This is a genomic window from Halorubellus litoreus, from assembly GCF_037081675.1.
Classification (GTDB): Archaea; Halobacteriota; Halobacteria; order Halobacteriales; family Natrialbaceae; genus Halorubellus; species Halorubellus litoreus.
In genome coordinates, this window is the sequence record NZ_JAZAQL010000002.1 from 1308173 (window position 1) to 1419415 (window position 111243).

Annotated in this window: 105 protein-coding genes and 5 tRNA genes (1 of these 110 running past the window's edge); 40 read left to right on the forward strand and 70 right to left on the reverse strand. The window is 67.5% G+C overall.

What is annotated here, in order from left to right; all coding sequences use genetic code 11:
• Positions 1-64: 64 nt before the first annotated feature.
• Entirely contained in the window at positions 65-526 is a 462-nt protein-coding gene (locus tag VYJ16_RS14025) for a hypothetical protein (RefSeq protein WP_336350928.1), read from the forward strand.
• Positions 527-723: 197 nt separating this feature from the next.
• On the opposite strand, the gene VYJ16_RS14030 is transcribed toward VYJ16_RS14025, so the two are convergent.
• The 3 genes from VYJ16_RS14030 to VYJ16_RS14040 all read right to left on the reverse strand — a co-directional run bounded on the left by VYJ16_RS14030 (position 724) and on the right by VYJ16_RS14040 (position 4905).
• A complete protein-coding gene (locus VYJ16_RS14030) occupies positions 724-2289 on the reverse strand; it encodes a hypothetical protein (protein WP_336350929.1) in 1566 nt (521 codons plus the stop codon).
• 210 nt (positions 2290-2499) lie between these two features.
• Positions 2500-3498 (reverse strand): hypothetical protein, encoded by a 999-nt coding sequence (locus VYJ16_RS14035; RefSeq protein WP_336350930.1) that lies wholly within the window; start codon positions 3496-3498, stop codon positions 2500-2502.
• Between the two features lie 1334 nt (positions 3499-4832).
• Positions 4833-4905 (reverse strand) — tRNA-Pro (locus tag VYJ16_RS14040).
• A gap of 267 nt (positions 4906-5172) precedes the next feature.
• On the opposite strand from VYJ16_RS14040, the gene VYJ16_RS14045 reads away from it, so the two are divergent.
• A complete protein-coding gene (locus VYJ16_RS14045; protein WP_336350931.1) occupies positions 5173-6009 on the forward strand; it encodes a bacteriorhodopsin in 837 nt (278 codons plus the stop codon).
• Positions 6010-6095: 86 nt separating this feature from the next.
• Here VYJ16_RS14045 and VYJ16_RS14050 read toward each other — a convergent pair whose 3' ends face one another.
• From VYJ16_RS14050 to VYJ16_RS14065, 4 genes are all read right to left on the reverse strand, one after another.
• Entirely contained in the window at positions 6096-6437 is a 342-nt protein-coding gene (locus VYJ16_RS14050) for a hypothetical protein (protein ID WP_336350932.1), read from the reverse strand.
• Positions 6438-6523: 86 nt separating this feature from the next.
• Positions 6524-7120, reverse strand: a complete 597-nt coding sequence (trmY, locus tag VYJ16_RS14055; protein ID WP_336350933.1) for a tRNA (pseudouridine(54)-N(1))-methyltransferase TrmY — start codon at positions 7118-7120, stop codon at positions 6524-6526.
• Between the two features lie 72 nt (positions 7121-7192).
• Positions 7193-8029 (reverse strand): ABC transporter permease subunit, encoded by an 837-nt coding sequence (locus VYJ16_RS14060; RefSeq protein WP_336350934.1) that lies wholly within the window; start codon positions 8027-8029, stop codon positions 7193-7195.
• The gene (locus VYJ16_RS14065) at positions 8026-8946 is read right to left on the reverse strand and encodes an ABC transporter ATP-binding protein (RefSeq protein WP_336350935.1); all 921 of its coding nucleotides are present in this window, start codon (positions 8944-8946) and stop codon (positions 8026-8028) included. The genes VYJ16_RS14060 and VYJ16_RS14065 overlap by 4 nt, the downstream gene beginning before the upstream one ends.
• 149 nt (positions 8947-9095) lie before the next feature.
• Here VYJ16_RS14065 and VYJ16_RS14070 point away from each other — a divergent pair, with 149 nt between their 5' ends.
• Complete coding sequence (locus VYJ16_RS14070; RefSeq protein WP_336350936.1) at positions 9096-10409, forward strand: tRNA pseudouridine(54/55) synthase Pus10; 1314 nt, start codon at positions 9096-9098, stop codon at positions 10407-10409.
• Between the two features lie 168 nt (positions 10410-10577).
• On the opposite strand, the gene VYJ16_RS14075 is transcribed toward VYJ16_RS14070, so the two are convergent.
• The gene (locus VYJ16_RS14075) at positions 10578-11357 is read right to left on the reverse strand and encodes a helix-turn-helix transcriptional regulator (RefSeq protein ID WP_336350937.1); all 780 of its coding nucleotides are present in this window, start codon (positions 11355-11357) and stop codon (positions 10578-10580) included.
• Between the two features lie 104 nt (positions 11358-11461).
• Here VYJ16_RS14075 and rnhB point away from each other — a divergent pair, with 104 nt between their 5' ends.
• On the forward strand, positions 11462-12115 hold the full coding sequence (gene rnhB, locus VYJ16_RS14080; protein WP_336350938.1) for a ribonuclease HII: 654 nt from the start codon (positions 11462-11464) through the stop codon (positions 12113-12115).
• A gap of 225 nt (positions 12116-12340) precedes the next feature.
• On the opposite strand, the gene VYJ16_RS14085 is transcribed toward rnhB, so the two are convergent.
• Positions 12341-13933 (reverse strand): preprotein translocase subunit SecD, encoded by a 1593-nt coding sequence (locus VYJ16_RS14085; RefSeq protein ID WP_336350939.1) that lies wholly within the window; start codon positions 13931-13933, stop codon positions 12341-12343.
• On the reverse strand, positions 13933-14838 hold the full coding sequence (gene secF / locus VYJ16_RS14090; RefSeq protein ID WP_336350940.1) for a protein translocase subunit SecF: 906 nt from the start codon (positions 14836-14838) through the stop codon (positions 13933-13935). The genes VYJ16_RS14085 and secF overlap by 1 nt, the downstream gene beginning before the upstream one ends.
• A 186-nt stretch (positions 14839-15024) precedes the next feature.
• Between secF and VYJ16_RS14095 the strand changes: the two genes are divergently transcribed.
• Positions 15025-15357: a DUF7968 family protein gene (locus VYJ16_RS14095; protein ID WP_336350941.1), complete on the forward strand. Its 333-nt coding sequence runs from the start codon at positions 15025-15027 to the stop codon at positions 15355-15357.
• Between the two features lie 39 nt (positions 15358-15396).
• Here the strand turns inward: VYJ16_RS14095 and VYJ16_RS14100 are convergent, their stop codons facing one another.
• On the reverse strand, positions 15397-15873 hold the full coding sequence (locus tag VYJ16_RS14100) for a DUF5812 family protein (RefSeq protein ID WP_336350942.1): 477 nt from the start codon (positions 15871-15873) through the stop codon (positions 15397-15399).
• Positions 15874-15964: 91 nt separating this feature from the next.
• The gene (locus VYJ16_RS14105) at positions 15965-16576 is read right to left on the reverse strand and encodes a DUF8056 family protein (protein WP_336350943.1); all 612 of its coding nucleotides are present in this window, start codon (positions 16574-16576) and stop codon (positions 15965-15967) included.
• A 135-nt stretch (positions 16577-16711) separates the two neighbouring features.
• Here VYJ16_RS14105 and VYJ16_RS14110 point away from each other — a divergent pair, with 135 nt between their 5' ends.
• Positions 16712-18010 carry a glucose-6-phosphate isomerase gene (locus tag VYJ16_RS14110; protein WP_336350944.1) on the forward strand — a complete coding sequence of 433 codons (1299 nt, stop codon included), beginning with the start codon at positions 16712-16714 and terminating at the stop codon, positions 18008-18010.
• Positions 18011-18075: 65 nt separating this feature from the next.
• Positions 18076-18852, forward strand: coding sequence for a CPBP family intramembrane glutamic endopeptidase (locus VYJ16_RS14115; RefSeq protein ID WP_336350945.1), 777 nt, complete (start codon positions 18076-18078; stop codon positions 18850-18852).
• A 43-nt stretch (positions 18853-18895) separates the two neighbouring features.
• Here VYJ16_RS14115 and VYJ16_RS14120 read toward each other — a convergent pair whose 3' ends face one another.
• Complete coding sequence (locus tag VYJ16_RS14120; RefSeq protein WP_336350946.1) at positions 18896-19354, reverse strand: NOB1 family endonuclease; 459 nt, start codon at positions 19352-19354, stop codon at positions 18896-18898.
• Between the two features lie 5 nt (positions 19355-19359).
• Positions 19360-19605, reverse strand: a complete 246-nt coding sequence (locus VYJ16_RS14125; RefSeq protein WP_336350947.1) for a PRC-barrel domain-containing protein — start codon at positions 19603-19605, stop codon at positions 19360-19362.
• A 180-nt stretch (positions 19606-19785) separates the two neighbouring features.
• Here VYJ16_RS14125 and infB point away from each other — a divergent pair, with 180 nt between their 5' ends.
• A complete protein-coding gene (gene infB / locus VYJ16_RS14130) occupies positions 19786-21594 on the forward strand; it encodes a translation initiation factor IF-2 (RefSeq protein ID WP_336350948.1) in 1809 nt (602 codons plus the stop codon).
• 94 nt (positions 21595-21688) lie between these two features.
• On the opposite strand, the gene VYJ16_RS14135 is transcribed toward infB, so the two are convergent.
• Positions 21689-22156: a GNAT family N-acetyltransferase gene (locus VYJ16_RS14135; protein WP_336350949.1), complete on the reverse strand. Its 468-nt coding sequence runs from the start codon at positions 22154-22156 to the stop codon at positions 21689-21691.
• A 123-nt stretch (positions 22157-22279) separates the two neighbouring features.
• Here VYJ16_RS14135 and VYJ16_RS14140 point away from each other — a divergent pair, with 123 nt between their 5' ends.
• The 3 genes from VYJ16_RS14140 (at position 22280) to VYJ16_RS14150 (ending at position 25071) form a co-directional block, all read left to right on the forward strand.
• A complete protein-coding gene (locus tag VYJ16_RS14140; RefSeq protein ID WP_336350950.1) occupies positions 22280-22948 on the forward strand; it encodes an alpha/beta hydrolase in 669 nt (222 codons plus the stop codon).
• A gap of 113 nt (positions 22949-23061) precedes the next feature.
• Positions 23062-24120 (forward strand): PAS domain-containing sensor histidine kinase, encoded by a 1059-nt coding sequence (locus tag VYJ16_RS14145; protein ID WP_336350951.1) that lies wholly within the window; start codon positions 23062-23064, stop codon positions 24118-24120.
• Between the two features lie 126 nt (positions 24121-24246).
• On the forward strand, positions 24247-25071 hold the full coding sequence (locus tag VYJ16_RS14150) for a DUF502 domain-containing protein (protein ID WP_336350952.1): 825 nt from the start codon (positions 24247-24249) through the stop codon (positions 25069-25071).
• 96 nt (positions 25072-25167) lie between these two features.
• Here VYJ16_RS14150 and VYJ16_RS14155 read toward each other — a convergent pair whose 3' ends face one another.
• The 4 genes from VYJ16_RS14155 to VYJ16_RS14170 all read right to left on the reverse strand — a co-directional run bounded on the left by VYJ16_RS14155 (position 25168) and on the right by VYJ16_RS14170 (position 29382).
• On the reverse strand, positions 25168-25566 hold the full coding sequence (locus VYJ16_RS14155) for a DUF5811 family protein (protein WP_336350953.1): 399 nt from the start codon (positions 25564-25566) through the stop codon (positions 25168-25170).
• A gap of 93 nt (positions 25567-25659) precedes the next feature.
• Positions 25660-26136: a pyruvoyl-dependent arginine decarboxylase gene (locus VYJ16_RS14160; RefSeq protein ID WP_336350954.1), complete on the reverse strand. Its 477-nt coding sequence runs from the start codon at positions 26134-26136 to the stop codon at positions 25660-25662.
• 160 nt (positions 26137-26296) lie between these two features.
• The gene (locus VYJ16_RS14165) at positions 26297-28483 is read right to left on the reverse strand and encodes an elongation factor EF-2 (protein ID WP_336350955.1); all 2187 of its coding nucleotides are present in this window, start codon (positions 28481-28483) and stop codon (positions 26297-26299) included.
• A 179-nt stretch (positions 28484-28662) separates the two neighbouring features.
• Entirely contained in the window at positions 28663-29382 is a 720-nt protein-coding gene (locus tag VYJ16_RS14170) for a hypothetical protein (RefSeq protein ID WP_336350956.1), read from the reverse strand.
• A 108-nt stretch (positions 29383-29490) separates the two neighbouring features.
• On the opposite strand from VYJ16_RS14170, the gene VYJ16_RS14175 reads away from it, so the two are divergent.
• The 4 genes from VYJ16_RS14175 (at position 29491) to VYJ16_RS14190 (ending at position 33708) form a co-directional block, all read left to right on the forward strand.
• A complete protein-coding gene (locus tag VYJ16_RS14175; protein WP_336350957.1) occupies positions 29491-30681 on the forward strand; it encodes a DUF7537 family lipoprotein in 1191 nt (396 codons plus the stop codon).
• Positions 30682-30794: 113 nt separating this feature from the next.
• On the forward strand, positions 30795-31547 hold the full coding sequence (locus VYJ16_RS14180) for a DUF5781 family protein (protein WP_336350958.1): 753 nt from the start codon (positions 30795-30797) through the stop codon (positions 31545-31547).
• Between the two features lie 490 nt (positions 31548-32037).
• A complete protein-coding gene (locus VYJ16_RS14185; RefSeq protein ID WP_336350959.1) occupies positions 32038-32862 on the forward strand; it encodes a DUF6159 family protein in 825 nt (274 codons plus the stop codon).
• A gap of 93 nt (positions 32863-32955) precedes the next feature.
• Positions 32956-33708, forward strand: a complete 753-nt coding sequence (locus VYJ16_RS14190) for an MBL fold metallo-hydrolase (protein ID WP_336350960.1) — start codon at positions 32956-32958, stop codon at positions 33706-33708.
• A gap of 281 nt (positions 33709-33989) precedes the next feature.
• Here VYJ16_RS14190 and VYJ16_RS14195 read toward each other — a convergent pair whose 3' ends face one another.
• The 11 genes from VYJ16_RS14195 to VYJ16_RS14245 all read right to left on the reverse strand — a co-directional run bounded on the left by VYJ16_RS14195 (position 33990) and on the right by VYJ16_RS14245 (position 47394).
• Positions 33990-34769, reverse strand: a complete 780-nt coding sequence (locus VYJ16_RS14195; RefSeq protein WP_336350961.1) for a hypothetical protein — start codon at positions 34767-34769, stop codon at positions 33990-33992.
• 280 nt (positions 34770-35049) lie between these two features.
• The gene (locus VYJ16_RS14200; RefSeq protein ID WP_336350962.1) at positions 35050-35664 is read right to left on the reverse strand and encodes a 30S ribosomal protein S7; all 615 of its coding nucleotides are present in this window, start codon (positions 35662-35664) and stop codon (positions 35050-35052) included.
• 2 nt (positions 35665-35666) lie between these two features.
• The gene (locus VYJ16_RS14205; protein ID WP_166038610.1) at positions 35667-36095 is read right to left on the reverse strand and encodes a 30S ribosomal protein S12; all 429 of its coding nucleotides are present in this window, start codon (positions 36093-36095) and stop codon (positions 35667-35669) included.
• A 231-nt stretch (positions 36096-36326) separates the two neighbouring features.
• A complete protein-coding gene (locus tag VYJ16_RS14210) occupies positions 36327-37808 on the reverse strand; it encodes a PAS domain S-box protein (RefSeq protein ID WP_336350963.1) in 1482 nt (493 codons plus the stop codon).
• 102 nt (positions 37809-37910) lie between these two features.
• Positions 37911-39074, reverse strand: coding sequence for a tubulin/FtsZ family protein (locus tag VYJ16_RS14215; RefSeq protein ID WP_336351117.1), 1164 nt, complete (start codon positions 39072-39074; stop codon positions 37911-37913).
• Between the two features lie 122 nt (positions 39075-39196).
• Positions 39197-39616: a NusA-like transcription termination signal-binding factor gene (locus VYJ16_RS14220; protein WP_336350964.1), complete on the reverse strand. Its 420-nt coding sequence runs from the start codon at positions 39614-39616 to the stop codon at positions 39197-39199.
• Entirely contained in the window at positions 39616-40836 is a 1221-nt protein-coding gene (gene rpoA2, locus VYJ16_RS14225) for a DNA-directed RNA polymerase subunit A'' (protein WP_336350965.1), read from the reverse strand. The genes VYJ16_RS14220 and rpoA2 overlap by 1 nt, the downstream gene beginning before the upstream one ends.
• Positions 40829-43762, reverse strand: a complete 2934-nt coding sequence (locus VYJ16_RS14230) for a DNA-directed RNA polymerase subunit A' (RefSeq protein WP_336350966.1) — start codon at positions 43760-43762, stop codon at positions 40829-40831. Before VYJ16_RS14230 ends, rpoA2 begins: the two co-directional genes overlap by 8 nt.
• Before the next feature lie 3 nt (positions 43763-43765).
• On the reverse strand, positions 43766-45595 hold the full coding sequence (gene rpoB / locus VYJ16_RS14235) for a DNA-directed RNA polymerase subunit B (protein WP_336350967.1): 1830 nt from the start codon (positions 45593-45595) through the stop codon (positions 43766-43768).
• A 1-nt stretch (position 45596) separates the two neighbouring features.
• The gene (locus tag VYJ16_RS14240) at positions 45597-47162 is read right to left on the reverse strand and encodes a DNA-directed RNA polymerase subunit B'' (protein ID WP_323675319.1); all 1566 of its coding nucleotides are present in this window, start codon (positions 47160-47162) and stop codon (positions 45597-45599) included.
• Positions 47163-47166: 4 nt separating this feature from the next.
• Positions 47167-47394: a DNA-directed RNA polymerase subunit H gene (locus VYJ16_RS14245; protein WP_336350968.1), complete on the reverse strand. Its 228-nt coding sequence runs from the start codon at positions 47392-47394 to the stop codon at positions 47167-47169.
• Between the two features lie 264 nt (positions 47395-47658).
• Here VYJ16_RS14245 and VYJ16_RS14250 point away from each other — a divergent pair.
• From VYJ16_RS14250 to VYJ16_RS14265, 4 genes are all read left to right on the forward strand, one after another.
• Positions 47659-47731: transfer RNA gene (locus tag VYJ16_RS14250), tRNA-Asp, on the forward strand.
• 265 nt (positions 47732-47996) lie between these two features.
• Positions 47997-48410: a group I intron-associated PD-(D/E)XK endonuclease gene (locus tag VYJ16_RS14255; protein ID WP_336350969.1), complete on the forward strand. Its 414-nt coding sequence runs from the start codon at positions 47997-47999 to the stop codon at positions 48408-48410.
• 101 nt (positions 48411-48511) lie between these two features.
• A tRNA-Asp gene (locus VYJ16_RS14260) sits at positions 48512-48584 on the forward strand.
• Positions 48585-49126: 542 nt separating this feature from the next.
• The gene (locus VYJ16_RS14265) at positions 49127-49576 is read left to right on the forward strand and encodes an Ig-like domain-containing protein (RefSeq protein WP_336350970.1); all 450 of its coding nucleotides are present in this window, start codon (positions 49127-49129) and stop codon (positions 49574-49576) included.
• Between the two features lie 103 nt (positions 49577-49679).
• Here VYJ16_RS14265 and VYJ16_RS14270 read toward each other — a convergent pair whose 3' ends face one another.
• From VYJ16_RS14270 to VYJ16_RS14285, 4 genes are all read right to left on the reverse strand, one after another.
• Positions 49680-50414 carry a protein-L-isoaspartate O-methyltransferase family protein gene (locus tag VYJ16_RS14270; protein WP_336350971.1) on the reverse strand — a complete coding sequence of 245 codons (735 nt, stop codon included), beginning with the start codon at positions 50412-50414 and terminating at the stop codon, positions 49680-49682.
• A gap of 24 nt (positions 50415-50438) precedes the next feature.
• Entirely contained in the window at positions 50439-51434 is a 996-nt protein-coding gene (locus VYJ16_RS14275; RefSeq protein ID WP_336350972.1) for a class I SAM-dependent methyltransferase, read from the reverse strand.
• Between the two features lie 69 nt (positions 51435-51503).
• The gene (gene pcm / locus VYJ16_RS14280; RefSeq protein ID WP_336350973.1) at positions 51504-52136 is read right to left on the reverse strand and encodes a protein-L-isoaspartate O-methyltransferase; all 633 of its coding nucleotides are present in this window, start codon (positions 52134-52136) and stop codon (positions 51504-51506) included.
• A gap of 163 nt (positions 52137-52299) precedes the next feature.
• Positions 52300-52953 carry an HVO_0476 family zinc finger protein gene (locus tag VYJ16_RS14285; RefSeq protein ID WP_336350974.1) on the reverse strand — a complete coding sequence of 218 codons (654 nt, stop codon included), beginning with the start codon at positions 52951-52953 and terminating at the stop codon, positions 52300-52302.
• 113 nt (positions 52954-53066) lie between these two features.
• On the opposite strand from VYJ16_RS14285, the gene VYJ16_RS14290 reads away from it, so the two are divergent.
• A complete protein-coding gene (locus VYJ16_RS14290) occupies positions 53067-53813 on the forward strand; it encodes a DUF5806 family protein (protein ID WP_336350975.1) in 747 nt (248 codons plus the stop codon).
• Between the two features lie 592 nt (positions 53814-54405).
• Here VYJ16_RS14290 and VYJ16_RS14295 read toward each other — a convergent pair.
• Positions 54406-54930 carry a DUF7529 family protein gene (locus VYJ16_RS14295; protein WP_336350976.1) on the reverse strand — a complete coding sequence of 175 codons (525 nt, stop codon included), beginning with the start codon at positions 54928-54930 and terminating at the stop codon, positions 54406-54408.
• 163 nt (positions 54931-55093) lie between these two features.
• Between VYJ16_RS14295 and VYJ16_RS14300 the strand changes: the two genes are divergently transcribed.
• The 5 genes from VYJ16_RS14300 (at position 55094) to VYJ16_RS14320 (ending at position 62076) form a co-directional block, all read left to right on the forward strand.
• A complete protein-coding gene (locus VYJ16_RS14300; protein WP_336350977.1) occupies positions 55094-57658 on the forward strand; it encodes an ABC transporter ATP-binding protein in 2565 nt (854 codons plus the stop codon).
• A 151-nt stretch (positions 57659-57809) separates the two neighbouring features.
• Positions 57810-59492: an ABC transporter substrate-binding protein gene (locus VYJ16_RS14305; protein ID WP_336350978.1), complete on the forward strand. Its 1683-nt coding sequence runs from the start codon at positions 57810-57812 to the stop codon at positions 59490-59492.
• 205 nt (positions 59493-59697) lie between these two features.
• Positions 59698-60741, forward strand: coding sequence for an ABC transporter permease (locus tag VYJ16_RS14310; protein ID WP_336350979.1), 1044 nt, complete (start codon positions 59698-59700; stop codon positions 60739-60741).
• A gap of 1 nt (position 60742) precedes the next feature.
• Positions 60743-61690: an ABC transporter permease gene (locus tag VYJ16_RS14315; protein WP_336350980.1), complete on the forward strand. Its 948-nt coding sequence runs from the start codon at positions 60743-60745 to the stop codon at positions 61688-61690.
• A gap of 5 nt (positions 61691-61695) precedes the next feature.
• Positions 61696-62076, forward strand: coding sequence for a DUF7268 family protein (locus VYJ16_RS14320; protein ID WP_336350981.1), 381 nt, complete (start codon positions 61696-61698; stop codon positions 62074-62076).
• Between the two features lie 18 nt (positions 62077-62094).
• Here VYJ16_RS14320 and VYJ16_RS14325 read toward each other — a convergent pair whose 3' ends face one another.
• Both VYJ16_RS14325 and VYJ16_RS14330 read right to left on the reverse strand, forming a co-directional pair.
• The gene (locus VYJ16_RS14325; protein WP_336350982.1) at positions 62095-63465 is read right to left on the reverse strand and encodes a dihydroorotase; all 1371 of its coding nucleotides are present in this window, start codon (positions 63463-63465) and stop codon (positions 62095-62097) included.
• A 45-nt stretch (positions 63466-63510) separates the two neighbouring features.
• A complete protein-coding gene (locus VYJ16_RS14330; protein ID WP_336350983.1) occupies positions 63511-64221 on the reverse strand; it encodes a lipoate--protein ligase family protein in 711 nt (236 codons plus the stop codon).
• 54 nt (positions 64222-64275) lie between these two features.
• Here VYJ16_RS14330 and VYJ16_RS14335 point away from each other — a divergent pair, with 54 nt between their 5' ends.
• Positions 64276-65196: a DUF8155 domain-containing protein gene (locus tag VYJ16_RS14335; protein WP_336350984.1), complete on the forward strand. Its 921-nt coding sequence runs from the start codon at positions 64276-64278 to the stop codon at positions 65194-65196.
• A 39-nt stretch (positions 65197-65235) separates the two neighbouring features.
• Here VYJ16_RS14335 and VYJ16_RS14340 read toward each other — a convergent pair whose 3' ends face one another.
• From VYJ16_RS14340 to VYJ16_RS14350, 3 genes are all read right to left on the reverse strand, one after another.
• Positions 65236-66402, reverse strand: a complete 1167-nt coding sequence (locus tag VYJ16_RS14340; RefSeq protein ID WP_336350985.1) for a DHH family phosphoesterase — start codon at positions 66400-66402, stop codon at positions 65236-65238.
• Positions 66403-66463: 61 nt separating this feature from the next.
• Positions 66464-66895 (reverse strand): hypothetical protein, encoded by a 432-nt coding sequence (locus VYJ16_RS14345; protein WP_336350986.1) that lies wholly within the window; start codon positions 66893-66895, stop codon positions 66464-66466.
• Between the two features lie 4 nt (positions 66896-66899).
• Positions 66900-67328 (reverse strand): universal stress protein, encoded by a 429-nt coding sequence (locus VYJ16_RS14350; RefSeq protein ID WP_336350987.1) that lies wholly within the window; start codon positions 67326-67328, stop codon positions 66900-66902.
• 114 nt (positions 67329-67442) lie between these two features.
• On the opposite strand from VYJ16_RS14350, the gene VYJ16_RS14355 reads away from it, so the two are divergent.
• On the forward strand, positions 67443-67907 hold the full coding sequence (locus VYJ16_RS14355) for a universal stress protein (RefSeq protein ID WP_336350988.1): 465 nt from the start codon (positions 67443-67445) through the stop codon (positions 67905-67907).
• A gap of 113 nt (positions 67908-68020) precedes the next feature.
• Here VYJ16_RS14355 and VYJ16_RS14360 read toward each other — a convergent pair whose 3' ends face one another.
• The 6 genes from VYJ16_RS14360 to VYJ16_RS14385 all read right to left on the reverse strand — a co-directional run bounded on the left by VYJ16_RS14360 (position 68021) and on the right by VYJ16_RS14385 (position 71742).
• Complete coding sequence (locus VYJ16_RS14360) at positions 68021-68569, reverse strand: GNAT family N-acetyltransferase (RefSeq protein ID WP_336350989.1); 549 nt, start codon at positions 68567-68569, stop codon at positions 68021-68023.
• A complete protein-coding gene (locus VYJ16_RS14365; protein ID WP_336350990.1) occupies positions 68566-68934 on the reverse strand; it encodes a universal stress protein in 369 nt (122 codons plus the stop codon). Before VYJ16_RS14365 ends, VYJ16_RS14360 begins: the two co-directional genes overlap by 4 nt.
• A gap of 91 nt (positions 68935-69025) precedes the next feature.
• Positions 69026-70072, reverse strand: coding sequence for an extracellular catalytic domain type 1 short-chain-length polyhydroxyalkanoate depolymerase (locus VYJ16_RS14370; protein WP_336350991.1), 1047 nt, complete (start codon positions 70070-70072; stop codon positions 69026-69028).
• Positions 70073-70270: 198 nt separating this feature from the next.
• The gene (locus tag VYJ16_RS14375) at positions 70271-71218 is read right to left on the reverse strand and encodes an aminopeptidase (RefSeq protein ID WP_336350992.1); all 948 of its coding nucleotides are present in this window, start codon (positions 71216-71218) and stop codon (positions 70271-70273) included.
• Between the two features lie 78 nt (positions 71219-71296).
• Positions 71297-71533 carry a hypothetical protein gene (locus VYJ16_RS14380; protein ID WP_336350993.1) on the reverse strand — a complete coding sequence of 79 codons (237 nt, stop codon included), beginning with the start codon at positions 71531-71533 and terminating at the stop codon, positions 71297-71299.
• Between the two features lie 2 nt (positions 71534-71535).
• The gene (locus VYJ16_RS14385; protein ID WP_336350994.1) at positions 71536-71742 is read right to left on the reverse strand and encodes a hypothetical protein; all 207 of its coding nucleotides are present in this window, start codon (positions 71740-71742) and stop codon (positions 71536-71538) included.
• Between the two features lie 199 nt (positions 71743-71941).
• Between VYJ16_RS14385 and VYJ16_RS14390 the strand changes: the two genes are divergently transcribed.
• Positions 71942-72955: a type II glyceraldehyde-3-phosphate dehydrogenase gene (locus tag VYJ16_RS14390; protein WP_336350995.1), complete on the forward strand. Its 1014-nt coding sequence runs from the start codon at positions 71942-71944 to the stop codon at positions 72953-72955.
• 163 nt (positions 72956-73118) lie between these two features.
• Here the strand turns inward: VYJ16_RS14390 and VYJ16_RS14395 are convergent, their stop codons facing one another.
• On the reverse strand, positions 73119-76076 hold the full coding sequence (locus VYJ16_RS14395; protein WP_336350996.1) for a PKD domain-containing protein: 2958 nt from the start codon (positions 76074-76076) through the stop codon (positions 73119-73121).
• A gap of 189 nt (positions 76077-76265) precedes the next feature.
• Positions 76266-77060 (reverse strand): helix-turn-helix transcriptional regulator, encoded by a 795-nt coding sequence (locus VYJ16_RS14400; protein ID WP_336350997.1) that lies wholly within the window; start codon positions 77058-77060, stop codon positions 76266-76268.
• A gap of 194 nt (positions 77061-77254) precedes the next feature.
• Between VYJ16_RS14400 and VYJ16_RS14405 the strand changes: the two genes are divergently transcribed.
• Positions 77255-77644 carry an Hsp20/alpha crystallin family protein gene (locus tag VYJ16_RS14405; protein ID WP_336350998.1) on the forward strand — a complete coding sequence of 130 codons (390 nt, stop codon included), beginning with the start codon at positions 77255-77257 and terminating at the stop codon, positions 77642-77644.
• Positions 77645-77755: 111 nt separating this feature from the next.
• Here VYJ16_RS14405 and VYJ16_RS14410 read toward each other — a convergent pair whose 3' ends face one another.
• The 3 genes from VYJ16_RS14410 to VYJ16_RS14420 form a co-directional block, all read right to left on the reverse strand.
• The gene (locus tag VYJ16_RS14410; RefSeq protein ID WP_336350999.1) at positions 77756-78652 is read right to left on the reverse strand and encodes an ATP-grasp domain-containing protein; all 897 of its coding nucleotides are present in this window, start codon (positions 78650-78652) and stop codon (positions 77756-77758) included.
• 181 nt (positions 78653-78833) lie between these two features.
• On the reverse strand, positions 78834-79364 hold the full coding sequence (locus VYJ16_RS14415; protein WP_336351000.1) for a 50S ribosomal protein L16: 531 nt from the start codon (positions 79362-79364) through the stop codon (positions 78834-78836).
• Positions 79365-79634: 270 nt separating this feature from the next.
• Positions 79635-79868, reverse strand: a complete 234-nt coding sequence (locus tag VYJ16_RS14420) for a TrmB family transcriptional regulator (protein WP_336351001.1) — start codon at positions 79866-79868, stop codon at positions 79635-79637.
• A gap of 574 nt (positions 79869-80442) precedes the next feature.
• Between VYJ16_RS14420 and VYJ16_RS14425 the strand changes: the two genes are divergently transcribed.
• From VYJ16_RS14425 to VYJ16_RS14440, 4 genes are all read left to right on the forward strand, one after another.
• A complete protein-coding gene (locus VYJ16_RS14425) occupies positions 80443-80763 on the forward strand; it encodes a hypothetical protein (RefSeq protein ID WP_336351002.1) in 321 nt (106 codons plus the stop codon).
• 334 nt (positions 80764-81097) lie between these two features.
• Complete coding sequence (locus tag VYJ16_RS14430; RefSeq protein WP_336351003.1) at positions 81098-82297, forward strand: glycosyltransferase family 2 protein; 1200 nt, start codon at positions 81098-81100, stop codon at positions 82295-82297.
• 108 nt (positions 82298-82405) lie between these two features.
• Positions 82406-82768 carry a hypothetical protein gene (locus VYJ16_RS14435; protein WP_336351004.1) on the forward strand — a complete coding sequence of 121 codons (363 nt, stop codon included), beginning with the start codon at positions 82406-82408 and terminating at the stop codon, positions 82766-82768.
• Position 82769: 1 nt separating this feature from the next.
• Entirely contained in the window at positions 82770-83282 is a 513-nt protein-coding gene (locus VYJ16_RS14440) for a hypothetical protein (protein ID WP_336351005.1), read from the forward strand.
• A 51-nt stretch (positions 83283-83333) separates the two neighbouring features.
• On the opposite strand, the gene VYJ16_RS14445 is transcribed toward VYJ16_RS14440, so the two are convergent.
• From VYJ16_RS14445 to VYJ16_RS14455, 3 genes are all read right to left on the reverse strand, one after another.
• Positions 83334-83579 carry a hypothetical protein gene (locus VYJ16_RS14445; RefSeq protein WP_336351006.1) on the reverse strand — a complete coding sequence of 82 codons (246 nt, stop codon included), beginning with the start codon at positions 83577-83579 and terminating at the stop codon, positions 83334-83336.
• A 75-nt stretch (positions 83580-83654) separates the two neighbouring features.
• Positions 83655-84443 (reverse strand): hypothetical protein, encoded by a 789-nt coding sequence (locus VYJ16_RS14450; protein WP_336351007.1) that lies wholly within the window; start codon positions 84441-84443, stop codon positions 83655-83657.
• A 99-nt stretch (positions 84444-84542) separates the two neighbouring features.
• Positions 84543-85166: a TetR/AcrR family transcriptional regulator gene (locus VYJ16_RS14455; RefSeq protein ID WP_336351008.1), complete on the reverse strand. Its 624-nt coding sequence runs from the start codon at positions 85164-85166 to the stop codon at positions 84543-84545.
• Between the two features lie 135 nt (positions 85167-85301).
• On the opposite strand from VYJ16_RS14455, the gene VYJ16_RS14460 reads away from it, so the two are divergent.
• Both VYJ16_RS14460 and VYJ16_RS14465 read left to right on the forward strand, forming a co-directional pair.
• A complete protein-coding gene (locus VYJ16_RS14460; protein WP_336351009.1) occupies positions 85302-89009 on the forward strand; it encodes an efflux RND transporter permease subunit in 3708 nt (1235 codons plus the stop codon).
• Between the two features lie 104 nt (positions 89010-89113).
• Complete coding sequence (locus VYJ16_RS14465; RefSeq protein ID WP_336351010.1) at positions 89114-90025, forward strand: DUF5995 family protein; 912 nt, start codon at positions 89114-89116, stop codon at positions 90023-90025.
• A 28-nt stretch (positions 90026-90053) separates the two neighbouring features.
• Here the strand turns inward: VYJ16_RS14465 and VYJ16_RS14470 are convergent, their stop codons facing one another.
• The 13 genes from VYJ16_RS14470 to VYJ16_RS14530 form a co-directional block, all read right to left on the reverse strand.
• Complete coding sequence (locus VYJ16_RS14470; RefSeq protein WP_336351011.1) at positions 90054-90446, reverse strand: methylglyoxal synthase; 393 nt, start codon at positions 90444-90446, stop codon at positions 90054-90056.
• 65 nt (positions 90447-90511) lie between these two features.
• Entirely contained in the window at positions 90512-91471 is a 960-nt protein-coding gene (locus VYJ16_RS14475; RefSeq protein WP_336351012.1) for an NAD(P)-dependent oxidoreductase, read from the reverse strand.
• A gap of 77 nt (positions 91472-91548) precedes the next feature.
• Entirely contained in the window at positions 91549-91992 is a 444-nt protein-coding gene (locus VYJ16_RS14480; protein ID WP_336351013.1) for a DoxX family protein, read from the reverse strand.
• A 64-nt stretch (positions 91993-92056) separates the two neighbouring features.
• A complete protein-coding gene (locus tag VYJ16_RS14485) occupies positions 92057-93037 on the reverse strand; it encodes a hypothetical protein (protein WP_336351014.1) in 981 nt (326 codons plus the stop codon).
• 389 nt (positions 93038-93426) lie between these two features.
• Positions 93427-94041 carry a tetratricopeptide repeat protein gene (locus tag VYJ16_RS14490; protein WP_336351015.1) on the reverse strand — a complete coding sequence of 205 codons (615 nt, stop codon included), beginning with the start codon at positions 94039-94041 and terminating at the stop codon, positions 93427-93429.
• A 91-nt stretch (positions 94042-94132) separates the two neighbouring features.
• Positions 94133-96550 carry an ATP-binding protein gene (locus VYJ16_RS14495; protein WP_336351016.1) on the reverse strand — a complete coding sequence of 806 codons (2418 nt, stop codon included), beginning with the start codon at positions 96548-96550 and terminating at the stop codon, positions 94133-94135.
• Positions 96551-96632: 82 nt separating this feature from the next.
• Positions 96633-97907 (reverse strand): DNA double-strand break repair nuclease NurA, encoded by a 1275-nt coding sequence (locus VYJ16_RS14500; RefSeq protein ID WP_336351017.1) that lies wholly within the window; start codon positions 97905-97907, stop codon positions 96633-96635.
• On the reverse strand, positions 97907-100618 hold the full coding sequence (locus VYJ16_RS14505) for an AAA family ATPase (protein WP_336351018.1): 2712 nt from the start codon (positions 100616-100618) through the stop codon (positions 97907-97909). The genes VYJ16_RS14500 and VYJ16_RS14505 overlap by 1 nt, the downstream gene beginning before the upstream one ends.
• Positions 100615-102105: a metallophosphoesterase family protein gene (locus VYJ16_RS14510; RefSeq protein WP_336351019.1), complete on the reverse strand. Its 1491-nt coding sequence runs from the start codon at positions 102103-102105 to the stop codon at positions 100615-100617. Before VYJ16_RS14510 ends, VYJ16_RS14505 begins: the two co-directional genes overlap by 4 nt.
• A 194-nt stretch (positions 102106-102299) precedes the next feature.
• Positions 102300-102746 (reverse strand): DUF7845 domain-containing protein, encoded by a 447-nt coding sequence (locus VYJ16_RS14515; protein WP_336351020.1) that lies wholly within the window; start codon positions 102744-102746, stop codon positions 102300-102302.
• Between the two features lie 211 nt (positions 102747-102957).
• Positions 102958-103031, reverse strand: a tRNA-Phe gene (locus VYJ16_RS14520).
• Positions 103032-103089: 58 nt separating this feature from the next.
• Positions 103090-103620, reverse strand: a complete 531-nt coding sequence (locus VYJ16_RS14525; protein WP_336351021.1) for a GNAT family N-acetyltransferase — start codon at positions 103618-103620, stop codon at positions 103090-103092.
• Positions 103621-103712: 92 nt separating this feature from the next.
• A tRNA-Val gene (locus VYJ16_RS14530) sits at positions 103713-103786 on the reverse strand.
• Positions 103787-103869: 83 nt separating this feature from the next.
• Between VYJ16_RS14530 and VYJ16_RS14535 the strand changes: the two genes are divergently transcribed.
• Together VYJ16_RS14535 and VYJ16_RS14540 are read left to right on the forward strand one after the other, a co-directional pair.
• Entirely contained in the window at positions 103870-104400 is a 531-nt protein-coding gene (locus VYJ16_RS14535; RefSeq protein ID WP_336351022.1) for a DUF192 domain-containing protein, read from the forward strand.
• Positions 104401-104630: 230 nt separating this feature from the next.
• A complete protein-coding gene (locus VYJ16_RS14540) occupies positions 104631-106577 on the forward strand; it encodes an ABC transporter ATP-binding protein (RefSeq protein WP_336351023.1) in 1947 nt (648 codons plus the stop codon).
• A gap of 194 nt (positions 106578-106771) precedes the next feature.
• On the opposite strand, the gene VYJ16_RS14545 is transcribed toward VYJ16_RS14540, so the two are convergent.
• Together VYJ16_RS14545 and VYJ16_RS14550 are read right to left on the reverse strand one after the other, a co-directional pair.
• Positions 106772-107011 (reverse strand): DUF7511 domain-containing protein, encoded by a 240-nt coding sequence (locus VYJ16_RS14545; protein ID WP_336351024.1) that lies wholly within the window; start codon positions 107009-107011, stop codon positions 106772-106774.
• Positions 107012-107128: 117 nt separating this feature from the next.
• Positions 107129-107317, reverse strand: coding sequence for a DUF7511 domain-containing protein (locus VYJ16_RS14550; protein WP_336351025.1), 189 nt, complete (start codon positions 107315-107317; stop codon positions 107129-107131).
• Positions 107318-107460: 143 nt separating this feature from the next.
• Between VYJ16_RS14550 and VYJ16_RS14555 the strand changes: the two genes are divergently transcribed.
• A complete protein-coding gene (locus VYJ16_RS14555) occupies positions 107461-108198 on the forward strand; it encodes a creatininase family protein (RefSeq protein WP_336351026.1) in 738 nt (245 codons plus the stop codon).
• Positions 108199-108206: 8 nt separating this feature from the next.
• Here VYJ16_RS14555 and VYJ16_RS14560 read toward each other — a convergent pair whose 3' ends face one another.
• The gene (locus VYJ16_RS14560; protein WP_336351027.1) at positions 108207-109454 is read right to left on the reverse strand and encodes an MFS transporter; all 1248 of its coding nucleotides are present in this window, start codon (positions 109452-109454) and stop codon (positions 108207-108209) included.
• A 102-nt stretch (positions 109455-109556) separates the two neighbouring features.
• Between VYJ16_RS14560 and VYJ16_RS14565 the strand changes: the two genes are divergently transcribed.
• Both VYJ16_RS14565 and surE read left to right on the forward strand, forming a co-directional pair.
• Positions 109557-110477, forward strand: a complete 921-nt coding sequence (locus tag VYJ16_RS14565; protein WP_336351028.1) for a DUF7351 domain-containing protein — start codon at positions 109557-109559, stop codon at positions 110475-110477.
• 126 nt (positions 110478-110603) lie between these two features.
• Positions 110604-111243: the 5' portion of a 5'/3'-nucleotidase SurE gene (surE, locus tag VYJ16_RS14570; RefSeq protein ID WP_336351029.1), read on the forward strand. It continues 137 nt past the right edge of the window; 640 of the gene's 777 nt are visible here — the first part of the coding sequence; it begins with the start codon at positions 110604-110606; its stop codon lies beyond the right edge, outside the window.

Sequence of the window (111243 nt, forward strand, 5' to 3'; positions counted from 1 at the left end):
CGAGCGGCGTCGAACGCGACGCGAGACGACCACGCTTTTCCCGACACCACCAGTCCACGCGGATATGCGCGCCCTCCCCGACGACGCCAACGTGCTCGCTCGCACCCGCGCCGCCTACGCCGGCGACTTCGGCGAACTCGTCGTCACGCCCGACCGCATCCTGTTCGAACACGACGACGCGAACGGCTTCGTCCACCTCGACACCGACGCCGTCACCGCCGTCTCTCACGCCAGCGACCCAGCGAGCCGCGTCGACGACTACGTCGGCTTCGGCAGTCTCGCCGGAGCCGGCGCCCTCGCCGCGTTCGCCTTCGCCAACCCCATCGCGTTCATCCCGGCAGTCATCGGCACGCTCGCCGCCCTCTACGTCGCCGGCAAGGCGTTCCTCTCCGCCCCCCAACAACTCAGAATCGACGCCGACGGCACCACGTACCCCTTCGACTACGTCCCCGTCGACACCGCCCACGACGTCCGCGCCACCATCCACGACCAGCGAGAAACGACCGACGAGGACCCGGCGCAGTAGCTTTTCTTCTCATCGGATACGAACCGCCACGAGCGCGACGACCCCGTCGCTCTTCGACGCCCGAACCCGGAGAACGAATCAGCAAGCACCGCTCGCGATCTGGCGTACACGGTCGACTTATCAGCGTTCTGTATGCCTCAACCCGCACATCAGTCACCTCACATCGACCAAGAGAGGAGAATCGCCAAACGACCCATTCAGCCGACGTGCGTAATCGAGAGGAACGACGTGTCCTGCCCTGCCTGGATATCCGCCTGACTCCCCGACTTCTGATTGACAGACAAGTACAATGTCTCGCCCTTAGACAGGTCAGGGAGCAATGCACTGCCAGTATCGTGCACGAACATGTTCCCGCCATTCGACGGCGTGTCTCGAATGAGACTCAGTTTCGTTCCGTTCGATTTGCTTCGTAGGTACGTGTTATGCCTGCTATCAGCCGGAAGTGCAAGCGTATATTTCAACGCGAGATCGACACGGTAGTCACCAGCGAACGGCACGACGTACTGATAGTTGTTGGCGTCCCACGCGGAGAACTCGTCCTTAGCTGTGGTATCGAACTGGATCCGCGTCTCGGACCCATCCGGAACCGTCTGGTCCGACGACAGGTACACCACTGTCGTGCACTCTCGCGAAACGGGTCCCTGGACGGTATGGGAACCGGTGGTGAGGCTATCGCCAAGCGATTCGACGGCGAATCCATCACCCTGTCCGTCGATTCCACGAACACCGACACCATCAGGAGAATCCGATCGACCCACCATACCGACCGTCGCGCCAGTAGAAGCAGACGCCCAGCCGAACATCCCGACTCCCGACGAAACGTTACTATCATCTCCCGACCAATCCGACACCCCGAAAACGCCTATCGGTGTACCCGTCAGGTCCGGATACGAGAACCCATCCTTTGTCGCGGCACCGACCACACCGGAACCCTCGTACGAATCCACCTCACCCTCGACGCCGTGCGTCTCCCCGCTCGACCCAGTTGCGTGCCCCTTCACGCCCGCCGCGTGAGACGTCGTGGACTTCGACTCACCACGAACACCGATGCTCTCTCCGGACGTACTGTACGCGACGCCCTGAACACCGCGGCCGTCCGGGGACTTCGCAAGCCCCTGGATTCCTTTCGTGAAACCGGAATCCGCGCTCGCCTTCCCCTTCACACCCGTTCCACTCGTTGACTTCGCTAACCCGAAAACGCCCTCCGTGTTCCCGCTCGAAGAGAACGCGTTTCCTTTCACACCAGTCCCTTTGTCCGAGGCGACGAGACCGAGCACGCCCTTCGTGTAGTTCGGCCCCTTCGCCTTCGCGACCATACCCTTCCCCGAATCGGACTCCGAGGTCGCGTAGAGTCCAGCGTTCGTCGACCCCGTCGCATCCAACCGCAGCAGTTGGTCGGCGCTCGGATCACCACTCCACGTCTCACCGACGTGATCGCCGCTCGCGGCACCACTGGCGCTCGCAGCGCTCGAACCGAGCCCGAGCAATCCCAGGCTCGCCAATCCCGTCATCACACCACGACGCGACGTCGTTCCCGATGCCGACTCGTCGGAATCGGGCGCCGTCGGCGAGGCCGGTTTGGAATCAGGTCCCAGCCCCGAGTCCACTGGCGCGTCGGACTCCTCCGAAACGACGGCCTCGAGAGTCTCCTCAAGCGATTCGAGGCGTTCTCGAAGCCGTTCGTTCTCCGCTTCGAGCGCTTCGATACGGCCCCCACCGTGTGTTTCTGTACTATCGTCGACGTTCGCTCCAGAGTCACTCATGTTGATGAATCCTCTCGTTCCCCCCGCCCGACCATTGGCGTTCGAGACGAACGATGGAGAAGAGAAGAACTGTTAGATATAAATAATTACGCTATATTCATAGTTTTACTAAGAGACGTGACCGGCTCGTTCCCAAGACCAATCGAACGAACGTCCAGCCCATCCGAGAGAACAGTTTCGGGAGAGCTACAGCCGCCGAGATCAGCACCGTCACCCGAGGTGTGTGAACGAGACGTGCGTGCTGGCACGACCGCCAGCAAGGTCCACGGACGAGCTGGCGTCGTGTCTGACGACGATCGAGATCGTATCTCCCGCGGTCAGATGCGGAATGACCGTGCTCCCGGTGTCGTGAACGACCGAACTGCCCCCGTTCGTCGGAGTCTTCCGCGTGAACGTGATGTCCTTGGCCACCGACGACCGGATGATGACCTCGTGTTCCGTGCCCGACTCGAGCGGTTCCGCCCACTTGACCGCGAAGTCGACACGGTACTCGCCCAATTCGGGCACAACGAACTCGTTGTTCTCCGTATCGAACGTGGTGAAATCGTCCTTGTCCACCGAGTCAAACGCGACCGTCGTCTCCACGCCGAACGGGATGCTCTGGTCCGAACTCGCGTACGCGATAGACGTCGACTTTCGCGCGACCGTCCCATTGACGATGTGGTCGCCGCCAGTGACACTATTACCGGCGGAGTAGACACCAATACCGCCGTTGTCTTGCGTCACCCCCAAGATTCCGACGCCGCCCGGAGACGTCGTCCGCCCGATGACACCCACTCTCGCCCCACTCGAAGCCGTTGCTAGACCGAGCACGCCAGTGGGCCCGAAGACCGTCGAGTCGTCGGTACTCCGGTCGGTCACGCCGAGCACGCCCGATGGATTCTCCGACAGGTCAGGGTACGAGAACGAGTCCGTCGTCAGTTTCCCGGCGACGCCTGCACCGTCGCCGGAATCAGTTTCACCCTCGACGCCGTAGGTCTGACCACTGCTTGCGGTCGCGTGGCCCTTCACACCGGTTGCGTTCTTGGTGCTCGACTTCGTCTCTCCACGCACGCCGATGTTCTCGCCGCTCGTACTGTACGCCACGCCTTGAACGCCGCGACCGTCCGGCGACTTCGCAAGGCCCTGAACACCCTTCGTGAAACCGGAGTCCGCGCTCGCTTTCCCCTTGACCCCAGTGCCGCTCGTCGATTTCGCGAGGCCGAACACACCCTCCGTGTTCCCGCTCGAAGAGAACGCGTTCCCCTTCACGCCCGTCCCTTTGTCTGACGCGACGAGGCCAAGCACGCCCTTCGTGTAGTTCGGTCCCGCCGCCTTCGCGATGAGGCCCTTTCCAGAGTCCGATTCCGAAGTTGCGTACAACCCCGCATTCGTCGACCCCGTCGCGTCCAATCGCAGCAACTGGTCGGCGCTCGGATCACCACTCCACGTCTCACCGACGTGGGCACCGCCCCCCGTACTCGTGGCGGCCGCCGCGCTCGACCCGAGTCCGAGGAGGCCAAGGCTCGCCAGTCCCGTCATCACGCCACGGCGCGGCATCGTCTCCGACGTCGACGGCTCACCGCTGGAAACGGCTCGGTCCGCGGACACCCGTTCGTCCTCGCCGACCGCCGAATCGTCTCCGATCCCCGACTCGCTCACGGAATCGGATTCCTCGAGGCCCGCCTCCACCATTCGCTCCTCTAGTGACTCGATCGTATCTTCCAGCACCCCAACGCTCTCTCTCATCGAGTTGAGTCGTTCTCGCAATCGCTCGTTCTCCGCCTCGAGCGCCTTCAACCGACCTTCATCGTCCGAATCTCCTGTATCGGAATTATCGCGATCTCGTTCCTCGTACATATGGAATCACCACCCGCCCCAATTTTCGAAATCTGGGCCGAGTATTAATATAGATGAATAATTGTTAGTGTAAAAATACGACGGTTATCCTTTCCTGCCAACCCGTGCTAACAGACACCCGAACGCCGACACCCGACGGTCCACAGGTCAAGCCACACGTCACATCTCGGCACAGGAGCCAGAAGAACAGCGCTGTCGGTGCAATCAACCATGCCCACCATCGCCGACGACGTCGACGATGCCAGCATCCGCGAACGCGTGAGCGTCACCCTCAACGGGTCTGGCGACAACCACCTCGTCACCCCCGACAACCTCATCTTCGACAGTTAGGCCGACGCCAACGACGATCAAAGCGTCGAATACCACCATCATTGGAACAGCTCGGACGCGGTCGCCGCCGTCGGCGTCGCGACTACCAACACCCAGACTCGTTCGGCGACGTCGGAGCCGAAAAGACGAACCCACCCGCGAACGCCAGACACGACACCAACGACTGACCATCGAACGATGCGACCAACCGTGGCTCTCGAACAATACCGCTGTCGCTCGTCGAAGCGAGAATGCGGGCGAAGAGGACCGACACGAATTTGAATCACGCGAGACCTGCGGTCTCGCTTGCTCCCGCTCACTTCGCTCACGAGAACGTGATTACGCCCACACGCATAGCGTCTGCTGCGGAGGCGTTGAAAGTGCGGGAAAGGTAGTGGGCCGGCACGAATTTGAATCGTGGTTACGGCCACCCGAAGGCCGAAGGATACCAAGCTACCCCACCGGCCCGCACGTAGATGTAGACGCTGCGGTCTCTTTAAGACTTCCGAAAGTTCGAGGCGCTGGCGTGGTCGTGGTTGGTGTCGGTGCGTGCCGTGAGTTCGTGGTCGTGTCGTGGCGACTTGCGGTGGTTTCGGCGTGGGCGCGAGCGCGGGATTGGTGGTGGAGGGAGGGGTTCGGGCGGGTGCGAGTAGTGGTCCGTTTCGACGGGTAGATACCGGAAATGCGCGATACGCGTCTTTCTACTTATGCTTTCGAGTCACCAACAGTGGTCGTATGCTTTCATCAACTGTCGGGGTTCTGGCTAGTTTCGTGCTGCAGACGACGCAATCGGACGCGTTCTCACAGATACAGGATGACGTACTGTTGAGCTCGTCGCTCTGGATCAATATCGCGCTCGCCGGCCTCTCCATCCTCCTGTTCGTGTACATGGGACGGAACGTCACGAGCACTCGCGCCCGCGTCATCTGGGGGGCGACGCTCATGATCCCGCTCGTCTCCATCTCGAGCTACATCGGGCTCCTCTCGGGACTGACCGTCGGGTTCATCGAGATGCCGCCCGGGCACGCACTCGCTGGCGAGGAGGTGATGAGTCAATGGGGTCGGTACCTGACGTGGGCGCTGTCCACGCCGATGATCTTGCTCGCACTCGGGACGCTCGCGAAGGTCGACGAGGCGAGCCTGTACACGGTCGTCGCCGCGGACATCGGGATGTGCGTGACCGGGCTCGCCGCTGCGCTCGTCACGTCTTCGCTCGCGTTCCGCTGGCTGTTCTACCTCGTCAGTTGCGCGTTCTTCGTCGTCGTCCTCTACGCGCTCCTCACCGAGTGGCCCGCCGCCGCGGAGCGGGCGGGGACCGCGGACATCTTCGGGACCCTTCGCGTCCTGACCGTCGTGCTCTGGCTCGGCTACCCGATCATCTGGGCCGTCGGCGTCGAAGGCCTCGCGCTCGTCCAGTCAGTCGGCGTCACCTCGTGGGGGTACTCCGCGCTCGACGTGTTCGCGAAGTACGTGTTCGCGTTCCTCCTGCTCCGCTGGGTGGCAGCGAACGAGAGCCTCGTCGCGAGCAACGTGGATACCGCGTCCGAAGGTGCGACGCCCGCAGACGACTGATATCGAGAAGACGGTTCGTCGTCAGTCGCCGCGTCGCTCGCCGAGAGTCGATTCAGTCGCCGCCGCGTCGCTCGCCGAGAGTCGATTCAGTCGCCGTCGAGTCGGGTGACGACGCCGACGTACTCCTTCTCGTTGCCGGCGGTGAGGCGAGTGGCGCGTACCTGACCGGTGGTGTAGCTTTCGGCGAGTCGGTAGCGTTCGCCGTCGTCGGCGTCGACGAGCGCCTGGCTGGCGCCGAGCGCGTCGGTGGTTGCGCGGTCGACGGTGCCGCTGAACTCGTAGCGTTCGCCGGCGCGCGGGCCTTCGTCGCCGAACTCGGTGCGGAACTGTATCGACTGGTCGTCGACGAGCGCGCCGAGGGCGTCCCTGACGGATTGTGGGGTGTCTGGCGTCGAGCCGTCGGCTTCGCCGGAGGGAAGATCTGACATGGCCACGGGTTGGACGACGCGCGCCTTAGTTTTGCCCCTCGCGTTCGTGGAAACGAGGTGACGTGACGGGCGGTGGCGTGACGGAGTTAGAACTCGCGGTAGCCGTCGGTGTCGCAGTAGTGGTGCGCGACGGTGATGGAGTGGTCGGCGTGGAGGACGGTCGGGCCGAGACGGAGCCGGACGTCGGCCGCGTCGTCGAGCGTCGCGGCCTCGGCGTCGGTGAAGTCGCGGTGGTCCGAGAGCACGAACACCGGATGCGCGGGTGGTTCGCGTTCGTTCGCGGGGTCGCCGTCCTCGTGCAGCGCGACGACCGTACCGTCGCGCGCGAGGCGGTCGAGCGTCGCTTCGAGACCCATCCGGTACACCTCGATACCGGGTGACGGCGTCGCGGGCTGATGGCCGATGGCGTCCTCGCGGGATTCGAGCGCGTTCCTGACGAGCGCGGCGATGGAGCGCTCGTCGGGATGGAGGTTCCGGACGGTCGCGCCGTCGACGCTGACGGTGTAGGCGTCGTCGAGGACGAGGTGGACGCGCGCGTCCTCGCGGATGCCGTGACTCGCGAGCAAGCCGGCGTTCAGGCAGCGCGCGAGCAGGTCCATGCGGCCCGCGTCGCTCCCGAGCGCGTCGAGCGAGAAGTCCGGGTCGGTGGGGGCGTCGTGCGCGACGACGACGAACTGACGCATGCTCGACGGTGCGCACGTCGCGTGCTTGAGTGCGTCGGAACCGCCGCGGTGAACGCGAGTCGACGTGGCTGGTCAGGCGAGGTCGCTGCGTTCGAACCGCCAGTACCCGATGGCGACGGGGACGGTCGCCCAGAGCAGGAACGACGCGGCGGACGCGGCGAGAAGGCCACCGCCCGTCGAGCCGTCCACGAGGCCGGCGACGGCGTACCGCGTCTGCACGAAGTTCTCCATCGGGTTCACGCGGAGGACGTACTCGTACCACGTCGGCCACGTCCCCGGGTCGAGCGGGTTGATCGCCGCGAGCGACGTGCTGCCGGTGAACGCGAGCGCGAACGCGGGGAGCGCGAGCGTGCTCCAGAGCTGGAACGGCCCGAAGAACAGGAACAGACCGAGGCCGGCGCTGATGGCTTGCAGTCGCGTCGCGGCGGCAGCGGAGATACCGACGACGACTGCCGTCCAGACGACCGCATACGCCGCGACGTACGCCGTCATCGCGAGGAACGTCGTGACGGGGAGTGACCCATAGATGTAGACGGTCGCCGCACCGAGACCGAGCATCGCGATGGTGGCGACCGCGACCGCGAGCGCACTCCGACCGAGGAGTTTCCCGAGGACGACGTCTCGCCGGGCGACCGGATGCCCGAAGAGGACGCGCAGACTCCCGGATTCGCGCTCGCCGACGACCGCGCGATGCGCGACGACGAGCGCGACCGGTGCGACGAAGTTCACGAGCGCCTGCGGGAGGAAGCGCACCCCGCGCGTGGGCGTCTCCAGGATGCGGCCGCCCGCAGCGCCGAGGTAGCCGGGCACAGAGACGACGAGCAGGACGAGAACGGCTCCCCAGAGGAGCTTCGAGCGGGCGGCGTCGGCGAGGTCGTTGCGCGCGATGGCGAGGACTGGGTGCGTCATGCCTCGACCTCCGAGGGCGTGCGCTCGGTGTACGTCTCGAACACGGATTCGAGGCTCATCTCCTCGACGTCGATGTCCTCGACGGTCGCACCGGCGTCCTCGACGGCGGCGATGACGGCGGCCTTGACGCTCGGGTCGGCGCACGCGACGCGGAGCGTGTTGCCGTCGACCGTGACGTCGCGGACGCCGTCGACCGCTTCGAGCACGCTGCTTTCGGGGACGGTGTCGACGGTCAGCGAGAGCGTGGACGCGCCACCGGCGCGCTCGCGGAGGTTGTCGATCGTGTCGACGGTGGCTAGCTCGCCCTCCCGGAGGATGCCGACCCGGTCGCAGACCGCCTCGACCTGTTCGAGGACGTGACTGGAGAAGAACACGGTCGCACCGCGGTCGGCCTCCGTACGGATGATGTCGCGAAGCTCGCGGATTCCAGAGGGGTCGAGGCCCGCGCTCGGTTCGTCGAGCACGAGGAGGTCGGGGTCGTCGACGAGCGCCATCCCGAGCGCGAGGCGCTGCCGCATCCCCTTGGAGAACCCGCCGACGGGTCGGTCGGCGTCGTCCGCGAGACCGACGCGGTCGAGGACGGCGTCCGGGTCGTCGTCGGCGTCCTCGAGTTCGACGGCGAACGCGACGTGCTGGCGTGCGGTCCGGCGGTCGTACAGCGCGTAGCCTTCGGGGAGGATACCGATGCGGTCGCGAACTGCGACGCTCTCCGTCCGCGGGTCGTGGCCGAGCACGCGCACCTCGCCCGAGGTCGGTCGAACGAAGTCCAGCAGCATGTCGATGGTCGTCGACTTCCCGGCACCGTTCGGGCCGAGGAACCCGAACACCTCCCCTGCTCGCACCTCCAGGTCGAGGTCGTCGACGACCACGGTGTCACCGTAACGTTTCGTCAGTTCGTTCGTTTCGATGGAGGGCATCGACATCCTGTGAAACGAACACGTCGATTAAGTAATCTATCATTCGTTCCGTGAAACGACCGTGGTCGGTCGGCTCGACCACTGCGTGCGCTGGCTGGCCGCGCTCCAGATGGCAAGGAACTAACGCCGTGAACGCTTGCGTTCTCCCAATGGACGTACTCGCTACCGCGCGCGACCTGCTCGCGACGGGGCCGCTCTGTGACGCGTGCCTCGGCCGGCCGTTCGCGGACCGGAGCTTCGGGTTGACGAACGACGAGCGCGGGAAGAGCCTGCGCGTCGCCGTCGCGCTCGCCGACGACGACCCCCACGAGCCGCCCGAGCGCGACGCGTGCTGGGTGTGCGAGGGATTGACCGGGCAGTACGACGACTACGCGGAACTGGCCGCCGAGAGCGTCGAGGGCGTGGACTTCGCGACGTACCAGGTCGGCACGCGGACGCCGCCGCTCGTCGAGGAGAACGACCGCCTGCTCCGGGAGGACGCGGGCCTCGAACCCGATGCGGGCGAGCTGTTCAAGTCCGAGTTCAACCGCGAGGTCGGGAAGCGCTTCGGGCGCCTCACCGACACCGAGGTGGACTTCGACCGGCCGGACGTGCTCGCCATCCTCGACCTCGACGCGGCGGACGCGGACCCGTCGACGCACGCGGTCGACGTCCAGGTGAACCCTGCGTTCGTCTACGGCCGGTACAAGAAGTTAGAGCGTGACATTCCGCAGACGGAGTGGCCGTGCCGCGAGTGCGGTGCGAGCGGGAAGCAGCTCGGCGACGACGGCGAGGAACCCTGCGACCACTGCGGCGGCTCCGGGTACCTCTACGACGACAGCGTCGAGGGGTACGTCGCGCCGCACGTGAAGGAGGCGATGGACGGCTCGGAGGCGGTGTTCCACGGCGCGGGCCGCGAGGACGTCGACGCCCTGATGCTCGGCGATGGCCGGCCGTTCGTCGTCGAGGTGAAGCACCCGGGCGTGCGGGACGTCGACGTGGACGCGCTCCAGGAGCGAATCAACGACGCGGCCGACGGCGCGGTCGCCGTGCAGGACCTCGCGCTCGCCGAGCACGACATGGTCGAGCGCGTGAAGGAACTGGACGCGTCGAAGACCTACCGCGCCGAGGTCGAGTTCGGCGCGCCCGTCACCGCCGAGGAACTCGAGGCGGCGCTCGACGAGCTCGAAGGGGCGACAATCACGCAGCACACGCCCCAGCGCGTCGACCACCGGCGCGCGAGCATCGACCGCACGCGCCAGGTGTACGCCGCCAGTGGTGAACTCGAGGACGAGACGCACGCGACCGTCGACGTCCACGGCGAGGGCGGCCTCTACATCAAGGAACTCGTGAGCAGCGACGACGGCCGGACCGAGCCGAGTCTCGCCGGCCTCCTCGGCGTCGACGCGGTCGTCACCGCGCTCGACGTCCTCAGCGTCGACGGCGAGGACGAAGCGTTCGCGACCGACGACTACCTCAAGTAACCGCGAACGCGTCCGACCGCGTCGCGACCGACGGGTCCGTGTCGGACCGGTCAGTGTCCGACCGCTCGGCGTCGGCCCGCTCGGCGTCGGTCCGCTCGGCGTCGGTCCGCTCGGCGTCGGTCCGCTCGGCGTCGGACCGCCGTGTCCGACGGAGCAGCGTCGGCCCAGTCAGTGCTGTGCGGTCGGTTCGAGCGCCTCGACCGGCGTCGCGGTCCGCCAGTGGTGCTCGAAGAACCGATGGCCCCAGTCGAGCGCGCGGTCGGAGCGCGCCAGCAGTTTCTCCTCGGGGTCGTGCGTGCCGTCCTCGCGCGGGAGCGCGAACAGTAGCGCCTCGTCGGTGACGAGCACGGTCACGCCGGGGTCCGCGACCCGGACCGCGGGGTCGACCGCGTCCCAGTCCGCGTCCTCGCGGCCGTCGACCTCCTCGACGACCGACGGCGCGAGCACGAGCCGGACGTCGGCGTCCGCGGCCGTCCGTTCGAGCGCCGCCGCGTACCGGTCGTGATAGATGGGGGTGGCGAGCGCGACGCGGTCCGCGCGCTCGATGACGTCCACGACCTGACTGACGACGCGGAACGGCTCCGACGTCGGCGACTCCAGTAGTTCGGCGCCGGCGAGCGCGCCGAGGGACGCACGGAACGGCTCCGGGAGTGCCTCCGGGTCGTGGGTCGCCCAGTACTCGGCGTGCGTCGACAGCACCTCGCCCGCTCGTTCGCGGTCGGCGACGTAGTCCGCGACGAGGTCGCCCAGGCCCGTCGTCTCCCAGCGTCGCGACCGCCCCTCGCGGAGGAGGTCGCGGTCCCGGAGTTCGTTCAGCGCGTTGTACACCGCGGACTTGCTCGCGTCCACGTCGTCGAGGAGGTCGCGTCGCTGCCGCGGGCGCTCGCTGAGTTCCGCGAGCACCGTCTGCCTGACCGACGACGCGAACACCGCATCGAAAACGCCCATGTATGTACGAACATGAACGCTCCAGGAATTAAGTTTACTCCATCTTGTTGTTAAAAGAATAGGAAACGGGAACGGTCAAGTGCGTTCCCCGCCGAACCCGCGGTATGCGATTCGGCGCCGACGAAGCCGGCAAAGGGCCCGTCCTCGGGTCGATGTTCGCAGCCGCGGTCGCCGTCGACGACACCGACTGCCTCCCCGACGGCGTCGACGACTCGAAGAACCTCGCACCGGCGACGCGCGAAGCGCTCGACGCCGCACTCCGCGACGACGACCGCGTCCGCGTCGGCGTCGCCGAGATACCACCCGCGCGCATCGACGACCCGAGCACCGACATGAACACGCTCACCGTCGCCGCCCACGCCGACGCCATCTCGCAGATCGCTCGCGACGGCGACACGGGCGTCGTCGACGCCGGCGACACCAGCGAGGAGCGGTTCGCGCGACGCGTCACCGAGCACGCGACCGTCGACGTCGACGTCACCGCCGAACACGGCGCAGATTCGACTTACGCGTTGGTCGCCGCCGCGAGCATCGTCGCGAAGGTCGCCCGCGACACCCACGTCGCCGGCCTCGCCAGCGAGCACGACCTCGGCGACGTCGACGTCGGCTCCGGCTACCCGAGCGACCCCACGACGCGCGCGTTCCTCGCCGACCACGTCGACGCCCACGGCGACCTCCCCGCGTTCGCCAGAGCGTCCTGGAGCACGTGCGAGGACCTCCTCGCCGCCAACGAACAGTCCGGACTCGACGACTTCTGAGAAATCGAACGGCGGTCAAGTGCGTCCACGAACCTACCGGTTCGGTCCCTCCAGGGTCCGCGCGAGCACGGCGAGCGCGGTTCACCGACGGCGAGGCCATCGGCCGAGCCGTCGGCCTTTTTCACCCATGTTTTTGCCGTGAGCGGTGGCCGCAGCGAGCGACGCGAGCGAGGCCACCCGAGCGGGAAAAAGATGGTCGCTACCCGAGCGGGAAAAAGATGGTCGCTACTTGTCGCCCGTGACGAGCGCACGGAGGATGTCACCGTACGCCGGCCGCGTCACGAGCACCCCGATGAGGACGCCGAGGATCGTGATGATCGCGAACCCGCGGAGGTCCCCGAGGCTGAGGACCGCGAGCGGACTCATCGCGACGATGGTCGTCGCCGCCGCCGCACCGATCACCCAGAACGCCTTCCGGAACCGCGACTGGAACACGCGCTGGCTCGACACCTCCTCGGCCATCACCTCGTCCGCGATGATGATGAGGTCGTCCACCCCCGTCCCGATGACCGCGATGAACCCCGCGATGTGTGAGAGGTCCAGCGGGAGGCCGACGATCGAGGCGAACCCGAGCAGGAGCGCGACCTCGCTGAGCGCGGTGACGACCATCGGCGCCGCGACCGTCGCGTTACTGTACCGGATGTACACCGTGAACGACACCGCGAGCACCGCGACGATCGCCGTGATGAGCGCGTTCAGCTTGAACTGGTCCGCGAGCGCGCCCTCGAGCGTGAACGTCTGGCGCTGGTCGAGGTCGAGCGGCGCCGGGAGCGCACCAGCCTCGATGTTCGTCTGGATGCGCTGGGCCTCGCTCTGGTTCCCCGCGGTGAAGAAGAACCGCGGGTCGTTCGCGAACTGCTCGCTCCGGATGGTCTGAGCGAGCCGGCCGTCCATCGAGAACGCACCCTTCACGTCACCGTTCACGACCGTCAACAGACAGTAGCCGTCCTCGTTCCGCGTGGACGTCCGCGACGCGTTCGCCGGACACGACTGGTAGTTCCGGTTGCTCGTGAACCCGACGCGGTTCAGGATGTTCTGGAAGCGCACCCCGCCCTGCTCGGTGAGCTTCACGGGAACCTCCCAGCCGGACCCGGCCTGCGAGCGCCGCGGCGGGTCGACCGTCCGGATGCCGTTCGCGTCCACGAGCACCTCCTCCTGCATCGACCCGTTGCCCGGATACCGGACCGAGAGCTGAACGAGTCCGCGTTCGTCGAGGAGTTCGACGAGCGCCTCCGGCTCGCGGTTCGGCGCCTCGACGACGACGTACCGCTGGCCGTTCGCCGCGGACGCGACCGTCGCCGTCCCACCGGACAGCCCGGTCGCGTCGAGCTTGCTCTGGATGCTCGACGCCATCCGCGCGTACGTCTCCGGCGACGGGTCGTCGCGGACGTGCTCGGTCGTCACCTGCGTCCCGTCGATACGCGTGATGCCTTGCGCGCGCAACACGTCGACGAGTTGCTCCGGGGTCACGGAGTCGTTGAACACCTCGACGACGTGGCCCTCCTCGGTCCGGCAGTCGACGTTCGACGCCGTACAGTCCCGGACCGCGACGTCGAGCGACGGCACACCGAGTTCCTGCGAGACGTTCCGCACGACGTCGTCGTCATCGCGCTGCACGTCCAACTGGGTCGCACTCATGCCCGTCACGGGCGTCCGGATGCGCGTCCCGCCGTTCAGTTCGAGGCCGTACTGGAGGTTCGTCGGCCCCGTCACCTCGCCGCCCGCGAGCGTCGCCGACGGCACGAACAGCACGATCGCGCTCATCGACAGCATCACGACGAGCAGCACTACGCGCCAGTTGCTACGGAGGTCGGCCATCAGTTACCCACCTCCCCGAGCTTGTAGTAGCGAAGGAGACTCAAGTTCATCATGTACGTGTTCATCAGGTCCGTCGCGAGCCCGAGGACGAGCACGATACCGATCGACGCCATCAGCTCGATGCCGAAGAGGTACGCCGTCACGGCCATCACCGCCATCGCGGAGAGCGACGTGAGCGTCATCGTCACACCGGTCCGCATCGCGCGAGCGGTGCTCTCGTAGAACCCGCCCTCGCGCCGCAAGATGTGGTTGTTCAGGAGGATGTCGGAGTCGACCGAGTACCCGATGAGCATCAGGAGCGCCGCGACCGTGCCCAGCGAGAGCTTGATGCCGACGAGCCCCATGATGGCGAGCGGGATCGCGATGTCGGAGAACGCGGAGATGACGATCGCGATGGACGGAACGAACGACCGGAAGAGCGCGAACGCGAGCACGCTCATCCCGGCGAACGCGATGACGAGCCCGACGAGCGCGGTGTTCTGTGCGGACGACGCGAACCGCGGCGTCGTCGACTGCCGGGACTGCACGATCGCGCACTCCTCGGTGTTGTCGCACGTCGCCTCCAGGTTCGCTCGCGCCTGGTCGGCGAGGATGCTCCCGTTCGTGCTATCGCCCGTATCGGCGAACGTCACGATGTACTGCGGGTCGGCGGTCCCGGCGGCCGCCTGGATGTTCGCCGGTTCCACGTCGAACGCCGCCCCGATCTCGCCGCGGGGCGTGTCCGTCTGCACCGTCAACTCTGTCCCACCCGTGAAGTCGATACCCAGCGGCACCGGTGTCCCAGTGGTCACCCACAACGCGGCGAGAACCACCAGCGCCACGGCCAACAGGGCGAGAGGGATGGCCGCGAGCTGGCGGTTCGAGTACCGCTCGTAGTCGACCTCCGGTACCTCGAACTTGCTCATGCCGCCCGGTCCGCCGCGGGCGAAAGTAAGCCTTCTTATCTCTCTTTCTCTCGCGGCGACGAACGCCGACGGTTTCCGCACGGATCGACCGCCTCTCGCGTCGCCGGACGCCGTCGCGACGGTGGCTTCGCGCGCCCGGCGTCATCGCGACGCACGCTTTTGTCCGCCGACGCCGTACCGTGTGGTATGACGACCGCATCTCGCGTCGTGCTCTCGTACCCGATGGACCTCTCGGACTGGAGTCGCCAACAGGTGGATACCGACCACTTCCACGCGTGGCTGCGTCGCGTCCACGACGACGTCGAGCGCGGCGACGAGTGGATCGAGTTCGTCGACATCGGGTGCTGCGGGAGCACGTACGACGTCCCCCTCAGGGTGGAGGAGGTCCAGGGCGGCGACCGCATGGGGCCCGACACGGAGATCGAGTACACCGTCCGCGAGGCGTGCGACGTCGGCGGCGGCTGGAAGGTCCAGAGCGCGGACGGTCCGGCGCCGTACGCGAGCGAAGGAAGCGAGTAGCGACGACCGGGTTCGGGAGCGAGTGCGATACTCCTCCGCTCAGTCGGGGAGGTAGCGGACGTTCAGGACGCCCAGTTCGGTGTCGCGACGCACCTCGACGCGGACGGCGCCGACGCGACCCGCTCGCGCGACGGTCTCCTCGTCCGCGATGACGTCCTGGGCGGCTTGCTCGGTGTCCTCCGGCGGTACCGAGAGGACGTGGAGTTCGCCGGTTCCGGCGCGCTCGATGCGTTCGACGTCGCCGACGTCGAGGTCTTCGGCGGTCTCCATCGCTTGCGTCGTCGGCGACAGGTCCGTGTCGACGACGTCGACGTGATGCGCGTAGTCGACGTCGACGAGTTCGTACACGACGTCCATCGGCGGGACCGGCTTCACGGTCGCGCCGACGACCATCTCCGACTCGAGTTCGTGGTCGTTGGCCGCGAGCGTGTACACCTGCCCGGCGTCCACGTCGCGTAGCACGGCGCTCTCGGCGTCCGCCTCCGTCACGAGGAACGTCGCGGTCGTCTCCGTCATACCCACGGGTAGCGTCTCGGTGGCCTTCCGGGTTTCGTCACGCACCCGCCGGCGACGCAAGTGGCGTCGCGAGCGTCGGCGGCCGTCGGCCTCACGCGTTCGAGGCCTTGTGTCGGCGGTCGAGGAGGTACATCGCGACGCCGACGAGCGCGGGCGGGAGGATGCTCGAGAGTGGCGGCATCGCGTAGAACACGCGGACGAGCGGCGCGAAGAGCCCGCTCGGGTCGGGGCGCGTGGTGACCTCGCCGTCGAGCGTGAACTCGGGCGGCATCGAGATGACCGCGGCGACGTAGAGCGCGACGAAGTACACGAACCCCAAGAGCGCCATCCGGCGGTCGAAGCGCGCGTCGCCGCGACCGCGGCGGTGCTCGCGCGCGACGAACAGCACCGGTGCGACGATAGGTGAGACGACGGCGAGCGCGACGAACACGTAGAACGACCGGACGAACGTGAACGTCCCACCGCCCGCACCGAGCGTGTTCGACACCGCGACCGTCACCGCCGCCGCGAAGAAGAACGCGAGCAGCGTCGCGAGCAGTCCGCTCACGGTCGCGTACAGTTTGAACAACAACGAATCGCTCTCGCGGAGTGCGTACGGGAACGCCGTCAGGAGCCCGCCGTACGTGCGGCCGTCGCTCCCCGCGTCGGCGTCGTCGTCGCTGCTCCGAGCGTCCTCCGCGGTCGCGACGCCGTCCTCTGTCATCCCTCGACGCTTGGGGCGAGACGGCCAAAAGCGGCGTGGTTGACGGCAGCGCGTCCAAAGGAGACCGCACGCTCCGCGGGCCGCACTCCGGTAGTGATGGCAAAACACTTGTCGCCGCCGGGCGCGCATTCGGCCATGCACGTGGACATCGCGAACGCGCTCGCCGACACCGCGTCCCCCGGCATCTCGCGGGACGCGCTGGCGCGACTCGACGACCAGGTCGCGGCCGCACACGACCGCATCGAGCGGGGGATCGAGGGCCGCGAGCACGGGTACGCCGCGCTCGCGCTCCCCGAGGACGTCGACGTGGACGCCATCCGAGAGACGACGGCGGCGTTCGCGGACACCGAGACGCTCCTGAACGTCGGTATCGGCGGGAGCGCGCTCGGCGCGGCGACCATCACGGACGCGCTCGCCAACGAGTCGAGCGTGGACGCGTACTACCTCGACAACGTCGACCCCGAGTGGATCACCGCCTTGCTCTCCGAGGTCGACCTCGCGTCGACGACGGTGAACGTCGTGTCGCGGTCGGGGACGACGGCGGAGACGCTCGCGAACTTCCTCGTCGTCCGCGACGCGATGACGTCGACGGGCGTCGACTGGACCGATCGGACGTTCGTCACGACCGGCGAGGAGGGGCCGCTACGGCGGCTCGCGGACCGACACGGGCTCCCGAACCTCCCGCAACCCGAGGGCGTCCCGGGGCGGTTCTCGGCGCTGTCGACGGTCGGGCTCGCCGCGGCGAGCGTCTGCGGGCACGACCTGGACGCGCTCGTCGCCGGCGCGAGCGAGCAACGCGAGAAGCTCGGCCCCTCGCTGCACTCGAATCCGGGGTACGCGTACGGCGCGATAGCGTACGCGCTCGACCAGCGCGGCGCGAGCGTGAACGCGATGATGCCGTACGCCGAATCGCTGGAGACGTTCGCGGAGTGGTTCGCGCAACTCTGGGCCGAAAGTCTGGGCAAAGACGGCCTCGGGCAGACGCCCGCGCGAGCGCTCGGCGCGACCGACCAGCACTCCCAGCTCCAGCTCTACCGCGCCGGCCCGCGCGACAAGCTCGTCACGCTCGTCAGGCCCACCGAACGCGACGACCACGACATCCCCGAGAGCGACGCCGAGGAGCTCGCGTACCTCGAAGGCACCGGCCTCGGCGAACTCATGGACGCCGAGTTCGACGCGACCGAGGCGAGCCTCGCCGCCGCCGGCCGCCCGAGCGTCCGCGTGGAACTCGACCGCGTCGACGAACGCGAACTCGGCGCCCTGCTGTACGCGATGGAGGCGGCGTGCGTCCTCGCCGGGGAACTCTACGGCGTCGACACGTTCGTCCAACCCGCCGTCGAATGGGGGAAGAACGCCGCCAGAGGCCTGCTCGGCGAAGGCGACTACGACGAAGCCGACGCCGTCGCCGCCAAGGACGAACTGATAATCGAGTAGCTCGTCGCTCCGGGAGCGGTCGCGTAACGGAAGGGCCTATGTCGGCGGAGGCGCTACGAGCGAGCATGTCCGTCGAGTCGCGTGACGCGTGGTCGCCGGGTCGGTTCGTGGCTGCGGCGCTCGCGATGGCGTTCGTCGGTGCGGTCGGCATCTTCGCGATCGCGGTCTGGCAGACGGTCGTCTACGGGTTGGTGACGGACCTCGTCTGGGAGCCGCCGCTGTCGGGCGCCCGGCAACAGATACTGTCGACGGTCGCGCTCGGGTTGGCGACGACGATGACCGCCGGCATCTACCTCGCGTACACGAACCGGTCGCTGTCGTTCCTCGACGTGCGAACGCCGACGCTCCGCGAGGCCGCGTGGGCGATCGGCGGGCTCGTCGCGTTGTTCGCGCTCCTCCAAGTCATCTCGGTCGCGTTCGAGACGTTCGGCATCTCGACGAGCCAGCACTCGACGACGCAGGCAGCGGAGTCAGAACCGTCGCTCCTCCTGCCACTCGTCCCGCTGAGCCTCCTCATCATCGGCCCGGGCGAGGAACTCCTGTACCGGAACGTCGTCCAGAAGTCGCTCTACGAGCACGCGCCACGCTGGGCGGCCGTCCTGACCGGGAGCGTCATCTTCGCGCTCGTCCACATCCCCGCGTACTCCACGGGCGGCACCACCGGCGAGCTCGTCGCGACGCTCGCGGTCGTGTTCACGCTCTCGCTCGTCCTCGGCACCGTCTACGAACGCACCGAGAACCTCGTCGTGCCCGCGTTCGTGCACGGGAGCTACAACGCCATCCTGTTCGGGTTCGAGTACCTCGAGAAGACCGCGGCAGTCGTCGTCCCGGCCCTCCTCTGACAGCGAGACGACGCCGCCAGAAGCAGGCGATTGACTCCGTCCGTTAACTCGGGTTCTTGCGCGCGAGGTCGCTCCCACAGATCGGGCAGCGGTCCTTGTTCTCGTCGAACTCGCGCCCACAGCCCGCGCACTGGAACGTCCAGTCGCGTTGCTCGCTGATGCCGTCGCGCGCGATGACCTCCACGCGCACGTCCAGTCGCTCGGCGACGTTCTGCATCGCGTAATCGTCCGTGACGAGCGTCGCGTCCAGCTCGAACGTCGTCGCCACCAGGCGAACGTCGGTATCCGAGAGCTCCGCGAGGTCGCCGGTCTCGCGCGCGGCGCGCTCCACGCGCTCGACCGTCCCGGCGTCCGGGATGTGGATGCGCATCCCCGCGCCCTCCATCGCGTCGAACCGATACCCGCTCTCGTCGGTGAGCTCCTCGCGAACGAGCGGGATGGTCGCGATGTCGTCCTCGGAATGATACTCGTTGATGAACGCAGAAGAGTCCAGGACCTTCATCCGAGCTAGCGGTCGACGACGATGTAGTCCTTCACGGCCTGCACGCGCGCAACCGGCACGCGAAAACGGCCCTGTTCGTCCCGGTCGTAGTCGATGGTTCGCGTCGGCGTGTCCTCGTCGGGTTCCACGATGAGGTCGTGGAGTTCGCCGCTCTTCAGGTCCATCGTGACGTTGTACAGCGCGCCGAGCTCGGTGCCGTCAGACCCCATGACGGCCTTGTCCGAGATGTTCTCGGCCAGTATATCGGGCATACCCTCCCGTACCGAACGACGGCTAATAAACGCCACGGGGTCGTCAGCCGCGCGGCAGCCATCGCCGGTGGCGACGAGGACGCGTCGTCGAATGCGGTGATGGCGCCCGAACGCGGACGCATACGGCAATCTTAAATGCCGGCGCGAGAAGGTTCTGAGTATACCTTCTGGGTGGTCACCATGTCGGACTCATCGGACGCCGGCGACCCCGGCACAGACACGCTACGCACGCCCATCGTCGCCGTCCTCGGTCACGTCGACCACGGCAAGACGAGCTTGCTCGACAAGGTCCGCGGCTCCGCGGTCATCGAGGGCGAGGCAGGTGCGATCACCCAGCACATCGGCGCCACGGCGGTGCCGCTCGACGTCATCTCGGACATCGCAGGGAGTCTCGTCGACCCAACTGACTTCGACCTGCCCGGACTCCTGTTCATCGACACGCCCGGCCACCACTCGTTCACCACCCTCCGCAGTCGCGGTGGGGCGCTCGCTGACATCGCCATCCTCGTCGTCGACGTGAACGACGGCTTCCAACCCCAGACCATCGAGGCGCTCGACATCCTGAAGCGCACGCAGACGCCGTTCGTCGTCGCCGCGAACAAGGTCGACACGCTCCCGGGCTGGAATCCGGTCGAGGACGCCCCCATCCAGCAGTCGATGGAGACCCAGTCCGACCGCGTCCAGCAGCAACTCAACCAGGAGCTCTACGAGATCGTCGGCGAACTCAGCGACCACGGGTTCTCCGCGGACATGTACTGGCAGGTCCGGAACTTCCAGCAGAACGTCGGCGTCGTTCCCGTGAGCGCGATGACGGGCGAGGGCGTCCCGGACCTCCTGACGGTGATGATGGGGCTCGCGCAGCGGTACATGAAAGAGGAGATGCAGGTGGACGTCGGCGGGCCCGGCGTCGGCACGGTCCTCGAGGTCAAGGAGGAGAAGGGGTTCGGGACGACGGTCGACATCGTGCTCTACGACGGGACGATCCGCGCGGACGACGTCATCGTCGTCGGCGGTGAGAACAACCCGATCGTGACCGAGGTGCGGGCGCTCTTGCAGCCGCGGCCGCTCGCGGAGATCCGGACCGAGAGTCGCTTCGAGCAGGTCGACGAGGTGATGGCGGCGGCCGGTATCAAGGTCGCGGCGCCGGACCTGGACGAGGCGATGTCGGGCGCTCCCATCAGGGTCGTTCGCGACCGTCCCGTCGAGGAGGTCGAACGCGAGGTCCGGAGCGAACTCGCCGAGATCGCGGTCGAGACCGCCGAGGAGGGCGTGGTCGTGAAGGCCGACACCCTCGGGAGCCTGGAGGCGATGGCGAACGCGCTCGAGGAGGCCGAGATCCCCATCGTGCGCGCCGAAGTAGGTGCGGTCGCGCCCCGTGACGTCTCCGTCGCCTCCACTGCGGACGAGGACACGCACAAGACCATCCTCGCGTTCAACGTTGACGTGCTCGACGACGCGCGCCGGCGCATCGAGGAGAGCGACGTGAAGGTGTTCGAGAGCGACGTCATCTACCAGCTCGTCGAGGAGTACGACGAGTACGTCGAGGAGATAGAGCGCGAACAACAGGAGACGGTCTTGGACAACATCACGCGGCCCGCGCGCTTCCAGCTCCTCATGGACCACACGTTCCGGCAGAACGACCCCGCGGTCGTCGGCACGGAGATCCTCTCCGGGACGGTCAAGAACAACATGAACGTCGTGAAGTTCGAGGGGAACGAGCCGACGCGCGTCGGCCAACTCAAGGGCATCCAGGAGAACGGCGAGGACGTCGACGAGGCCCGCGCCGGCAGCCGCGTCAGCCTCGCCATCGACGGCCCGACCGTCGGCCGCCAGATCGAGGAAGGCGACGAACTCTGGATCGAGATCCCCGAGAAGCACGCGAAGATTTTGGAGCAGGAGTTGAAGGAGGAGATCCCGATGGACGAACGGGAAGCCCTCAACCAGTACCTCGAGAAGCAGCGCAATCGGGACCCCTTCTGGGGGAAGTAACTGGTCGCACCAGCATACGGCCGCCGCCAGGCGGCCGTTTCAGTGCTGTCACCACGCCGTCAGGCGGCCGTTTCGGGGTTGTGCGGGGGTGGTGTCAGTCGAGTGGTTTGGCGTACGTGACTTGTTTGGGTTCGTAGTCGCGGTTCTCGTAGAAGTCGCGGGCGGGTTGGTTCTGCCATTCGGCGCTGACCTTGAGGAAGTCGCAGGCTTCGCGTTCGGCGAGGGTTTCGGCGTGGTCGACGAGGGCGGTGCCGTGGCCGTCGCCGCGGTGCGAGTCTTTGACGTAGAGGTCGACGATCTTGAGGTAGGTGTCGCGTGTTCGGGAGGGGTGTTCGCCGAACTCGAGGTGGGCGAACGCGACGGGGTCGTCGTCGACCTCGCGGAGGAGGGTGCGGTGGTCGTCGCTGTCGAGGAGGCGTTCGAAGCCGCCGACGGCGTGCTCGGCGGCGTCGTCGTGGAGTTCGTTCAGGTCGCTGTACTGTTCCATCTGTTTCGCGAGCGGGTACCAGAACTCGGTGGCGAGGAGTTCGGCGTCGTCGAGGGTGGCGTCGCGGATGCGCATACCTGGAAGAGCCGGCGGTGGGCACGTAAGCGTTCGCGCGGCGTGTGAGGCGCTTGCATCGTCGCGCGCCGAGTCGTCAGTGCGACGAGGGTTTTTCCCGTCGACGCGCTACCGTTCGAGTCCATGCCGATGGAGCAACTCGACTTCGAGGTCGACGGGGAGACGTACGAGGGACGGTTCGTGACGCCGCCTGCGGGGGACGCGAACACGTGCGTGGTCGTGGTCCCGGGTGCGGGCCACGGCCCGTTCGGTGACATCTTCGACATCGCGACGTACGAGCTCGCGAACGCGGGCGTCGCGTCGTTCCGCTACGAATCCTGGACGAGCGGCGACGAGCTCGACGCGAAGACGCTCGCGGAACTGCAGCGCGAACTGGCGGCCGCGGTCGACCACGCCCTCGACCGCGGGTACGACCACGTGTCGCTGCTCGTGAAGAGCTTCGGGGGCCGCATCGCGTTCACGGCCCTCCCCGAGGACGTCGAGCGCGTGCTCGGGTGGGCGCCGGCGGTCGTGTTCGCCGACGAGTCCGCGCTCGACGAGCAGCGCGACGTCCCGCTCGGTGACCTCGCGGACGGCCTCGACATCGCGCCCGCGGACGTCGCCGACGTCGACGTCCCGGTGACGCTCCTGTACGGCGACGAGGACCACTTCTATCCCGAGCACGCCGACGCGCTCGCTGACGTACTCCCCGACGCCGAATTGCGCGTCCTCCCCGGCGAGAATCACTCGTTCAACGTCGGACGACGGGTCGTCGTCGCGGAGACCGTCGCGGCGCTCGCCGCCGGCCGCTGACGGCGGCCGGGCTGCGAGCCGTGGCCGCGAGCCGGGGTAGCGCGAACGCGTCCGGGGTGGAATCGCCGAAGTAGTATTGTAGTAGCAACGCATACATACAGATAGTGATATTTATGGGTGAGCGACAGGGACGGGCGGTCGAAGCGACCCCACGCGACCGCGCGGTCGACGCCGCCGGCGTCGCATGGTGGGAGTACGACGTCGACACCGGCGCGTTCGCGTTCGACGACCGGAAGGCGACGCTCGGAGGGTACGAAGCCGCGGACTTCGAGACCGTCGAGGACTTCGCGGCGCTCGTGCACCCGGACGACTACGACGCGGTCGCCGCCGCGTTCGAGGCCGTCGTCGACGGCGACAGCGACACGTACGACGTCCAGTATCGACTCCGGACCGTCGACGGGAGCTACCGATGGCTCCGGGACGCCGGCAGTCGAAGCGAAACGAACCCCGCGCTCGTCAGCGGCATCACGCTCCCCGCCGCCGCCAACCGCGAACGCCAGCGCGTCCTCGTGGACCAGAACGAAGCCCTCGCACTCGTCAACCGCATCGTCCGCCACGACATCCGGAACGACCTGAACGTCCTCGAAGGCTGGCTCGAACTCATCGCCGAAGACCCGTCGCTCGCCACCCCGGACCGACTCGCGGAACTCCTGACCGTCGTCGACGAATCCACCACGCTCACCGAGAGCATCCGCGACGTCGTCACGATGATCGAAGCGGACGACGACGACGTCGAGACCGAACCCGTCCCCGCCCGCAGCGTCGTCCTCGAAGAGGTCGAGCGCGCTCGCGCCGCGTACCCCGACGCGACCGTCGACGTCGGCGACCTCCCCGAGACGAACGTCGTCGCGAACGCCCTCCTCACGTCGGTGTTCCGGAACCTCATCGCGAACGCCATCGAGCACGCCGACCACGACGACGTCACCGTCACCGTCGACGGCGCGGTCGACGGCGACGACGTCACGTTCACGGTCACCGACGACGGCCCCGGCATCCCCGACGACCGCAAAGCCGTGCTGTTCGACGCCACCGCGAGCACCGTCGACCGACTCGACCACGGCCTCGGCCTCTACCTCGTCCACGCACTCGTCAGCGCGTACGACGGCACAGTCACCGTCGCCGACAACCACCCGACTGGTACCGCCGTCACCGTCACCCTCCGCGCCGCCTGACGCGACCACCGCTCGCCCGACCGCTCCTCCCCCGACCACTCCTCGTCCGATCACCGCGTTGCGGATGCGGGACGCCCATCGCGCGTAGCCCCCTCCCTTAGGTGCCTCCCCACCGACCGTGGCCGTATGTCAGGTAGTGACAGAATCCCTGGGTCCGGGGTCGAGACCGCGCGGGAAGCCAGCCAGTCCGCGTACCAGCACGCGCTCGACGTCCTCACCACTGGCGTCGTCACGCTCCTCCCCATCGTCGTCACCGTCTACGTCCTCGACGCCGCGTTCGGCATCATCTTCAGCGTCCTCGAACCGGTCCTGAAGGTCCTCGCGCACTTCGGACTGCTCTCGGTCGTCCAACAGAACGTCGTCGTCGCGTTCCTCGTCGAGGTCGGCATCTACGAGAGCGCAGCGGACTTCGTCGGCGCCATCACCGCGTTCCTCATCCTCGTCGCCGTCGTCGTCGCCGTCGGTACCGTCGCCCGGAACCGCTACGGCGAACGCCTCGTCGACCTCTTCGACTTCCTGTTCGCGTCCATCCCTGGCATCGGGAGCGTCTACCGCGCGTTCCGCCGCATGGGCGACGCGATGATCGAGAGCGAAGCCGAGAACTTCCGCTCCGTGAAACTCGTCCAGTACCCGACCGACGGCAGCTACATGATCGCGTTCGAGACCGCGACCACGCCCGCGAACGTCCGCGGCGCGACCGAGAACGCCGCCATGCGGACGCTGTTCGTCCCGCTCGCCCCGAACCCCGTCATGGGCGGGTTCCTCGCACACTTCCCCGAGGAGGAGGTGCTCGACGTCGACATGAGCGTCGAGGAAGGCATCCAGGGACTCGTCACGAGCGGGATGGCGATGGACGCCGACGGCTTCTCGCCCGCCGAACTCCGCGAGTTCGGCCTCGACGACGACACCGTCACCGCACTCGAGGAGGACCACCCCGACGTCGACGCCTGACCCGCCGCGACGCCGACGCTTGACCCCGCCGCGGCGCCGAGCGCAGTCGCTTACCGTCGAAGTGAACGGGAGACACGAATGGGAAGACCCGAGCGTCTAGCGCGCGGTCGGCGTCACCGACCCCTGCAGGGCCTGCTTCACCTGGAACGCCGCGCTCGCCGCGAGGCCGCGTGCGACCTCCGCCTGCTCGTCCGCGTCGATGAACGGCTCGTCGAGATTCAGGTCCTCGACCTCCGGCGTGAACCCCGCACTCACGGGGTCCCCGACCGGCGGCTGGACCGCGATCCGCGCCTGCGGTCCCGCAACACCCTGATGGACGTCACCGTCGACGATGTACTCCTTCGGGAGGAACTCGCGCGTCCGCGCCGCGATCGCCGACACGTCGCGGCGGAGCGCGCTCTTCTCCGCCCTCGACAGCTCCGGCACGTCCTCCGCGTTTCGCTTCCCGGCCTGCGTGATCCCCGGCAGTCCAGCGTACGGCGTGTTTCCATTCATCGCAGAGCTACCACTTCTACGCGCCAGCCGAGTGAAAAAGGTTCGGTCGAGGTAGTACCGACCCAACGCAGGTGCCGCGGCTCACCCAGCGACTCAGACGAGCGCGTCCGCGGTCCCGTACACCGCGAGCACGACCGCCGTCGTGTGCGTCCCCGGTTCGACCTGCGCGGACTGCACGCGCACTCGCGGGTCGTCGAACGTCCACGCCGACCGCAACTCCTGGCCGGCCGCGAGCCCCTGCCGGACGCGCTCCTCCACGTCCGCCGCGTCCGTCGGCCCCGCCGCCTCGTAGAACAACCCACCGTCGGGCGACTGCGCCCACGCCAACCCCGCCGAGACGTGCCCCGGGTCCGTCGCCGTCGCCCGCGCCTCCACGACCGTCAACCGCCCGCCGACCTCACCGAGGTCCCCCGCCGTCCCGACCGCCTCCACGTCCGCGTCCGGCGGCAGCATCGACGACACCGTCACGAGATTGTAGTTGTGGACGCCCGCGTCCGCGAGCGCCGCGTCGTAACTCGCCATCGCCGTCGGGCCCGTCCCCGAACCCCAGACGACGCGAATCGCTTCCATACCCGTACTCGCGCCGGCACCACGTTGTGGGTTCCGATTCACGCCGACCGCGAAGACACCCGCGACGAGCACGCGGAACCACCCCCGCGCCCGCGAGCGCCGTCGCTACCCGACGCGAAGAACGAAGAGAGAAACCGGACCGCCAGCGGACAGCGACCGCTTAGATGTAGTCGACCTGCTCGTACAGCTCGAGCTTCATTCCCTTGCGCTCGCGGATCTCCATGATCTGCTCGCGCTGGAGGTTGTCAGCCATGAACTGGAACCCGGAGTTCTCCGTGTTCCACGACGCACGACCCTCGGTCGCGGAGCGGATGTCGCTGGAGAACCCGATCATCTCCTCGACGGGCGCCTCGCCCTCGACGACCATGAGGTCGCCCTCCTGGTACATGTCGTCGACGCGGCCACGACGACCCTGGATCTCGCCGGACGCCGCACCCATGTGCTCGTTCGGCACGTCGATACGGACGTCCTGCATCGGCTCCTTGAGGCGGACCTTGCCCTTGACGAGCGCGTTGTGGACCGCGTTCCGGACTGCCGGAATGACCTGCGCGGGACCACGGTGGATGGTGTCCTCGTGGAGACGCGCGTCGTGCAGTCGGATGAGTGCACCCTCGACGGGCTCCGCGGCGAGCGGGCCGTCGTCGAGCGCCTCCTGCATCCCTTCGACGACGAGTTCCATCGTCTCGTTGAGGTGCTGGATACCCTTCGTCTCGTCGACGAGGATGTTCGTCCGATGGATGGTCTCGACGTCCTGGCTCGTGTCCTTGTCCATGCCGGCCTCCTGGAGTGCCTCGCGGCGCTCCAGTTCGGGCATGTCCATCGAGATGTTCCCGTGCTTGATGCTCTCGACGATGTCCTCGCTGAGCGGCTCGATCTCGAGGTAGAAGCGGTTGTGGCGGTTCGGGGAGATGCCCTCGACCTCGCCACTGTTCTGCTGGATGGCCTCGCGGAACACGACGATCGGCTCACCGGTGTTCACGGGGATGCCCTGGTTGCGCTCGATACGCTGGGTCTGGACCTCGAGGTGGAGTTCGCCCTGCCCGCTGATGAGGTGCTCGCCCGTGTCCTCGTTGATCTCGATCTGGATCGTCGGGTCCTCCTTGGACACCTGACGGAGCGTCTCGATGAGCTTCGGCAGGTCGTCCATGTTCTTCGCCTCGATGGACTTCGTGATGACGGGCTCGCTGATGTGGTCGATGGACTCGAACGGCGTCATCTCGACGCTGGAGACCGTCGACCCCGCGATCGCGTCCTTGAGGCCGGTGACGGCGGCGATGTTCCCCGCGGGAACGTGCTCCACTTCCTCGCGCTCGCCACCCATGTAGATACCGACGGACTGCACGCGGTTCTTCCCGGCGGTCCCGGAGACGTACAGCTCCTGGCCCTTCTCGAGCGTCCCCGAGAAGACGCGGCCCGCCGCGATCTCGCCGGCGTGCGGGTCGATACCGATGTCGGTGACCATCAGGACGACCTCGCCGTCCTCGTCGACCATCCGCATCGTCTCCGCGAGTTCGCTCTCGTCGTCACCGCGCCAGATGCGCGGGATACGCATCGGCTGCGCCTTGACGGGGTTCGGGAAGTGCTCGCAGACCATGTCGAGCACGACGTTCGACAGCGGCGTCTTCTCGTGGAGCTCCTGGCGCTTGTCCGCGCGCTCCATCTCCATGATGTCGCCGAAGTCCATGCCGGTGCGCTGCATCGACGGCATCGAGACGCCCCACTTGTAGAGCGCGGACCCGAAGCCGACGGTGCCCTCTTCGACGCTGACCGTCCAGTCGTCGACGTCGTCCATGTCCTCGGTCATCCCGGCGATGAGGTCGTTGACGTCGCTGATGACCGAGAGCAGGCGCTTCTGCATCTCCTCGGGGCCCTCCTGGAGCTCGGAGATGAGGCGGTCGACCTTGTTGATGAACAGCGCCGGCTTCACGCCCTCGCGGAGCGCCTGCCGGAGCACCGTCTCCGTCTGGGGCATCGCGCCCTCGACGGCGTCGACGACGACGAGCGCGCCGTCGACGGCGCGCATCGCTCGCGTCACGTCGCCACCGAAGTCGACGTGGCCGGGCGTGTCGATGAGGTTGATGAGGTGGTTGGTGTCCTCGTACTCGTGGGTCATCGAGACGTTCGCCGCGTCGATGGTGATCCCACGCTCCTGCTCGTCCTCCTCGGTGTCCATCGCGAGCTGCTGGCCCGCGGTGTCGTCCGAGATCATCCCGGCACCAGCGAGGAGGTTGTCGGTGAGTGTCGTCTTGCCGTGGTCGACGTGCGCGGCGATGGCGATGTTCCGGATGTTCTCCGGTTTGTCCATCAGCCGTTCGCACTGTTCGACGATCTTCTTACGTCGGCCCATTGGTGTTGGATACCGTCACGCCGTGTAAAAGTATGCTGTTTTCGATTCGCGCCGAGTCCCCGAAACCGTGGTTTTCGCGGGTCTGAGAACCCCTCAGTGCGTCAATGGTACGCACGGTTCCGGTCGTCGCGGCGGGAGTCACCGAGGTCGGCAGCGCGTCGCGGCGGGAGCGACCGAGGTCAGTCGAGCGCTGCGACGACGAGGTTCCGCATCGCTCGCGGGCCGTTCTCGACGACCGCTCGCGGGAATCGCTTGCGGGAACCGGCGAGTGCGTCCGCGAGCGCGGCGGTCGCGTCGTCGAAGACGCCGTCGCCGTGACCGACGAGGACGCGGTCGGGCTCGAAGTCGGCGAGTGCGTCGCGTGGTGGGGCGAGTCGCGCGTAGAAGATGACGCCGAGGCGTTCGTCGCCGGCGACGAACGGGCTGGCGGTCCCGAGCGATTCGGGGACGTAGAACGTGCGGTCGCGTTCGCGCCAACAGACGGTCTCGGTCCACGCGCCCATCGGCGAGACGCGACGCAGGGAGACGTCGGTCCCCGGGAGCTGGTCGTCGACGCGCTGGACGTCGACGCCGGCCGGTGGATGCAGGTGGTCGAGTGCGCGGTCGACGCCCGCGGGAACGGTGACGGGGACGTCGTGGCGGGCGGCGACGGCGGCGGCGTCGCGCGCGTGCCAGCCGGCGCAGACCGCGACGCCAGCGACGCGGGGGTCGTCGTCCGCACCGGCGCTGCGGGCAGCAAGGACGTCGTCGAGCCCGGGGGCGTCGAGCGGGTCGAGCAGCCAGAGGCCGTCGTCGGTTCGGAGCGCGTGACTGGTGCGCGCGAGCGCCTCGTCGCCGGCAGCCTGCCAGCCGAAGCCACCGTCGAACGCGTCGACGACGGCGAGCGAATCCACGGGCATGCGTCGACGTGGCGACCGCCGAACCCATAACGACACCGGGACCCGGTCGCAACTCACCGCTCGAAACGGCGAGAAGCGTTATGTCGACGCTGACGGTAGGACCTCGCAATGGATGGGGAAGACACGACGCGTCGACGCGTCCTCGTCGCCGGGGGACTCTCGAGCGTGTTCGGGCTCTCGGGCTGTCTGCGGCTGAGTCAGGCGGAACCGACCGGGACGGCCACGAGCGGCGACAGCGCCGCGACGAGCGCGGACGAGTCGACGACCGAACGAGCCACGACCGCGGAACCGACCGAGACCGACGCCGAGACGACCGACGGCGACGACGACGCGGCGACGTACCCGCCGGGCGTCAGCGAGGACGGCGTGACCGAAGCGCTCGTGCTCGAACATCGACAGCGGACGAGTGGCCGGCCGCGGACCGTCGAGACCGAGTACATGGGGTTCAACCGGTTGACGACGAAGATCGGCGACGACGTCAGGATGCGCGTCGAGAGCTCGCGCGGCCCGGAGACGTACGTCGAGGACCGCCAGCTCTTCCAGCGCCAGACCGTCGCCGGCCAGGCGATCTACGCGTACAGCCCGGAACTCCGGTTCGAGTTCCGGCCGTCGGTGCTCGCCGGCACGGACCTCCTCGAAGCCCTGATCAGGGCGGGGAACTTCGCGCCGGTCGGCCGGCAGACGCGCGACGGTACGACGCTGTTCATCCTCGAGGCGGACGAGATCGAGAACGCGACCGTGCTCGAGGAGTCGCGGATCGTCAGCCGGTACTTCCGCCGGTCGGAGTTCCCGCTGGAGTCGTTCTCCGGGTCCGCGCTCGTCACCGAATCGGGCGTCATCCGGGAGATGGAGGCGTTCCTCCAGGGGGACGGGGACGGTGGCGAGTTCGTCGTGAACACGAGCGACGTCGGGGCGACGTCCGTGACGACGCCGACGTGGAAGGACACGGCGAGACGGAAGGCGGCGACGTTCGAGGTGTCGATGGCGTCGGATTCGTCGTTCATCGAACTCGTCCAGACCGGCGGGCAGACGATCGGCGCGGACGCGGACGTCCGCTTCCAGATAGATGCGTACGATCAGATGGATTACTTCAACGGGCGCTTCGAGGGGTCGTCGAGCGAGGGGGCGACGTTCTATCTGTACAAGACCGACGAGACGACCGAGTTCGGGAGTCCGAAGCTCGGCGTGTCGAAGGGGTCGCGGCCGTCGAGTTCGCCGGCGGGAACGTGGTCGTCGGATTCGGGCGTGAACGTGCGCGCGGAGGGGCTCCCGCTCGTCGAGACGCGCGACGTCTCCTGACGGGCGTCGCGTTCCCGTCGAGCGCGAGTCCGCGCGGGTCGCATCCGGGTTCGACCGGTGGGATGCCGGGGCCGCAACCCTCATACCCGACCGAGCCATTGTGAGACTGTAACATGGACGTTCGTGTCCAGGGTCGTGCGCCACCCGCTCCGTTCCTCGGCGCGCAGGACCGCTTCGAGACCGAGTACGACGTCTCCCTCCCCGTGCACGTGCACGTCCGGAGCGACCCGGACGAACGCACGTGGACCGGGCACTACGACGACAAGCACGTCCTCAACATCTCCCAGCAGGCCGCGACGTCCGCGATGGCGCGCGAGCTCGCGCTCCACGAGTACGCGCATATGACGCGCTACGAGGAGGAACACCCCTCGCACCTCCAGAGCACCGACGAAGCCCTCTTCCTCGGGCTCGCCGGGAACAGCGTCGAACGCCGCAAGGTCGCGCACTGCTACCAGATCGCGAACCACATGAAGGACATCTACGCCGACGACATCACGTGCAGTCTCGGCGACAGCGACAAGCTCGTCTCGTTCTTCGAGGCGAGCCTCGCCGCCGCCGTTTCCGACCACGGCACCCCACCCAGGGCCGGACTCACCCCGGTCACGGCCGACGCCGACCCGGAGATAACCGCCGTGAACGCCGCGTTCGCGCTCGCGCTCTGCGAGCGCCACGACCTCGTCACCGACGACCACCGGCTCTACGACCTCGCGCACGCCGCCGGCGAGGACGCCCCCGGCGTCAGCGTCGACTCCTTCAAACGCCACTTCCTCGACCTCGGCGACGACCCCACCGAGAGCGAGTACCGCAAAGCCCTCGTCGACGTCACCCGCGAGTACGCACTCGGTGGTCAACAGGCAGCGGACTGACGGACTCCGCAAGCATCCGGCGGCCCCCAGGCCGCCGGTTCCAGTTCTTTACGGATTCATCGAGCGTCCGGCGGCCCCCAGGCCGCCGGTTCCAGTTCTTTACGGATTCATCGAGCGTCCGGCGCTAACGACGCCGACGAATTCTAGAAAGAGTCGGGTGATAGTTCGGCGAACGCTCTTTTCCGGTGGTGTCGAAGGAGTGGATGGGTCGTGGGTTCCCTGGACGATGGAACTCTCGGAAACGACCCACTCGACGGTGAGGTACTCGCTTCGGCGTGGACCGCGACGCGCGCCGGCGGCCATCCCCTTCCGCCGTCGGTGACTCCCCCCGGCCGACGCGGTCGCGGCCACTCCCCCGCTGGCATCAGGTCGGAGCGTGCGCGGCGACGCGACGGGCGCGGCGCTCGTTCGCTACGAAACCCCGTGACGACGGCGGCCCCCTTCCCCCTCGACCGTACTGATTTATCCGTGGACGCGGCGTGTAATACTCATGGGATTCTTCAACCGGTTGAAGACCGGCTGGGCGCTCACGAAGGACAGCATCCGCGTGTTACGCGGCGACCCCGAACTCGCCGTGTTCCCGCTCGTCGGCTCGATCGCCGGGCTGCTGTACGTCGCACTCCTCCTCGTTCCCGGGTTCTTCCTGGCGAGTAGCGACATTGGCGTCCTCCAGTACGCCCTCCTGTTCGTCCTCTACTTCGGGTCGACGTTCATCGCGTCGTTCACGACCGCCGCCCTCATGCACGAGACCCGGAAGGCGTTCCGCGGCGAAGAACCGTCGTTCAAGAGCGGCATCAGCGCCGCCTGGGAACACAAACGCACGCTCCTCGCGTGGAGCGCCATCTCCGCGACCGTCGGCGTCATCATCCAGCTCATCGACAGCCAGGACAACTTCCTCGCGGAGGTCCTCGCGAGCATCATCAGCGTCGGCTGGAGCATCCTCACGTACTTCGTCATCCCCGTCATCACGTTCGAGGACGTCGGCGTCCGCGGCGCCATCGCACGCAGCGGCGAGACGTTCAAGAACACGTGGGGCGAGACCGCCGGCGCGACGTTCGGCGTCGGCATCGTCACCATCCTCTTCATGCTCCCCGTCGCCATCGTCGCCGCCGGCATCGTCGTCCTCGGCGGCCTCAGCGGCGGCGCACTCGGCTTCGGCGGCGCCCTCCTCGTCGCCGCCTCCCTCATCTTCGTCGCGTACATCTTCACCGCGACGCTCGGCTCCATCGCACGCCTCGCGCTCTACGTGTACGCCACCGACGGCGAACGCCCCAGCGCGTTCGAAGACGTCGACCTCGGGACCGTTCCCGAGTAACTGACACCCGCAGAGGGCGCAACCGCCGCCAAACTCCGGCCGGGAGCGACCTTCGGCGAACAGCTATCTCGAAGCCCGTCGAACTTCTCGTACATGTCCCCCGCAGCGACCACCGACACTACCGAAGCCGACGACCGCGAGGTCGCGCCCGGCGTCTACCGGTTCGGGACCGCGCGCATCAACTGGTACGTCGTCGAGGACGACGACGCCCTCACCGTCGTCGACGCAGGACTCCCCGCACACTACCCCCAACTCGCACCGTGGCTCGACCGCCACGGGTATACCCTCGACGACGTGGACGCGCTCGTCCTCACCCACGGCGACGCGGACCACGCCGGGTTCGCCAGGCACCTCGTGGACCGCGGCAGCTCCGCGTACTGTCACCCCGACGACCACCACCACCTCCGCGACCTCCCGCACGGCCCGCCCGCGTGGTTCCTCCGGAACCTCTGGCGCCCCGGCTTCCTCCGGTACGTCGTCGAGATGGTCCGCGACGGCATCCGCGACGTCGACCCCGTTACCGACGTCGAACCCATGAACGACAGCGACGTCCTGGACGTGCCCGGCAGCCCACGCGTGATTCACGTCCCCGGCCACACCCCGGGCTCGTGCGCACTCCACCTCGAGGACCGAGACGTCCTCATCGCCGGCGACGCGATCGTCACCAGAGACATCTACCGGAACCGCGAAGGCGACCCACAGCTCATGGGACCCGCCGACGAAGACACCGCGCTCGCCCGCCGCTCGCTCGACGAACTCGCCGGACTCGGAGACGTCACGCTCCTCCCCGGCCACGGCAACCCCTGGCGCGGCGACGTCGACACCGCACTCGACATCGCTAGTTGACCACACACATCGCCTCATTACTGTCAACGCGCGTGACGCTAGAGCACCGTTGGGCGAAAGAACGAATTTGTTACAGGGTTTAGTTCGATTGCGACCGAATCCTGTAGTGTAACTTCGCAACTAACCAGCCGAGCAGACCTGCAATGAAGACACCGATAACGAGGTTTTGCGTGCTCTCGAAAGGACGCAAATGGAACGCCCAGAGTGTGAGGAGAGTGCTCGGGAAGATAGAAAGGTAGAGCATACCAACGAGTATCTGTCGATACATCAGTTAGTTCAGTCTATACTCCGAATCCACAGTTCCCGCAAGAGGGATGCCCCACAATCGTCGAGACCGTATACATGTGATCGGGGTCATTTTGATGCCAGTGACCGGAGAAATCGACGGCGTACATCGTTTGGTTCCATCCGAACTTACTGACGTCATACTCCCACGCTACTACGGAGACGGCATGAGTGCTTACATACCGCTCTAAGAGTCCTGTTGACAGAACGCCACTACCGGCTCCGATTGCAGCAAGTGTTTCTCCACCAAGCGCACCGATATACCCACCCAGTGCGGCGAGAGCCGTCCCAGCCCCAATCTTTCCGATGTCGTGGTAGAACCACATTGTGAGACCGTCCTGCGTGTGTTGATGATTAAATGCGTCGCAATTTCCAATGTTCTGTCCGAGATAGTGATCTTTTTTCTTAACTAGGTCGCCGAACTCGGGTAAGTCAGGGATGTGGTTCTGGATGGAGACACCATCCTCAGTACCGACCTGATTGAGCTGTTGGAACGCTTTCCCGTCTATCTTCGTGTGAGAGATTCCACCACTGCCGCCCTCGACTTTAACCCCATACGTGTGATAACGGACCGCGCCTGTTCGACGATCGGTTTCCTTGATCTTTACAGCAACGAGTGTATCTCCTGAAGCGGTTTCACCAACCTCGGTGATTTCATCGATGACACCCACCGAATCCCCGTGTTGAACACGCTGATCGAAGGATTTCTCCGATGCTGCTACCGCAGGTGCGGAGAGCGCCGTCAGTCCAGTTACAGGAACACCCATACGCTTCATCAAAGATCGTCGCGTAGATCGCTTCACCATTGCATTCCACCCAAGACCATCGTATTTTAAAAAATTCCTAAATGTATTGATTTTAGATATATATTTATCTGCTGAGTTTTTCTCTTCGGCACGCCCTGCTGCATTCCACGGGAGCTTAGAAATTCAAGAATAATGGTAGAGATTCGATATATCTCAATTTTCGATGCAATCAGAAGCTGGCAGTTAGACCGAAGAAGCATCTGCGAACTCGCGGGTGAGTCTTCCGCGAACGAAGAGAGAAAGACCGAAATTAGCGTGCTGCCGCCGCGACGCGCTCGGACTCTTCCTTCTGGTTGATCGCGTACGTCTGGACGTCGTAGTCAGCGGCGCCCGTGAGCTGCTGGGCGAGCGCCTCCGCCGCCGTCGTCGTCGTCTTGAACGACGACCCGTGAACGCCCTCCGCGAGGAACATCAGGGACTGGTCGACGCGTCGCTGCGGTGCGACGTCGACCGCCTTCGGGACCGAGATGCCACCGTACTTCAGGCGGACGGTCTCCTCGCGCGGCGCCGCGTTCTCGACGGCCTCGACGAGCACCTGCACCGGGTTCTCCTCGGTGCGCTCGTGGACGATCTCGAACGCCTCACGCACGATCTGGAGCGCCTGCTGCTTCTTGCCCGTGTTCTCCTCGGTCTGCATCAGGCGGTTCGCGAGTCGCTCCACGATGGAGAGCTCGCTCTTCTTGAACTGCTTGCCCGCGTGACGGCCCATCGTGTGCGCGATCGGCGTGACCGTGATGTAGCGCTCCGTGGACGGGTCGTTGTACTCGATACCCGTGATGTCCCACTGGTCGAAGAGGAGGGCGCGCGCGCCTTCCTCGTCGGTCCCGGCGGGCTTCTCGGGTTCGGGTGTATCTTCTTCCGACATGATTATCGAACCGGTTTCTCTGCGTTCCCGCGGACGAGTTCGATCATCGACACGCCGTTGACCTTCTCGACCTTGTAGTTGACACCCGAGAGGTCGCCCATCGCACGACCCTTCGCCCCACCGATACCGGCGATGGTGACCTCGTCGTGCTCGTCGATGAACGAGATGGCGCCGTCACCGGGACAGAACGCGGTGACCTGCTTCCCGTTCTTGATGAGCTGGACCCGGACGCACTTCCGGATCGCGGAGTTCGGCTGTTTCGCTTCGATACCTACCTTCTCGAGGACGATGCCGCGACCCTGCGGCGCGCCCTCGAGCGGGTCGGACTTCTTGCGAAGTCCACGCTCGCGTCGCGCGTAGTCCGAGTCGGACCACCGCTGCTGCTGGCGGTCCTTCTTGAGCTTGCGCGCGGCGTACTTGCCGTTCGCCATAGTACCAGTCGCTATCTTACGGAGGCACTTAAGCCCACCCTTTTGGAGACGGTGTGACGGCCTGAGGTCGCTCTAGCGACCCCGATAACGCTCTCTCAGCCCGTTTCGGTTCGCGCGTTGACGCGTTCTGCGCGCGCCGTAGCGCCGCAGCCGGCTTCAGGCCACGCGAGAGCGTTCTGTGGGGCGGTGCGGACTCTCGCTCGTAGCGTCGGGTCGTCCCCCATCCTGGTCCTACGTCGAGTCGTCTCGCGCTCGGTCGAGTCGAATGGCGACGACCCCACCATCGCCGTCGGCGGGTTCGGGGACGAAGAGTTCGCCACCGCCGGAATCGACCGCCCACTTCGCGATCCAGAGGCCGAGGCCGGTCCCGTGCCTGGTCGGCGTTATCTCGCCGTCGTCCAGGACGACCGCGCGCTCGTCCTCGGGGAGTCCCGGGCCGTCGTCGGCCACGAGAACCGTGACCGTCCCGCTGTCGGCGTCGTCCTCGACCGACACCCGCACGGTCGACGGCGCCTCACCCGTGCCCTGGCCGTCGGAAGTGCCGTGTTCCACACTGTTCTCAGCCGACGGCTGAGAGCTGGGAGAGCCATGCTCGACCGAGTTCTCGACGAGCTGTTCGATGGCGCGTTCGAGGTGGCGGTGAGCGTGCACGTGCGCGACCTCGGGCGCGTCTACGGTCACGTCCGCATCGCCGTGGCGACCGCGGACGTTCGCGACCGCGGAGTCGACGGCGGCGACGACGTCGACGACAGTCCGGTCGCGTGGGTCGTGGTCGACGACGGCGCCGAGCTGTCGGACCTTCCGGCTGGCGTCCGCGAGCCGTTCGGCGACGTCCCGGACGGTGCGAGCGCGCTCGCGCTGGACGTCGGTCGTGGCGTCCGCCGCGAGCAACGACGCGTACCCCGTGATCGTCGTCAGGTCGTTCCCGAGGTTGTGCCGGAGGACGCGGTTCAACACCTGGAGGCGTCGTTCGCGGCGTTCACGGTCGCTGACGTCGCGAGCGACGCCGGCGGCACCGCGGAACTCGCCGTCGGCGTCCCGCAGCGGCGCGAAGTGGTCCTCCACGGGAACGACCGACCCGTCCGCGGTCACCATCTCGACCGAGACGGTCGCACGCTCCAAGCCATCCTCGACCATCGCTCGCGTCGCCTCGCGGATGCGGTCGGCGCTCGCCGCCGTCAACGTCTCCTCGAAGTGGAGGTCGCCGCGCATCGCGCTCGCCTTCGAGTACCCGAACGCCTCCTCGTACGCCTCGTTCGCGAACACGCTGTAGCCGTCCTCGTCGACGACCCAGACGGGGTCTGCGAGGCTCTCCACGATGGCCTCGTATCGTCGCCTCGCCGCGCCATCGAGACGACTCGATGCCTCGGCGAGGTCTCGAACGCGCTCGACGAGCGTCCCGGAGTCCGCGCTCGCCGGCACGTAGCCGTCCGCGCCAACGGCGACGGCTTCGCCAGCGACCGCCGCGTCGCTCGTCGAATCTCGGACCACGACCGGCGCGTCACTGACGTCCACGACGGTTCGAGTCGTCTCGACGGCGTCGACCGCAGGTGGGCCGTGCTCGATGACGATACAGTGGAATCGTTCGGCCGCGAGCGCGCTCGCGAGCGCCCGGTCGTCGGTCGCGACCGCAACCGCGAACGCGTCCCGTGCGGCGAGCATGCTCGCGACGTTCGTCGACCCAGCGACCGCGAGCACGCGCAGGTCAGTCATCCTCGTCGTCAGCAACTCGTCGTCGACCGGCCTAAGCGTACTGGCAGCCGTCCGTCGGAACGTGACAACGACACCCACCGCCGGCGCGAGGACGTGACGGCGTCAGAACAGCGGCGGAAGTTTCTCGTCGCCCGTATCCAGGAGCGCGTCGAGGTTCGCATCGCTCTGCTCGCGGAGGTCGTCGATGTTGTCCATCGCCTCGACCGCGACTGCCTGCAGTTGCTTCACGCGCGGGACGTTCGTCACGCCCGACAGCAGGACGACGCACGCGACCGAGGACTCCTTGGGCATCGGGAAGTCGCCACCGCGGACCTCCATCGACCCCGTCTGCTCCTCGAGCCACGTCCGCCCGCGCTCGATACCCTTCCGGTTCAGGTACTCGGGCGGCCCAGCGACCACGAGCAACGCGCGCTCGGCACCCTGGACCTCGCAGGGGAGGGTGAGGCGACCGAGCGTCGCCTTCCGGACGAGGCTCGTGATGCGGTTCGTCGTATCGACGTCGTCCAGTTGCTTCTTCGAGAACCGCGACAACAACCCGGAGTCACCGCGGTCCACGTGGTCGACCGCGTACCCGATACTGGACACGCCGCCGTTCCCGAGCGTGTTGATTATCTCGCTCGCGTCGACGACGCTCTCGGCGACCGCATCCCCGTCGCCGACCTCGCCCGCCGAGAACAGGACGTTCAGTCGCCGCACGATCTCCCTGTTGATCGAATCGTACCCGCCTTCGAGGCTCTCGCCGCTGTGGCGCCAGCCGTCGTTGTCGAACACGAGGAGGTTGTCCGCCTCGCGGACGAACGTCTGGAACGACCGCGCGGCGTTCAGCGTGTAGATACCGCCCTCGTCGCTCCCCGGGAGGATACCGAGACCGTACACTGGCTCGCTGTAGATGCGCTTGAGGTGCTTCGCGAGCACCGGCGCCCCACCCGAGCCGGTCCCGCCGCCGAGCCCAGCGACGACGAGGAACGCGTCCACCTCGTGCGTCGGGATGTCGTCGATCGCGCTCTGGATCTCACCCATGTCCTCCTCGGCGATCTCCGCGCCGAGCTCGTTGTCCGCACCGACGCCGTGTCCCTTCACGCGCGTCTGCCCGACGAGCACCCGCCGGTCCTCGGGCACGTGCTCGAGCCCGCGGAGGTCCGCCTTCGCCGTGTTCACCGCGATAGCCCCACGGACGACCGACCCCTTCGTCTGTCGGTCGAACGCGATGAACTCGTCGAGGACCTTCCCGCCAGCCTGTCCGAACCCGATAATCGCAAGCTTCACTCGCATTCACCCCGAGCACTGTCCACGTGAATCATACGTAGAAACCACGCGCGACGAGGATAAATAGGTACGCACGCCGACGGGTTCGCGAGCACTCGCCGCCACCCGAGTCCGGGCGGCGGCTACGTCAACTCGATGTCGTCCACGTCGACGTGTCGTCGCGCAAGTGCTCTCGCCGCCTCGATGTTCCGGCCGTCCGCACCGATGGCGACGCCCGTGTCGGCCTCGTCGACCTCCACGTACGCGACCGTGTCACCGTTCTCGCTGACCGTGACGTTGTACACCGCCGCCGGCGCGAGCGCGTTCGCGACGAAATCACCGGGCGTGGTCGCGTCCTCGACGAGCTTCACGTCCGTCCCGAGGCGCTCCTCGAACTCGCCGACGTGCTCGCCGCCCGGCCCGATCGCCTCGCCCATGTCGCCGCGGGCGACCAGGACGACCACGCGGTCGTCGTACACCAGGCAATCCAGCCCGGTCGCACCCGTCACGTCCTCGAACAGCCCGAGGATACGGCGCGCCTCGTCCGACAGCGTCCGCGCCATCAGTCAGCTTGCTCGCCCGACTTCGACAGCGACCCCATCCGGAGGTCGACGTCACCCGTCCCGAGCTTGATCGGCTTCCCGACGATGACGTTCTCCGTCACACCGTTCAGGTCGTCGACCTCGCCGTGGATCGCGGCGTCGAGCAAGTGGTTGACCGTGACCTCGAACGCCGCACGCGCCAAGACGGACTCCTTCGACCCACTGATACCGTGCCGGCCGATGGACTCGATCTCGCCGCGGTTCGTCATCATGTCCGCGACCAACATCAGGTGCCGGACGTTCACGTTGTCCAACCCCTGCTCTTTCAGCGTGTCGTTGGTCTCCTCGATGATGGTCTCTCGAGCCGCCTCGATACCGAGCGTCCGATGGATCTCGTGGATGTTGTTACACGACGACCGAGACGCGTCCACGCCCTCGATCTCCAGGGCGTCACCGAACGACGACCCCTCCGTGTACAGCACGAACTCCTCGCGTTCCTCGCCATCGGGCGTCTCCACGTCCTCCTTCCGGATGACGACCCGCGAGATCTCCTCGATACCCTTGAACGTGATCTCGCGGAGCTCCTCGACGAGCTGGAGGAGGTCGCGGTAACTCGGCTCCTCGGGCCCGAACTGGACGTTCGTCCCCTTCTGGATCGTCGTCACGCCGAGCGAATCCTCGATGATCTCCGCGATCTCACCGGCGATCTCGCCGGTGTCACCCACGGTCGGCCAGCGCTCCTGCAACGTATCGGGGTTCAGGTCGATGGAGACGTTCATGTCCGCGACGTTCGTGGACACGTCCCCGAGCGCGAGGATCTTCGTCGCCTCGAGCTGCCAGACGACCTCGTGGGCGCGCTCGCGGCTCTCCGCGTACTCGTCCTCGAGGTAGATCGTCATCATCGGCGTGTCCGGCGTCTTCCGCGCGTCCACGAGTTCGATGAGCCGCGGCAGCCCCTGCGTCACGTCGATCTCCGCGACGCCCGCGTAGTGGAACGTGTTCATCGTCAGCTGCGTCCCCGGTTCACCGATGGACTGCGCGGACACCGTCCCGACCGGGTCGAGCGGCTCCACGCGCGTCTCCTGATAGCGGTTCTCGACCGCCTTCGCGATCTCGTCGGCCGCCTCCACGCTCAGACTCCGCTCCTCGACGACGCGGTACACGTCGGCGCGGAGGTCCTCCGGAATCGACCGGTCCTCGACGACCGCTTCCACGTCCGCCGACACGTCGAAGTCAGTCATCCGACTCCACCTCCGTGAGCAGGTCGGGATTACGACGCGCTTCCGCGTGCTCGCTGAGGTTCGTCGGACGGGCCTCGTCGCCGAGGAACTCCGCCTTCGACTGCGCGTCCGCGAACTCGTTGTCGAGGATGCGGTCCGCGATCTGCTCGACGTCCACACCGCTCTCGGCGTCGTGCGCGACCTGGACCGGACTCGTCGAGTCCTCGCCGAACTCGAACTGGACGATCGTGTCCGAGGTGTCCCGGACCGTGCCGTCGTACTGCGTCTCCAGTTCGCTCAGTGCGTTGATGAGACGCCGCTGGAGGTACCCGGACTTCGACGTCCGGACTGCCGTGTCCACGAGGCCCTCGCGGCCACCCATCGCGTGGAAGAAGAACTCCCGGGGCGTCAACCCGCCCGTGTACGAGTGCTCGACGAACCCGTGCGCGTCTGCGCTCAGGTCGTCCTTCTTGTAGTGGCTGAGGGTGCGGTCCTCGTACCCGCGGTTGATGCGGTTCCCACGCACTGCCTGCTGGCCGACGCAGCCAGCCATCTGCGTGAGGTTCAGCATCGACCCACGCGCCCCGGAGTTCGCCATGACGACCGCCGGGTTCTCCTCGTCGAAGTGCTCCTCGGCGATGTCCCCCGCGTTGTCACGCGCCTTCCCGAGCGTCTGCATGATCTTCATCTCGAGGGTCTCGTCGACGGTACGACCGGGGAGACTCTCGAGTTCGCCCTTCTCGTAGGTCGCGATGAGTTCCTCCGTGCGGTCGTAGGCCTCGTCGATCGTCTCGTCGATGCGCTCCTGGGCTTCCGTCGAGATCGTCTCGTCGTCGATCCCGATCGAGAACCCGAAGTGCATGATCGAGCGCATCGCGAGCGCCGCAACCTCGTTGATGAAGATGCGAGCGCGCGTCGTCCCGTACACCTTCACGATGGTGTCGACGATCTGCCCGCCGAACTCGCCGACCTCGTCCTCCGCGATGGTGCCCTCGACGAGCGTCCCGTCCTCGACGACGACGTCGTCGCCGACGGTCCCGCGGAACTCGAGGTTCAGGTCGTCCGGCAGCAGCTCCGAGAAGATGTCGCGACCCGTCCAGTACGGCTCGCCGTCTTCCTCGCCGCTCGGGTCGGGGAGCTCGTCGATACGCGTCGCACGCAGCAGGTCGAGCGCCTGCGTCTCGTTGAAGTGCGGGTTCTGGTTCGTCAACAGGTACGTCCCGCTGATGTGGTCCTGGATGGCGCCGATGATGTTCTCACCGAACCGCGGCGACAGGATCTGCTCCTGGACGCGCATCAGGACGCGCGCCTCGGCGCGCGCCTCCTCGTTCTGGAGGGCGTGCATGTTCATCTCGTCACCGTCGAAGTCGGCGTTGTACGGCGGACAGACGACGGTGTTCAGGCGGAACGTCTTCGACGGCATCACCACGACCTCGTGAGCCATGATGGACATCCGGTGCAGCGACGGCTGCCGGTTGAACACGACGATGTCGCCGTCGACGAGGTGGCGGTTGACCTCCCAGCCGGCCTCGACCTTCTCGGAGAGCTCCTCGCAGTTCTTCTCCGTGACCTTCAGGCGACGGCCGTCCGGTCGCTTCACGTAGTTCGCACCCGGATGGCCCTCGGGACCATTCGAGACGTACCGGCGCGCGTCCGCGAGATTGCGCTCGGTGACGTTCATCGTCTGCGTCATCTCCTTGGCCACGCGGTCCGGCACGCCGACCTCGTTCAGCGACAGCGTCGGGTCCGGACTGATGACGGTACGAGCACTGAAGTTCACGCGCTTCCCGGACAGACTCCCGCGGAAACGCCCCTCCTTGCCCTTGAGACGCTGACTGAGCGTCTTCAGGGGGCGACCCGAACGGTGACGGGCGGGCGGCGTCCCCGATATCTCGTTGTCCATGAACGTCGTCACGTGATACTGGAGGAGTTCCCAGAGGTCCTCGATGATCAGCTGAGGTGCGCCCGCCTCGCGGTTCTCCATGAACCGCTGGTTGATGCGGATGATGTCGACGAGCTTGTGCGTGAGGTCGTCCTCGCTCCGCTGACCGTTGTCCAGCGTGATGGACGGCCGCGCCGTCACCGGCGGCACCGGAAGCACCGTCAGGATCATCCACTCCGGACGACTGCGCTCGGGGTTGATGCCGAGCACCTCGAGGTCCTCGTCCGGGATGTCCTCGAACCAGTCCCGGATGTCACTCGGCATCAGCTTGTTCATGTCCTCCTCGGTGAGGTCCACGTCGAGCGCCTTCTCGATGGCCTTCCGGTCGGATTCGCGCGGCCGGAACTCACCGGAGAGGATCTCGTTGATACGCGACAGGTCGATCTCGGTGGCTTCGGCGAGCCCCTCGCGACCCATCGGTTCCACGTCCGCCTCCTCGTCACCCTGCATCGCGCTCGCGATCGCCTGCGAGTACTCCGACGTGAGAACCTGCTGGACCTCGTAGTACGTCGTCGGCTTCTCGTGCTGGATGTCGAACTGGACCTCGCCACAGAACGGACAGCGGTCCTTCTTGCGCGCCTGCCGGATCGCGGCCTTCGTCACGTCGTTCAGGTCGTTCCCGAGCTTCCGCGCGTTGTTCAGGTCGCGAGCGAAGTCCTCGCGCTCGTCCTCGGTGAGACAGAGGCGCGCGCACTCGCGGCACGTCCCACGCAGCAAGCGTCGGATGAGCTTCGTGAACCCGACGTGGATGACGGGCGCCGCCAGCTCGATGTGCCCGAAGTGCCCGTTACACGACCCGCTGTGCTTCCCGCAGGTCTTGCACTCCAGGCCCGGGTCGATCACGCCGAGACGCGGGTCCATGAGCCCCATGTCGATGGGGAACCCGTCGTCGTCGTACGTGTCGGCCGTGATGACCTTCGTCGCACTCATCTCGCGGTACTCCTCCGGGTCCATCAGCCCGAAGCTGATCTCCCCGATCTCCTTGGGTGATTGTCCTGTCGACATGGTTCAGACTGCGTCCTCCAGTTCGAGTCGCGGCGCGATACCGAGCGCCTTCATCTCGTCCAGCAGGAGCTTGAAGGCGTAACTCATCTCTATCTCGTGGATGTCCGTCTCCTCGCCGCAGTTCGGACAGTAGACACGCCGCTGGTCGACGTTCTCCACCGCACTCATCCCGCACTCCCCGCAGACGTTGATGAACTCGCGGTCGGACTCGTCGAGCAAGCGCTCCTTGAGCGCCATCGCCGCACCGTGCCCGATGAGGACGTCGCGTTCCATCTCCCCGACGCGCAGACCGCCCTCGCGAGCACGCCCCTCCGTAGGCTGTCGCGTGAGCACCTGCACGGGACCACGCGAGCGCGCGTGGAGCTTGTTCGACACCATGTGGTAGAGCTTCTGGTAGAAGATGACCCCGACGAAGATCTCCGCCTCGATCTTCTCCCCGGACACGCCCGAGTAGAGGATCTCCTTCCCCGAGGAGTGGAACCCGCGGTCCTCCAGTCCACCGCGGATCTCGTCCTCGTTCTCGCCCGTGAACGGCGTCCCGTCGACGCGGCGTCCCTCGAGCGCGCCCGTCTTCCCGCCGAGCATCTCGAGAACGTGCCCGACCGTCATCCGCGACGGAAGCGCGTGCGGGTTCAGGACGAGGTCCGGCACGACCCCTTCCTGCGTGAACGGCATGTCCTCCTGGGGTGCGATGTGCCCGACGACGCCCTTCTGGCCGTGCCGGCTCGCGAACTTGTCCCCGAGCTCGGGGATGCGTTCGTCGCGCACCGAGACCTTCGAGAGCTTCGAGCCGTCCTCGCCCTCCATCAGCGTCACCGTGTCCACGACCCCGGACTCGCCCGAACGCATCGTCACGGACGTCTCGCGGCGCTTCTGGGGGCTGAGGCCACCCATGTCGTCGGGTTCCTCGAGGAACCGCGGCGGACTCGTCTTCCCGAGGAGCACGTCGTTCTCGCCGACGCGCGTCTCCGGATTCACGAGACCGTCCTCGTCCAGGTGCGTGTACGCCTCCTCACCACGTGCGCCACGCACGTCCTGACTCGGAATCTCGAAACGGTCCTCCTGGCCACCCGGATACCGGCGTTCCTCGCCCTCGTACGTCCGGAAGAAGTGCGACCGCGCGAGCGCACGGTCCACGGACCCCTGGTTCATCACGAGCGCGTCTTCGATGTTGAACCCCTCGTAGCTCATCACCGCAACCACGAAGTTCTGGGCCGCCGGCCGGTCGTCGTACCCGATCTGCTCCGTCGTCTGCGTCTTCACCATCGACAGCTGCGGGTAATGCAGGAGGTGCTGGCGCGTGTCCGGCCGAATCCGATAGTTCGCGCTCGGCAGCCCCAGGCTCTGCTTGATCATCCCCGCACCCATCGTGATGCGCGGACTCGCGTTGTGCTCGGGGTACGGAATCATCCCCGCACCGATACCGAAGATGAGCTGCGGGTCGACCTCGAGGTGCGTGTGGTCCGCCGTCACGTCCTCGCGGTCCACGGCGACGAGGATGTCCTCCTCCTCCTCCGCGTCGATGAACTCGATGCGACCGTTGTCGACGAGGTCCTGGAACTCGAGCTCGCCCTCCTCGAGCGCCTCGATCTCCGTCTCGTCGATGAGCGGCTCGCCCTCCTCGACGACGATGAGCGGCCGACGCGCACGCCCCGCGTCCGCGTTGATGATGACCTCGCGCGTCCGGTCCTTCACGGACACGTTCACCATCTCCGAGATGTCGCCGAACCGCCGCTCCTCGCGGATTTGGTCGGCAAGCTGATGCGGTTCGGGATGTGTCCCGACGAGACTACCGTTCACGTACACCTTCGCTTCGCGTTCCTGTTTACTCATGTTAGTCGTCAGCGGGCTGATCGTGCCCCTGGCCCTGCAGCCCCGGGATACCCTCCACGCCCATGGAGTCGAGTTGTCGCTTCAGTCCCTGTTCGTCCTCGATGTTCTGTGAGAGCTCCATCGCTTGCGCGAAGTTCTTCACGAGCCCACAGTTCGGTCCCTCCGGCGTCTCCGACGGACAGATACGACCCCACTGGGTCGCGTGCAGGTCTCGCGCCTCGAAGTGCGGCTGCGACCGCGACAGCGGCGAACGGAGCCGACGCAAGTGACTGAGAACACCCATGAAGTCCGTGCGGTCGACGAGCTGGGAGACCCCAGACCGCCCGCCAACCCAGTTCCCCGTCGCGATCGGGTGCTCGAGGCGCTCCGTCAACACGTCCGAGCGAACCACAGTGTTCACGGAAAGCTGCCGGTTCCGCATGTTCGCACGCTCCAACTGGTACTTCACGTCACGCGCCAGCTTGTTCAGCGCCGTCCGGAACAGGTCCTTCATCAGGTCCCCCGAGACTTTCAGGCGCTTGTTCGCGTAGTGGTCCTTGTCGTCGCTCTCGCGGCGCCCGAGCGCCAGCTCGAAGCACGCCTCCGCCATCCGGCAGAGGTAGTACGCCTTGTTGATGCGGGTCTCCTCCTCCTCGACGCCCTCCTCGTGGAGGTGCGGGAGCAGGTACCGGTCGATGACGTAGTTCGCGCGCTTCAGCTGGTAGTTCTTCCCCTGGCCGCTCGCGACGCGCTTCCCGAGCGCCTCGATCGCCTCCTCCTCCGTCTGGACTTCGGCGGCCTCGAGGTTCTCGAGCATGTACTTCACGACCTCCGGGTCGTCGCTGACCCGATGCACGATCTCCTCGTCGGACTCGAGGCCGAGTGCACGCACGAGCGTCACGAAGTTGATCGACCCGGACACCGACGGGAACGACACCTCGAGCAGGCCGTCGCGCGTCCGCTCCGTCAGGACGAGCGCCCGGTAGCCACGACGCTGACTGAACGTCTTCGCCACCTGGATCTCGTCACCGTACTTCGTGTCGTACTCCGCGAGGATCTTGTTCGGCGCCAGGTCCTCGCTCGTCATCAGCACGCGCTCGCTGCCGTTCACGATGAAGTACCCACCGGGGTCAGCGGGGTCCTCGCCGATCTCGATGAGTTCCTCGTCGCTGAACCCAGCGATGTTACACTTGTCGGAGCCGACCATGATCGGCATCCGACCGACCTTCGTCTCCGTCTTGTCGACGACGCGCTCCTCGCCCTCCTCGCCCTTCACGATGGACATCTCCATGAACACGGGCGCGGAGTACGTGATGTTCCGGAGGCGCGCTTCCTGCGGATACAAGAGCTCCTCGGAACCGTCCGCCTCACGCACACGCGGCGTGACGACGCGAACGTCGCTCAGTTCCACGAACACCGGCTCCTCACCTTCCTTGTCGCCGATGTCCGTCTCGATCGTCTCCTTCTCGTCGACGACCTGCTGCATCCCCCGGTTCAGGAACGAGTTGAACGACCGGAAGTGATGTTCTGCGAGGCGATCCTTCCCGAAATACTCCTTCGAGATAACGCGTCTGTTTGCTCTATCCATTATGTTACTCTACAACAAGTCGGTACACGACGGCCGTGTCTGTTGTTCGCGAATCTCGAACGATCTTCACGACGTCACCGACGCTCGCCTCGTCCGGGAGCGCCGGGTCCTTGCGCTTGATCTTCGGTAAGTCGGTACGGTCGATATCGTACTCTTCGAGCACGCCCTCGAGTTCGTCCTCCTCGAGGAGCGTGTGCTCTGGCACGAGTTCGTGGTGGCTTACATTTACCATGAGTGTGTCTGGCGGGCGGGAGAAACTGCTGTCACGAGATACTACAGGCTCATACAGACGGGAGGCATTTAACACTTGCCAAGTACGCGCGCGGCGTGGCCACTCTCGCGACCCGCCGGGAGGCAGAGGGCGGCAACGGCGGGCCACCGACCTTACCCTACCTAAGAACGCTACCGACATAAAGCGTTTGTGCCACGATGAACACACCCACACCCGTCCCGAGTAGAAAGCCTTAATCGTCTAACCGCGATACGTGAGAGTGCAGCCCGGGTGGTGTAGTGGCCCATCATACAACCCTGTCACGGTTGTGACGCGGGTTCAAATCCCGCCTCGGGCGCTTCTTCGAACGCTACTCCGTGAGCGATGAGCTTGCTCGTCGCGAACAAGACGCGTTCGAAGAACGGACGAATGAGATTTGAATCAGGGAGCGAACGAACGTGAGCGACCGTGGTTCAAATCCCGCCTCGGGCGCTTCTCAGAACGCCATTCCGTGAGCGACGAGCTCATTCGTCGCGAACACACCCGTTCGGAGGACCCAGAACGGCGGGAGGACGTGGCAGACGGAGGCGGTATTCTAAGTCCAAGAGCGCGCAACGCTCGTCGTGTCGGTCGAGAATACGGAAGCGCTTGGAGACGAGACCGAGGTGGCAATCTTGCACCAACTGGTCGAGGCAGGGTGGAGCGTGTCGATTCCGTTCGGTGACAACGACAAGTACGATCTCGTCGTCGACGACGGCGACGCGTTGTGCAGGATTCAGTGCAAGACCGCTTGGCGCAACAAACCGGAGACCATCCGGTTCGATACCCACTCGCAGACGACGAAGGATGGCGACTATCACGAGGCAACCTATGAAGGAGGAGCAGACGCATTCGTCGTCAGGTTCCCGGAGAGCGGGCAACTCTACTGGATCGACGTCGAGGATGCGACCGAGCAGAAGATGGAGTTGCGGTTCGACGCTGCAATCGAGCATCCGTCGATCAATTGGGCGACTGATTACGAATTTCAACCCCGGTAGTTCGCCAGAGAGCGCTGCGGAACCCACAGCATGACACGACCCCGCACTGCCCAGGCAATTGAAAAGGTATAAAAACTCTACCCTCCTTCGTACTGATGGAAGCCCGGGTGGTGTAGTGGCCCATCATACAACCCTGTCACGGTTGTGACGCGGGTTCAAATCCCGCCTCGGGCGCTTTCTGCTTCCAACAACGAACGAGGAGCGTAGCGACGAGTGAGTCTGGAAGCAGAAACGCCGAACGGGGTTTGGAGCAGCGAGCGAACGAACGTGAGCGACCGTGGTTCAAATCCCGCCTCGGGCGCTTTTCCAGCGACTAACTGCCGAGCGCAGCGACGAGGCTGTCGTCGTCGCGACGCGGAACGGTATCTGCGGGAGGGAGCACGCTTTCGAGCGACGCGGGAGGCGTGGCTGCTGGGCGTGTGCGAGTGGGGTCGTGACTGTGACGAGTAGGTGCGGGGAAAGTGTCAGAGGCGGTGGCGTTGGGGCACTTCCATCACCAGGGTGCCACCGTTTCGGGGTCGTCGACAGGCGTCTCCATGGTGGATGACAGGCAGTCCCGTCGACGACTTTGGCTTCTGGTGGAGTGGTATTAGTGTTCCCGGAGACTCAAGTGGTCGTTTGATACTCCGTGCGGTGCTCGTTCGAGCGTTCGTTGCGGGGGTGGATGGGTGGGTGGGTACGTGGGTTCTTGTGGGAGGGGGCGGCGAGGGTGGGGTATGCGTCTGGCCCTGTTCGGTCGTGATGGTCGTGCTATCGAGGGGTTACCGGTTCGGCTCGTGATCGCGCTCGTGGTGGGTGTGGCGAGTCTGTCGGTGATGATGAACATGCTTGCTGGCGTGGGTGGGTTGGCGGTGCACGAGGTGGATGCGCGGCCGACGCCGGCGGTGGTTGCGGAGGGCGAGTCGTCGGTGACGGTGCGGGTGGTGGACGATGCGGGGGAGCCGGTGGAGAACGCGACGGTGGTGTTGACGTCGGGGTCGGCCGACCTGGACGGGGTGGTGACGGGGCGGACGGGCGAGGATGGCCGGGTGTCCGTATCGGTGTCGGCGTCGTTGGCGGCGAATCGCGACCAGGGAACGGTCGAAGTGACGGTGAAGCCGCCGGCCAGCGGTGGGTTCGTGGACGACCGGGAGAACGAGATGCTGTTGGTGGTCGAGGACGACTAGGTGCGGGTCGGTGTCCGTGTGGGTGCGCGGGGCGGTCAGTCCCACACGAGCACGCCGCCATAGAAACGGCGACCTGCCGGTCGGCGTATGCCCGGAGAGTCAGTCAGTCCCACTCGATCCAGTCTTGCTCCCAGCCGGTCTGGGATTGGGCGGCGCGGGCGGCGCGTTCGGCGTCTTCGCGTGCGGTACGGTTGCGTTCGATGGCGCCAGCTTGTTCGCCGTCGGCGAGGAGTGGCTGGAAGGCGACGGGGCCGTGCGTGGTCTCGGTGCCGTCGGCGGCGACGGCGGTGAGCGTCTGTCGGGGGCCGTGGCCGCGTGGGAGGACGAGTCGGCCGTCGGGTGCGAGTTGGTCGCGGAGGGCGCGCGGTGGGTCGACGGCGGCGGCTTCCACGAGGATGCGGTCGTAGGGCGCGTACTCGGGGAGGCCGCGGGCGCCGTCGCGGCAGTCGACGAGGACTTCGGGGTAGCCGGCGTCGGCGAGGTTCCGGCGGGCGTCGTGGACGAGCGGGCGAGTGATGTCGACGGCGTGGACGCTTCGACTGCCGACGATCTCGGCGAGCACTGCGGGGGTGTAGCCGACGCCGGCGCCGACGACGAGGACGTCGTCGCCGGGTTCCGGTTCGAGGACTTCCAGTAGGCGAGCGGCGGTGCTGGGGCTGAGGACGCGCGTGCCGCGGTGTTCGAGGGACTGGTCAGCGTACGCTCGGCGTTCGTCGTCGACGAACGCTTCGCGGGGGACGGTTCGCATGGCGAGACCGACCGCGTCGGTGTCGACGACGCTCTTGGCGTCGTGTTCCAGGCTGTCGACCATGTCCTCTCGCAGCGCCGCGGGCTCCATACCTCGACGTTCGGGTGCGAGGGATTAAGTCCTTCGTGGGGTTGCGACGACGGCGTGCGCGTCGAGTCCGGGGACGGCGTGGACGTCGACGGCCTGGAACCCGGCGGTTTCGAGCGCGGTCTGGAGGTCGTCCTCGGTGCGGTGGTTGCCAGGGTGACCGGTTGCGAGGGCGTCGAGGCGACGCGTGGGGGTGCGTGGGGAGCGGTCCTGGAGGTGTTCGACGAGGACGAGTGCGCGCTCGGACGCTGGGGGCCGGTCGGTGGCGTCGGTGTCGGTGTCAGTGGGGTCGGCGCTGGGAACGAGTGCGTCGTGGGCGCTGGACGCGAAGGCGTCGATGGCGTCGTCGTCGAGGCGTGGCGTGAGGTCGGTGGCGAAGACGAGGTCGGTGGTGGGGAGGGGGTCGCTGAGTGGGCCGGTGTCGAGGTCGACGTTTCGGGGCTCGAGGAGTGGACGTGCGGCGTCGATGCGGGCGGGGGTGTCGCGGAGCGTGACGTCGTGGCCGCGGGCGCCGAACTCGGTGGCGTGCTTACCTGGACTGCCGCCGACGTCGACGACACTGGTGGCACCGGGTGCGGCTCGTTGTGCGGCGCTGACGGCGGCGCTGACGGCCGCGTCGGGGGTGGCCTGGCGGGCGCCGAGGCGGTTTCGTTCGTGGTCGTCGCTACGGGCGTCGCGGGCGGCGGCGACGGGGTCGTCTTCGGTGAGCGTCTCGGGGAGGGCGGCGTACGCGCCGAACCGGTCGATATCCTGGGGCGTGGTGCCGATGGAGCGGAGGTCGGTCTTCGTGAGGAGGCCGAGCGCGCGGTTCGTGGGCTCGTACGCGCCGTCGACGACGTCGAAGAACCCGCGGTCGGCGAGGACGTCGACGAGAACGCTGGCGGCGCGGTCGTCGAGGTCGGTGCGGGCGGCGACGTCGCTCGGGGTGTCGGCGTCGTCGAGGAGCGCGTCGAGCGCGCCGGTCTCGCGGGCGGCGCGGAGCGCGGCGACGGTCGCGAGCCGGTCGCGTGCGTCGTCGTTCATACGACGGCGGTCGGTCGCGGACGCCGTAAGTCCGCCGCTCGCGGGCGTCCCTGCTCCACTGGTTGGTGGTCAGTCGCGCATGGTGACGAACCGGACGCCGCCGCGGTCCTCGCGGTCGAGGCCGCCGTCTCGTTTCTCGGCGTACACGAGGCGCTGGCGGCCGTCGCCGATGGGCGCGAGGAGCCGGCCGCCGTCGTGGACCTGGTCGACGACCGCGTCGGGGAGGTCGGTCGCGGCGCACGTGAGGTACGCGGCGTCGTACGGCGCGTGCTCGGTCCAGCCGTCGCGCCCGTCGCCGACGCGGACGCTGACGTCGCCGTACCCGACCTCGGCGAGCGTCTCGCGAGCCGTCTCGGCGAGGCGGTCGCTGTATTCGACGCTGTAGACGTTCTCGGCGCCGACGACCGCGGCGGTGACGGCGGCGTGATACCCGCACCCGGTCCCGATCTCGAGGACGCGCTCGCCGGGGTCGAGCGCGAGCGCGTCGGTCATGATGGCGACCATGTGCGGCGCGCTGATGGTCTGTCCGTCCGCGATCTGGAGCGGGCGGTCCTCGTACGCGGCGGACCGGTCGCCGCCGCGTACGAACGCCTCGCGGGGGACGGCGCGCATCGCGTCGAGCGTCGACGGTCGCGACACGTCCCGGCGTTCGGCGAGCCGGTCGACGAGCGCGTCGCGCCGCTCGGCGAAGTCGGGAGTCACGGTCTAGGTGTCGGTTCGCGTCGAGAAGAATGTTCGCGTCAGGTCGCTGCGACGACCGGCCGAGAGGGGTCCGGGCGGACCGGCCGACCGTTCGAGCGTTGTCGTTACCGGGCGGACCGGCCGACCGTTGTCGTTACAGGCGGACCAGGCGGTCGGGACCGCGCTACCAGGCCGACCAAGCAGTAGTGTTCTCGTCCCAGGCGTACACGCGCTTGAGGTCCTTTGCGACGACGCTGTCGCCGTCGTGGTCGAGGCTGTCGCGGTCGTAGCCGACGGCGTCCTCGCGGACGTTCAGGCCCTTGATCGTGAACTCGTCCTCGCCGAAGCTCTCGGTCTCGCCGATGGTGAACTCGAAGTCGCCGGGGACGTACACCTTGATGGAGCGCGAGTCGTCGTGCGTGCCGTCTCGAGGGTGCACGGTGACGTTCACGGGGACGTTGTCGACCTCGCGCGTCCAGATGGTCTCGACGTCCTCGGCGGTCGCTGCTTCGCGACGTCGTTGTTCGCTGAGTTCGAGGCTCGTGATGCGGACGGTCATGAGGGCTTCGGGCGTGTCGAGCACGAACTCCTCGCCGACGGCGAGGGTCTCCTCGGCGGGGACCTCGGCGCTGGAAGTGAAGGATTCGCCGTCCTGACTGACGACGACGTCGATGTCGATGGTCGTCTCCTCCTCGATGCGGGTCTTGTGGGTGTGGTCGCACTCGGTGCAGCGCACGGTGTACTGCGCACCTGTTGCGGTGAGGACCTCGTGGACCGTCTGCGTCGCTGGCGCGCACGAGGGGCACGCGAGCGCGACGCGCTCGGCGGTATCGCTCATATCCGGGATACCGCGTCCAGCCCTAAAAGCCGTCCGAGTTGCGTTCGCGGGGCGTTCGAGTGCGTCTCCGTGGGGGCGAACGCTTTTTGGCGTGCGCCGGGCAACGGCCGGGTATGACCGAGAACCCGCCGGCGACGGCGGACGACGACGATGGACGTGAACCGGTGGCTGCGAGCAGCGACGGCGAGGGACGCGAGTCGCGAGCGGCGTCCGACGACGTCGAGCCAGCGGATGGTGGCGGACCGACGGGTGGTGACGAACCGGGTGGTGACGACTCGACGGGTGACGACGACCCCGGGGCTGCCAGCGACTCGGCGGGTGACGGCGGGCCGTCGCCGGGGGTACCCGACGAGTCGAACCTGCCGAGCGACGACGAGGTGCCGGCGGACGTCCAGAAGTACGAGCGGTTCACGAAGATGGACGGCGCGCAGTACGAGCGCGTGAACGACTTCATCCGGGAGCGCACGTACGTGACGGCTCGGGAGTGGGCGATCGCGCGGTTGTGCGCTGACTTCCGGACGGAGACGGGCGTGGAGATGACGAAGATCGGGGAGAACCTCCCGGAGCTGGTGCCGTTCATGACGGATACGTACACGCCGCAGGCGGTGAATCAGGCGCGGGCGTCGTTCGAGGAGAAGGTCCGGAAGGCGGGGGCGACGTTCCTCTACGGCGCGATGTGTGACTTCTTCACGGCGGAGGAGCTGGACGACGTGATGTACGAGTCGACGGAGGTCGCGAAGTTCCTGCTGGAGGTCGAGGGCGTTGACCTCTCCGTTGAGGAGGAGTTGGACGCCGAGGAACGCATCTCGTCGGTGATGCGCGAGGTCCGGCAGGCGAGCGAGGAGTTGCGCGACGAGTAGCGCGGCGAGTAGCCGTCGGTTACGTCGGTCGCTGTGCGGTGGGCTGCGAGTAGGCTGGTTCTTCGTCGAGGTCGAGAATCCGGAGAGAGCGTAATGGTGCGGTGCGCCGCAATCGGCCTCCACCCCCGTGATGGCCGACAGGACCGTCCACCGCGATACGTGCGTGGAATCGAGCCGCCCGTTGTGTCGGGTTGGCCTGCCTCTGCGTTCGCGGCCGACGCCTCGTCGGCGGTGAACGCTATCCTACCGGATGGGAGCGTCGTAGATAAAGGGGGAGAACCGTTTGAGACGGTTTCTGGGAGTATAGCGCTTCTTGCCCGGTTTCAAGCGGGGTTCGCTGGTTCTCAGTGGGTGGTTGAACGACGGGTGGAAGCGGGTCGTGGTCTGGGTCGGCGGCGAACCGGTCGAAACCGGTTTCGTCTGTCGATTCAAGGCCCGGTTGAGGTGCTTCTGGCGGGGGTATCTTCGCCGCAAAACCGCAATGATGTCACCTCCCCAATCAGTGTCCGGGTATGGTTGGCTATCCAACTGCTTTGCGTGGTGACTCGGGGTTCGGACGTGCCACAGAACTCGCGCGCGCCGCGGTGCGAGGTTACTCCTCGGCGGGTGGGAAGAACAACGACGGGTCGTCGTGCGTGAACGTCGCGACGTGCTCCGAGGAGAGGTCCCGGACGTGCGTGCGCATCTCGCCCTCGCGAGTCGCTCGCTCGATCATGTCCTGGGCGACCTCGTCGTCGCTGTCGTAGAACGCCGGTGCGATGACCGCGATGTCGCGCCCGGTATCCTCGACGACGATGACGAGGAACACGATGCCGGTCTCGACGGCGCGGAACACCGAGCACGCGTCGAACGCGGCGTCGTCCGCGGTCACGAGCTCGGAGAGTTCGCGCGCGAGCTCCCCGGGGACGACGAGGTCGAGACCGAACCGGTCGACGGTCGCGTGCTGACCGGACGTCGGCGCGATGTCGCCGGGGAACACCTCGACGACGTCCCACCCCTCCTCGCGGTACTCTTCGACCGTCGCCTCCATGTCCGCGACGACCGCGTCCCAGTGGTCGAGGACGCCCTCGGGCGGCAGGTGCTTCTCCGGGTCGACGTCGACGTGGTCCTCGTTCATGCTCGACTCCGCGTGACCGCGCTCCAAGAGGGTTTTGGAAGCGAGCGCGCAGCCCGGCGGCCGGAGCCGTCAGTTTGCAGTCGCCGGGTTGGCGAACGTATCGCCGAACCCGCGGGGTTCGTGTGGAAACGCTTTTCACGGGTGGCCGTGCCACGTGCGGATAGTGACTGATCTACTCTCCATCTCCGGCCTGCACACCCGGTTCGATACCGAGCGAGGGACGGTTCGCGCGGTCGAGGACTTCGACCTGACCATCCCGGAGGGGAAGACCGTCGGACTCGTCGGCGAGTCCGGCTCCGGGAAGTCCGTGACGGCGTTGTCGGCGATGGGGCTCGTCGACGACCCCGGGTACGTCGCCGAGGGAAGCGTCGAGTTCCAGGACCGCGACCTCGCCGAACGGTTCGCGAACGAGTACCCGAAGCAGGCGCCGAACTTCGTCGACGAGAGCCGCGGCGTCGTCGACCTGACGCAGGCGCCCGAGCCGGCGATGCGGTCGGTGCGCGGCGGCGAGATGAGCATGATCTTCCAGGACCCGATGACGTCGCTGAACCCGGCGGTCACGGTCGGCGAGCAGGTCGCGGAGAGCCTGCGCCTGCACCGGTACGGGAACCGGTCGAAGGACACGTGGTGGAACGCGGTCCGCGAGATCCTCCCGCAGTTCGGTGGGAACGGTGGGATGGACGAGCAAGTCCTCGAGGACACCGTCGACATCCTCGAGGAGGTCGGCATCCCGGAGCCGACCGCGAGGCTCGACGAGTACCCCCACGAGTTCTCCGGGGGGATGCGTCAGCGCGTCCTCATCGCCATCGCGCTCGCGTGCCAGCCCCAGCTCCTGATCGCGGACGAGCCGACGACCGCGCTCGACGTCACCATCCAGGCGCAGATCCTCGACCTCATCAACGAACTCCAGGACGAGCGCGGGATGAGCGTCCTGTTCATCACGCACGACCTCGGCGTGGTCGCGGAGACGTGCGACCGCGTCGCGGTGATGTACGCGGGGAACGTCGTCGAGGAGGGCCCCGTGGAGGAGATCTTCGCGAACCCGTCGCATCCGTACACGTACGCGCTCCTGGAGTCCATTCCGCAGGAGGACAAGGAGCGGTTGACGCCCATCGAGGGGAACGTCCCGGACCTCATCGACATGGACGAAGGGTGTCACTTCGCGGATCGGTGTCCGTGGGCGCACGAGGCGTGCGTCGGCGAGGAGATCCCCTACAAGCAGCACGGCGGCGCGGGCGTCGACCACGTCTCGAAGTGCGTGCTCGACGAGTTCGACGAGAGCGAGTACGCGAGCGACCAGGAGGGCATCCGTTCGGACGACGAGACCGCGATCGGCGAGCCGCTCGTCGAGGTCCGGGACCTGAAGAAGCACTTCTCGCGAGCGGACGACCTCCTCGACAAGTGGTTGTCGCGGGAACCACAGAGCGTGAAGGCGGTCGACGGCGTGAGTTTCGACATCCGCGAGGGCGAGACGCTCGGGCTCGTCGGCGAGTCCGGGTGCGGGAAGTCGACGACCGGTGAGACGGTGCTCCGCCTGCTCGAGCCGACCGACGGGAGCGTCGTGTTCGCGGGCGAGGACCTCGCGGACCTCTCGGGACAGGACTTGCGCGCGAAGCGCCGGGACATGCAGATGATCTTCCAGGACCCGCTGTCGAGCCTGGACCCGCGGATGACCGTCGGGCAGATCCTCATGGAGCCACTGAAGATCCACGACCTGCCCGAGGAGCGGCCGCCCGAGGGCCAGAGTCGACGCGAGCAGCGTCGCGAGCGCGTCATGGAGCTCATCGACGAGGTCGGGCTGTCGCGCGACCAGGTCGACCGGTACCCCCACGAGATGTCCGGCGGGCAGCGCCAGCGCGTCGGGATCGCGCGAGCGCTCGCGGTCGACCCGGACTTCATCGTCTGCGACGAGCCCGTGTCCGCGCTGGACGTGTCCGTGCAGGCCCAGATCTTGAACCTCCTGGAGGACCTCCAGGAGGAGTTCGGGTTGACGTTCCTGTTCATCGCGCACGACCTCAGCGTGGTCCGGCACGTCTCGGACCGCGTCGCGGTGATGTACCTCGGCGAGGTCGTGGAGGTCGCGGACACGCAGTCGCTGTTCGCGAACCCGAAGCATCCGTACACGCAGGCGTTGCTGTCGTCGATTCCGGTCCCCGACCCGACCGTGGATACGGACGATCGCGTCATCCTCGAAGGGGACGTGCCGAGCCCCATCGACCCGCCGTCGGGCTGTCACTTCCGGACGCGGTGCCCGCAGATTATCCCGCCGGACGACGTCGACCTGCCCCAGGAGGCCTACCGGGAGGTGATGAGCGTCCGTCAGCGTATCGAGGACGAGTCCATCGACCTGACGTTGGCGTGGGATATGGCGAAGGAGAAGTCGCAGGCGACGGCGACGGACGGCGGGACGACCGTCGACGGCGGTGGTGAGATGCCGTCGTCGGTGGACGCGTTCGTCGACGTGCTGTGGCGCGAGCTGTTCGAGGACCCGTCCGTCGTGAAGGGGCGCTCGCGTGCGTTGCTCGACGAGGCGTTCGAGCAGCTGGCGCGCGACGACTGGGAGGGGGCGGCGGCGACGCTCGCGGACCACTTCGAGAGCGTCTGTGAGACGCGTAATCCCGTCCTGCAGGACGACGAGCATCCGTCGGCGTGTCACCTCTACGAGCAGCCGGCGAACGCGGTCTCGGGGACGGGAGCGGACTCGACGCTCGGCGCGGACGATACGTAGCGCGACGACCCGGGCCCCAAGGACGAACTACGGTCGTTGTAAATTTATATACGAGTCGCGGCCGGAGAACGCGTGCTTTCGCTATCAGGCGGGGGAATCCCCTGACAACACATCACGAACCTATATATAGGTGGCCTTGGTGGCGTTGGGTATGGCAGATGGTGACAACGGCATGGAGAGACGTGACTTCCTGAAGACAGCCGGTGCGGCGACCGCGGCGGCGACGACCACCGCGACCGCTGGCTGTATCTCGAGTCTGACCGGCGGCAGCGGCGGTGGCTCGCTCGTGTACGCACGCGGCGACCACCCCGAGAACTACGACCCCCAGCAGACCACGAGCGGGGAGGTCGCGAAGGTCACGAACCAGATCTTCGACCAGCTCATCCAGTTCCAGCCGGGGAGCGGCGGCCAGCTCTCCGACGGGCTCGCGAAGAGCGACGGCTGGACTCTCAGCGGGACCACCGCGACGCTCGAACTGAAGGAGGACGTCACGTTCCACGACGGTAGCGACTTCACCGCCGCGGACGTGAAGGCGACCATCCGACGGTTCACGGACGAGAACTACCAGTACTACCTCGGCACGGAGAACGCCTCCGGGTACGCCGGGTTCACGTTCGGGAACTGGGTCGACAGCATCGACGCGTCCTCGGAGTACACCGTCGAGTTCACGCTCACGCAGAAGTACGCGCCGTTCCTCCGGAACCTCGCGATGTTCGCCGCGGCGATCCTCTCGCAGGACCAGATCACGAGCCTCGACGACCAGACCGCACTCGGTACGGACCCGATCGGGACGGGGCCGTTCTCGTTCGACGAGCTCGACAACTCGAACCAGCGCGTTCGCCTGGCGGCGAACGACGACTACTTCGGCGACGGCCCGAACGTCGGCGAGGTCATCTTCAAGACGATCGGCCAGAACTCCTCGCGTGCGCAGGACGTCGTGAACGGCGACTCGCACATCACGGACAACCTCGGCGCGGAGTCCTCGACGACCATCGAGGAGGCCGACACGGCGCAGATCAAGTCCAAGCCCGGCATCAACACGGGGTACATGGCGTTCAACATGGCGCGCAAGGAGGCGTTCCGCGACCGCCGCGTCCGCCGCGCGATCAGTCTCGCGGTGAACACGGAAGCCATCGTGAACGACATCTACCAGGGCTTCGCGGTGCAGACCGGGCAGCCGCTCCCCGAGGGCGTCATGGGACGGAACCCGAACGTCGAGCCGTACCCGACGGACAAGGAGCAGGCGCAGTCGCTGCTCGAGGAGGCCGGGCAGACGGACATCGAGTTCGAGCTCGCGACGTTCAGTAACCCGCGCGGGTACAACCCGAGCCCGATCCAGACGGCGAACCAGGTGAAGTCCGACCTCGAGGAGATCGGTCTGAGCGTGAACATCAACCAGTTCTCGACGTTCTCCTCGTACCTCGATTACACGTCCGCGGGGAACCACGACGCGTGTTTCCTCGGCTGGTACACCGACAACGCGGACCCGGACAACTTCCTGTACGTCCTGCTCGACCCGAAGGTCGACATGGACGCCGTGCCGGACGGCCAGGACTGGGTGAGTTTCGACACGGAGGGCTACAGTACCCTGAACGTCGGTGGCTGGGCGAACACGGAGTACATGCAGCTGGTGCGTGACGGTCAGTCGACGTACGACGAGGCGACGCGCAAGCAGAAGTACCAGCAGGCGAGCAAGCTCGCGCACGACGAGGCGCCGTGGATCTTCGTGGATCACGCGAAGACGATCCGCGCGATCAACGAGGCGGTCGTCTCGGACTCGTTCACGGTGAGTTCCGTCGGCGGTCCGTACCTGGAGCTCGTCGAACTCCAGTAAGCCGCTCGTCGCGTCGGTCGTCGGCCGTTATCGTCGTGGTCGCGGTCGGCGGTGCGTCGGTCGGTTCGAACTGCGTCGTTCGAGTCAACGTTCGGAGTGTTTTCGAGGCGGATAGCGGCTGGAAGAATCGGGTGATGGCGTCGACTCTCGGGTGTCGATGGCAAGCGTTTTATTGGGACGGTCTGTGTGACGAACCAACACAGGAATGGTCTCGAAGCGATTCATCGCGAAGCGGCTGCTGTTGCTCGTGCCGGTGCTGTTCGGCGTGTCGACGTTCGTGTTCGCCATCCTCCATCTCTCGGGTGGTGATCCGGCACGCATCATCGCCGGCCAGCGCGCGTCCGAGGAGGTCGTCCGGCAGGTCCGCCAGGACCTCGGGCTGAACGACCCGATACTCGTCCAGTACGGGCGATTCCTCGTCGACGTCGTCCAGTTCGACTTCGGGAACTCCTACCAGGTCTCGAAGGGGAACCCGGTTCGGGACGTGCTCATCGCTCGCCTCCCCGTCACCATCGAGCTCGCGCTCTACGGGCAGTTCATCGGGCTCGCACTCGGCCTCCCGCTCGGCATCCTCTCCGCGATCAAGCAGGACTCGCTGCTCGACCACACGACGCGCATCGGCGCGCTCGCCGGTATCTCCGTGCCCATCTACTGGTCGGGGCCGCTCCTCATCCTGTTCTTCTCGGGCTACCTCGGTATCTTCCCGGCCGCGGGCCGCATCGGGTCGACCATCTTCCTCGACAACTCCTGGACGCTCCTCGGGATGGAGTTGCCGTTGACGGGGATGGTCACCATCGACACCCTCCTGCTCGGTCGACCGGTCGCGTGGCTGTCCGCGGTCTCGCACCTGTTCCTGCCCGCGATCACGATCGGCGTGTACTCGATGGCGCTCGTCTCGCGGATGATGCGGTCGTCGATGCTCGAGGTCATCAGGCAGGACTACATGCGGACCGCTCGCGCGAAAGGCCAGGGCGCGAAGATCACGGTCATGAAGCACGGGTTCCGGAACGCGATGATTCCCGTCATCACGGTCGTCGGCATCCAGTTCGGGACGCTCCTGGGTGGCGCGGTCCTGACGGAGACCGTGTTCGGTATCGGCGGTATCGGGACGCTCATCGTCTCCGCGATCAACGCGACGGACTACCCGGTCGTGCAGGGCGCGGTCCTGACGTTCGCGCTGTTGTTCACGCTCGTGAACCTCGGCGTCGACATCACGTACAGCTACCTCGACCCCAGAATCCAGCAATAACATGAGTACCGAAACCACAGACGTCGGCGCGGAACGCGAGGAACGCGGGCGCCTCCAGCGCATCCTGAGTTCGCCGTTCCTCAGCGACTTGCTCTCGAATCGCCTCGCGCTCATCGGTATCGGCATCATCCTCTCGATGCTGCTGATAGCGGTCTACGCGAGGGTGTTCTACGACCTCGGCGCGCTCGAGTCCTCGCGGCTCGGCGGGTCGTTCCCGGACCGGGCGGCGCCCGGGTGGGCTGGCGGACCCGCGGCGGCGAACGAGCTGTTGTTCGGGTCGGATCAGGCCGCGCGGGACATCTTCCGGCGGACGATGTACGGCGCGTGGATCGCGCTGAAGTTCGGGACGATCACGGTCGGCATCTCGACGGTCCTGGGCGTGACCCTCGGTATCCTCGCGGCGTACTACGGGGACGTGACGGACAACGTCATCATGCGGACGATGGACGTCCTGTTGGCGTTCCCGTCGCTCCTGCTGGCGCTCGCGCTCGTCGCGATCTTCGGCGCTGGGCTCTGGAAGGCGGTGATCGCGTTGACGCTCGTGTACACGCCGCGGTTCGCGCGCGTCGTCCGCGGGGCGGCGCTGAAGGTCCTGGAGGACGAGTACATCGACGCGACCGAGGCGCTGGGTGCGAAGGACCCGCGCATCCTGTTCCGGCACATCATGCCGAACACGCTCGCGCCGATCACGGTCCAGTCGACGCTGAACTTCGGGCTCGCCATCATCGACATCGCCGCGCTGTCGTTCCTCGGGTTCGGGGCGCCGCCGGGGTCGCCGTCGTGGGGGAAGATGCTCGCGAACGGCGTGGAGTTCGGCCTGCAGTCCGGGCGCTGGTGGATGTCGTTCTTCCCCGGGCTCTTCCTCGCGTTGACCGTCCTCGGGTTCAACCTCCTCGGTGACGGGATGCGGGACGCGCTGGACCCGCGGATGCAGGACGCGGTCGACTGATCGCGATGGACGCGGAGGCCGCGGCGGGCGAGCGCGTGCTGGCGTACGCGGTGCCGCGCCTGTGGCTGGTCGGCGGGGCGTTCGCGGTCGGCGCGGTCGTCGGCGCGGCGTTGCTCGTCGCGCTCGTCGTCGCGTTCGGGTGGGCGGTCGTCGAGGCCTCGCAGTTCGCGTTCGCGCTCGGCACGCTCGCGTTCGGCCTCGGCCTGCTGGGGTGGTCGGGGTCGGCGATGGCTGGTCGTGGCTTCGAGAACATGCAGGAGCATCTGGACACGAACACGAACTGGACCGAGGCGGATTCGCGGCGCGCGATGGCGCGAATCGGCGGGTTCGGTGGCGGTGCGATGCTCGCGACGGGGGTCGTGGAGTTCGTCGCGCTCGCCGGCTGAGCGCGGTCGCGTCGCGGGTTATCTTCTGACGTTCTCGCCGATAGCGCCCGCTGGGAACGCGTCGTCGGCCGCTGGACCGCCGGTGTCGCGGGCGGCGTCGTACGCGAGGTCGCCGCGGAGGTAGACGCGCTCGGGGAACACGCCCCGCCAGCCGTCGAACGGCGTCCACCCGCACTTCGAGTGCAGGGCGTCGCCGTCGATGGTCGTGGGGTCGTCGAGGTCGACGAGGACGAGGTCGGCGTCCGTCCCTTCGGCGACGGCGCCCTTCCGCGGGAGGTCGAAGACGTCGGCGGGATTCCCGGCGACGAGGTCGCGGACGCGCTCGAGGTCGAGGCGGCCCGTGCGTGCTTCCTCGAGGAGGAGCGGGAGCATGGTCTCGACGCCGGGGACGCCACTCGGGGCGTCGGTGAGGGTCGCCTCCTTCTCTTCGATGGTGTGGGGGGCGTGGTCGGTGGCGACGACGTCGACGGTGCCGTCGGCGACGCGCTCGTAGACGTCCTCGCGGCGGGCTTCGCTCCGGAGCGGCGGGTTCATGCGGCCGTAGGTCCCGAGCGGGTCGCCGGGCTGGCGGTCCGCGGGGCGGTCGGGCGCGTCCGCGCCGGTGAGGTCCGCGCGGGAGAGCAGGAGGTGGTGCGGGCTGACCTCGCAGGTCGCGCCCGCCGCCGCGGCGGCGTCGACGCCCTCGGGCGTCGAGGTGTGCGCGATGTGGAGGGCGGCGTCGGCGTTCGCGGCGACGTCGCACGCGCGCTCGACGGCGGCGGCCTCGGCGTCGGCGGTCCGGTACGCGCTCCACGCGTCCGCGTTCGCCGCGCGCCCCTCGCCGTCGCCCGCGTCGTCGAGCGCGGCCTCGTCGAACAGCGTCGCGTCCTCGGCGTGCACCGTCACGGTCACGTCGGCGTCGCCGGCCTTCGCGACCGCGTCCGCGAACAGGTCCGCGTCGATACCCATGTTCCCAGTCGAGTCCGCGAGGAACACCTCGCCGAGCGCGAACACGTCGCGCTCCAGCAGCGACTCGGGGTCCCAGTCGGCGGTGACGCCGCCGTTGATGCCCCAGTCGACGTACGACTGGTCGGCGAACGCGGCCTTCTCGTCGAACGCCGCACCCGTCGTCGTGGGCGGACTCGTGTTCGGCTGGTCGACGACGGTCGTGACGCCGCCCGCGACCGCCGACCGCGACCCCGTCTCCCACGTCTCCTTGTGCCCGTACCCCGGCTGTCGGAAGTGCACGTGCGCGTCGATGGCACCAGGCAGGAGGTGCTTGCCCGACGCGTCCACCACCGTCTCGTCGCCCGTCGCCGCGGCGACGTCACCCACCGCCGTTATCTCGCCGTCCTCGACGCGGACGTCGGCCGTCTCGCCGTCCGCGAGCGTCGCGTTCCGGAAGAGCATACGCGACGCGTCACCGGCGAGCGCCCTGAAGGCTCCGGTCCAGCGTCAGAGCGCGTCGACCGAGACGACCTCGCGCTCGCTGCCGTCGACGAGCGCGTCCTCGAGCGCTCGGCGGACGCGGTCGGGGTCGCTCGGGCCGCCGGCGCTCGCGACGCTGCCGACGCTCGCGGGGTCGAAGGGGACGTCGAGCGCGCGGTAGACGGGAGCGAGGACGGCGGCGAGTTCGTCGCGGTTCGCGACGGTGAGCACGCCGCTCGTGATGGCGGCGCCCTGCGTGACGCGCTGGGCGAGCCCCGCGAGCTTTCCGTTCCCCGCAGCGCGGAGCGAGTGTTGGCCAGGACAGAACGAGTCGGGGGGTTCGCCGTCGACGGCGTCGACGCCGAGCGCGGAGAGGGCGTCGCGGACGTCCCGACTGAGGGCGTCGTAGCGCTCGTCGAGCCCGCCGCGCACGCCGTCGACGGGCGTGATGCGGGCGAACGCGAGCGTCGTCGCGCCGTCGTACGCGACCGCGCGCCCGCCGACCGAGCGCTCGACCGGCTCGAACCCGTGCTCGCGCGCCGCGGCCGCGGCGGCGTCGTACCCCTCGCTGCGGGTGTCGCGGCGACCGAACGCGACGATGCGCGCCGGCGCCCACACGCGGACCGCCGGCTGGCCGGTGTCGGCGACGCGGTCCCGGAGTCGCGCGGTCGCGTCGCCGTCCGCGAGCGCGTCGTCGAGTCGGCCGCGGACGACGAGCGTCGGCGAGTTCGCTTCCATACCAGAGGGGTCGGACCGCGCCGGTTTAGGCACGTCGCCCCTAACCCGCGACCGATGCGGACAGACGAAGCGAAGGACGCGGCGACGGAGAAGCGCGGGGTGTCGGTCGACGACGACGGCGGCGTCGTCCACCTCCCGCGGGCGGCGCTCGCGCAGTACCGGCGGTACACGCTGTACAACTCGCCGTACGCCGCCCACGACGCCGGGTGCGCGGTGGACCTGTACCCGCTCGACGGCACCGCGCCCAGTCCCGTCAGCGGCGAGGTCGTCGCGACCGAGACGGTGCGCGCGCCGCCGAAGCCGTACGCGCCCGCCGACGATCACCTCGTCGTCGTCGACTGCGGGCCCGTCGTCGCGCGGATCATGCACGTGAAGCCGCGCGTCGCGGTCGGCGACACGGTCGAGCGCGGCGACGACCTCGGCGACCTCGTGCGCGCGGGGTTCTTCGCGCGCTGGGTCCCGAACCACCTCCACGTCGGCTTCCGCCGGCACGACCAGAACCACCTGCGCGCCGGCGGCTCCCTCCCCCTGGACGTCGACGTCGACCCGGTCCCGCTCGACTGGGACGGCACCGGCACGGTCGTCGACACTGGCGAGACGTACGCGCTCCTGGACGCGCCCGACTCCAGTCACCTCGAACCCGGTGCGTTCGCCGGGCTCGCCGCCAGCGTCGCCGGCGAGCGGGTCGTGCTCGACGGCGGCTTCCAGCACTACGACGGTGGCGGAGTGCATTCGGACGCGACCGGCCGCGTCGAGCTCCTCGGCGAGCACGTCGGCGACGCCGTCGCGAGCCCCGGGAGCGCGAACGACGTCGCGTGGCGGCCCGTCGCGGTGCGCGCGAACGACGACCCCGTCCACGGCATCTCGCTGTTCTGCGGGCAGCGCGGCGACTACGCGGTGAAGCTCGTCGGCGAGAACCTCGCGTTCGAGGTCGGCGAGCACGTCGCGGTCGAACTCGACCCCCTTACCGGGTGAACCCCGCCGAGGGGTTTACGCGAGACGTAAACCTCCGCGTCACTCGGCGGCCGCGGACGCGTCGTCGTCGTCGCCGTCGTCGTCGCCGGCCTCGTCCGCTCCGGCGTCATCCGCTCCGCCCTCGTCCGCTCCGGCCTCGTCCTCTCGTTCGAGGTGCCGGAAGCCGTCGAGGATGACCTGCTTCGCCGTGGCGCCGCGCGTCGTCCAATGGTGCGCGTAGTCGAGCATGTCGTCGTAGATGTCGGGCTTGCAGCCCGCCGCCTTCGGGTGCCCGCCGCCGTTCACCTGGCCGGCGACCTCGTGGCAGCGCTCGAATCGGTCGGTGCCGCGGATGCTCGCGGACCCCGCGGGTTTCACGACGACGCTCGCGTCCGCGCCCTGCTCGCGGAACGCTTCGGCGACCTCGTTCTGCGAGCACCGCCCGTACGTCACGCCGACCGTCCACCCGTTCACCTCGCGTATCTCGCCGCGGTCCACGGCCTTCTCGATGAGCGCCTCCTTCTCCACGCGACGCTCCGCGAGGAGTTCCTGGGCGTCCGCGGGGAGGTCCGCGCCGCCCTCGCGGACGATATCGATGTACTCCTCGGGGTCCAGCCAGTACGCGAGGTCCGCGAGGTCGTCGCTCCGCGGGTCCTCGCGCAGCCAGAGGTCGTGGTCCCGGGTCACCGCGGCGAGGTCGACGTACTGCTCGTCGAAGTCGTACTCGAGCGAGCGGACCGCGACGTCCGCGGTGCACTCCTCGTCGCTGTTCCCGACGACGAGGTCCACACCGGCGTCGCGGACCTTCGCGGCGACGTCGTCGTCCCACTGGTGGTGGTCGAACCACCGCACCGACCCCGCGGTCTCGACGAGCGCCGAGAGTTCCTCGTCGACGTACTCGAACTTGTCCGGGCAGAGGTCGCAGACGAACACGTCCAAGCCGGGTTCGCCGTACTCCGCGACGAGCTCCATGCCCTCCTCGAGGTCGTGCGGGCCCGCCGGCACGAGGCCGGCGTCGCCGTAGACCTCGCGCAGCAGCGCGACGCACGCCAGTCCGTCCGCGTCCGGGTCGGCGACGACGGCGACCGACTGCCCCGCGAGCGCCTCGGCGGCCTCGCGCTCCCGTCGCTCCTCGTCGACCTCGTCCGGCACGAAGAACCCTGTCCCAGGAAGTACCGACTTCCGCGCGAGCGACATGTCGTCCTGCTCGATGAGAGACTCGTCCATACCCCGAGGACGCGAGCGCGCGGCAAGTAGGCGGCGGTTCGCGAGTGGTAGCGGCGCGCAGCTACTCGCTTGCCCGCCGCTGGAGCGCGTGCACGCCGATACCAACACCGTACGCGACCGCACCGAGGACGAGCGCGGGGATGGCGGGCCCCACGAGCAGGGTCGACGTCGCGCTCTCGACGGTCGGTTCCCGGCCGATAGGTGCGTCGGTGAACGCGTACGGCACCCAGAACGGGAGCAGGCCGCTCCAGGCCAGCAGGACGCTCGCGGCGATTCCCCGGTTCAGGTACGCGTTCGCCGCCGCGAGCGAGAACCCGACCGCGCCCGCCCCGACGAGGGACACGACGTACGCAGGGAACCAGTCGACCGACGGCGCGAAGAACACGCCGACGACGAGCACGGCGAGCGCGAGTGCAGCAGCGACGAACCCACCCGTCGTCCGCGCGTCGCGACCGAGCACGTGCTCGCGGAGCACCGCCATCGAGACCGCCATCGCGCTACTCCTCTTGGAGCTGACGCACCGTCAACACCGGGCGGTCGCACGTCCGCACGACGCGCTCGGCGACGCTCCCGATGAGGAACCGGTTCTCGCCGTGCCGCCCCCGGGTGCCGGTGGCGACCACGTCCGCGTCCACCTCGCGCGCGTACGCCGTGATCTCCGCCGCCGGACGGCCCTCGCGAACCGCCGTCGTCACGTCGACGTTCGCGCGCTCCGCGACCGTCGACAGCGCCGCCTCACCGTCCGCCTCGAGCGCACTCCGTAGTTCGTCGCGCACCGACTCCGGCGAGGACTCCACCTCGGAGGCGTCCACGACGTACAGCGCGTGCACCGTCGCGTCGAACCGCTCGGCGAAGTCGAGCGACACGTCGACCGCGCGCTGCACGCTCTCGGAGCCGTCCGTCGCGACGACGACCGAATCGAACATACCCGAGGGAACGACCGGCCGCGGCTTAAAGCCACCCGACGCACCACGACCCAACCCCGGAACCACGAGGCGAACGCACGCACCTTTTTGGTGCCCGCCGTCGCACTGCCCGCCATGAGTACGCCCGCGCCAGCCGAGGCGCTCGAGGTCGACACCGTCCTCGTTCCCGTCGACGGCAGCGACGAATCGGTGACCGCCGTCGAGTACGCCGTCGCCATCGCCGACGAGTACGACGCCAGCGTGTACGCCGTCTACGTCGTCGGCCAGGACGTCGTGCGCGCCGTCGAAGAAGGAGCGGTCGAAGCGGACGACGTCTCCAGCGACAGCCAGTCGTTCATGGACGACGTCGCACCCATCGCCGCCGAACACGACGTCGAACTCCGGCACTCCACCGCGTACGGCTTCTCGACCACACGCAAGACCCAGCACCCCGGGAGCGTCGTCCTCGACACCGCCGACGAGGTCGACGCCGACTTCCTCGTCGTCCCCCGCGAACCCATGGGCGAAGGCGGCGACGTCCTCGCCAAAGCCGCCGAATACGTCCTCCTCTACGCCAGCCAACCGCTGCTGTCCGTGTAAGCGACCGCGAGAACCGTCGACTCCCAGAACCGGCGGCCTGGAGGCCGCCGGACGCTTGGTCAGTCCGCGACCACACCACAGAACCGGCGGCCGGGAGGCCGCCGGACGCTTGGTCAGTCCGTGAGCCTGAGACTCATCTCGAGTTCGAAGCTCTCGGACCCACAGGTCTCGAACCCGACGTCGCGGTAGAGTGCGACCGCGGCGCTGTTCCAGCGTTCGACCGTGAGCCACACGCGGTCGACGCCCTCGCTCGCGCCGTGCCCGAGCAGCGTCTCCAAGAGTTCGCGGCCGATACCGGCGCGCTGGTACTTCTGGAGGACGAAGATCGCGAGCTCGTACGCGTGCTCGCCGGGTTCGCCGTGCGCTGCGTCCGGGACGAGCGTCGCGTGCCCGGCGACGTCGTCGCCGTGGAACGCCGCGACGTTCAAGCCCTCGTCGAAGATGGCGTCCAGCCAGTCGTACACGCGGTCCTCGCCCGCCGGCGGGATGCCCTGCGCGCGGTCCGCGGGGTCGAACGCGACGTACATCTCCGCGACCGCGTCCATCTGGGCGTCGTCGATCGCGTCGATACGGATCTCGCGGTCCTCGCGGTCCGCGAACGACCGCGGTGGCGTCGGGAACCCGCTCGTCGCGTCGTCGGGGTACGCACGATTCCCGGTCATCGCACGAGTCGAACGGACGTGGTAGCGTTCAAGAGCACGAACTCGGTGACGGGCCCGAGGCGGATCTTCCCCATCGGGCTCTCGGTACCGCCGCCGATCGCGAGCTCGTCGAACCCCTCGCGTTCGGCGGTGTCGACGAGCGACGCGCCCGGGTCACCGTCGAGGAATCGCACGTCGACGTCGAGCCCGTGACGCTCGGCGACCGTGCGCGCCTCGTCCGCGACGTCCTCGGGGGACTGCTCCATGTCGTCCTTCTCGATGACCGCGATGGTGAGGTCGTCACCGGCCTCGACCGCGCGCTCGACCGTCGACTCGAGCGCGCGCATCGACTCCTCGCCGCCGGCCACTCCCAGCAGTACTCGCATACTCGCATCCATCCGCGGAGACGTCAAAGTGGTTTCGCCGCCGTGGAGTGGCTTCGCCGCCGCGGAGCAGACCGCGAGCGCGCACGGCCCGCTACCAGCGCTCGAAGAACCGCCAGATGGCGTCGGTCGCACTGGGTGCGTCCGGTTCGGCGTACGTCGCGCCGCTCGCACCGCCACTCCAGTCGTGCCCGAGGCCGTCGACCGTCCAGCGTTCGACCGCCACCCGGCCCTGTGCGTCGACGTGCCGTTCCCGCTGCCAGTCGAACCCGCCCGTGGACCCGGTCGCGGTCTCGCTGGGCGACCAGGAGACGTCCCCGTCGGCCGCGCCGTCGCCCACGTAGTCGCTCGTCCCCGCGGCCTGCACCGCGGCCTGATAGCCGTTCACGGGGTCGACCGTGTAGTCGTCAGTCCCGTGGAAGACCGCGGTCGGCGTGCGGCCGACGACGTCGTTGCCGACCATCGCCTCGTACGCGTCGAGCGCTTGGGCTTCGGGGTCGGGGCCGCCGTACGTCATCGACCACGTCGCGCCCGTCGCGGTCTCGGCGGCGTCGTACTCCAGGCCGGAGTGGACGGCGCCGGCGGCGTACACGTCCGGGTACGCGACGAGGAGGTTCGGGACCATCGCCGCGCCCGCGGAGAACCCCGCGACGTACACGCGCGAGGCGTCCGCGCCGAGCCGGTCGACCTCGTGGAGCGCGATGCTCGTGATGTCCGCGCCCTCCCCGCTCCCGCGGGCGGTGTTGTAGTCGTAATACCAGTTCCAGCAGTCGAACGAGTTCGAGAACGACGACTGATCCGGATAGACGACGGAGAACCCTTCGGCGGCGGCGAGTGCGTTCATCCCGGTCGCGTACGCGAACTCGTCGGGCTCCTGACTGCAGCCGTGGAGCATCACGACGAGCGGCCGGTCCGCGCCGCCGCCGTCGGGGACGTACCGCGTGTAGTGGACGCCGTCGTGGTACTCGTCCGTGTACTCGCCGCTCGGTACAATCCTGTCGGTGGACTCGCCGCTCGATACAATCCTGTCGGTGGACTCGCCGCTCGACGCACCCGCCGCCGTGTCCGCGCTCGCGGTCGCCCCGGCGGCCCCGACGGCCGCCGCGGTCGCGCTCGCCCGGAGGAACGCACGTCGCTTCATGCTACGCGAAGACATGCCACGCGGCGTGCCAGTCAACGGACGGGTTAACTGGTTAACCAACCGCAGCGAAAGCGGCAGCAAGTGACAGATAATTCACGTGGGCGGACGACAGCAGCGTCGGTTCACGCCGGTGTCGGCCGCGTCGGCTACGGCTGCGGGAGGTCCACGACCTCCCCGTCTCGCGGCTTCGCCGCTCGACTACGGTCGAGGAAGTTCCACTTCCTCGCCGTCCGCGTACACCGTCGGGTCCTGGATGACGCCGTCGGAGTGGATGGGCGCGTCGGTGTCGCCGCCGATACCGGCGTTGTCGCCGATGGCGATGTGGACCGTTCCGGCGGCCTTCTCGTCGAGCAGCACCGAGCCGACGAGGTCCGTGACGGCGACGTTCGTCCCGATACCGAGCTCCGCGAGGTTGTAGACGACGTCGCCGGCGTCCGCGGCGAGGTCCGCGAACTGCTCGGCGATGCGGTCGTCCTCGATGTTCACGACCTGGCCGTCCTCGACGTCGAACGCGAGCGTCTGGTCGTCGTCGAGACGCTCGTACGGCATCATCGTCCCGTCGACGACGAACCGGCCGTTCGCGGTCTCGGGCGCGACGAACACCTCGCCAGCGGGGAGGTTCGAGAACTGGCCGTCCTCGTGGACCATCCCGGTGTCCGCGAGCCACTCGCGCTCGCCGGCCTCGAACGTGATGTCCGTCCCGAGTTCGGTCGTCACCCGGACCTCGTCGGCGTCCGCGACCTGCGCGAGCACGTCCTCGCAGTGGGCCGCGATACGCTCGTAGTCCGCGTCCAGTCCGGTCGTGAACACGTCCTCGGTGATACCGGGGAGCGTCGCGCCGCGCGCGCCGGCGTCGGTCGCCGCCGACCGCGCTCGCGTGTGACTCAGGCTCTTCGACGTCGGCGCGAGGAACACGTCCGCCGCCGCCATCGCGGCCGCGACCGCCTCCGGCGGCTCCTCGCCGTGGTTCTCGCCCGGCGGGTACTGGAGGATGGTCGCGTCGTCGGTCGCGTCGAGCGCCGCGTCGTACAGCGCCTCGCCGATGGGGCGGCGCTCGTCGTCGGTCACGACGACCACGCTCTCGTCCTCGCTGACGGCCATGCACTGCTCGATGGCGGTTCGCGCCGGCGCCGAAAGGTCGCTCATGGCGAGGAGTCCGACCGGAACCGGATTAGGTCTTGTCGTCTCGACGCGACCCCGCGGGACCGACCGTCGAATCCCCAGCTAGAGCGCGGTGGAGACGACGAACGCACCGCCGACGGTCGCCGCGAGCCCGAGACACACGAAGGCGCCGCCGAGCACGCGCACCGCGTACTCCGGCCAGCCGGGCTCCGGCGTGGACGGGATGCCCCAGGCGAACGCGAGCCAGAACGTCGGCGAGCGCAACTGGACGACGCCGGTGAGGAGCGCGACGACGCCGGCCCCGGCGAGGAACGCGCCGAGCCCGATGGGTCCCGTCACGGTCACACGAGCGTGGACGCGAGCATCGCGAACAGCCCGACGACGCCGAGAATGGCGCCGTCGGTCTGCACGTAGCTGAGCGCGGAGCGTCGGCCGCCGACGGCGAACAACCGCGCCGGCCGTTCGTTGTAGTCGGCGGGCGGACGGACGGCGTTCACGCCGCCGACGAACAGCACGAGTCCGGCGACGAAGGTGGCAGCTGCGAGCACGTTGGATTTTGATAGAACAGCATAGATAATAAACATGTACCTTGCGTAATTAAGGCGCGTCGGGGAGCGACCCACCCACGACCCGCGACTCGACCGACGCTCGAAAGGTACTCGCTCGCGAGTCCTTCTTCGGGGCTCTCCGGGCGTCGACGCGACCGCACTCGGAACTATTAGGACGCTGGCCGGCGCAGCCTCGCGTATGATACAGGTCGCGGTCAACGGGTACGGAACGATCGGCAAGCGCGTCGCGGACGCCGTCCGCGCACAGCCCGACATGGAGGTCGTCGGCGTCGCGAAGACCAGCCCGAACTTCGAGGCCGAAACGGCCGTCGACAAGGGCTACCCGCTGTACGCCGCCATCGAGGACCGCATCGAGCTGTTCGACGACGCCGGCATCGACCTCGCCGGGACCGTCGACGAACTCGTCGCCGAAGCCGATATCGTCGTCGACGCGTGCCCGTCGGGTATCGGCGCGGACAACGTCGCGATGTACCGCGAGCACGACACGCCCGCGCTCCTCCAGGGCGGCGAGGACGCCGACGCCGCGGACGCCAGTTTCAACGCGCGCTCGAACTACGACACCGTCGAAGGACTGGACGTCGTCCGCGTCGTCTCCTGTAACACCACCGGCCTCAGTCGCCTCATCAAGCCCCTCGAAGAGGCCTACGGCGTCGAGAAGGTGCGCGCGACGCTCGTCCGCCGCGGCGGCGACCCCGCCCAGACCGGGCGCGGCCCCATCAACGACATCCTCCCGAACCCGGTCGGCCTCCCGAGCCACCACGGCCCGGACGTCGAGACGATCTTCCCGGACCTCGACATCGACACGCTCGGCCTGAAGGTCCCTGCGACCCTCATGCACATGCACTCGATCAACGTCACCCTCGCGGACCGCCCGAGCGCGGACGCCGTCCGCGAACTGCTGGAGGGCGAATCGCGGACGTTCGTCATCCCCGAGCACCTCGACCTCGACGGCGCCGGCGCTATCAAGGAGTACGCGATGGACCGCGGTCGACCGCGCGCGGACGTCTGGGAGAACTGCATCTGGGGCGAGTCCGTCACGATGGAGGACGACGACCTCTACCTCTTCCAGGCCATCCACCAGGAGTCCGACGTCGTCCCGGAGAACGTCGACGCCATCCGCGCCGTCCTCGGCACCGACGACCAGACCGCGAGCATCGAGACGACGAACGACGCGATGGGCATGGGCCTGTAGGCGGCGCGACGCGCCCGACACCCACCGCGTTCCCGCAGGCATCGCTCGCTTCTCCGGACGCCGACCGCGAGCGTCGGCTATCCGTTCGTCGCTCGCAGATAGAATCGAGTCGCCGCGCAGAGCGAAACGCGGTCGGTCAGTCGCCGCGCCGGTTCGTCGACCGTCAGCGACGCCTGACGCCGACCGCGAGCGTCGCGAGGACCGCCAGGACGGCGACGGCGACGCCGAACCCGGGGCTGCCCTCGTCGGGCGTCTCGGTGGTCGTCCCGGCGGAGGCGTTCGTGGTCGGTGCCGCGGACGCCGCGGTCGTCGGCGCGCTCGTCGCGTCGTCGGTACCGGTCGCGGTCGGCGGCGCGGTCGTCGTCGCCGCGTCGGTGGTCGTCGGCGCCGCGGTGGCCGTCGCAGTCGGCGGGGCCGCGGTCGTGGTCGGCTCCGTCGTCGTCGGGCGCTCCGTCGTCGGGCGCTCCGTCGTCGGGCGCTCGGTTGGTTGCTCCGTCGGCGGTGGACTCGTCTTCGGCGGCGGGCTCGACGTCGTCGTCGTCGTCGGCGGGCTCGTCGTCGTCGGCGGCGGGCTCGTCGTCGTCGGCGGCGGGCTCGTCGTCGTCGGCGGAGTCGTCGTCGTCGGCGGAGTCGTCGTCGTCGGCGGAGTCGTCGTCGTCGGCGGCGGAGTCGTCGTCGTCGTCGCTGCTTCCACCGTGACCGACCGCGTCGTCGAGTTCACGTTCCCGGCCTCGTCCGTCACGGAGAGCGTTATCGTGTAGTCGCCAGCGGCAGCGTACTGGTGCGTCGCGTTCTCGCCGGACGTCGTCGTCCCGTCACCGAACGTCCAGACGTAGCCGGCGATACCGACGTCGTCGGTCGACGCGCTCGCGTTCACCGACACGTCCTCGCCGACCGCGACCGTCGCCGGCGACCGGTCGAACACCGCGACAGGTGGCGTGTCGTCGGTCTCGAGGAACGACTCGTCCGCACCCGACGTCACCGTCGGACACGACACCTCGACGCCGTCCGGGCCGTCCGTCGCCGGGTCGTAGACGTCGAGCGCGTTCGAACCCGACGCCGGGTCCGTGCCGACCGCGCCCTGTCCGTCAGCCGTCACCACGTTCCCCGCGAGGTAGTTCCCCGACGTCGCGAGCGTCCCCCACGCGTCGCTGTAGAACGCGACCGCGTTGTTCGTCACGTTGTTCCCCGTCACCGTGACGTTCCCCGCCTGCGTCCGGTACTGCGAGTCCGGGCGCGCCAGGTACAGCGCCGCGACCCCGCTGTCGTTCAGGTGATTCCCGACGAACCGAACCGTCGCGCTCGACCGCGTCGTCTGCCCCACGGTCGCCGCCACCGACGCGCCGTACGTCGGCGCGCCCGTAACCGTGTTGTTCGTCACGTTCAGGTCGAAGTCGTCGACCGCATCCGTCCCGAACAGCTCCACCGTCATCCCGTTGGCGTCACCCGCGAGGTCGGTGCCGGTCGCCGTCATCGCGAACCGGTTCCCGTCCACGCGGACCGCGTCCGTCGACCGCGCCATCCGCCCCGTGAACGAGAACGCCTGCTCCGCCGCCTGCACGTCGTTGCGCGTCACCGAGACGTTCGCGAACGTGAACGGCTTCGCCGGGAAGTACCGCGTCTCCGCCTCACCCGACCCCGAGAGGCGAAGGCCCGCGCTGTTCGACGTCGGAACCGTCACGCGGTTCCGGTCGATAGCGACGTCCTGGAACGTCCCGTTCGCCATCGGCCCGTCGAGCGAGATCCCGACCTGGTTGTAGCCCGTGACGACGTTCCCCGAGATCGAGGCGTTCCGGAGGACGCCCGCCTCCGTCTGCGTGTGGAACGTGATTCCCTCCCCGCCCGTCTCGACGTCGTTCCCGTCGATACTGACGTCCTCGACGACGAGACCCGTGTACTGGTCGGGCGCATCGACGAACACCGCGAGACCGCTCGACCCGCTATCGGGGCCGTTCATGTCGTTCCCGCTGATGTCCACGCCGGACGCCTCCGAGAACGCGACGCTCAGCGCGTCAGCCTGGCCCGTCGAGTTGATGGTGTTGTCGCAGATGACGAGGTCCGACACCGCGACGCCGTCGTTCGCGGTCACCAGGAGGACGTTCCGGACGTCGCCGCTGGACGTGAACGTGTTGTTCTCGACGGCGACGCGCGCCATCGTCCCCGGCGTCGCCGGCTCCCCGGCGACCGACAGTATCGCCTGCTCGTTGCGCGTCTCGAAGTCGTTCCCGGTCACGAGCACGTCCGTGACGTCGTGGCCCTCGTCGCGCGTCGACACGTCGAACGGGTTGTACGAGACGTTCACGTCGTTGTCCGCGACGGTGAGCCCCGAGATGCTCGCGTTCCGCGCGTACGTGTCGAGCACGAACCCGTAATCCATCGAGTCCGGCTCTCCCGCGACGACGTTCCCGCGGAACACGACGTCCGCCATCCCGCCCTCGTCGGTCCCGTGCTGGATCTCGACCGCGGTCCCGACGTCCTCGAACTCGTTGTCGAGGAACGCGACGTTCGCGTACGTCGTCCCGGTCGCCGTCGAGCTGTCGTCGTCGTCGTCGACGACGTGAACGCCGGCCCGGTCGCCGTCGGCCCCCGACCCGACGAACCGCACGCGCTCGACGACGAACGAGTCGAGGTTCCCGTCGATCTCGGTCCCGTCGATACCGACCACGCTGTTCCGGTCGATACCGCGGAACTCGCTGTCCCGTATCGTGACGCCCGAGAGCGTCTCGTCCGCGGCGAGCGACAGCTCGACGCCGCCGTACGCGAACCGCGGTTCGAAGACGACGCCCTCGATGGTCGTCCCGGAAGCGTTCGCGGTGAGGACCAGCGCGGGCCCGTAGTCGTAGTCACCGATGACGGGCGCGTTCGCACCAGCGCCGACCGCGTTCGGGTCCGGGTCGCCGCGAATCGTCAACGGCTTGTCGAGGACGTTCAGGTCGGTTCCGCCGCCAGCGTCGTACGTCCCGCTCTCGACCTCGACCGTATCGCCAGCGGACGCGTTGTCGACGGCGAACCAGAAGTTCTCGTAGTCGCCCGAGCCGTCGGCGGCGACGACGATCGTCGACGACGCCGCGCCCGCCGTCGTCGCCGGCGCGAGTCCGACGACGACCGTGCTCGCGACCACCGCAACAACCACAGCGAGTGTAACCCAGGTCCGTGCCCTTTGGTTACGACTTCCCACCGGATACATACAACACCCACGAGCATCGACGTCAAGACCTTACCTGATGGTCACGGCGTCACGACGTGACCGCTCGTTCACGCCGTGAACGAACCCCACAGAACGCACCCCGCGAGCCGCGGCACGACGCCGTCAGGAAGAGAAGTCCGCTGGCGTCAGCGGCTCGCTCGCCGCGAGGTGGTCGTCGAGTCGGTCGTCGACCCACGCCCGCATCTCGTCGCTCTCCCACTCGACGATGCCAGCGATCGTCCCGTTGTCGGTCGTCGCCGCGAGCACCGCGTGGTCGTCGAACCGCGCGACGAACGGGAACGTCGGGTCCGGGTCGCAGACCGCGACGACCGCGTCCGTCCGCACGAGCGCCGCGAGCGGTTCGCGGACCGCCGGCGTCTCCTTGGCCACTGCAAGTGCGCCCTCCGTGACGAACAGTTCGAGGTTCTGATTGGCGTCCCGCACCAGGTCGAGGTGCGCTTCGGTCGCCTCGACCGTGATGCCGACCGCGTACATGCGAGCCACGTCCGCGTTCGTCCCGAGTTCCGTCAGTCGTTGCGTCGGCAGCAGCGGTTGCGCGGCGTTCGGTGTCGTCACGGACGCGGCCGTGAGCGCACCCCGCGGAAGGACGACGTCCTCCAGCGGGAACTCGGGGAGCAGCGGCGCGACGCGCCCGACGCCCTCGAGTTCGTCGAGCGCCGCCCGGATGGCGTTCGCGAGCGCTCGCCCCTCGACGGTCGCGACGTACTCGCGGCCGTCGGTCGTCACCCACGCTCGCTCCTCGAGCTCCCGGAGGATGCGACCGACCGTCACGCGCGAACTCCCGGTCGCCGCCACGAGCGCCGACCGCTCGCACGGCCGGTCCGCGACCGCCTCGAGGATACCGAGGCGGTTCCGGGACCGCAGCACGTACGACATCGCGTCGAACGGGTCGTCCATGCCACAACCGCGAGCGCGGCCGTCATCAACCTACCCCTGACGCGACCGTGGCCGTCATCAACCCACTCTTGACGTGCGCGACGGCCCGGCCACGCCACGCGCCCTTCACCAGCAGTCACCTCGATACGTCGGGAACCATGACACGGATTCCCGCGGACAGAAGGCTTTTGAGTACGCTAACGTTACTGGGAGGCATGCGGCGTGACGACAACGACGAGCCGTTCGACGACTTCTTCAAAGAGATAGAGCGGATGATGAACGACATGATGGGGGACGGCTCGGACGTGCACTTCGACGGTGGGGACGCCGGATTCGGTGCCGACACGCACGTCGACGTCCACGAGACCGACGACGAGATCCGGGTCGTCGGCGACCTTCCCGGGGTGGAGAAGGACGACATCAAACTCGAGTGCGACGGTGAGACGCTCACCATCAGCGCGCACACCGAGCACCGACAGTACGACGAACGCGTGTCGCTCCCGGTGCGCGTCGACGAGCACTCCGCGACCGCGACGTACAACAACGGCGTCCTCGAGGTCGTCTTCGACCACGCGGACTCCTCCGCGGGAATCGACCTCCAGTAACCACCTGCTACGCCGGTTTCTTTCGCGCCCCCGACTCGAGACGCGCCGCGTTCGCGCTCGTGAGAACCCGTTCTCACTCGTACTCGCCGCGAGCGGTGCGTTCGACTCCGTTCAGTCCGACTCGCCGCGAGCGGTGCGTTCGACGAGCGCGGCGAGTCGGTCGTAGAAGCCGTCCTCGTACTTGGTGGCGGCGTCGACGGTCGGGCGAGCGTTCGTCTCGTTGACGACCGCGCGCTCGGGCGTGACGAGGAGGTCGACGCCGAGGAAATCGATGCCGAGGACGTCGGCGACGCGTTCGGCGAGCCGGCGGTACTCGGGGTCGAGGTCGACGCCGGTCGCTTCGGCACCGCGGTGGACGTTGTGCTTCCAGCGGCCGCGAGCGCGCTCGCGGTCGGGGAGCGACCGCTCGACGGCGCCGACGTACTCGCCGTCGACGACCATCACGCGATAGTCCGTCGCGTCCGCGAGGTACTCCTGGACGAGGAACGCCTTGTCGCCGGTCGCGCGGTAGTCGTGGACGAGGTCGAGGTAGTCGGTGACGCCGAGGAACGAGTCCGCGTCGCCGACCTTCGCGACGCCGATGCCGCGCGTCGTCGAGTTCGGCTTGAGGACGACGGGCGGCTCGAAGCGCTCGTACGCCGCCACGAGGTCGGCCTCGTCCACGGGGTTCGACACCAGCGTCGTCTCGGGCACGGGGACGTCTTCGCGGGCGAGCGTCGCGAGCACGCCGGCTTTGTTCCGCGACGCGAGCACGGCGTCGCGGCCGTTCACCCACGGCACCCCGAGCAGCGCGTCCGCGACCGCGCCCTCCATCATGCGACCCGGGTAGACGAACCCGGCGTCGAACTCCTCGAGCGCGACGTCGACGCCCGAGATGCTACCGTCGCCGGTGAGGTCGACGGTGCGTTCGCTGACCGGGACGTGCTCGACGTGGATGCCGCGGTCGCGCAGCGGCTCGCGGATGCGCTCGAACGTCTCCTGGCGGTTCGCGGCGGCGAGCCGGAGCATGCCCGCTCGTTCGGGCGGCGCGCTACAAAAGCCCGCGGTCGACGACGCGACTGCCGGCGTCCGGCGGGGAACGCGAGCGACGCGGGCGAGCGCTCGCGCTCACGGTTCGGGACGCGTGCGACGCGAGAAGCCGACGCTCTCCGGTTCGCGACGGTCGCGACGCGAGAAGCGGAGAGCGTCGTTACGAGATGAGGAGTTCTTCGCCGCGCTCGACGTCGATGCGACACGGCGGCGAGATTTTGTTGTACGCGCGACGGAACGCTTCCTTGCCGGCGTCGGCCTGGTCGACGTCGCAGTACAGCGTGAACAGGCGCTCGCCCTTCTGGATGCGCGCCGCCGTCCCGACGACCTTCCCGAACGCCTGACGCATCCCGTCGGAGACGCGGTCCGCGCCCGCGCCCGTCGCCTGCTTGTTCTCCCGGATGACGTGATGCGGGAACTTCCGCAGGATCATCTTGTAGTTCCCCTCGCCCTGCGTCTTGATCATGTGCCGGTTCGCCGAGAGGCGCGCCGCCTCAAGCGAGCCGTGGCGGATCTGGAGTTCCTCGTCGACGCGGAGACTGATCTGGACGGGGTAGTCCTCGGGCTCCGCGCCCGCGTCACCCATCTTGTGCTGTGCGATCTTCGACCCAGGGATGCCCGTGATGTACTCGCGCCGCGTGTACGGCGGCTTCGAGATCTCTCGGTACATCGACGCCGGCTTGTCGCTCATGGTTATTACGGCAACGTCCGCCGAGCGCGCAGTTAAGCGCTTCGAAGCGAACTGCCGCGGTGCTCGGCTCGCTGGGCCGGCGAGCGACCGGCTCGTGAGACGTGCGAGCGAGTGACTCGGTGTGGTCGAGAGAGCATCCGAGGAGGGAGGTCGGGGCACGCGGAGAGAGGTCCGCGTGCGCGGCGGTGGTCGGCGTTCGCGGCGGTGGTGGAGATTCGCGTCCCGCGAACGCGTGCTGGACGCCGTCGAGTGGGCGTCTGGCGAGCCTCGTCAGGCGGCGACGACGTACGTGCCGTCGTCGTTGGCGACGTGCCCGGCGCTCGTGAGGCTGTTGAGGACGCTCAGGAGGTCGATCTTCTTCATGTCGAGGCACTGCTGGAGGTCCTCGACGGTCCCGGCCTCGGTGACGTCGAGGTACAGGTAGACGAGCTTCGCGCGCGGCGACGTGATGTCCTCGGGGAGGGTCTGGGGCTTTGCGATGGCGGCGGTCTGTTGGATGCTCATGACGATTGGAACGTCGACGACATCGGATATAAGCGTATGCCTGGGAGTGTTGAAACTCCTAGAATGGCATTATATGGATAGACAGTGCATTGCACAGGACGGGTCGTGTGGGGTATAGTCTCGTGGTGTGGTCACGTGGGTCGCCGCAGCGGCGGCTTGCGGGTGTAGAATCGTGGATGACGGTCGTGCAGCCACTCACGACCGTCTAGCATGAGTTGCGCGTGCTCACAGAGACGGCGTGCGATGCCATCCTGACGATACCGACGCGGCCTGTCGCCGCGACTACTGCTTGTGGACATAAGTCCATAAGTATACCGGCTATCACAACATCTGGAACAGATTCTTCTAAAAACCCATCAGACAGCCAGATACAGCAGTTTTTCTGAGTGTTTTGGCCAGTTATTTGTTGTTCTGTGGGGTGGAGTCGGACGAACGTCGACCACGGGACGGCGACGGGAATGGGAACCAGGACGGCGACGACGACCAGGGTGGGGCGGCGACGGCGATCGAAGCGGGAACGGGGAGGGACTGGGTAGACCGGTGCGTTCTCGTGGCGGGCGTCCGTGGGTGGGGTATGGTCGATGACGAGACCGACGAGTACGCGAGCTGGGACGAGGAGGGCGCAACGACCGGCGACGCGGTGGACGAGGACGACGGCCCGGACGGCTTCGAGACGGCGCGCGAGGAGCGCGAATCGATGTACCCGATGACGGGGTACGCGCTCGTGCGCATCGAGTACCAGGAACCGCCGGGGGAGGCGTTGACCGAGGTCGCGCACTATGGCCGCCTCGGGGACGTCGAGCTCCCGGACCCGGCGCCGATGGCGGAGTACGTCGTGTACGACGCCGACGGGAACGCCTACCGGCGCGCGGACGTCGAAGCCGCCGGGGAGTGAAGCCGCCCAGACCCCCTGATTTCTCGTCGAGACCGACAGCGGGCAGGCTAGCGAGCGTGCAGTCGAAACGGAGCCGTGCGGCGAGGAGTGCGCGTGGCATCGACCCGAGACGGGTCGGGAACTGCGGACGCTATCGTGGAACCGTCCAGAACTTCAAGGCATCGGTATCGGCGGCGCGTTCGACGGTCGGTTCGACGGTCGTCGTCCGGGACTGGTTCGTGACTCGCCCCGATGCCTGCGGGCGATTGAACGGAATGAACCCCGTCGAACGACGCCGAACCGGGCCGAACGGCGTCGCCCGTTGAAGGGCCGCGAGTGCCACGCGTCGACCACGATGAAGGTCGAACGCGTCGCGCTCGCCGTCGTCGCCGCCGTGCTCGTACTCACGGGTGCAGCGACGGCGGGCGTCACACCCCTGGCCGCCGGCACGGTCGCATCGCTCTTCGAACTGACGCTGTGGACGACCGCCGCGCTGTTCGCCGGGACCGCCGTCGTCTGGTTCGCGCTCGCGTACGTCGTCGGCGCGGGCTACGAGTCCCCGCCCCCCGAGTACGACGGCGACGACGTCCAGGTGCGGGTCCTCACCATCGACGCCGCGGACGTCGTGCAGGCGACCGTCGACAGCCTCCCCGACGACCTCGACGACGTCCACGTCGTCGCCGAGGACGCCATCGACGTCGCGGGCGCGGACGTCCACAGCGTCCCCGAGGACTTCGAGTGCGACGCCGTCCGGAAGGGTCGGGCCATCGAGTGGGCGCGCCGAACGCTCGACACGGACCGCGAGTACGTCCTGTACCTCGACGAGGACAGCCTCCTCACGGACTGGCGGGGCCTCCCGGACGCGGACGTCGTCCAGCTCCGCGAACGCCCCCGGCACACGGGGTCGGCGCTGTCGTACCTCGCGGACGTCTACCGGATGGGCGTCCAGATCGAGCAACGTGCGTTCGCGCGGCTCTCCGTCCCGCTGTTCGCGTGGGGCGGCGGCATCGCGGTCCGGTCGTCGGTCGAGGACGCGGTGACGTGGGACCGCGAGACGCTCGTGGAGGACACCGCGTTCGTGTGGGCGGCCGCCCGAGAGTTCGACGTCGACTTCGCGCTCTCGGAGTCGGTGTGTCGGAACGAGGCGCCGCCGAACCTCACGGAGATCCTCCAGCAGCGCCGGCGGTGGGCGGCGGGGAACCTCGACGCGACGAGTCTCCTGCCGACGCGATACCGCGTGCTGACGCGCGTCCGGAACTACGCGTGGGCGCTGTCGCCGGTCGTGACGCTCGTCGTCGTCCCGCTGTCGCTGCTCGGCGCGACCGTCGTGTACGCGACGCTGTTCGTCGCGGTCTCCGTCGTGCTCGCGGCGTTCACGGCGTTCTGGTACCTCCGCGGGGTCCTGTACTACGACGACGCCGACCAGGTGCCGCTCGCGCTCGCGCTCCCGCTCGCGCCCGTGGTGACGGTCGTGCACTCGATGGGGACGGTCGCGGGCATCCTCGCGCCGCCGGCGGACTTCCGCGTGACGGAGAAGGCCGGGCCGGACGGCTGAGGCGACCGCGACGGCGAGTCGGGTATCGCTCGCCGCGGTCCCGTCCCTGCTTCTCGCCGGCCGCGAACCACCAGTATCCCTTTGGGTCCGCCGCGTGCACGTTCGGGTATGGATTCCGAGGTCTCGTCGTTGTCGTTGTCGAACCGGGTCGTCCTGCTGGGGCTCGCATCGCTCGAAGCCGTCGAGGAGACGCCGGCGCACGCGCCGGCGGTCCGGGCGGCGTGCGGTGACTGTACGGACGCGCTCGCGGACGCGGTCGTCGGGTCGCTCGACGAGGCGGCGGTCGCGCGCGGCCTGAACGTGCTGGAGGTCGAGGGGCCGGTCGTGCGCGTCGACGACGGGGAGTCGTCGGCGGTCGGGAAGGGCCGGCCGGCGTTCGCGCTCGAGGCGTCGGCGAGCGAGGTGCTCTCGGCGCTCGAGGACGACGCGGCGCTCGTGGACGCCGTCGAGGTCGTCCGCGAGCGAGCGTAGGATGCTCCGTCGCGTCCGCGAGACCGCGCCGGCGGGCCTGGTGCCGCTCGCGTGGACGTTCGCGGCGCTCGCGCATCTGGAGGTGGCGTCGCCGCACACGGCGCTGGTCGCGCACGTCGTGATGGACGTCGTCCTGGTCGCGTTCGCCGCGCTCTCGTGGCGGGACATGCAGACGCATCCGGTCCTGCGGGCGTGGCTCGCGGTCATCGTCGTCGGTGCGGGCGTCACGCTCGTCGGGACGTACGCGCTCGCGACGGACGGCGGCGAGACGCTGCTGCGCGCGACCGTGTTCGCCTGGATGGTGGTGCCGGCGGTCGCACTCGGCTACACGGGCCGGGTGCTCCCGCGCGAGGAGGCGGACTGGGTGTACACCGTCGGTGGCGTGCTCTCGGGCGTCGGCGCGCTCGCGTTCCTCTACGGGAGCGTCGGCGGCGTCGCGCTCGCGCTCCCCGCCATCGCGCTCGCGGGCGTCGGGCAGACCGCGGGTATCCTGAACGCCGTCGTCCAGTACTAGCCGGTGGCTGCCCGGGTCGGTGTCGACGGAACGAGGTCGGGTTCGCGGCCGCTAGAGGTCGGTCGCGACGCGGAGTTCGCTGTCCGTGACGGTCTCGATGCTGTCGGCGGGCACCTCGATGTCGTCGTCGTCCTTGTCGCCGTACCCGAGGCCCTGCACGATGGCTTCGGCCATCCCGGGTTCGGGTTCGACGTACGCGACCTGCGCGTCGGGGTCGACCTCGGTCACGATACCGATCTGTTCGCCTTCGACGTCCATGAGGAACTTCCCCTCGTCTTCGGTTGAGAGTACCGCCATCGTATCAACGTGCCGAGCGGTGGGTTATGAATTAATCGGTGGGGCGCGAGCGAAATCGCGGTTCGACGGGGTCGGTCAGTCGTCGCGGACGTCGACGAGGTCGGGATGGGTCGCGTCGACGCCCGCGGGGAGGTCGACGGCGTCGAGACCCTCGCGAGCGACGGCGTCGCGGACGCGCTGCCAGTCCTCGTGTCGGCAGAGCACCTGGACCGGGACGGCGTCGAGGTCGAGGAGGTCGGCGATACCGAATCGGTGGTAGCCCTCCGTCCAGACGACGTCGCCGTCGCGGGCGAGGACGACGAGCGGTTCGAGCTTGCTCGCGTACGCCGTCTCGAAGGCGTTGTCGGCGTCCGCGGGGTCGTGTCCGGCCGCGGCGTCGACGGGGCCTGCGTCGTCGTCGCCCGGGGCTGCGTCGTCGTCGACGGAGGCTGCTTCGCCGGCGGCGTGGGCGTTCGCGCGGTAGCCGTCGGTCGCGATGGACTCGTGGAGGTCATCGAGGTAGTGGAGACGAGTCTCGCGGAACGCGTCGAGGGAGTCGTAGCCGCGGACGTGCTCGCGGTCCTCGAACTGCTCGGCGATGTACTCGTAGAGCGTGGTGTCCTCCCACGCGCGGCCGTCGACGAAGCGCTCGCGGAGGCCGCGGTAGTTCGGGGTCTCGCGGACGGGGTCGCGTTCGGCGTCGCGGTCCCAGTCGCCGCCGCGGACGCGCCCGAGGCCGTAGTTGAGCGGGAGTGCGCCGGTGTAGGCGTCCACGTCGGCGGGGTCGACGTGGACGAGTCGCCAGGGGTCGGCTGGCGCGCGGTACCGGCGGCGGTTGGCGGCGTGGTGCCAGCGCGTGTAGTACCGGAAGGTGTCGAGGTCCATGGGCGGACCCGTGAGGACGCTCGTCGTCGACAAGAGCGCTACGGCTCGTTCGGGTAGCGACGAGTCTGTGTCGATTCTCGGTGTGGCGACGAGTCCGCGTCAGTCGTCGGCGTAGAGGTGCGATTCGAGGACGGTGTCGAGTTGGGTGCGGACGGCGTCGACGTCGACCTGGTCGCTGGTGGCGCGCCGGAAGAGCGAGCCGAGCATGACGCTCATGATGAGTTCGGTGGTGGCGTGGACGTCGACGTCGCGGAAGACGCCCTGGTCGATGCCGCGTTCGATGACGTCGGCGAGGCGGTCGTGGATGTTCGCGTCGATGTCGGTGAAGCGCCCGCGGTAGTCGTCGTCGAACGTGGCCTGCGAGCGGAGTGCGACGTAGGGCCGGCCGCTTCCGGGGTCGAAGTCGTCGAGCGGGATGACGATGTCGCCGGTGACGCCGTCGAGCGCGAACGCGAGGTAGGCGTCGAGTTCCGCTTTCGGGCCGTCGGGTGATTCCTGCTCGAAGGGGAGGCCGTAGCGTGCGAGCATGAAGTCGAGGAAGGAGAGGAGGAGGTCGTCCTTGTCGTCGAAGAAGTGGTAGAACGAGGACTTGCTGAGGTCGGCTTCGTCGGCGATGCGCTGGATGGAGAGGCCGGCGTAGCCGTGGTCGCCGAGGACGCGGAGGGTGGCGAGCATCATGCGTTCGCGGGTGTCGAGGGCGTCGTCGGTCGTCGAGTCGCTCATGCTGACCGAATATTCGTTCGGGCGCCATACCTGTTACGAGGTCGAAAGAACTAATACCTACCGAACGTTCGTTCAGTGCATGGTTACCGAACGTTCGTTCAGCAAGTCGGGGGTCGCCGCGACGGAGGGGCCGCAATGATCCGCGGGCTCGCCGCTGGGATCACCGAGCACAGTCGCCTCGTCGTCGCCGTCCTGCTCGTCGCGACGCTCGTCGTCGGCGCGGGCGTCCCGCTCGTCGAACAGGAGACGTCGCTCGACCAGTTCCAGACCGACACCGACGAGGCCGACGCGCAGGACTACGTCGACACGAACTTCGAACGCGAGAACGGGAACGGGAGCGTCTCGCAGGTCGTCGTCCGCGGCGAGAACGTCCTCTCGAGGGACTCGCTGCTCGCCACGCTCGACTACCAGGCCGCGATAGCGGCGAACGAGACCGTGAACGCGTCGCTCGACGGCGCGGACGCGACCCGGAGCGTCGCGACCGCCGCCGCGACGACCGCGTACGCGGACGACCGGCGCGCCGAACTCGACGCCCGCGAGCGCGAGTTGAACGAGACGAGTCGCGCGCTCCACGAGGCGCTCGCGACCCTCGACGCGGACCCGAACGCGAGCGTTCGCGCCGAGTACGACGCCGTCGCGGCGAACGCGAGCGCGAACCTCACCGGCGACTACGCGACGTTCGCGGACGCCGCCGCGACCCTCCGGAACGACTCCGCGAGCGAGTCCGCGCGCGAGACCGCCTACCAGCAGGGCACCCAGGGCGTGCTCGACGCCGAGTACGCCGCACTCCAGGCGGACGCCGCGGCGCTCCGCGACGGCGTCGACCCGTCGCTCGCCGAGCAACGCGACGCGCTCGCCGCACTGAACGAGACCGAGGTCGACGGCGTCCTCGAGCGCGTCCTCGGCGACGCGAGCCAGCGCGGCGGCGCGCTCTCGCTGATGCCGACCGACTACGAGACCGGCGACACCGAGGCGAACGCCACGCTGCTCGTCGCCGTGCACGCGACCGACGGCGCCGGTACCGCGCCGAGCGACGCCCCGCAGTCGCTCGTCGACGCGGAACTCGCGATGGCGAGCATCGGCGACGCCCACGGCGACGACGCGACCTCGTACCTCGTGTTCGGGAACGGCGTCGTCGCCGACGAGACGGACGCGTCGATGACCGACAGCCTCACGCTCGTCGGCCCGCTCGCGCTCCTGTTCGTCGTCGTCGTCCTCGTCATCGCGTACCGCGACCTCGTCGACGTCGTCCTCGGCGTCCTCGGCGTCGGCCTCGTGCTCGTGTGGACGTTCGGCGTCATGGGCTGGGTCGGCATCGCGTTCAACCAGCCGTTCATCATCGTCGTCGTCCTCCTCATCGGCCTCAGTATCGACTACGCCATCCACGTCGTCATGCGGTACCGCGAGGAGCGCACCGACAGCACCGAGACCACCGAAAGCACGGGCGACGAGCGGTCGTCGCCGCGCGAGGCGATGACGACCGCGCTCGGGAGCGTCGGCGTCGCGCTCGTCCTCGTCACGGGGACGACCGTCATCGGGTTCCTGTCGAACCTCGCGAGCCCCCTGTCGGTGTTCCGCCAGATCGGCGTCGTGAGCGCGATCGGTATCGTCGCGACGCTCGTCGTCTTCGGCGCACTCGTCCCCGCGGTGAAGACCGAGCTCGACGAGTTCCTCGCATCGCGCGGCCACGCACCGGGCGGGGCCGCCATCGGTGCCGCGGACGGCGTCGTCCGCCGGGCGCTCCAGGCGAGCGCCGGCATCGCGCGGCGCGCACCGGTCGCCGTCATCGTCGTCGCCGTCCTCGTCAGCGCCGGTGGCGCGTACGGCGCGACGCAGGTGGACACGAGCTTCGCGCAGGAGGACTTCCTCGCGGACGACCCCGCCGACTGGCTGAAGGACCTCCCCGAGCCGTTCGCGCCCGGCGACTACACCGCCAAGGCCGGGATGGACGTCCTGAACGACCGGTTCGTCCGCCAGGACGCCGAGGGCACGGTGCTCGTCGAGGGCGACGTCGCCAGCGCGGGCACGCTCGACCGGTTGGACGCGGCGACCGAGAACGCGTCGACGATGGCCGTCGTCGCGACGTACCCGAACGGCGACACGGCCGTCCGCACGCCCCTGACGGTGATGCGCGAGACGGCGGCCGCGAACGAGTCGTTCAACGCGACGTTCCACGCGTCCGACACCGACGACGACGGCGTCCCCGACGAGAACGTGACCGCGGTCTACGACGCGCTCTACGGGGTCGCGCCCGACGACGCCGCGACCGTCCTCCATCGGACCGACGGCGGCGAGTACGACGCGCTCGTCGCGACCGTCTCCGTCGACGGCGCCGCCGAGGACGCCGTCGTCACCGATCAGCTCCGGTGGTTCGCGGCGGACGTCGAGGACGGCGTCGAGGGCGCCGCGGCGGCCGGCGCGGGCGGCGCGACCGACGGCGACGTGACGGCGACGGCGACCGGGTCGGTCGTCATCAACGCCGTCACCGCCGACCAGCTGCTCGACACGGTCGTCCAGGGGCTCGTGGTGGCGCTCGTCGCCGCGCTCGTCTTCCTCACCGCGGCGTACGCGTTCACCGAGGGGACGGCGACGCTCGGCGCGGTCGTCGTCCTCCCGGTCGCGTTCACCGTGACGTGGGTGCTCGGGTCGATGTGGTTCCTGGAGGTGCCGTTCAACATCGTCACGGGCCTCATCACGAGCCTCACCATCGGGCTCGGTATCGACTACAGCATCCACGTCGGCGAGCGGTTCGTGCAGGAACTCGACGCGTCCGGCGACGTGGACGCGGCGCTCGAGGAGAGCGTCACGGGGACCGGCGGCGCGCTCCTGTCGTCGGCGGCGACGACCGCGAGCGGGTTCGGCGTCCTCACGGTCGCGCTCCTCCCGTTCCTCCAGGCGTTCGGCGTCATCACCGCGCTCACCATCGCGTACGCGTTCCTCGCGAGCGTGTTCGTCCTCCCGAGCGCCCTCGCGCTCTGGGCGCGCTGGACGGGCCGCGGCGACGCACTCGCGGACGACACCCGCTCGCGCGGCACCACCGACGCCACCGGCTCGCGCAGCACCACCGACGCCACCGGCTCGCGCAGCACCACCGACGCCACCGGCTCGCGCAGCACCGCCGGCGACGCGACCGCATCCGGCGAGTTCCCCGCGAGCGGGTTCGTCGAGGCGACCCCGACCGCGTCGCGCGACCGGCGCGCTGGCGCGGTCCGACGGGTCGACGACGTGGTCGCCGCCCCCGACGGGACGCTCACCGTGACCGTCACCGTCCACGAGACCGCCGACCGCGTGCTCCTCCACGAGCACGCCCCCGGCCCCATCACCCCGCAGGCGGTCGCGCCGACGCCCGTCCGCGTCGTCGACGCCGACGACGAGTGCTACCTCCTCTGGGGGCGCGCCAGCCAGTCCGCCACCAGCGGCGAGAGCCGGTCCACCGCCAGCGACGAGAGCCAGTCCACCACCAGCGACGAGAGCCGGTCCGCCACCAGCGACGAGAGCGACCTGACCGACAGCGACGACCGGCAACCCCGGAGGTTTACGTATAATGTAAACCTCCCGGCGGACGCGAGCGACGGCGCCACGCTCGCGTTCGACGGGACCGTCGCGACCGCCAGCGGCGAGGTCGACGTCGACGGCGACCGCGAGGTCCCGGTGGTCGCGGACGTCTTCCAGCGCGTCCTCGAACGCGGCAGCGCGACCGACCGCGACGTCCACGCCGCCGCCGGACAGCTCGAGGCGGACGCACTCACGGACGCCGAATTCCGGCGGCTCTGTCGCGCCTGGCTCGCCGCCGACGCGGACGCCCCGACGCCGCCGCTCGCACGTCCAACGAGCGACGACTGACCGGGCGCCCACCTCAAACCGGCGACGACTGACCGGGCGCTCCCAGCCCTCCCAGCGGTGCCGTCGACACGCATCGTTATGCCGACTGCGCGTCTGTACGTGGTATGTACTCGAGCGCGACACCGAGGTCGCGGCGTCGGCGCGCGCTCCGCGCCGCCGCGACGCACGTCCGCACGCCCACGCCGACCGGCGACCGCCTCGAACCCACCGACGCCGACGGCGTGCCCGGCGACGGCGACCGACCCGTCGGCGCCGACTCCGAGGTGCTCGCGCTCACCGCCGACGCGTACGTCGACGTCGACGACGCCCACGACCGCCTCGTCGCGCTCCGCGAGCGCTTCGCGGCGACCGGCGACAGGCGGGCGACGTTCCTCTCCATCTACGCGCGGATGACGGGTGCAGTCGCCGACCGAATCGAGCGCGGCGAGTTCGAGGACCCCGAGTGGGTGCGCGCGTACCTCGTCGCGTTCGCGAACCACTACCGGCGCGCCGTCCACCGCTACGAGACCGGACGCGTCGACACGGTTCCCGCGCCGTGGGTGCTCGCGTTCGACGCCGCGCGCGCCGACCGCTGCCTCGTCGCGCAGGACGCCGCACTCGGCGTGAACGCGCACATCAACTACGACCTCTCGCTCGCGCTCGTCGACGCCGGCATCGAAACCGACCGGCGGACGCGCCGCGCCGACCACGACGCCGTCATCGACGTCATCCACGGCCTCGTCGACGACACCCAGGACGCGCTCGCCGCACGCGACGCCCCCGGTATCGCCGCCGTCGACGACCACCTCGGTCGCGTCGACGAGTGGCTCACCGTCGTCACCATCGACGAATGCCGGACGAGCGCGTGGCGGACCGCCGTCGCCATGACCTCGCGCTTCCGCGCCCGCCGCCGGTTCGCGCGCTGGTGGAACGCCGCCACCGCCACCGGCGCCGCGCACCTCATCCACGGCACGCACGCCAGCGACCGCCTGCACGACGCGCTCGCCGACCTCGAATCAGGCGACGGCTCCGACTGAACCGGGCGACGGCTCCGGCCGAATCCGGTTACGCGTCCAGGGTGACGTCGTCCTCGGCGGCGACGCCCGCGAGCACGTACTCCGCCGCGGTGCGCGTCGTCGCCAACGGGACGTCGTGCACGTCGCAGATGCGGAGGAGCGCGGAGATGTCCGGTTCGTGCGGCTGGGCGGTGAGCGGGTCGCGGAGGAAGACGATGGCGTCGAGCGCGCCCTCCGCGACCATCCCCCCGATCTGGAGGTCGCCACCCATCGGGCCCGACGCCTTCCGGTCGACGTCCAACCCGACCTCGTCGCGGATGCGCTCCCCGGTCGTCCCCGTCGTCACGATATCTATCGTCGAGAGGTACGACTCGTGCGCAGCGGCGAAGTCGAGCATCTCGGGCTTCTCGTCGTCGTGCGCGATGAGCGCGATGCGCGTCATGCGAACGGACACGCTCGCCAGCGACAAAAACCTCGACAGCCCTCGACGACCTGCCGGCGTCGCGGTCAGGCGACGCGAACGCGCTCCGGAACCGCGTCGCCGTCGACGACGGCGGCGACCGTCGCGGCGACCGTCTCCAGGAGGTCGCTCGCAGCCTCCGTCGAGTACCACGCCGCGTGCGGCGTGACGAGGACGTCGTCGCGGCCGACGAGCGGCGAGTCCACCGGTGGCTCCGTCGGGAGGACGTCCAGTGCCGCCGCCGCGACCGGGCCGTCGTCGAGCGCGGTCGCGAGCGCCGCATCGTCGACGATAGCGCCACGGCCGACGTTCACGACGACCGCATCCTCGGGGAGGGCGGCGAGCGCGTCCGCGTCGACGAGCCCGCGCGTCTCCTCGGTCAACGGCGCGAACACACAGAGCGCGTCCGCGCGCTCGCACACCCCCTCGAAGTCCGCGAGTTCGACGCCGTGCTCCGCCGCCAGCGCCGCGTCCACGTACGGGTCGTACGCCACCGCCTCGTCGAACAACGCCACGAACGCCGACGCGACCGACCGCGCGATCGCGCCGAACCCGACGAACCCCACCGTCGACGCCGCGAGCCGTCGCGGCGGCGAAGCCGCTCCCCAGTCCCACTCGCCCGCCCGCGTCGACCGGTCGTACGTCGAGAGCCGGCGGGCCGCCGCGAGCGTCAACGCCAGCGCGTGCTCGCCCACCTCCTCGCGACAGTACGACGGCGTGTTCGTCACCACCACCCCCAAATCCTGGGCAGCCGACACGTCCACGTTGTCCACGCCGACGCCAGCGCGCACCACGACCGCCGGCTCGACCGCCTCGAGGACCGCCCGGGTCACCGGCGCATCAGGGCCGACCACGAGTACGTCCGCGTCCGCCGCAGCCGACGCCAGCGCATCCACCTCGTCGACCACCTCCCAGACGAACTCGACGTCGCCACTCGAGTGCTCGCCGACCATCGACTCCAGTCCCTCCAGCATCCCCATGCCGTCGCTCACGAACACGCGAATCATACGCGACGGTACGCGCTCCGACACCGAGAAAGCACGGCCCACAGCGCGGCCGGGTCGGCAGCGCCGACCTGACGCGTCTACGCGGCCGACTCGTCGGTCGCGTCAGCAGCGTCCTCCATCGGTCGCGTGTACCACCACGCCCACGCCACCAGCACCGCCTGGAGCGGCAATCGCGCCCACAGCGCCGCGTCCGACGGCTCGACACCCCCCGGTAGTTCATCGACCGCCTCGTCGTCCACCGCCATGTAGACGTTCGCCGGGAACACCGCCACGAGCAGCGCGACGAGCCCCCACGCCGACGCCTCCCGCGTCTCCGGATGCAGCACGCCCAGACCGAGCGCGATCTCCGCGACCCCCGACGCGTACACGAGCTCGCGCGGCCGCGGGAACCCCGGCGGCACCACGCGCTCGTACGCGTCCGGCGCCACGAAGTGCGTGATACCGGCCAGCACGTACAGCGGTCCCATCACGTACAACAACGGTCGCTTCAACCGCGACAACCCAGAAGCACGCTCGCTCATGTGTAGCGCAAGCGAACGAACACCGAAAACCGTTCGCGTTCCCGAAAGCCACGGTGTGCGCGCGCTACGTGGCGTCGGCGACGCGCTCGCGGACCGCCGCGACCGACCGACTGCCGCCCGCGACCGCCAGACAGGAGACGAACGCGGTCGTCCCGAGCTTCCCGCCCGCGCCGGCGAACGCAGGTGCGACGACGACGAACACGACCCCGCACACCACGCCAGCGGCCCCGACCGAGCGCGCGCTCCCGAGTCGCTCGCGCGACGACATCCCGACGAACGACGCGCAGAACGCGACCGCCGCCAACCGCCCGCCACCATCGACGACGACCGGAAGCGTCACGCCAGCCACCACCCCGACGACCGCCGACGCCACCACCGCACCGAGCCCGAACCGCTGGCTCAAGCCCGCAGTGAGCACGGCCGCGACCGCAGCCGTCGGCACCACCACGACCGCACTCGCCCATGGCACGCCACTCGCCGCCGCGTACTCCACGCCCAACACCAGTCCCGTCGACGCACACCCGAACAGCGCCAGCGTCCCGAGCTTCCCACCGAACCCAGCGAACGACTCCCGCGTCGCGACGAACCCGACACCCGCAACCAATCCCGCGACCAGGACCACCCCGACCGACGGGAACACCACCGGCGACACCATCCCCACGAACGACCCACAGTACGCCGCCGCATCGACGTCCGAGAACACGACCCCCGCCACGAGCCCGACGACCGCCGACGCGAGAACCGGGCCGAACCCAGCATGCACGCTCAACGCGTACGTCACCGCAGCCGCACCCGCAACAGCCACCACCTCCACCACGCCCCCACGCGCCAGCACCTCCCCGCCACCGAACACCACACGACCATCGCCGTCACCGAACAGCGACCGACCCTCCGCACCCACGACCACACCACCGACGACCACCACCCACCCACCAACGCCCACCGACGCCACCGACACCACCGGCTCCACGACCGCCCCAGCAACCAACGCCAGAGCCGTCCCCACCAACGCCACGAACCCACCACCCCGAACCACCCACTGCACGACCCACCATCAGCAGAACGCACCCGAAAACGTTCCGGAACACCACCAACTCACCCCCGTTCGTAGAACCGGCGAACGAACCCCTCTCTACGGGGGTTGTCGTTCCGGCATGTGAACCGAGAAGGCTATGCCGCCTCCCGGTATTGAACTGAAATTCCAAATGCCGACCTACTCTAATTTATAGATGTCGAACTTGCCGCCGGAGACCGAAGCCCTCCACTCACGGACCAAGGGCCCCCGAAACACTAACACCTGATGAAAAAGACGCACTGCTCAGATTCTCCTTCGCCCAGTCACACATCTCTTGAGGGCAAATCCATCTGATTCAATTTAATTAGCACTCAGATCTACCGTGTTAGAGAGGGCACCCAAATTGAGTTCAGCTTACATCAATTCATCTTTCGTTGAATCCGTTCTTTGCGACCTTCGAAGCCGCCTTTCGTGCCGTCGGTTGTTCCTATTTCGAGTGCTTTGTCACAGACATCAAGGGCCTCTTCGTACCTCTCTTGCTTTTCATAAATAATTGCTAAGCGTTTGAATGCAGGAATTCTAGGAACCTCACCAAATTCCCTAACGAACTCATCAGCAATCTGAATGTCTTTTTCGCAGCACTCAACGCATTTCTCAATAGCATCCTCTCGGCTATCGCGTTGTTTGTAATAAACGTCAATCAGCTCGTTATACGTGAAATGGGTGCTTGTGGCAGACCCATCTTCACGCTCAAGCGCTGTCAGTAGAACCATTTCTGCGAAGTCATAATCACCTTCGTTGGCTGCGGTAGAACCGACCCCTTTCAGATACTCCTGTGCCGTTTGAGACGTCTCCCGTCTCCCCACTTCGAGGAGGTTGGTTTCGCCACCAGTCCCAAAGAAGGTGCTATGTTGACGGAGCTTCTGTCGCTGATTCTCATCGAGGTCTTTGTACCAGTCCTCCAATCCAAGACCAATAATCAACTCCGGGACGTCAGAACCAGTGCCAAAGATGCTAGTGAATCTGTCGAACATAGTCTCCCAGAGGTCGTCAGAATACTAAAAAGAAGGCACGCGGGAGAGTTATCCAGACTTCGTGACATTTGCAGATTCGGACAAAAGAAAGTCAGCCATCGCCCAACAGGTCAACATCACCAGTAGACTCACCACCACCCATATCCGCCCCTTCAGAACGTGTTGGCTGTTCTCGTCGCTGCTCGTTCGCAGTTCGCCATCTCTGTGTCGCAGGGATGCTGTCGGCACCATGTTGGGTGTGACGCTCACGGACCTGAATCAGAACAGGGGTATTCATGGCATCTCCCGATACGACTGCCTGTCCCGGAGTGAGACCTGGCAACTCGCGGAGGACGTCCTCACCAGCAGCTTCGACGCTGCTCTCGATCGCCTTCTGGTCGGTCGGATTCTGTATCTTCATCGTAACCTGTGTCCCACACTGTGAGAGGACGTCCTGGTCGATTTTGGATGGACGCTGACTGATGATTCCAAGTCCGAATCCGAACTTTCGACCCTCGGAGGTGATCGTCCGCATGATACCCAACGAGGGGGCATCACCGGTCGCTGGCGCGAATCTGTGCCCCTCTTCGAACAGGGAAAACAGCGGGAAGTCGATGATGTCGCCGTCGAAGTTCGGATCGTCACCGCGCTCACGAACGGCAGCCAGTCGTGCCTGATACAGGCGGCGGAGAAGTACCGTCGCGATCATCTGCTGGTCACGACGGCTCAGCGTGTCCATCTGGAGGACTGTACATCGTCCTGGAGCAACCAAGTCATCGAGCGGGACGTTCACGTCCGTCGTGAACAGCTCGTTCCGCTGGATTGAGCGTCGAAGACGCCACTCCAGTGCTCCGACACTTGCATCATCTGGACCGTACTGGTTCCGCATCTCATCCAGCAGCTCATCGACACCCCACGTGCGAGACTCGCGTTGTTGCATTGCTCGCCACCCTCCGGCGAGTCGTTCCTGCATCCGGTCGCTGGGGTTGTCCAGAATAGCCATGACGTCTCCGACGCTCAATTCCGAAATCCGGATGCGGAGGTTTTCGGGATTGAAGTACTCGACCTCGGGTCGGTACCCATCTTCGCCAGCAAATCTCTCCTCTCCTCGAATCTCCGAGAGACTCCCGTACTCCCCGTGTGGATCGAACACCAGCAGTGACGCCCGAACGTCTGGCTTCATCATCTCTTCCATCAGGACACCGGCAGTGTACGACTTCCCAGAGCCAGTGGACGCGAGGATTGCCAGGTGTGTCGCAGCGAATTCGTCGATGGGGACGTGGACGTCTACGGCACCCGTTTCGCGATTGAGTAACCATCCCATGTGGGCGAGTCCATCTCGCGTGGCGACGTCGACCGAACTCAAGTCTACTTCTCCGCTCTCGGTGCGAGCGTTCTCGGCACCGATACCGAGGTTCGGGAGGACCGCTTCCAACATCGCGTCAGGGGCAGTGCGAAGCTGCGTTCCCGGCCGCGGAAGTTGGCGCGGGTTGGAGAACGTCTCCATTTTGGTGTCGTAGAAACCGATGACAGTGGCTTCGAGCCGATAGAGGTCGATGTCCTCTGTCGGGACTCCAAGCGTTCCAGCGACGGCCTCCGGCGCGACATGGGGGTCTGCCATGAACGCCTCGGGGAGTCCCCGCGCCTGCTCCCGATTGGTCACGCGAGCGATGACATCTCGAGGCGTCCCCTCGACAGTCACCGAGTATGTGATGAACTCACCCGTCTTCACCGCCTGCTCGTCCGGAGTGACGATGAAGAACTCGTTCGGGCCATCTCCTGGGCCAGCTACGGTACCGATAAGATCTCCATCGCTCCCGGTCCTCGCGGACGAGGTGGATGGTGTACTCATCGCATCACCCCCCCGGTCGACAGACGACTGCCACCGGACATCCTTCTCGATGACGTTCAGAACCCGCTGGTGTTCCTCCGCGGGGAACGAGTCACGGAGGCGTCCCACCAGTGCCAGTGTCACCTCAGCACCGAGTGGACCGGCGACGTCTAGCAGGCGTTCGATGTACGCGAGTTGAAGCCGGCCGTCTTCAGTGGAGTGGAAGTCGCGGGTTACGCCGTCTGGGCACTGCTCGACGATATCCTCGACCGCGAGAGTCCACCGCGGCATCTGGTGGCTGGAGTTCTCAATTGTCCCATCTTCGGTAACCTCCGCAGTTCCCAACAATGCGACCCCCGCAAACTTGGTCCGTTCCTCGACGTATCCCGGTGTGAACTGCGGTTGGTCACCCTGTGCGAGTCGCGGACCGGACCGACCCTGGTCGGGATCGACCAGCTGGGTGTCGTAGATGACGCCCATCACGATGTACTCGTCTCCTCGGATCGTCTTCTTGATGAACACAGGCTGGCCGAACCCACACTCGTCAGGGGCAGGGGCGCGCTCGCGGTCGGTCTCGTTGTAGATTTCGACCGTGTAATCCATGTGGCTGTTCGAACTCACGATACTACCGATCGCGAGACAGTCGTCGGTTCGGTCTCGCTGTGTGTCGGACTGCTCCGTCAGTGGTGTGTCGCTCATTGGTTGTGGGTAGTCGTGGAAGTGACGGTTCCACTGCCGTGATCGGAGAGCGACTCTGTCGCTTCTCTGTGTGGCGCCCGAATCATCGTCGTCGGAGTTCCTTGCTCAGTGCCTTCGCGTCCCACTCCAGCGGTACGTCGTTCGTCTCGGCCCACTTCTGGAGCAGACGGAGGAACTGCTGTCGGTCACGCTGATCGAGGACGGCGTCGGTGTCCGCTTGCTGGAGTACCTCTGGGTATCCCCGTCCGACTCCGGACTCGGCGCGGACGACGTCCAGCGTGTATTCGTACAGGTCCGCGTATCCGGACGGTCCGTCCGCCTCCAGCATCCAGCCGGGGAACTCCAGTCTGTCGAGGCCATCGCCTGGTGGGACTTTGAGATACGAGAAGTGAATCTCGTGGCCGAAATCGTACTCCACTCCACGGTATGACACGGTGAGGGCATCGACACTCCCATCACGTCGACAGAGGAACGGCACCGTCGAATCTCCCCAAGAGCTCATCATCCCAGCCAGCACACGTGCGTCAGGGATGGTACGGTCCGCACCCAGTTCGTCCTGAAGCAGAAGCCGGGTCATCTTCGACAGTTCGACGGCGTTTGTGCCTGCGACGTACCCGACAACTGGAATCCGGTGATGCTGACTCGCTGCGAGGAGTCGACTGATGGCCGAGAGGTACCTATCTCGGACTCCCGGTCGCTTTGGGTTCGCGAACGACGCCACGAGCGGGCCGTCGTAGAGGACGACCGGGCGACGTTCTAGTTCCCCACGCTCGTACTCCCCTGCCAGGTCTTCAATCCGTTCGACGAGGAGGGATGCTTCGTGTTCGTACCGTTCGAGGCCGACGAGCGAACTGTCGACGAAGCGGTACTCGTCGCCGCCGTTGTCACCCCCTGAACGGGTCACGTCCATCGGGCCGAGGAGCCGTCCCTCCCTCCCGCGTTCGAGCTTTCCCTCAGGGGAATGGTAGTTGAGGCACCACGCAGCCTGCACGTACGCGAGTGGGACATTGAACTGGGTCGTCGGAGGGATCTCAGATCCGTCGACTGCCAGCATCGGGACGTCCATCAGGAGATCCCGTGCCCAGTCGTTGACCGCCTCGTGGCTGTCCCACCCGTCGGATGTCTCGTGGTGAATCACGAGTGAGTCTGCACTGTCGAATCTGTCTGTCGGGAGGGCTCCCGGGTACGACGAAGACGACAGATCGGAGCGGAGCTCACTCGCGTCACTCATCTCTGGAAGTCGGCGAAATGCGTCTTGATAGCGTGCGACGAGGTCGTCATCGTCCTCCAGATACGATCGGATGACGTCGACGTTGTCGTCGAGCGCCGCCGCGACTTCGGCTTTGTCGAACGCCATCAGTCGCTCATCACCTCCGACGTCTGGTCGGGTTTCTCGATGGTGATGCTGTAGTCGGTCATCGAGTCGAACGTGGAGTCGTGGCTGATGACTGTCAACTGATCGAACGCGTCCAACCTGTTGAGTTGTCCGACGAGGTTCGCCTTTTTGTCCTCGTCGAGGTTCGCCGTCGGTTCATCGAGGAACGCAATACCGAGCCCGGAGATCTGTTCCAGAATGGCCAGTCGGACTGCGAGAGCCGCAGCCATCTTCTCGCCGCCGGAGAGTGTGGAGAAGGACTTCCGAACATCGGCGTCGACGACGACGATGTCGTAGTCCGACGTCCATTCCAGTTGCTCGGCCTTCCGGCCACGAATCGACCGGAAGATGGTGTCAGCGCGCTTTCCGATGCGGTCGGTGATTACGTCGCGCATCTTCGGTCCGGCTGCACGGACGTTGTCGCGCACCCACGTGGCGAACTGCTGGTCCGCAGCGAGTTCGCGAAGCGTTTCGACTTTCTCTTCCCGTTCCGCCAGTTTCTCCTCTAACTCCTCGACTTTGGCTGCGACTCCCTTGAGTTCGTCTTCCTTCGCGCCCTTCGTGCCATCGAGGGTGTTAATTCGTCCCTTGAGTTCCTCTATCTCCTCGGAGAGGGACTCGAACTCGTTCTCGTCGAACGATTCCTGTACGTTCTCAAGATCCTCGTTCAATTGCTCGTGTTCGTCACGAAGGTCCACGAGCTCCTGTTCAATCTCCGCTACCTTCTCCTCTCGCGCTTCCATTTTATCGGCCGTCTGCCGGTTTCGTTCGAACTGCTGGTAATCGTCCTCGTTCTCCTTCAGCGTCTGTTTTACGCCCTTGAGTTCGTCTTCGACATCACCGAGCCCGGCTATTTCTTCGTCCAGCTGGACCATCTCGGCTTCGACCGACTCGATCGACTCTTCGACATCTACGAGGTCGTCCGGGGCATCGGCGTACTCGTCCGCTTGGACCTTCGCCGTCTGGAAGGCGTCCTTCGCCTCCTCTAGCGAGTCGCGCTCGTCCTCAAGGCCGGAGATCTGCCCGATCCGCTCGGAAAGTGAGGTTATCTCCTCACGAGTCTCTTCGCGTTCTTCGGCGAGATCACCGAGGTCTTCTCGGAGATCCTCTGCCCGGTTCCTGTGCATATCCAACTGTGCGACTCGTTTTTCGACCCGCTCGGCCTCCTCGAGTTTGTCTTGAAGTTCGGAAAGTTCCTCTTCGAGGTCTTGGCGTTCGGATTGAATCTCTTCGAGGCGTCCCTCCCGCTCTTCGATGGTTTCCGTCCGATGCTCACCTTCCAGCGGTTTCCCGCAGGTCGGGCACGGGGCATCTGCATCAGCGTCTCGGAGGCGTTCGAGTCGTTCGCGGAGCTCAGACGCTTCTGATTTCAGTGACGCCAATTCGCCCTTCACGTCACTAATTCGGTCCCGAATCTCGCCGGCATCCGCCACCTCGGCCGCCTCTCGGTCGATCTCTTCGATCGTTTGAACCGTTCGGCGGAGTTCAGCGAGATCATCCCGCGCATCGGCGTCGAGTGACTCGACTTCGTCACGAAGCCGTTCGACGGTTTCGCGGTCCGACTTCAGGTCGGAGATTCGCTCGTCGAGTTCCTCGTAGCGCTCTTTGTTTGCCCGGTGTTCCTCGATGTTCTCCTTGGCTTGTTCGTACTTTTCGACCTGCTCTTGAAGGGTCTCTTTTCGTGTCTTGAGACGCCCACGCTCGCCCTCCAGTTCCTGACGCTCGTCGCGCAACTCGTTCAGCTCCGCGAGTTCGTCTTCGAGGTCGTCTTGGCGTTCCTTCGCCTCGGTGTACTGTTCGTATCCCTCACGAGCAGCCTCACACTTGTCGGCCGCGTTTTGTGCAGCCCCCAGATCGTCTTCCGCGTCTTCAAGGGCGTCCTCTTTCGCCCCGATGGCCTGCTCCTTCTGCTGGATCTCCGCTTCGAGATCCGCGATACGTTCACGGGTTTCGTCCAGTTCTCCGTGTCGCTCCTCGGCGTCGGTAAGGTCAGACTGGGCCGACTCGATCTCACCGACAATCCGCTCGACTTCCTCCTCGAGTTCCTGCTTCTCCTTACGCTCCTTGGGAAGGCTCTGTACTTCGCCGGTGAGTTCCCGGATGTTCTCCCGCACGCGCTGGCGCTCCGCTCCAATCTCATCCGGGACTCCTTTCAGAACGTCCCAAGACTCCTCGTAGGCGTCGATGCCGAGGAGTTCGTCGAACGTCTTCTGTCGGTTCCGAGCAGTCTGTGCGAAGTCAGAGAGGAACCGTGTCTGCGGAACACCAACGCACGACTCCCAGAGTTTGCTCAGTTCGTCTCCGTCCTCGAGGTCGAACTTCGTACAAAGCCACTGAACGAGTGACTTCTTCGAGTCGATATCCTGGTCGACCCACTCGTCGTTCTCGCTGTCGTACCGTGCAACACCGTACTTCGAGTATCCCGCAGACCGAGTCACGCGGTACTGCTGTCCGTCTTCGCGCTCATCCAACTCAATGGTGACTTCGACGGTGCCGGACGAGGCGCCCTCACGGACGAACTCGCTGTTGTTGAACGGAAGCGAGTCGAAGAGGGCGAACCCAATCGCCTCTTGTATCGTCGATTTACCGGAGCCGTTCTCCCCGAGGATTGCAGTGACGCCCTCCTGTAGCGGCACCTCCGTTCTGTCTTCGTACGACTTGATGTTCTCCAAGGTAACACCGAGTATCTTCATTCTGCATCACCTCCAGAAGCAGCAGCACTCTGTTGTTCAGCCGTGCTCTCATCGGTATGTTCACGTTCGGCGAAGGGAGCCTCGGTCACGTCCAGTGAGACATCCGCTGTAGCGTCGGGGAATAGCTCCTGGCGACTGTCTGAGACGACGTCGACGATGTCGTCTGTGCTCTCCCCGCTCTGTGCCATCCGGTGGGCATCACCGAGGAGTGTCGCCACCTCGTCAGCGTGATCACTATACTCGGACTCGGTGGCGATCGTCTCAAACACTCGTTGCTCCAGTGCTGCGGTCTGTAATCGCCCGTCGACGAACACCTCGTCGTCGTCAAGCTCCGCCAGCAGTTCCTGGATTTCAGCGGTAGTGACCCGGCTGGTGTTCGTCTGCACGTACAGCGCGTCGCAAACACTCTCCGCTCGGTCGGCGAGTTCGTCCACTCGGAAGCTTCCTCGGTCGAACTGGAGCGTTCCCTCGAACCGGAGATCGATCATCGATTCGCGACGGTCACTCCCCCACAAGAACTCCTCGCGGTCTATGTAACTCTGAAGAGCTCCCTGCTCGTCCTCCAAGTGGTCGAGGAACGCCGTCTCGAGTTCACCCGCCGAGTCGTGAGGGGTGACGTCGAAATCAATGGTATAGAACGGACGGCGTCGCGAGTGATTGTGATCAACGGCGTGTGCGAGTCTCCCTGGGCCGTCGTGCTCGTCGTCGGCCTCGGTCAAGTCTACGCTGTAGTAGCCGTGGTCCCAGTCGTCTCTGGCCTCTGACGTGGAGTGTGCTTCCGGCGATCCGGGGTTGTAGATCCATCCACTCGCGTCGTATCGCTTGTGGATGTGTCCTAATGCGAGGTAGTCAACCACCTCACGCACCTCCCGGAGTTCCGCATGTGTCACGTTTCCGCCGAGCGCAGGCACTTCATCCTCGATACCGAAGTGAGCCAGAAGTACCGTGTAGTCGGGCTCGCCGTGTTCATCTGCCGTCTCCTGGATGCCCTTTGCGACCTTCTCCAGCGCGGTGTCTGTTCGTGCACCCCGCCACTGCAATCCGAACACGCGGACTGTTCCGGAGTCCGTCTCGATGTCGTAGAACCCAGCGTCTTCACCAGGCTCGTTTGAGTCGTGCGGCTCGAACGTCGCCACTTCCGGATGGCTCTCCAGGTCAGCTTCGAGGAGAACGATGTGCCCGCGACGGTGGAGGTAGTTCAGCCACGTGACGTCGCGTGGGGTCAAGTTCTCGTCGTGGTTTCCACGAGAGACGAGGACAGGGACATCGTCGGGGACGACACTGAGGCCCTTTTCAGCCGCCTCGAGAACCTTTGGGCGGAGGTCCCGCGAGTGGAACAGATCCCCCGGTAGAAGGATGGCGTCTGGGTCGTCCCGCATAATGAGCTGTAACGTTGCCTTGAACGTGCTCGTCATATCGTCTTCGCGCTGGTTCAGTCCGTACTGACGGTGGCCGAGATGGATGTCGGCAAGGTGTCCGAATTTCATTGGTTAACTTCGTCGATTGATTGCACTATGATGTTCTCTCTGGAGCGCACCCGCAGTCCAGCAGGGATTGTTGGCGTAGTCAGATATTCTGGTTCTTTGAATGTTAATCTCTTCCAGTGGGAGACACTTAAAATCGTGTAAGCCAGAGTGAAAGTGAACAGTCCGTGCTGATAGCCGACGGATATCCTCGGTGGCTACAGTATACTGTTCTCGCCGATAGAAGTGAGCAACTTTACACCCATTTTTAGTCGTGATCCTGAATTCTCTCGGCGAGTGGTTAAGCGGGCAGCAATACTAGAGGGACGCAATGGATGTACTCCTGCAACCCGTAGAAAAGGAGTTTTGTAGACAGATTGCTCGCCGACGGGATCGTCGTCGCTCGCGATGGTCAGTTCAAACTCGCGCATCTCGTCGAGCCAGAACTCGGTCCCGCTCGGGAGCTGCCGTCCGGGATGCTTCAGTCCGGAGTCGCGGTAGGAGAGCGTCGCCTCCCACGTCTCGTCGTCGCGCTCGAAGGTCGCGTTCTGACTGCCACCACCGTCCTTCACGCGCCGGTCGCACGCGAAGAACGGTTCGAGCCCGCGCTTCTCGAAGAGGAAGTGCGCGGCGAACTCGTGGGGTGCAGTCTCGATCAACTGCACCGCCGCTCACCCCCATTCAGAGAACCGGCGAACGAACCCCTCTCTACGGGGGTTGTCGTTCGGGCATGTGAACCGAGAAGTCTATGCCGCCTCCCGGATTTGAACCTCGGTCGCTCACTGCGTTCGCTCCCTGATTCAAATCCAGTCGCTGGAGACTTCGCGGCCGACGGCTCACTCGCTACGCTCGTTCGCGTTGTCGGCCGCAGAAGTATGCCGCCTCCCGGATTTGAACCGGGGACAGCTCGATCTTCAGTCGAGTGCTCTCCCAGTCTGAGCTAAGGCGGCTTACGCTTCTACGTCGGGCGGTTCGTTGTAAAAGGATTTCGAATCGGTGCGGTGTGGGTTAGAGGTCGCCGGTGTGGATGGCTTCGTCGAGCGTGGTGCCGGCGAACGTGATGGTGTCGTCGTCGGTGTGCGTGTAGCCGTGGTCGGCGTAGAACGCTCGGGCGCGGTCGTTCGCGGCGAGGACGGGAACGACCATGCGCTCGAACCCGCGGTCGCAGAGCGCGTCCTCGATGGCGGTGAGGAGGGCGTGCCCGACGCGGTCGCCCCAGTGGTCGGGGTGGACGTAGCACGTGTACAGCGTCGCCTGCTCCGGGGCTGGGTCGGGGTCGCTCTCGCTCGTGGGCGTGGGGCCGCCGCTGGCGTAGCCGACGACGCCGTCGGTGGGGTGGTCGGCGACGAGGAGCGTCGAGGCGTCGCGGAGCACGCGGTTCTCGACGCCGTCCTCGCTGTACCACTCGTCGAGCTGGGCGTCGAGCGCGTCGGCGTCGACGAGGTCGCCGTACGCGGCGTGGTAGGCGTCGTGGGCGACGCGGCGGATGCCGGGGACGTCCCTGAAGGTGGCTGGGCGGACGTCGACGGTGGGATGCATACGCGTACTGGTGTCGCGAACGCCCGAAAAGTGCTTCGCGGCTACGTGAGCGGGTGCCGCGGGTGCCGCGGGTGGTCGCCGCGACCGAGGAGTGGGCACGGACGGAGTCGAACCGTCGGCCTCTTCCTTGTAAGGGAAGCGTCATGACCAACTAGACCACGTGCCCGCAGTCGACGAGAGCGGACGCGTCTTCATACCGCTTTCGCTTGCTTCCGAAGCGCTTTCCTCGTCGAGTGCGTCGATTCGCGCGTGCAACTGGACCGAACGCAGCTCGGGCGAGCGGCTGTCGTGCTCGTCCTCGTCGTGCTCGTCGCCGCGGTCGTCTACCAGCTCGGCGGGTTCGCGCTCCCGTGGGCGACGAACCACGAGGTCGGCGTCGTCTCGGTGACCGACGCCGAATCTGGCGTGGCGTCGTGCGTGGTCGTGGAGGTCGCGGACCGACGCCCGGAACGCATCACGGGGTTGAGCGAGCACGAGTCGCTCGCGAACGGCAGCGGGATGTGGTTCGTGCATCCCCAGGAGGAGGACGTGACGTACGTGATGCGCGACATGGACTTCGCGCTCGACATCATCTACGTCGGCGCGGACGGTCGCGTGAACTCGGTGACGTCGCTCCGCGCGCCCGACCCGGGCGAGGACGGCGAGTCCATCCGCGCGCCGGGCCGCGCGAAGTGGGTGCTCGAGGTGCCGCGAGGGTACGCGGCCGCGAACGGCATCGACGCGGGCGACCGCGTGAACGTGACGTACGGGACGACGAATCGGACCGAGTGCCCGAGCTGACGGCCGCCCGAGTGGAGCGCGACGGTGCGACCGACCGTCGGACGACGCGCCGGTTCCGGCAACCACGACCGCGACCGTGGGACGTTACCGAACCACAGACCGATTTTTTGTACGAGGGTTCGACGAAGCGGCCATGTCACCGATCCAGCCGCGTCCTCCCCGGTCGAACCACCGGCAAGAGTTTCGAAACGTAACAAGCCATAACCGTCCACAGTTCGAGGAGTAAGTCAATGGAACTCGACGACGCCGACGACGACCCGTTCGAAGAACAACGCGAGCAAGCCGAGAACCCGATGAAGCGGTTGTTCTTCGAGTACGGCGCGGAGAACAAGCTCGCGTTCGTCGTCGGCCTGCTCTCGAGCGTCGTCGCGCGCCTCCTCGACCTGATGCCGCCGGTCATCCTCGCGATGGCGCTCGATACGACGTTCAACCCCGACGGCGACCAGCAGTTCTCGCTGTGGCTCGTCCCCGACGCGTGGCTCCCACTGAACGACCCGGAGGCGCAACTCATGCTGTCGGCGGGCCTCATCGCGTTCGGGTTCTTCGGCGGGGCGGCGTTCCACTGGACGCGTAACTGGGGGTGGAACAGTTTCGCGCAGCACATCCAGCACGCGGTCCGTACGGACACGTACGACAAGATGCAGCGGCTGAACATGGACTTCTTCGCGGACAAGCAGACCGGGGAGATGATGTCCATCCTCTCGAACGACGTGAACCGCCTGGAGCGATTCCTGAACGACGGCATGAACTCCGCGTTCCGCCTCTCCGTGATGGTGCTCGGTATCGCCGCCATCCTCTTCTACTACAACGCCCAGCTCGCGTTCGTCACGCTCGTCGTCGTCCCCCTCATCGGGTACACGACGTACAAGTTCGTGAACATCATCCAGCCGAAGTACGCGGACGTCCGCTCCTCTGTCGGCCAACTCAACTCGCGCCTGGAGAACAACCTCGGTGGCGTCCAGGTCATCAAGACGTACAACACGGAGGACTTCGAGTCCGACCGCGTCGACGACGTCAGCCAGGAGTACTACGACGCGAACTGGGACGCGATCAACACGCGCATCAAGTTCTTCCCCGCGCTCCGCGTGCTCGCGGGCGTCGGGTTCGTGGTGACGTTCTTCGTCGGCGGGCTCTGGGTGTTCAACACGCTGAACGACCAGCCGGCGCCGTGGATATTCACGGGCGAACTGTCGCCTGGCGAGTTCGTGGCGTTCATCCTCCTGAGTCAGCGGTTCATCTGGCCGATGGCGCAGTTCGGGCAGATCATCAACATGTACCAGCGCGCTCGCGCATCCTCGGAACGCATCTTCGGGTTGATGGACGAGCCGTCGCGTATCGCGGAGGACCCGGACGCGAGCGACCTCGTCGTCGACGACGGCGCGGTCACGTACGACGACGTCTCGTTCGGGTACGACGACGACGAGACCATCGTGGAGGACATCGACTTCGACGTCGACGGCGGGGAGACGCTCGCGCTCGTCGGCCCCACGGGGGCGGGGAAGTCGACGGTCCTGAAGCTCCTGTTGCGGATGTACGACGTGAACGACGGTGGCATCGAGATCGACGGGCAGGACCTCCGTGACGTCACCATCCCGAGTCTCCGCCGCCACATCGGGTATGTGAGCCAGGACACGTTCCTGTTCTACGGGACGGTCGAGGAGAACATCACGTACGGGACGTTCGACGCGGACCGCGAGGACGTCGTGGAGGCGGCGAAGATGGCGGAAGCGCACGAGTTCATCCAGAACCTCCCCGAGGGCTACGACACCGAGGTCGGCGAACGCGGCGTGAAACTCTCCGGTGGACAACGCCAGCGCATCTCGATCGCGCGAGCCATCCTGAAGGACCCGAGCCTGCTCGTGCTCGACGAAGCCACGAGCGACGTGGACACGGAGACGGAGATGCTCATCCAGCGCTCCATCGACGAACTCGCCGAGGACCGCACGACGTTCGCCATCGCGCACCGCCTCTCGACCATCAAGGACGCCGACCAGATCGTGGTGCTGGAGGACGGCCGCATCGTCGAACGCGGCACGCACGACGACCTCATCGCGAACGACGGCCTCTACGCGCACCTCTGGGGCGTCCAAGCCGGCGAGATAGACGAACTCCCCGAGGAGTTCGTCGAACGCGCGAAGAACCGCGAGAACCGGATCGAAGTCGACCAGGACGACTGACGGACTCCTCTAGCATACGGCCGCCCCCAGGCGGCCGTTTCTCGCTGTCATCGCCCCCAGGCGGCCGTTTCTTCGGTATCCCGCCACCCAGGCGGCCGTTTCTTCGGTATCCCGCCACCCAGGCGGCTGTTTCTCGCTGTCATCGCCGCCACGACGCCGTTACTGTTCGGTTCCGTGTCTCGGTGATTGCTGTGTCATCGCCACTCGTCGAGGTCGTAGACGAGGTCGGCGTCGACGGTGAGCCACGTTGTGATGATGGTTTCGGCGTCGGCGCTGGCGGGGCAGAGAGTGTATTCGCGGCCGTCGGGGGTGTCGCTGGGGAGTGCGACGAGCGGGGTGTCCTCGGGTTGTGGGTCGTGCGGGGTGTCGTCGGGGATGCGTTCGGCAGCGGTGATGCTGCGGTCGGCGTCCGAGTTGGGGGCTGGGGTTGGCATCGTGGCTCGCCTCGTTCCGTACTTCGCCGCGGCACCGGATATAAAAGACCGGTCGTTCCCAGTGGGTGAGAGCGAACTGTCACGTTCCTCGGCGTCGTTCGCGGTTGCGAGCGGGAGTCACCGCCAGTCGGTGGCGTCGACGACGGCGTCGGCGTCGACGGTGAGCCACGTGGTGACGAGGTCGTCGTCGCCGGCGCACGCCGGGTACACCGTGTACTCGTCGCTGTCGGCGTCGTGCTCGCCGGAGAGGGCGGTCGGCTGGTCGCCTGCCGGTCGCGCGTCGGCGCGTTCGACGGTGCGCGTCATACCTCGACGTTGGCGTCGAGTTTACGTAGGTTCCCTGCCGAAACGAATAGGGTCGCGCGGGGGTGGCGTCGCGGTCGCGTCCGCTGCACGGGAGTCGACGGTGGGGCGTGCGTTTCTTGCGACCGGGGGGCGACGGTGGGGGTATGGACCTGGCGGATGCGACGTGGACGGACGTGCGCGAGGCCGACCCGGTGGTGGGCGTGGTGCCGGTCGGGAGCACGGAACAGCACGGGCCGCACGCGCCCCTCGGAACGGACGCTATCGCGGCCGAGGCGGTCGCGGAGGCGGGCGTCGAGGCGTACGAGCGCGAGCACGACGGCGAGGCGCCGGTTGCGCTCGCACCGACGATTCCCGTGGGGGTCGCCGAGGAGCATCGGGCGTTCGCGGGGACGCTGTGGGTGTCGCCGGACACGTTCCGCGCGTACGTCCGCGAGACCGCGGAGAGCCTCGCGAGTCACGGCGTGGACGCGGTCGTGGTCGTGAACGGGCACGGCGGGAACGTCGACGCGTTACGGGAGGTGACGGCGCGCCTCTCGCGGGACGGGACCGCTGTGGCGGCGGCGTTCACGTGGTTCGACGTCGTGGACGCGGACGTCCCGATGGGGCACGGCGGCGGACGCGAGACCGCCTTGCTGCGGCACGTCGCCCCGCACCTCGTCCGGGAGGACCGCGTCGAGGGGGCCGCGGAGGGCGCGAGCGAACGGTGGGGTGACTGGGTCGCGGGCGTGAACGTCGCCCACGATACGGACGCGTTCAGCGCGAACGGCGTGGTCGGCGACCCGCGCGACGGCGACGCCGCGACGGGCGAGGCGATGCTCGACGACGCCGCCGACGCGCTCGTTCGCGTGCTCGACGCACTCGTCGAGCGAACGAGCAACTGATCGCTTGGTCAGGCGCGGGCGGGGTCCGCGTCGGGCGTGCTGCGGAGCGCCGCGACGCCGCGAACGACGAGGACGCCCGCGGCGAGGAACGCGCCGAGGCCGGCGACGGTGGCGAGCGGGCCGAGCGCGTCGGCGACGACGCCCCCGACCGGTTTGAGGACGAGGCGGACGGTCCCGTAGCACATCGCGGCCGCGGAGAGGCCGGTCGCGCGGCCGACGGAGTCGACGTGCTCGTTCAGGTATCCGCTCGCGACCGGCGCGAGGGCCTCGCGAGCGCCTTTCATCGCGACGAACGCCGGCACCGCGAGCACGGGCGCGACCGCCGCTGGAACGACGAGCGCGACGCCAACGACCACGGGGAGGCCGACGAGGACGCCCGCGGTCCCGACGGTGCGTTCGAGGCGGTCGGCGTGATAGCTCGCGACCGCGGCGACGACGGAGAATCCCGCGTAGAGTGGCCCGAGCGCGAGTTCGGAGAGGCCGACGGCGTCGACGGCGATCGGTTGGACGTACGTGTCGGCGGCGCCGACGACGCCGAAGCACAGCGCGACGCCGACGACGACCGAGCGGACGGGCGGGCGGAGGAGTTGGGTTCGGACGATGCGAGCAGCGTCGCGCACGCCGAGGTGGTCGCCCCCGGCGTCGCCGTCGCTGTCGCCCCCGGCGTCGCCGTCGCGGGTGGCGTCGACGCGTGGCATCGAGAGAAGGACGGGTATCCCGAGGGCGTTGACGGTGCCGCCGACGAGGAACGGGAGGCGTGGGTCGGCGGCGTAGAGCACGCCGGCGGCGAGCATGCTGGCGGCGCTGACAATCATGTTGACCGCGCCGCCGCGACCGCGGACGCGCGTGAACGCGGACGCGTCGAGTCGGTCGTCGAGGACGTCGTAGAGCCAGGCGTCGCCCGCGCCGGACGTGAACGCGCCACCGACCGCCCAGGCGACGTAGAGCGCGACGAACCCCGGGAACGTCTCGGCGAACGCGAGCGCGTACACCGAGGTGGCGCGGGCGACGGCGCCGAGCAGGAGGCTGTTCCGCCGGCCGACGCGGTCGCCGACGTACCCCGTCGGGAGTTCGCCGAGGACCGAGACCGCGGCCGAGAGCGACCCGAGGAGCGCGATCTGCGTGTACGAGAGGTCCCTGGAGAGCAGGAAGACGGTGAAGATGGGCCAGAAGAACCCGAACGTGGCGGTCGCTCGGTACGCGTAGTACGTCGCGACGACCCTGGGCGGCCGCGAGGGCAGCGAGGGCGTTCGCATCGGACCGAGACACGTGCTGGTGGTTTGTAACCGTAATCTACCCCGCGTTTTAGTAGGCTATTCGACAGGAACGGATTTGTGGTTGGGCCCGCGAGGGCGCGTATGGACGCACCCGACGCGCCGCGGACGGACGCAGCCGACGCGACGGCGGACGCGTTCGCGCTCGTCGGGAACGAGCACCGCGTCGCCATCCTCCGCGCGCTGCTGGCCGCGCACGCCGACCCCGAGACGCCGTACCCGACGTCGTTCGCGACCCTCCGTGAGCGCGCTGGCGTCGACGTCTCCGCGCAGTTCGCGTACCACCTCGACGCGCTCGTCGGCGCGTTCGTCGCGAAGACCGGCGACGGCTATCGACTCCGCTACCCGGGGTGGAAGGCCGCGGCCGCGCTCGCCGCCGGGACGTACACCGACCAGCGCGCGTTCGGCCCGACGGCGGTCCCGGGCGAGTGCGCGCACTGCCGGGTCGCCGCGCTGCACGCGAGCTACGGCGACGCGTGGCTCACCGTCGCGTGCCACGGCTGCGAGCGCGTCCTCACGCGCTACCCGTTCCCGCCCGGGGCCGCCGCCGCGCACCTCGACGACGGCGGCGTCGACGCGCTGCTCTCGGCGTTCGACGACCGCGTGCGCTCGCACTTCGCACTCGCCGTCGACGGCGTCTGCCCCGAGTGCGCCGGACGCACGCGGACGGCGCTCGCGGCCGTCGACGACGACGCGAGCGCGAGCCAGACCGCAACCCGCGGCGACGGGCACGCCATCCACGCGGTCGCGGACTGCGAGACGTGCGGGAACCACCTCACGCTCCCCGTCGGCTGCGCGCTCCTCGCCGACCCGCGGACGCTCGCGCTCGCCGCCGACCGCGGCGTCGACCTCGTCGACCGCCCGTACTGGCGTCTCCCGGAACTCGTCGGCGACGCGCACGTCGACCGAACCGGCACCAGCCCGCTCGAAGCGACCGTCTCGCTCGACGCCGACACCACCGTCACCGTCACCGCCGACCTCGACGTCCGCCACCCTGGCGACTGACCGCGCACGGACTCGCAGGCGCCACGAACCGATACCACGGACTCGCAGGCGCCACGAACCGATACCACGGACTCGCAGGCGCCACGAACCGGTACCTTCTGGAGCGCTCGCGGACTACCGGCGACCATGGCCGCCGACCCGACCGTCGTCCTCACGAACGACGACGGCATCGACGCGCCCGGCATCGCCGCCCTCCACGACGCCCTCCGCGACGTCGCGGACGTCACCGTCGTCGCGCCCGTCGAGAACCAGAGCGGCGTCGGCCGTCGCGCCACCCGCGAGTTCCAGGTGCACGAGCACGACCGCGGGCACGCCGTCACCGGCACGCCCGCGGACTGCGTCGCGTACGGCCTCCATCTGGTCGACGACCCGGACTTCGTCGTCGCCGGCTGTAACGACGGCCCGAACGTCGGCGCCGACAACGTCGGCCGCTCGGGGACCGTCGGCGCCGCCGCCGAAGCCGCGTTCCTCGGGCACGCCGCCGTCGCCGTCTCCGCGTACGACCCCGTCGAAGGCGCGCTCGTCGACCCCGACCGGAGCGCGTTCGACGAAGCCCGGACCGTCACGCGCCGCCTCGTGGACGCACTCGACCCATCGACGCTCACGGAGAGCGACGCGTACCTCAGCGTGAACGCCCCCACCAGAACCACTTCGAGCACGCGCCTGCGACTCACCGAACCCGTCCACGACTACTCGCTGCGCGTCGACGAAGGCGACGACGGCTACGCCGTCACCAGCGCGTTCTACGACCCGCTCCGCCCCGACC

Bases quoted from the DNA above. Each gene is read 5' to 3' on its own strand.
- VYJ16_RS14025 (WP_336350928.1), top strand. From the start codon at position 65: ATGCGCGCCCTCCCCGACGACGCCAACGTGCTCGCTCGCACCCGCGCC.
- VYJ16_RS14030 (WP_336350929.1), bottom strand. From the start codon at position 2,289: ATGAGTGACTCTGGAGCGAACGTCGACGATAGTACAGAAACACACGGT.
- VYJ16_RS14045 (WP_336350931.1), top strand. From the start codon at position 5,173: ATGCTTTCATCAACTGTCGGGGTTCTGGCTAGTTTCGTGCTGCAGACG.
- VYJ16_RS14050 (WP_336350932.1), bottom strand. From the start codon at position 6,437: ATGTCAGATCTTCCCTCCGGCGAAGCCGACGGCTCGACGCCAGACACC.
- trmY (WP_336350933.1), bottom strand. From the start codon at position 7,120: ATGCGTCAGTTCGTCGTCGTCGCGCACGACGCCCCCACCGACCCGGAC.
- VYJ16_RS14060 (WP_336350934.1), bottom strand. From the start codon at position 8,029: ATGACGCACCCAGTCCTCGCCATCGCGCGCAACGACCTCGCCGACGCC.
- VYJ16_RS14065 (WP_336350935.1), bottom strand. From the start codon at position 8,946: ATGCCCTCCATCGAAACGAACGAACTGACGAAACGTTACGGTGACACC.
- VYJ16_RS14070 (WP_336350936.1), top strand. From the start codon at position 9,096: ATGGACGTACTCGCTACCGCGCGCGACCTGCTCGCGACGGGGCCGCTC.
- VYJ16_RS14075 (WP_336350937.1), bottom strand. From the start codon at position 11,357: ATGGGCGTTTTCGATGCGGTGTTCGCGTCGTCGGTCAGGCAGACGGTG.
- rnhB (WP_336350938.1), top strand. From the start codon at position 11,462: ATGCGATTCGGCGCCGACGAAGCCGGCAAAGGGCCCGTCCTCGGGTCG.
- VYJ16_RS14085 (WP_336350939.1), bottom strand. From the start codon at position 13,933: ATGGCCGACCTCCGTAGCAACTGGCGCGTAGTGCTGCTCGTCGTGATG.
- secF (WP_336350940.1), bottom strand. From the start codon at position 14,838: ATGAGCAAGTTCGAGGTACCGGAGGTCGACTACGAGCGGTACTCGAAC.
- VYJ16_RS14095 (WP_336350941.1), top strand. From the start codon at position 15,025: ATGACGACCGCATCTCGCGTCGTGCTCTCGTACCCGATGGACCTCTCG.
- VYJ16_RS14100 (WP_336350942.1), bottom strand. From the start codon at position 15,873: ATGACGGAGACGACCGCGACGTTCCTCGTGACGGAGGCGGACGCCGAG.
- VYJ16_RS14105 (WP_336350943.1), bottom strand. From the start codon at position 16,576: ATGACAGAGGACGGCGTCGCGACCGCGGAGGACGCTCGGAGCAGCGAC.
- VYJ16_RS14110 (WP_336350944.1), top strand. From the start codon at position 16,712: ATGCACGTGGACATCGCGAACGCGCTCGCCGACACCGCGTCCCCCGGC.
- VYJ16_RS14115 (WP_336350945.1), top strand. From the start codon at position 18,076: ATGTCCGTCGAGTCGCGTGACGCGTGGTCGCCGGGTCGGTTCGTGGCT.
- VYJ16_RS14120 (WP_336350946.1), bottom strand. From the start codon at position 19,354: ATGAAGGTCCTGGACTCTTCTGCGTTCATCAACGAGTATCATTCCGAG.
- VYJ16_RS14125 (WP_336350947.1), bottom strand. From the start codon at position 19,605: ATGCCCGATATACTGGCCGAGAACATCTCGGACAAGGCCGTCATGGGG.
- infB (WP_336350948.1), top strand. From the start codon at position 19,786: ATGTCGGACTCATCGGACGCCGGCGACCCCGGCACAGACACGCTACGC.
- VYJ16_RS14135 (WP_336350949.1), bottom strand. From the start codon at position 22,156: ATGCGCATCCGCGACGCCACCCTCGACGACGCCGAACTCCTCGCCACC.
- VYJ16_RS14140 (WP_336350950.1), top strand. From the start codon at position 22,280: ATGCCGATGGAGCAACTCGACTTCGAGGTCGACGGGGAGACGTACGAG.
- VYJ16_RS14145 (WP_336350951.1), top strand. From the start codon at position 23,062: ATGGGTGAGCGACAGGGACGGGCGGTCGAAGCGACCCCACGCGACCGC.
- VYJ16_RS14150 (WP_336350952.1), top strand. From the start codon at position 24,247: ATGTCAGGTAGTGACAGAATCCCTGGGTCCGGGGTCGAGACCGCGCGG.
- VYJ16_RS14155 (WP_336350953.1), bottom strand. From the start codon at position 25,566: ATGAATGGAAACACGCCGTACGCTGGACTGCCGGGGATCACGCAGGCC.
- VYJ16_RS14160 (WP_336350954.1), bottom strand. From the start codon at position 26,136: ATGGAAGCGATTCGCGTCGTCTGGGGTTCGGGGACGGGCCCGACGGCG.
- VYJ16_RS14165 (WP_336350955.1), bottom strand. From the start codon at position 28,483: ATGGGCCGACGTAAGAAGATCGTCGAACAGTGCGAACGGCTGATGGAC.
- VYJ16_RS14170 (WP_336350956.1), bottom strand. From the start codon at position 29,382: ATGCCCGTGGATTCGCTCGCCGTCGTCGACGCGTTCGACGGTGGCTTC.
- VYJ16_RS14175 (WP_336350957.1), top strand. From the start codon at position 29,491: ATGGATGGGGAAGACACGACGCGTCGACGCGTCCTCGTCGCCGGGGGA.
- VYJ16_RS14180 (WP_336350958.1), top strand. From the start codon at position 30,795: ATGGACGTTCGTGTCCAGGGTCGTGCGCCACCCGCTCCGTTCCTCGGC.
- VYJ16_RS14185 (WP_336350959.1), top strand. From the start codon at position 32,038: ATGGGATTCTTCAACCGGTTGAAGACCGGCTGGGCGCTCACGAAGGAC.
- VYJ16_RS14190 (WP_336350960.1), top strand. From the start codon at position 32,956: ATGTCCCCCGCAGCGACCACCGACACTACCGAAGCCGACGACCGCGAG.
- VYJ16_RS14195 (WP_336350961.1), bottom strand. From the start codon at position 34,769: ATGAAGCGTATGGGTGTTCCTGTAACTGGACTGACGGCGCTCTCCGCA.
- VYJ16_RS14200 (WP_336350962.1), bottom strand. From the start codon at position 35,664: ATGTCGGAAGAAGATACACCCGAACCCGAGAAGCCCGCCGGGACCGAC.
- VYJ16_RS14205 (WP_166038610.1), bottom strand. From the start codon at position 36,095: ATGGCGAACGGCAAGTACGCCGCGCGCAAGCTCAAGAAGGACCGCCAG.
- VYJ16_RS14210 (WP_336350963.1), bottom strand. From the start codon at position 37,808: ATGACTGACCTGCGCGTGCTCGCGGTCGCTGGGTCGACGAACGTCGCG.
- VYJ16_RS14220 (WP_336350964.1), bottom strand. From the start codon at position 39,616: ATGGCGCGGACGCTGTCGGACGAGGCGCGCCGTATCCTCGGGCTGTTC.
- rpoA2 (WP_336350965.1), bottom strand. From the start codon at position 40,836: ATGACTGACTTCGACGTGTCGGCGGACGTGGAAGCGGTCGTCGAGGAC.
- VYJ16_RS14230 (WP_336350966.1), bottom strand. From the start codon at position 43,762: ATGTCGACAGGACAATCACCCAAGGAGATCGGGGAGATCAGCTTCGGG.
- rpoB (WP_336350967.1), bottom strand. From the start codon at position 45,595: ATGAGTAAACAGGAACGCGAAGCGAAGGTGTACGTGAACGGTAGTCTC.
- VYJ16_RS14240 (WP_323675319.1), bottom strand. From the start codon at position 47,162: ATGGATAGAGCAAACAGACGCGTTATCTCGAAGGAGTATTTCGGGAAG.
- VYJ16_RS14245 (WP_336350968.1), bottom strand. From the start codon at position 47,394: ATGGTAAATGTAAGCCACCACGAACTCGTGCCAGAGCACACGCTCCTC.
- VYJ16_RS14265 (WP_336350970.1), top strand. From the start codon at position 49,127: ATGCGTCTGGCCCTGTTCGGTCGTGATGGTCGTGCTATCGAGGGGTTA.
- VYJ16_RS14270 (WP_336350971.1), bottom strand. From the start codon at position 50,414: ATGGAGCCCGCGGCGCTGCGAGAGGACATGGTCGACAGCCTGGAACAC.
- VYJ16_RS14275 (WP_336350972.1), bottom strand. From the start codon at position 51,434: ATGAACGACGACGCACGCGACCGGCTCGCGACCGTCGCCGCGCTCCGC.
- VYJ16_RS14285 (WP_336350974.1), bottom strand. From the start codon at position 52,953: ATGAGCGATACCGCCGAGCGCGTCGCGCTCGCGTGCCCCTCGTGCGCG.
- VYJ16_RS14290 (WP_336350975.1), top strand. From the start codon at position 53,067: ATGACCGAGAACCCGCCGGCGACGGCGGACGACGACGATGGACGTGAA.
- VYJ16_RS14295 (WP_336350976.1), bottom strand. From the start codon at position 54,930: ATGAACGAGGACCACGTCGACGTCGACCCGGAGAAGCACCTGCCGCCC.
- VYJ16_RS14305 (WP_336350978.1), top strand. From the start codon at position 57,810: ATGGCAGATGGTGACAACGGCATGGAGAGACGTGACTTCCTGAAGACA.
- VYJ16_RS14310 (WP_336350979.1), top strand. From the start codon at position 59,698: ATGGTCTCGAAGCGATTCATCGCGAAGCGGCTGCTGTTGCTCGTGCCG.
- VYJ16_RS14315 (WP_336350980.1), top strand. From the start codon at position 60,743: ATGAGTACCGAAACCACAGACGTCGGCGCGGAACGCGAGGAACGCGGG.
- VYJ16_RS14320 (WP_336350981.1), top strand. From the start codon at position 61,696: ATGGACGCGGAGGCCGCGGCGGGCGAGCGCGTGCTGGCGTACGCGGTG.
- VYJ16_RS14325 (WP_336350982.1), bottom strand. From the start codon at position 63,465: ATGCTCTTCCGGAACGCGACGCTCGCGGACGGCGAGACGGCCGACGTC.
- VYJ16_RS14330 (WP_336350983.1), bottom strand. From the start codon at position 64,221: ATGGAAGCGAACTCGCCGACGCTCGTCGTCCGCGGCCGACTCGACGAC.
- VYJ16_RS14335 (WP_336350984.1), top strand. From the start codon at position 64,276: ATGCGGACAGACGAAGCGAAGGACGCGGCGACGGAGAAGCGCGGGGTG.
- VYJ16_RS14340 (WP_336350985.1), bottom strand. From the start codon at position 66,402: ATGGACGAGTCTCTCATCGAGCAGGACGACATGTCGCTCGCGCGGAAG.
- VYJ16_RS14345 (WP_336350986.1), bottom strand. From the start codon at position 66,895: ATGGCGGTCTCGATGGCGGTGCTCCGCGAGCACGTGCTCGGTCGCGAC.
- VYJ16_RS14350 (WP_336350987.1), bottom strand. From the start codon at position 67,328: ATGTTCGATTCGGTCGTCGTCGCGACGGACGGCTCCGAGAGCGTGCAG.
- VYJ16_RS14355 (WP_336350988.1), top strand. From the start codon at position 67,443: ATGAGTACGCCCGCGCCAGCCGAGGCGCTCGAGGTCGACACCGTCCTC.
- VYJ16_RS14360 (WP_336350989.1), bottom strand. From the start codon at position 68,569: ATGACCGGGAATCGTGCGTACCCCGACGACGCGACGAGCGGGTTCCCG.
- VYJ16_RS14365 (WP_336350990.1), bottom strand. From the start codon at position 68,934: ATGCGAGTACTGCTGGGAGTGGCCGGCGGCGAGGAGTCGATGCGCGCG.
- VYJ16_RS14370 (WP_336350991.1), bottom strand. From the start codon at position 70,072: ATGAAGCGACGTGCGTTCCTCCGGGCGAGCGCGACCGCGGCGGCCGTC.
- VYJ16_RS14375 (WP_336350992.1), bottom strand. From the start codon at position 71,218: ATGAGCGACCTTTCGGCGCCGGCGCGAACCGCCATCGAGCAGTGCATG.
- VYJ16_RS14390 (WP_336350995.1), top strand. From the start codon at position 71,942: ATGATACAGGTCGCGGTCAACGGGTACGGAACGATCGGCAAGCGCGTC.
- VYJ16_RS14400 (WP_336350997.1), bottom strand. From the start codon at position 77,060: ATGGACGACCCGTTCGACGCGATGTCGTACGTGCTGCGGTCCCGGAAC.
- VYJ16_RS14405 (WP_336350998.1), top strand. From the start codon at position 77,255: ATGCGGCGTGACGACAACGACGAGCCGTTCGACGACTTCTTCAAAGAG.
- VYJ16_RS14410 (WP_336350999.1), bottom strand. From the start codon at position 78,652: ATGCTCCGGCTCGCCGCCGCGAACCGCCAGGAGACGTTCGAGCGCATC.
- VYJ16_RS14415 (WP_336351000.1), bottom strand. From the start codon at position 79,364: ATGAGCGACAAGCCGGCGTCGATGTACCGAGAGATCTCGAAGCCGCCG.
- VYJ16_RS14420 (WP_336351001.1), bottom strand. From the start codon at position 79,868: ATGAGCATCCAACAGACCGCCGCCATCGCAAAGCCCCAGACCCTCCCC.
- VYJ16_RS14425 (WP_336351002.1), top strand. From the start codon at position 80,443: ATGGTCGATGACGAGACCGACGAGTACGCGAGCTGGGACGAGGAGGGC.
- VYJ16_RS14430 (WP_336351003.1), top strand. From the start codon at position 81,098: ATGAAGGTCGAACGCGTCGCGCTCGCCGTCGTCGCCGCCGTGCTCGTA.
- VYJ16_RS14435 (WP_336351004.1), top strand. From the start codon at position 82,406: ATGGATTCCGAGGTCTCGTCGTTGTCGTTGTCGAACCGGGTCGTCCTG.
- VYJ16_RS14440 (WP_336351005.1), top strand. From the start codon at position 82,770: ATGCTCCGTCGCGTCCGCGAGACCGCGCCGGCGGGCCTGGTGCCGCTC.
- VYJ16_RS14445 (WP_336351006.1), bottom strand. From the start codon at position 83,579: ATGGCGGTACTCTCAACCGAAGACGAGGGGAAGTTCCTCATGGACGTC.
- VYJ16_RS14450 (WP_336351007.1), bottom strand. From the start codon at position 84,443: ATGGACCTCGACACCTTCCGGTACTACACGCGCTGGCACCACGCCGCC.
- VYJ16_RS14455 (WP_336351008.1), bottom strand. From the start codon at position 85,166: ATGAGCGACTCGACGACCGACGACGCCCTCGACACCCGCGAACGCATG.
- VYJ16_RS14460 (WP_336351009.1), top strand. From the start codon at position 85,302: ATGATCCGCGGGCTCGCCGCTGGGATCACCGAGCACAGTCGCCTCGTC.
- VYJ16_RS14465 (WP_336351010.1), top strand. From the start codon at position 89,114: ATGTACTCGAGCGCGACACCGAGGTCGCGGCGTCGGCGCGCGCTCCGC.
- VYJ16_RS14470 (WP_336351011.1), bottom strand. From the start codon at position 90,446: ATGACGCGCATCGCGCTCATCGCGCACGACGACGAGAAGCCCGAGATG.
- VYJ16_RS14475 (WP_336351012.1), bottom strand. From the start codon at position 91,471: ATGATTCGCGTGTTCGTGAGCGACGGCATGGGGATGCTGGAGGGACTG.
- VYJ16_RS14480 (WP_336351013.1), bottom strand. From the start codon at position 91,992: ATGAGCGAGCGTGCTTCTGGGTTGTCGCGGTTGAAGCGACCGTTGTTG.
- VYJ16_RS14490 (WP_336351015.1), bottom strand. From the start codon at position 94,041: ATGTTCGACAGATTCACTAGCATCTTTGGCACTGGTTCTGACGTCCCG.
- VYJ16_RS14495 (WP_336351016.1), bottom strand. From the start codon at position 96,550: ATGAGCGACACACCACTGACGGAGCAGTCCGACACACAGCGAGACCGA.
- VYJ16_RS14500 (WP_336351017.1), bottom strand. From the start codon at position 97,907: ATGGCGTTCGACAAAGCCGAAGTCGCGGCGGCGCTCGACGACAACGTC.
- VYJ16_RS14505 (WP_336351018.1), bottom strand. From the start codon at position 100,618: ATGAAGATACTCGGTGTTACCTTGGAGAACATCAAGTCGTACGAAGAC.
- VYJ16_RS14510 (WP_336351019.1), bottom strand. From the start codon at position 102,105: ATGAAATTCGGACACCTTGCCGACATCCATCTCGGCCACCGTCAGTAC.
- VYJ16_RS14525 (WP_336351021.1), bottom strand. From the start codon at position 103,620: ATGCATCCCACCGTCGACGTCCGCCCAGCCACCTTCAGGGACGTCCCC.
- VYJ16_RS14540 (WP_336351023.1), top strand. From the start codon at position 104,631: ATGGAACTCGACGACGCCGACGACGACCCGTTCGAAGAACAACGCGAG.
- VYJ16_RS14545 (WP_336351024.1), bottom strand. From the start codon at position 107,011: ATGCCAACCCCAGCCCCCAACTCGGACGCCGACCGCAGCATCACCGCT.
- VYJ16_RS14550 (WP_336351025.1), bottom strand. From the start codon at position 107,317: ATGACGCGCACCGTCGAACGCGCCGACGCGCGACCGGCAGGCGACCAG.
- VYJ16_RS14555 (WP_336351026.1), top strand. From the start codon at position 107,461: ATGGACCTGGCGGATGCGACGTGGACGGACGTGCGCGAGGCCGACCCG.
- VYJ16_RS14560 (WP_336351027.1), bottom strand. From the start codon at position 109,454: ATGCGAACGCCCTCGCTGCCCTCGCGGCCGCCCAGGGTCGTCGCGACG.
- VYJ16_RS14565 (WP_336351028.1), top strand. From the start codon at position 109,557: ATGGACGCACCCGACGCGCCGCGGACGGACGCAGCCGACGCGACGGCG.